General features: G+C 70.3%; 104 protein-coding genes and 1 pseudogene (1 of these 105 only partly in view). 63 read left to right on the forward strand and 42 right to left on the reverse strand.

What is annotated here, in order from left to right; translation table 11 throughout:
- The 3 genes in view from AB0K12_RS04185 to AB0K12_RS04195 are tightly spaced (at most 40 nt apart) and all read left to right on the forward strand, a layout consistent with a single transcriptional unit that may run on beyond the window.
- On the forward strand, window positions 1-89 hold the 3' end of the coding sequence (locus tag AB0K12_RS04185) for a carbohydrate ABC transporter permease (RefSeq protein ID WP_364555409.1). It extends 844 nt beyond the left edge of the window; the window shows 89 of its 933 coding nt (coding positions 845-933); the start codon falls outside the window, past its left edge; its stop codon occupies window positions 87-89.
- 4 nt (window positions 90-93) lie between these two features.
- Window positions 94-1,608, forward strand: a complete 1,515-nt coding sequence (locus tag AB0K12_RS04190) for a glycoside hydrolase family 13 protein (RefSeq protein WP_364555411.1) — start codon at window positions 94-96, stop codon at window positions 1,606-1,608.
- A gap of 40 nt (window positions 1,609-1,648) precedes the next feature.
- The gene (locus tag AB0K12_RS04195; protein WP_364555413.1) at window positions 1,649-2,176 is read left to right on the forward strand and encodes a carboxymuconolactone decarboxylase family protein; all 528 of its coding nucleotides are present in this window, start codon (window positions 1,649-1,651) and stop codon (window positions 2,174-2,176) included.
- A 3-nt stretch (window positions 2,177-2,179) separates the two neighbouring features.
- Here AB0K12_RS04195 and AB0K12_RS04200 read toward each other — a convergent pair whose 3' ends face one another.
- The 8 genes from AB0K12_RS04200 to AB0K12_RS04235 form a co-directional block, all read right to left on the reverse strand.
- Window positions 2,180-3,061 carry an aminoglycoside phosphotransferase family protein gene (locus AB0K12_RS04200; RefSeq protein ID WP_364555415.1) on the reverse strand — a complete coding sequence of 294 codons (882 nt, stop codon included), beginning with the start codon at window positions 3,059-3,061 and terminating at the stop codon, window positions 2,180-2,182.
- 55 nt (window positions 3,062-3,116) lie between these two features.
- Window positions 3,117-4,112, reverse strand: a complete 996-nt coding sequence (locus AB0K12_RS04205) for a LacI family DNA-binding transcriptional regulator (RefSeq protein ID WP_364555417.1) — start codon at window positions 4,110-4,112, stop codon at window positions 3,117-3,119.
- Window positions 4,113-4,144: 32 nt separating this feature from the next.
- The gene (locus AB0K12_RS04210) at window positions 4,145-5,515 is read right to left on the reverse strand and encodes a GH1 family beta-glucosidase (RefSeq protein ID WP_364555418.1); all 1,371 of its coding nucleotides are present in this window, start codon (window positions 5,513-5,515) and stop codon (window positions 4,145-4,147) included.
- Complete coding sequence (locus AB0K12_RS04215) at window positions 5,512-6,315, reverse strand: carbohydrate ABC transporter permease (RefSeq protein ID WP_364555419.1); 804 nt, start codon at window positions 6,313-6,315, stop codon at window positions 5,512-5,514. The genes AB0K12_RS04210 and AB0K12_RS04215 overlap by 4 nt, the downstream gene beginning before the upstream one ends.
- Complete coding sequence (locus AB0K12_RS04220; protein WP_364555420.1) at window positions 6,312-7,274, reverse strand: sugar ABC transporter permease; 963 nt, start codon at window positions 7,272-7,274, stop codon at window positions 6,312-6,314. The genes AB0K12_RS04215 and AB0K12_RS04220 overlap by 4 nt, the downstream gene beginning before the upstream one ends.
- Window positions 7,271-8,566 carry an ABC transporter substrate-binding protein gene (locus AB0K12_RS04225; RefSeq protein ID WP_364555422.1) on the reverse strand — a complete coding sequence of 432 codons (1,296 nt, stop codon included), beginning with the start codon at window positions 8,564-8,566 and terminating at the stop codon, window positions 7,271-7,273. The genes AB0K12_RS04220 and AB0K12_RS04225 overlap by 4 nt, the downstream gene beginning before the upstream one ends.
- A gap of 175 nt (window positions 8,567-8,741) precedes the next feature.
- Complete coding sequence (locus AB0K12_RS04230; protein ID WP_345397369.1) at window positions 8,742-9,632, reverse strand: serine/threonine-protein kinase; 891 nt, start codon at window positions 9,630-9,632, stop codon at window positions 8,742-8,744.
- A 40-nt stretch (window positions 9,633-9,672) separates the two neighbouring features.
- Window positions 9,673-11,481, reverse strand: coding sequence for an N-6 DNA methylase (locus AB0K12_RS04235; RefSeq protein ID WP_364555424.1), 1,809 nt, complete (start codon window positions 11,479-11,481; stop codon window positions 9,673-9,675).
- 77 nt (window positions 11,482-11,558) lie between these two features.
- Between AB0K12_RS04235 and AB0K12_RS04240 the strand changes: the two genes are divergently transcribed.
- Together AB0K12_RS04240 and AB0K12_RS04245 are read left to right on the forward strand one after the other, a co-directional pair.
- A complete protein-coding gene (locus AB0K12_RS04240) occupies window positions 11,559-12,329 on the forward strand; it encodes a protein phosphatase 2C domain-containing protein (RefSeq protein WP_364555425.1) in 771 nt (256 codons plus the stop codon).
- A gap of 181 nt (window positions 12,330-12,510) precedes the next feature.
- On the forward strand, window positions 12,511-13,320 hold the full coding sequence (locus AB0K12_RS04245; protein WP_364555426.1) for a CHAP domain-containing protein: 810 nt from the start codon (window positions 12,511-12,513) through the stop codon (window positions 13,318-13,320).
- On the opposite strand, the gene AB0K12_RS04250 is transcribed toward AB0K12_RS04245, so the two are convergent.
- Window positions 13,317-14,366, reverse strand: a complete 1,050-nt coding sequence (locus AB0K12_RS04250) for a glucose 1-dehydrogenase (RefSeq protein ID WP_364555427.1) — start codon at window positions 14,364-14,366, stop codon at window positions 13,317-13,319. The two genes, AB0K12_RS04245 and AB0K12_RS04250, sit on opposite strands and share 4 nt — an antisense overlap.
- A 103-nt stretch (window positions 14,367-14,469) precedes the next feature.
- On the opposite strand from AB0K12_RS04250, the gene icmF reads away from it, so the two are divergent.
- Complete coding sequence (gene icmF, locus AB0K12_RS04255) at window positions 14,470-17,691, forward strand: fused isobutyryl-CoA mutase/GTPase IcmF (protein WP_364555429.1); 3,222 nt, start codon at window positions 14,470-14,472, stop codon at window positions 17,689-17,691.
- Between the two features lie 92 nt (window positions 17,692-17,783).
- Window positions 17,784-18,284, forward strand: a complete 501-nt coding sequence (gene tpx / locus AB0K12_RS04260; protein WP_345397384.1) for a thiol peroxidase — start codon at window positions 17,784-17,786, stop codon at window positions 18,282-18,284.
- 4 nt (window positions 18,285-18,288) lie between these two features.
- On the opposite strand, the gene AB0K12_RS04265 is transcribed toward tpx, so the two are convergent.
- Window positions 18,289-19,194 carry a TIGR03619 family F420-dependent LLM class oxidoreductase gene (locus tag AB0K12_RS04265; RefSeq protein ID WP_364555431.1) on the reverse strand — a complete coding sequence of 302 codons (906 nt, stop codon included), beginning with the start codon at window positions 19,192-19,194 and terminating at the stop codon, window positions 18,289-18,291.
- 3 nt (window positions 19,195-19,197) lie between these two features.
- Entirely contained in the window at window positions 19,198-20,022 is an 825-nt protein-coding gene (locus AB0K12_RS04270; RefSeq protein ID WP_364555433.1) for an SAM-dependent methyltransferase, read from the reverse strand.
- Between the two features lie 80 nt (window positions 20,023-20,102).
- Between AB0K12_RS04270 and AB0K12_RS04275 the strand changes: the two genes are divergently transcribed.
- Complete coding sequence (locus AB0K12_RS04275) at window positions 20,103-20,849, forward strand: helical backbone metal receptor (RefSeq protein WP_364555435.1); 747 nt, start codon at window positions 20,103-20,105, stop codon at window positions 20,847-20,849.
- Here the strand turns inward: AB0K12_RS04275 and AB0K12_RS04280 are convergent.
- From AB0K12_RS04280 to AB0K12_RS04300, 5 genes are read right to left on the reverse strand one after another with little or no spacing between them, the layout of a single operon-like run.
- On the reverse strand, window positions 20,842-22,002 hold the full coding sequence (locus tag AB0K12_RS04280) for an ROK family transcriptional regulator (RefSeq protein ID WP_364555437.1): 1,161 nt from the start codon (window positions 22,000-22,002) through the stop codon (window positions 20,842-20,844). The genes AB0K12_RS04275 and AB0K12_RS04280 overlap by 8 nt on opposite strands.
- A gap of 5 nt (window positions 22,003-22,007) precedes the next feature.
- Complete coding sequence (locus tag AB0K12_RS04285) at window positions 22,008-22,853, reverse strand: carbohydrate ABC transporter permease (RefSeq protein ID WP_364555438.1); 846 nt, start codon at window positions 22,851-22,853, stop codon at window positions 22,008-22,010.
- A complete protein-coding gene (locus AB0K12_RS04290; protein ID WP_364555440.1) occupies window positions 22,840-23,808 on the reverse strand; it encodes a sugar ABC transporter permease in 969 nt (322 codons plus the stop codon). Before AB0K12_RS04290 ends, AB0K12_RS04285 begins: the two co-directional genes overlap by 14 nt.
- Complete coding sequence (locus AB0K12_RS04295) at window positions 23,805-25,175, reverse strand: extracellular solute-binding protein (RefSeq protein WP_364555442.1); 1,371 nt, start codon at window positions 25,173-25,175, stop codon at window positions 23,805-23,807. Before AB0K12_RS04295 ends, AB0K12_RS04290 begins: the two co-directional genes overlap by 4 nt.
- Before the next feature lie 32 nt (window positions 25,176-25,207).
- Window positions 25,208-26,095 carry a sugar phosphate isomerase/epimerase family protein gene (locus AB0K12_RS04300; protein ID WP_364555443.1) on the reverse strand — a complete coding sequence of 296 codons (888 nt, stop codon included), beginning with the start codon at window positions 26,093-26,095 and terminating at the stop codon, window positions 25,208-25,210.
- Window positions 26,096-26,208: 113 nt separating this feature from the next.
- Between AB0K12_RS04300 and AB0K12_RS04305 the strand changes: the two genes are divergently transcribed.
- The gene (locus tag AB0K12_RS04305) at window positions 26,209-27,237 is read left to right on the forward strand and encodes a zinc-binding dehydrogenase (protein WP_364555445.1); all 1,029 of its coding nucleotides are present in this window, start codon (window positions 26,209-26,211) and stop codon (window positions 27,235-27,237) included.
- Between the two features lie 2 nt (window positions 27,238-27,239).
- A complete protein-coding gene (locus AB0K12_RS04310) occupies window positions 27,240-28,025 on the forward strand; it encodes a sugar phosphate isomerase/epimerase family protein (RefSeq protein ID WP_364555447.1) in 786 nt (261 codons plus the stop codon).
- A gap of 1,184 nt (window positions 28,026-29,209) precedes the next feature.
- On the opposite strand, the gene AB0K12_RS04315 is transcribed toward AB0K12_RS04310, so the two are convergent.
- The 3 genes and pseudogenes from AB0K12_RS04315 to AB0K12_RS04325 all read right to left on the reverse strand — a co-directional run.
- The gene (locus tag AB0K12_RS04315; RefSeq protein ID WP_364555449.1) at window positions 29,210-30,316 is read right to left on the reverse strand and encodes a zinc-binding dehydrogenase; all 1,107 of its coding nucleotides are present in this window, start codon (window positions 30,314-30,316) and stop codon (window positions 29,210-29,212) included.
- Complete coding sequence (locus AB0K12_RS04320) at window positions 30,306-30,809, reverse strand: Gfo/Idh/MocA family oxidoreductase (protein ID WP_364555751.1); 504 nt, start codon at window positions 30,807-30,809, stop codon at window positions 30,306-30,308. Before AB0K12_RS04320 ends, AB0K12_RS04315 begins: the two co-directional genes overlap by 11 nt.
- A gap of 93 nt (window positions 30,810-30,902) precedes the next feature.
- Window positions 30,903-31,250 (reverse strand): annotated as a pseudogene (locus tag AB0K12_RS04325) (Gfo/Idh/MocA family oxidoreductase); the annotation flags it as partial.
- Between the two features lie 107 nt (window positions 31,251-31,357).
- On the opposite strand from AB0K12_RS04325, the gene AB0K12_RS04330 reads away from it, so the two are divergent.
- Window positions 31,358-32,332 carry a glucosyl-3-phosphoglycerate synthase gene (locus tag AB0K12_RS04330; protein WP_364555451.1) on the forward strand — a complete coding sequence of 325 codons (975 nt, stop codon included), beginning with the start codon at window positions 31,358-31,360 and terminating at the stop codon, window positions 32,330-32,332.
- Window positions 32,329-33,447: a glycosyltransferase gene (locus tag AB0K12_RS04335; RefSeq protein ID WP_364555453.1), complete on the forward strand. Its 1,119-nt coding sequence runs from the start codon at window positions 32,329-32,331 to the stop codon at window positions 33,445-33,447. The genes AB0K12_RS04330 and AB0K12_RS04335 overlap by 4 nt, the downstream gene beginning before the upstream one ends.
- Here AB0K12_RS04335 and AB0K12_RS04340 read toward each other — a convergent pair.
- Complete coding sequence (locus AB0K12_RS04340; RefSeq protein WP_364555454.1) at window positions 33,444-34,238, reverse strand: universal stress protein; 795 nt, start codon at window positions 34,236-34,238, stop codon at window positions 33,444-33,446. The two genes, AB0K12_RS04335 and AB0K12_RS04340, sit on opposite strands and share 4 nt — an antisense overlap.
- Window positions 34,239-34,362: 124 nt before the next feature.
- Here AB0K12_RS04340 and AB0K12_RS04345 point away from each other — a divergent pair, with 124 nt between their 5' ends.
- Entirely contained in the window at window positions 34,363-34,620 is a 258-nt protein-coding gene (locus AB0K12_RS04345; protein WP_364555456.1) for a hypothetical protein, read from the forward strand.
- 83 nt (window positions 34,621-34,703) lie between these two features.
- Window positions 34,704-35,315 carry a phosphatase PAP2 family protein gene (locus AB0K12_RS04350; RefSeq protein ID WP_364555458.1) on the forward strand — a complete coding sequence of 204 codons (612 nt, stop codon included), beginning with the start codon at window positions 34,704-34,706 and terminating at the stop codon, window positions 35,313-35,315.
- Here AB0K12_RS04350 and pip read toward each other — a convergent pair.
- Window positions 35,246-36,211 carry a prolyl aminopeptidase gene (gene pip, locus AB0K12_RS04355; protein WP_364555459.1) on the reverse strand — a complete coding sequence of 322 codons (966 nt, stop codon included), beginning with the start codon at window positions 36,209-36,211 and terminating at the stop codon, window positions 35,246-35,248. The two genes, AB0K12_RS04350 and pip, sit on opposite strands and share 70 nt — an antisense overlap.
- Before the next feature lie 49 nt (window positions 36,212-36,260).
- On the opposite strand from pip, the gene AB0K12_RS04360 reads away from it, so the two are divergent.
- Window positions 36,261-39,512, forward strand: coding sequence for an NACHT domain-containing protein (locus tag AB0K12_RS04360; RefSeq protein WP_364555460.1), 3,252 nt, complete (start codon window positions 36,261-36,263; stop codon window positions 39,510-39,512).
- On the opposite strand, the gene AB0K12_RS04365 is transcribed toward AB0K12_RS04360, so the two are convergent.
- Window positions 39,506-40,081: a hypothetical protein gene (locus AB0K12_RS04365; protein ID WP_364555462.1), complete on the reverse strand. Its 576-nt coding sequence runs from the start codon at window positions 40,079-40,081 to the stop codon at window positions 39,506-39,508. The genes AB0K12_RS04360 and AB0K12_RS04365 overlap by 7 nt on opposite strands.
- A 39-nt stretch (window positions 40,082-40,120) precedes the next feature.
- Complete coding sequence (gene mscL, locus AB0K12_RS04370; RefSeq protein ID WP_364555463.1) at window positions 40,121-40,540, reverse strand: large conductance mechanosensitive channel protein MscL; 420 nt, start codon at window positions 40,538-40,540, stop codon at window positions 40,121-40,123.
- 210 nt (window positions 40,541-40,750) lie between these two features.
- Between mscL and glgX the strand changes: the two genes are divergently transcribed.
- The 4 genes from glgX (at window position 40,751) to AB0K12_RS04390 (ending at window position 47,891) form a co-directional block, all read left to right on the forward strand.
- On the forward strand, window positions 40,751-42,844 hold the full coding sequence (glgX, locus tag AB0K12_RS04375) for a glycogen debranching protein GlgX (RefSeq protein WP_364555465.1): 2,094 nt from the start codon (window positions 40,751-40,753) through the stop codon (window positions 42,842-42,844).
- The gene (gene treY / locus AB0K12_RS04380) at window positions 42,837-44,966 is read left to right on the forward strand and encodes a malto-oligosyltrehalose synthase (protein WP_364555467.1); all 2,130 of its coding nucleotides are present in this window, start codon (window positions 42,837-42,839) and stop codon (window positions 44,964-44,966) included. The genes glgX and treY overlap by 8 nt, the downstream gene beginning before the upstream one ends.
- Window positions 44,956-46,665 (forward strand): malto-oligosyltrehalose trehalohydrolase, encoded by a 1,710-nt coding sequence (treZ, locus tag AB0K12_RS04385; RefSeq protein WP_364555469.1) that lies wholly within the window; start codon window positions 44,956-44,958, stop codon window positions 46,663-46,665. The genes treY and treZ overlap by 11 nt, the downstream gene beginning before the upstream one ends.
- A gap of 242 nt (window positions 46,666-46,907) precedes the next feature.
- On the forward strand, window positions 46,908-47,891 hold the full coding sequence (locus tag AB0K12_RS04390; RefSeq protein ID WP_364555471.1) for a hypothetical protein: 984 nt from the start codon (window positions 46,908-46,910) through the stop codon (window positions 47,889-47,891).
- Window positions 47,892-47,953: 62 nt separating this feature from the next.
- Here AB0K12_RS04390 and AB0K12_RS04395 read toward each other — a convergent pair whose 3' ends face one another.
- Both AB0K12_RS04395 and AB0K12_RS04400 read right to left on the reverse strand, forming a co-directional pair.
- The gene (locus AB0K12_RS04395; RefSeq protein ID WP_364555473.1) at window positions 47,954-49,549 is read right to left on the reverse strand and encodes an FAD-dependent monooxygenase; all 1,596 of its coding nucleotides are present in this window, start codon (window positions 49,547-49,549) and stop codon (window positions 47,954-47,956) included.
- 500 nt (window positions 49,550-50,049) lie between these two features.
- Window positions 50,050-50,634, reverse strand: a complete 585-nt coding sequence (locus AB0K12_RS04400; protein ID WP_364555475.1) for a TetR/AcrR family transcriptional regulator — start codon at window positions 50,632-50,634, stop codon at window positions 50,050-50,052.
- A gap of 78 nt (window positions 50,635-50,712) precedes the next feature.
- Between AB0K12_RS04400 and AB0K12_RS04405 the strand changes: the two genes are divergently transcribed.
- Window positions 50,713-51,249 (forward strand): nuclear transport factor 2 family protein, encoded by a 537-nt coding sequence (locus AB0K12_RS04405; protein ID WP_364555477.1) that lies wholly within the window; start codon window positions 50,713-50,715, stop codon window positions 51,247-51,249.
- Window positions 51,246-51,485, forward strand: a complete 240-nt coding sequence (locus tag AB0K12_RS04410; protein ID WP_364555479.1) for a heavy-metal-associated domain-containing protein — start codon at window positions 51,246-51,248, stop codon at window positions 51,483-51,485. The genes AB0K12_RS04405 and AB0K12_RS04410 overlap by 4 nt, the downstream gene beginning before the upstream one ends.
- Before the next feature lie 185 nt (window positions 51,486-51,670).
- Here AB0K12_RS04410 and AB0K12_RS04415 read toward each other — a convergent pair whose 3' ends face one another.
- From AB0K12_RS04415 to AB0K12_RS04450, 8 genes are all read right to left on the reverse strand, one after another.
- Window positions 51,671-51,961 carry an MTH1187 family thiamine-binding protein gene (locus AB0K12_RS04415; protein WP_364555481.1) on the reverse strand — a complete coding sequence of 97 codons (291 nt, stop codon included), beginning with the start codon at window positions 51,959-51,961 and terminating at the stop codon, window positions 51,671-51,673.
- Between the two features lie 324 nt (window positions 51,962-52,285).
- Window positions 52,286-52,612 (reverse strand): hypothetical protein, encoded by a 327-nt coding sequence (locus AB0K12_RS04420; protein WP_345397482.1) that lies wholly within the window; start codon window positions 52,610-52,612, stop codon window positions 52,286-52,288.
- A gap of 10 nt (window positions 52,613-52,622) precedes the next feature.
- Window positions 52,623-53,300, reverse strand: coding sequence for a uracil-DNA glycosylase (locus AB0K12_RS04425; RefSeq protein WP_364555484.1), 678 nt, complete (start codon window positions 53,298-53,300; stop codon window positions 52,623-52,625).
- Window positions 53,301-53,370: 70 nt separating this feature from the next.
- Window positions 53,371-53,634 carry a M1 family aminopeptidase gene (locus tag AB0K12_RS04430; RefSeq protein ID WP_364555486.1) on the reverse strand — a complete coding sequence of 88 codons (264 nt, stop codon included), beginning with the start codon at window positions 53,632-53,634 and terminating at the stop codon, window positions 53,371-53,373.
- Between the two features lie 169 nt (window positions 53,635-53,803).
- The gene (locus tag AB0K12_RS04435) at window positions 53,804-54,715 is read right to left on the reverse strand and encodes a carbohydrate ABC transporter permease (protein ID WP_364555488.1); all 912 of its coding nucleotides are present in this window, start codon (window positions 54,713-54,715) and stop codon (window positions 53,804-53,806) included.
- The gene (locus AB0K12_RS04440; RefSeq protein WP_364555490.1) at window positions 54,712-56,088 is read right to left on the reverse strand and encodes a sugar ABC transporter permease; all 1,377 of its coding nucleotides are present in this window, start codon (window positions 56,086-56,088) and stop codon (window positions 54,712-54,714) included. Before AB0K12_RS04440 ends, AB0K12_RS04435 begins: the two co-directional genes overlap by 4 nt.
- 12 nt (window positions 56,089-56,100) lie before the next feature.
- A complete protein-coding gene (locus tag AB0K12_RS04445) occupies window positions 56,101-57,423 on the reverse strand; it encodes an ABC transporter substrate-binding protein (protein WP_364555492.1) in 1,323 nt (440 codons plus the stop codon).
- Window positions 57,424-57,430: 7 nt separating this feature from the next.
- Window positions 57,431-58,678, reverse strand: coding sequence for an ABC transporter substrate-binding protein (locus AB0K12_RS04450; protein ID WP_364555494.1), 1,248 nt, complete (start codon window positions 58,676-58,678; stop codon window positions 57,431-57,433).
- A gap of 130 nt (window positions 58,679-58,808) precedes the next feature.
- On the opposite strand from AB0K12_RS04450, the gene AB0K12_RS04455 reads away from it, so the two are divergent.
- The 3 genes from AB0K12_RS04455 to AB0K12_RS04465 are packed head-to-tail and all read left to right on the forward strand — an operon-like array spanning window position 58,809 to window position 62,304.
- The gene (locus AB0K12_RS04455; RefSeq protein WP_364555496.1) at window positions 58,809-59,315 is read left to right on the forward strand and encodes a PadR family transcriptional regulator; all 507 of its coding nucleotides are present in this window, start codon (window positions 58,809-58,811) and stop codon (window positions 59,313-59,315) included.
- Window positions 59,312-60,040: an ABC transporter ATP-binding protein gene (locus AB0K12_RS04460; RefSeq protein ID WP_355411976.1), complete on the forward strand. Its 729-nt coding sequence runs from the start codon at window positions 59,312-59,314 to the stop codon at window positions 60,038-60,040. Before AB0K12_RS04455 ends, AB0K12_RS04460 begins: the two co-directional genes overlap by 4 nt.
- Complete coding sequence (locus tag AB0K12_RS04465; RefSeq protein ID WP_364555498.1) at window positions 60,037-62,304, forward strand: FtsX-like permease family protein; 2,268 nt, start codon at window positions 60,037-60,039, stop codon at window positions 62,302-62,304. The genes AB0K12_RS04460 and AB0K12_RS04465 overlap by 4 nt, the downstream gene beginning before the upstream one ends.
- On the opposite strand, the gene treS is transcribed toward AB0K12_RS04465, so the two are convergent.
- Window positions 62,291-64,015: a maltose alpha-D-glucosyltransferase gene (gene treS, locus AB0K12_RS04470; RefSeq protein WP_364555753.1), complete on the reverse strand. Its 1,725-nt coding sequence runs from the start codon at window positions 64,013-64,015 to the stop codon at window positions 62,291-62,293. The two genes, AB0K12_RS04465 and treS, sit on opposite strands and share 14 nt — an antisense overlap.
- Window positions 64,016-64,279: 264 nt before the next feature.
- Window positions 64,280-65,917: an asparagine synthetase B family protein gene (locus tag AB0K12_RS04475; RefSeq protein ID WP_364555500.1), complete on the reverse strand. Its 1,638-nt coding sequence runs from the start codon at window positions 65,915-65,917 to the stop codon at window positions 64,280-64,282.
- A 71-nt stretch (window positions 65,918-65,988) separates the two neighbouring features.
- Here AB0K12_RS04475 and AB0K12_RS04480 point away from each other — a divergent pair, with 71 nt between their 5' ends.
- Window positions 65,989-67,836, forward strand: a complete 1,848-nt coding sequence (locus AB0K12_RS04480; protein ID WP_364555502.1) for a hypothetical protein — start codon at window positions 65,989-65,991, stop codon at window positions 67,834-67,836.
- On the opposite strand, the gene AB0K12_RS04485 is transcribed toward AB0K12_RS04480, so the two are convergent.
- Window positions 67,829-68,512, reverse strand: a complete 684-nt coding sequence (locus tag AB0K12_RS04485; RefSeq protein WP_364555503.1) for a hypothetical protein — start codon at window positions 68,510-68,512, stop codon at window positions 67,829-67,831. The genes AB0K12_RS04480 and AB0K12_RS04485 overlap by 8 nt on opposite strands.
- A gap of 78 nt (window positions 68,513-68,590) precedes the next feature.
- Here AB0K12_RS04485 and AB0K12_RS04490 point away from each other — a divergent pair, with 78 nt between their 5' ends.
- The 5 genes from AB0K12_RS04490 to AB0K12_RS04510 all read left to right on the forward strand — a co-directional run bounded on the left by AB0K12_RS04490 (window position 68,591) and on the right by AB0K12_RS04510 (window position 74,815).
- Window positions 68,591-69,202 (forward strand): anticodon-binding protein, encoded by a 612-nt coding sequence (locus tag AB0K12_RS04490; RefSeq protein WP_364555505.1) that lies wholly within the window; start codon window positions 68,591-68,593, stop codon window positions 69,200-69,202.
- A 120-nt stretch (window positions 69,203-69,322) separates the two neighbouring features.
- A complete protein-coding gene (lysA, locus tag AB0K12_RS04495; RefSeq protein ID WP_364555507.1) occupies window positions 69,323-70,705 on the forward strand; it encodes a diaminopimelate decarboxylase in 1,383 nt (460 codons plus the stop codon).
- On the forward strand, window positions 70,702-71,997 hold the full coding sequence (locus AB0K12_RS04500) for a homoserine dehydrogenase (RefSeq protein ID WP_364378859.1): 1,296 nt from the start codon (window positions 70,702-70,704) through the stop codon (window positions 71,995-71,997). The genes lysA and AB0K12_RS04500 overlap by 4 nt, the downstream gene beginning before the upstream one ends.
- 86 nt (window positions 71,998-72,083) lie before the next feature.
- Window positions 72,084-73,157, forward strand: a complete 1,074-nt coding sequence (locus tag AB0K12_RS04505) for a family 2 glycosyl transferase (protein ID WP_364555510.1) — start codon at window positions 72,084-72,086, stop codon at window positions 73,155-73,157.
- Window positions 73,154-74,815, forward strand: a complete 1,662-nt coding sequence (locus tag AB0K12_RS04510; protein WP_364555511.1) for a glycosyltransferase — start codon at window positions 73,154-73,156, stop codon at window positions 74,813-74,815. Before AB0K12_RS04505 ends, AB0K12_RS04510 begins: the two co-directional genes overlap by 4 nt.
- 65 nt (window positions 74,816-74,880) lie before the next feature.
- Here the strand turns inward: AB0K12_RS04510 and AB0K12_RS04515 are convergent, their stop codons facing one another.
- Window positions 74,881-76,320 carry a glycosyltransferase gene (locus AB0K12_RS04515; RefSeq protein WP_364555513.1) on the reverse strand — a complete coding sequence of 480 codons (1,440 nt, stop codon included), beginning with the start codon at window positions 76,318-76,320 and terminating at the stop codon, window positions 74,881-74,883.
- 210 nt (window positions 76,321-76,530) lie between these two features.
- Here AB0K12_RS04515 and thrC point away from each other — a divergent pair, with 210 nt between their 5' ends.
- The 22 genes from thrC to AB0K12_RS04625 all read left to right on the forward strand — a co-directional run bounded on the left by thrC (window position 76,531) and on the right by AB0K12_RS04625 (window position 98,347).
- Window positions 76,531-77,589, forward strand: coding sequence for a threonine synthase (gene thrC / locus AB0K12_RS04520; RefSeq protein WP_345397524.1), 1,059 nt, complete (start codon window positions 76,531-76,533; stop codon window positions 77,587-77,589).
- A gap of 28 nt (window positions 77,590-77,617) precedes the next feature.
- On the forward strand, window positions 77,618-78,532 hold the full coding sequence (thrB, locus tag AB0K12_RS04525; protein WP_364555516.1) for a homoserine kinase: 915 nt from the start codon (window positions 77,618-77,620) through the stop codon (window positions 78,530-78,532).
- 457 nt (window positions 78,533-78,989) lie between these two features.
- Entirely contained in the window at window positions 78,990-81,005 is a 2,016-nt protein-coding gene (rho, locus tag AB0K12_RS04530) for a transcription termination factor Rho (RefSeq protein WP_364555517.1), read from the forward strand.
- 187 nt (window positions 81,006-81,192) lie between these two features.
- Window positions 81,193-81,411 carry a 50S ribosomal protein L31 gene (gene rpmE / locus AB0K12_RS04535; protein WP_148033924.1) on the forward strand — a complete coding sequence of 73 codons (219 nt, stop codon included), beginning with the start codon at window positions 81,193-81,195 and terminating at the stop codon, window positions 81,409-81,411.
- Between the two features lie 89 nt (window positions 81,412-81,500).
- Entirely contained in the window at window positions 81,501-82,553 is a 1,053-nt protein-coding gene (gene prfA, locus AB0K12_RS04540) for a peptide chain release factor 1 (RefSeq protein ID WP_364555519.1), read from the forward strand.
- The gene (gene prmC / locus AB0K12_RS04545; protein WP_345397538.1) at window positions 82,550-83,404 is read left to right on the forward strand and encodes a peptide chain release factor N(5)-glutamine methyltransferase; all 855 of its coding nucleotides are present in this window, start codon (window positions 82,550-82,552) and stop codon (window positions 83,402-83,404) included. The genes prfA and prmC overlap by 4 nt, the downstream gene beginning before the upstream one ends.
- Before the next feature lie 120 nt (window positions 83,405-83,524).
- On the forward strand, window positions 83,525-84,172 hold the full coding sequence (locus tag AB0K12_RS04550; RefSeq protein ID WP_364555522.1) for an L-threonylcarbamoyladenylate synthase: 648 nt from the start codon (window positions 83,525-83,527) through the stop codon (window positions 84,170-84,172).
- Window positions 84,173-84,270: 98 nt separating this feature from the next.
- A complete protein-coding gene (locus AB0K12_RS04555) occupies window positions 84,271-86,898 on the forward strand; it encodes a hypothetical protein (RefSeq protein ID WP_364555524.1) in 2,628 nt (875 codons plus the stop codon).
- Window positions 86,898-87,275 (forward strand): hypothetical protein, encoded by a 378-nt coding sequence (locus tag AB0K12_RS04560; protein WP_364555526.1) that lies wholly within the window; start codon window positions 86,898-86,900, stop codon window positions 87,273-87,275. Before AB0K12_RS04555 ends, AB0K12_RS04560 begins: the two co-directional genes overlap by 1 nt.
- Window positions 87,276-87,346: 71 nt before the next feature.
- Window positions 87,347-88,612 carry a serine hydroxymethyltransferase gene (gene glyA, locus AB0K12_RS04565; RefSeq protein ID WP_364555528.1) on the forward strand — a complete coding sequence of 422 codons (1,266 nt, stop codon included), beginning with the start codon at window positions 87,347-87,349 and terminating at the stop codon, window positions 88,610-88,612.
- A 57-nt stretch (window positions 88,613-88,669) separates the two neighbouring features.
- Window positions 88,670-89,956, forward strand: a complete 1,287-nt coding sequence (locus AB0K12_RS04570) for an MraY family glycosyltransferase (RefSeq protein WP_364555529.1) — start codon at window positions 88,670-88,672, stop codon at window positions 89,954-89,956.
- A 131-nt stretch (window positions 89,957-90,087) separates the two neighbouring features.
- Window positions 90,088-90,510, forward strand: coding sequence for a hypothetical protein (locus tag AB0K12_RS04575; RefSeq protein WP_345397555.1), 423 nt, complete (start codon window positions 90,088-90,090; stop codon window positions 90,508-90,510).
- Between the two features lie 65 nt (window positions 90,511-90,575).
- Window positions 90,576-90,791 (forward strand): AtpZ/AtpI family protein, encoded by a 216-nt coding sequence (locus AB0K12_RS04580; protein WP_355429926.1) that lies wholly within the window; start codon window positions 90,576-90,578, stop codon window positions 90,789-90,791.
- 67 nt (window positions 90,792-90,858) lie between these two features.
- On the forward strand, window positions 90,859-91,656 hold the full coding sequence (atpB, locus tag AB0K12_RS04585; protein ID WP_364555531.1) for a F0F1 ATP synthase subunit A: 798 nt from the start codon (window positions 90,859-90,861) through the stop codon (window positions 91,654-91,656).
- A 78-nt stretch (window positions 91,657-91,734) separates the two neighbouring features.
- Complete coding sequence (gene atpE, locus AB0K12_RS04590; protein WP_138666586.1) at window positions 91,735-91,965, forward strand: ATP synthase F0 subunit C; 231 nt, start codon at window positions 91,735-91,737, stop codon at window positions 91,963-91,965.
- A gap of 28 nt (window positions 91,966-91,993) precedes the next feature.
- A complete protein-coding gene (locus AB0K12_RS04595; protein ID WP_364555532.1) occupies window positions 91,994-92,542 on the forward strand; it encodes a F0F1 ATP synthase subunit B in 549 nt (182 codons plus the stop codon).
- An 85-nt stretch (window positions 92,543-92,627) separates the two neighbouring features.
- Window positions 92,628-93,437, forward strand: a complete 810-nt coding sequence (locus AB0K12_RS04600; protein WP_364555533.1) for a F0F1 ATP synthase subunit delta — start codon at window positions 92,628-92,630, stop codon at window positions 93,435-93,437.
- Between the two features lie 23 nt (window positions 93,438-93,460).
- Complete coding sequence (gene atpA / locus AB0K12_RS04605; RefSeq protein WP_364555535.1) at window positions 93,461-95,110, forward strand: F0F1 ATP synthase subunit alpha; 1,650 nt, start codon at window positions 93,461-93,463, stop codon at window positions 95,108-95,110.
- Window positions 95,111-95,113: 3 nt separating this feature from the next.
- On the forward strand, window positions 95,114-96,016 hold the full coding sequence (locus AB0K12_RS04610) for a F0F1 ATP synthase subunit gamma (RefSeq protein ID WP_364555537.1): 903 nt from the start codon (window positions 95,114-95,116) through the stop codon (window positions 96,014-96,016).
- Window position 96,017: 1 nt separating this feature from the next.
- Window positions 96,018-97,466, forward strand: coding sequence for a F0F1 ATP synthase subunit beta (atpD, locus tag AB0K12_RS04615; protein ID WP_364555538.1), 1,449 nt, complete (start codon window positions 96,018-96,020; stop codon window positions 97,464-97,466).
- A gap of 66 nt (window positions 97,467-97,532) precedes the next feature.
- Entirely contained in the window at window positions 97,533-97,934 is a 402-nt protein-coding gene (locus AB0K12_RS04620) for a F0F1 ATP synthase subunit epsilon (RefSeq protein ID WP_344876149.1), read from the forward strand.
- Between the two features lie 32 nt (window positions 97,935-97,966).
- Entirely contained in the window at window positions 97,967-98,347 is a 381-nt protein-coding gene (locus tag AB0K12_RS04625; protein ID WP_355429907.1) for a DUF2550 domain-containing protein, read from the forward strand.
- A 4-nt stretch (window positions 98,348-98,351) separates the two neighbouring features.
- On the opposite strand, the gene AB0K12_RS04630 is transcribed toward AB0K12_RS04625, so the two are convergent.
- Window positions 98,352-98,942, reverse strand: coding sequence for a cob(I)yrinic acid a,c-diamide adenosyltransferase (locus AB0K12_RS04630; RefSeq protein ID WP_364555541.1), 591 nt, complete (start codon window positions 98,940-98,942; stop codon window positions 98,352-98,354).
- Between the two features lie 127 nt (window positions 98,943-99,069).
- On the opposite strand from AB0K12_RS04630, the gene AB0K12_RS04635 reads away from it, so the two are divergent.
- From AB0K12_RS04635 to AB0K12_RS04650, 4 genes are all read left to right on the forward strand, one after another.
- The gene (locus tag AB0K12_RS04635) at window positions 99,070-99,966 is read left to right on the forward strand and encodes an ATP-binding cassette domain-containing protein (RefSeq protein WP_364555543.1); all 897 of its coding nucleotides are present in this window, start codon (window positions 99,070-99,072) and stop codon (window positions 99,964-99,966) included.
- Window positions 99,963-101,072 carry an ABC transporter permease gene (locus AB0K12_RS04640; RefSeq protein WP_364555544.1) on the forward strand — a complete coding sequence of 370 codons (1,110 nt, stop codon included), beginning with the start codon at window positions 99,963-99,965 and terminating at the stop codon, window positions 101,070-101,072. The genes AB0K12_RS04635 and AB0K12_RS04640 overlap by 4 nt, the downstream gene beginning before the upstream one ends.
- On the forward strand, window positions 101,072-102,238 hold the full coding sequence (locus AB0K12_RS04645) for a histidine kinase (protein WP_364555546.1): 1,167 nt from the start codon (window positions 101,072-101,074) through the stop codon (window positions 102,236-102,238). The genes AB0K12_RS04640 and AB0K12_RS04645 overlap by 1 nt, the downstream gene beginning before the upstream one ends.
- Window positions 102,239-102,316: 78 nt before the next feature.
- Window positions 102,317-102,634 (forward strand): STAS domain-containing protein, encoded by a 318-nt coding sequence (locus AB0K12_RS04650; protein WP_364555548.1) that lies wholly within the window; start codon window positions 102,317-102,319, stop codon window positions 102,632-102,634.
- A gap of 118 nt (window positions 102,635-102,752) precedes the next feature.
- Here the strand turns inward: AB0K12_RS04650 and AB0K12_RS04655 are convergent, their stop codons facing one another.
- From AB0K12_RS04655 to nucS, 3 genes are all read right to left on the reverse strand, one after another.
- A complete protein-coding gene (locus tag AB0K12_RS04655) occupies window positions 102,753-103,295 on the reverse strand; it encodes a TetR/AcrR family transcriptional regulator (RefSeq protein ID WP_364555550.1) in 543 nt (180 codons plus the stop codon).
- Window positions 103,296-103,439: 144 nt separating this feature from the next.
- Complete coding sequence (locus tag AB0K12_RS04660) at window positions 103,440-104,912, reverse strand: aldehyde dehydrogenase family protein (protein WP_364555552.1); 1,473 nt, start codon at window positions 104,910-104,912, stop codon at window positions 103,440-103,442.
- Between the two features lie 143 nt (window positions 104,913-105,055).
- Window positions 105,056-105,718: an endonuclease NucS gene (gene nucS / locus AB0K12_RS04665; protein WP_364555554.1), complete on the reverse strand. Its 663-nt coding sequence runs from the start codon at window positions 105,716-105,718 to the stop codon at window positions 105,056-105,058.
- A gap of 36 nt (window positions 105,719-105,754) precedes the next feature.
- Between nucS and AB0K12_RS04670 the strand changes: the two genes are divergently transcribed.
- From AB0K12_RS04670 to AB0K12_RS04700, 7 genes are all read left to right on the forward strand, one after another.
- Entirely contained in the window at window positions 105,755-107,212 is a 1,458-nt protein-coding gene (locus AB0K12_RS04670; RefSeq protein ID WP_364555555.1) for a 3-hydroxyacyl-CoA dehydrogenase NAD-binding domain-containing protein, read from the forward strand.
- Window positions 107,209-107,499, forward strand: coding sequence for an ATP/GTP-binding protein (locus AB0K12_RS04675; RefSeq protein WP_364378796.1), 291 nt, complete (start codon window positions 107,209-107,211; stop codon window positions 107,497-107,499). Before AB0K12_RS04670 ends, AB0K12_RS04675 begins: the two co-directional genes overlap by 4 nt.
- 10 nt (window positions 107,500-107,509) lie before the next feature.
- Window positions 107,510-108,214 carry an alpha/beta fold hydrolase gene (locus AB0K12_RS04680; RefSeq protein ID WP_364555556.1) on the forward strand — a complete coding sequence of 235 codons (705 nt, stop codon included), beginning with the start codon at window positions 107,510-107,512 and terminating at the stop codon, window positions 108,212-108,214.
- A 226-nt stretch (window positions 108,215-108,440) separates the two neighbouring features.
- A complete protein-coding gene (locus tag AB0K12_RS04685; RefSeq protein ID WP_364555557.1) occupies window positions 108,441-111,701 on the forward strand; it encodes a LamG-like jellyroll fold domain-containing protein in 3,261 nt (1,086 codons plus the stop codon).
- Window positions 111,702-112,156: 455 nt separating this feature from the next.
- A complete protein-coding gene (locus tag AB0K12_RS04690; RefSeq protein WP_364555559.1) occupies window positions 112,157-112,900 on the forward strand; it encodes an alpha/beta fold hydrolase in 744 nt (247 codons plus the stop codon).
- A gap of 274 nt (window positions 112,901-113,174) precedes the next feature.
- Entirely contained in the window at window positions 113,175-113,600 is a 426-nt protein-coding gene (locus AB0K12_RS04695) for a helix-turn-helix transcriptional regulator (RefSeq protein WP_345397633.1), read from the forward strand.
- A 5-nt stretch (window positions 113,601-113,605) separates the two neighbouring features.
- Entirely contained in the window at window positions 113,606-114,019 is a 414-nt protein-coding gene (locus tag AB0K12_RS04700; protein ID WP_364555561.1) for a VOC family protein, read from the forward strand.
- Between the two features lie 9 nt (window positions 114,020-114,028).
- On the opposite strand, the gene AB0K12_RS04705 is transcribed toward AB0K12_RS04700, so the two are convergent.
- The gene (locus AB0K12_RS04705; RefSeq protein WP_364555563.1) at window positions 114,029-115,216 is read right to left on the reverse strand and encodes an AI-2E family transporter; all 1,188 of its coding nucleotides are present in this window, start codon (window positions 115,214-115,216) and stop codon (window positions 114,029-114,031) included.
- Between the last annotated feature and the right edge of the window lie 127 nt (window positions 115,217-115,343).

Consider the following 115,343-nt stretch of genomic DNA (forward strand, 5'->3'; position numbering starts at 1 on the left):
TGATCACCAGCATCCCCCTGGTCATCGTTTTCTTCATCTTCCAACGGCACATCATGGCGGGCCTGACCGCCGGAAGCATCAAGGGATGAGCGCATGTCGCAAACGTGGTGGCGGGGGGCCGCGATCTACCAGGTCTACCTGCGGAGTTTCGCCGACGGGAACGGCGACGGCGTCGGCGATCTCGCCGGCCTGCGCTCCCGCCTGCCGTACCTGAAGGAGCTCGGGATCGACGCCATCTGGCTCAACCCGTGGTATCCGTCGCCGATGGCCGACGGCGGCTACGACGTGGCCGACTACCGCGGCATCGAGCCGGTCTTCGGGACGCTGGGCGAGGCCGAGCGGTTCATCGAGGAGGCGCACGACCTCGACATCAAGGTCATCATCGACGTGGTGCCCAACCACAGCTCGACCGAGAGCGCCTGGTTCAAGGAGGCGCTGGCGGATCCGGCGGCGCGCGGCCGGTTCTGGTTCGCCGACGAGCCGCTCAACGACTGGCAGTCGATCTTCGGCGGCTCGGCCTGGACGCAGGTGCCCGACGGGCAGTGGTACCTGCACCTGTTCGCCCCCGAGCAGCCCGACCTCAACTGGACGAACCCCGAGGTGCACCGGGAGTTCGAGGACGTGCTGCGGTTCTGGTTCGAGCGCGGGGTGGACGGCTTCCGCATCGACTCGGCGGCGCTGCTCATCAAGTCGGACACGGCGTACGAGGATCTCGACGAGGTCCACGACGTCTACCGCCGCTGGCGCGAGGTGGCCGACGAGTACGGCGAGCGCATCCTCATCGGCGAGGTCTGGCTGCCCGACCAGGAGCGCTTCGCCCGCTACCTGCGCCCCGACGAGCTGCACACCGCCTTCAACTTCGACTTCCTGTCCTGCGCGTGGGACCCGCGCGACCTGCGCAGGTCCATCGACCTGACGCTGGCCACGCACACCCCGATCGGCGCCCCGCCGACGTGGGTGCTCTCCAACCACGACGTGACCAGGCCGGTCACCAGGTACGGCCGCGCCGACACCTCGTTCGCCCACGGCGGCGCCCTGCACGGCAGCCCGACGGACCTGGAGCTCGGCTACCGCCGCGCCCGCGCCGCCGCGCTGCTCGCGATGGCGCTGCCCGGCTCCGTCTACGTCTACCAGGGCGAGGAGCTGGGGCTGCCCGAGGTGGAGGACCTGCCGGACGAGCTGCGCCAGGACCCGATGTACGCCCGCTCGGGCGGCACGAACCCGGGCCGCGACGGCTGCCGCATCCCGCTGCCCTGGTCGGGGGACGAGCCGCCGTTCGGGTTCGGCACGGGCACGCCGTGGCTGCCGCAGCCGGAGAGCTGGCGCAAACTGACCGCCGAGGCGCAGCGTACGGACCTCGGCTCGATGCTCAACCTCTACCGCTCGGCGCTCGGCATCCGCCGCGAGCTGCTCGGCGACGGGACGCTGACCTGGCTGCCGATGGGGGAGGAGGTGCTGGCCTTCACCCGCGACTCGGGCCTGACCAGCGTCACGAACCTGAGCGCCGCCCCGGTGCCGCTCCCCGAGGGCCGCGTGCTGCTGTCCAGCGGCCCGCTGGACGACGGCCTGCTGCCCGCTGACACCACGGTCTGGCTGACGCCGGCCTGATCGACGGCGCCTGATCAACTGGGGCGGTTACGATCGCGGCATGGCACGCCTGCGACGCACCCCACCGCACGAACTCGGCCCCGAGGCGAAGACGCTCTACAACAGCATCACCTCGGGGCCGCGCGGCCGGTTCATGGTGGACGAGTACGGCGGGCTCACCGGGCCGTTCAACGCCATGCTGCTCAGCCCGCCGGTCGGCGACCCGCTGCAGCAGCTCGGGGCGGCCATCCGCTACCACTCCACGCTCACCGACCGGGCCAGAGAGCTGGCGATCCTCGTGGTGGCCGGCCACCAGGACAGCGCGTTCGAGCAGTCCGCCCACGAGCCGATCGCCCGCGACCTGGGCTTCACCGAGGAGCAGCTGGCCGCCCTGCGCGCCGGCGACACCCCCGAGCTGGACGACCCGGGGGAGCGGGCCGTGCTCCGCGTCGCCCGCGCCCTGGTCACCGAGGGCGACCTGGACGACGAGGAGTACGCGGCGCTGAGGGAACGCGAGCTGTTCGAGCTGACCACCCTGGTCGGCTACTACGCCACCCTGGCACTCCAGCTCCGCGTCTTCCGCGTCTGACGGTCAGCGGGTCTCGCCGGTCGGGTCGTCGAGCCAGGCGTTCAGCGCCGCGCGGGCCGCGTCCGCGCGTTCGGGGAAGCGCAGGGCCCTGACCAGCACCCAGAGCGTGCCCTGCAGGCCGCGGGCGGCCAGGCACGTCCGCAGGACGGGGTCGCCGGGGTCGGCGCCGTAGGCGCGGACGGCGGCCCTGCCGTCCATCCGCGTCGTCCGCAGCAGGCACGCCAGGTCCCAGCCGACGGGCCCGGCCATGCACTCCTCGAAGTCGTTCCACCGCAGGCCGTCCGGCGTGGCCAGCAGGTTGCCGGGATGCGCGTCACCGTGCACGGCCTGCGCGGTCGCCGCCACGCCGTCCAGCCGCCGCGCCAGATCGGCGTGCGCCTCGCGCAGCCGGGCCAGGACGTCGGGCTCGACCGTGCCCGCGAGCAGGTCGAGCAGCCGCAGCGGCTCGTCCAGCACGGGCCCGAGCAGCGGCAGCCCGCCGGGGTGAGCGCGCAGGGCGGCGTGCAGCTCGGCCAGCATCCCGCCGAACGTGGCGGGCGTCGGCACGTGATCCGGCTCGTGCTCGGCGTACGCCCAAAAAGAGAGCGTCACCCCGTCGCGTACGTGCGGCCCGGCCGGCAGCAGGTCACTGGGCGGCACCACCGGCGCGCCCGCCCCGGCGAGGAACGACACGACGGCGAGTTCCCGCGCCAGCGCCTCCTCCGGCCGCGCCCGCCCGAGCGCGGTGACCGTGGGCACCCGCGCCACGACGGGCGCAGGCCTCAGATGGACGCGCACGTTGAACGAGTCGTTGAGCACCACCGGCTCCCGCACGAGCACCCCATGCTCCCGGGCCACCGCGACGGCCGCCGCCACAGCCGCACGGGCGGACACCGGAGCGGCCACGCCAGCCTCCGGCGGACGCACGGGAGATCCCGTGCAGGACCTCGGTCCGTCCACGTCAGGCCGACTCTCGGACGACCAGCTCCGTGGGCAGGATGACCGGGGCGGTGGGGCCGCCCTCGAACAGGTTGAGCAGCAGCCGCACCATGGCCGCCGCCTGCTCCGCGATCGGGTGGCGCAGCGTGGTCAGCGGCGGCTCGGTGTATTTGGCCGCCTCGATGTCGTCGAACCCGACCACCGCCACGTCGTCGGGCACCCGCCTCCCGGCCTGGCGCAGCGACTGCAGCGCGCCCACCGCCATCAGGTCGTTGGCCACGAACACCGCGTCGAGCGCGGGATCGTCGCGCAGGAGCTGCCGCATCGCGACGGCCCCCGACTCGCGGGTGAAGTCGCCGACCGCGACGATGGAGCGCCGGTCGGAGTCGCGCAGCACGTTGCGGTAGCCGGTCAGCCGGTCCTGCCCGGCGATCATGTCCTGCGGCCCCGCGATGGTGGCGATCCTGCGCCGCCCGGTCTCGACCAGGTGGCGCACCCCCGACTCGGCCCCGCCGACGTTGTCGTTGTCGACGAACGGGATCTCGACCGGCACGGCGGGCCGCCCGTAGGAGACCACCGGCACCCGCAGCCGCGACAGGGCCGACGGCAGCGGGTCGGCGCCGTGCATGGACAGCAGCATCACGCCGTCGACGTGGCCGCCGGAGATGTAGCGCTCCACCCGGGCGTGGCTCTTGGGCGAGGACACCAGCATGAGCACGACCTGCTTGTTGACCGCCTCCAGCTCCACCGAGGCCGACCTGATGGCGGTGGAGAACATCGGGTCCTCGGAGAAGACCCGGTTGCCCGGCTCGCTCACGACCAGGGCGACCGAGTCGGTGCGCTGGGTGACGAGGCTGCGCGCGGCCGAGTTGGGGACATAGCCCAGCTCGTCGATCGCGCGCAGCACGGCGTCGCGGATGTCGGGCGCGACCGTGGTCTGCCCGTTGACGACGCGGGAGGCGGTGGCCCGCGAGACACCCGCCCGGGCGGCGACCGCCTCCAGGGTCGGGCGTCTCATGACTGCACACGAAGGGAGAGCACGGTAAAAATCTACAGGCCGTTCCTGACGATGACGTCCCTGTACCAGAGCGCGCTGTCCTTGGGCACCCGCTCCTGCGTCGCGTAGTCCACGTGCACGATGCCGAAGCGCCGCCGGTAGCCCTCCGCCCACTCGAAGTTGTCGAGCAGCGACCACACCAGGTATCCGCGCAGGTCGGCGCCCGCCTCGATGGCGCGGTGCACCTCGCGCAGGTGCCCGTCCAGGTACGCCACCCGGTCGTCGTCGTGCACCCTGCCGTCCTCGACGACGTCGTCGAAGGCCGCGCCGTTCTCGGTGACCATGAGGCCGACCTGCGGATAGTCCTTGGAGAGCCGGACCAGCAGGCGGGACAGGCCGTCGGGGACGATCGGCCAGCCCATGGCGGTGGTGGGCGCGTCGGCGGGGGCGAACCTGACGCCCTCCGAGCCCGGCCAGGCGGCGTCGGCCGGCAGCCCGGGGCCCGCCTCCACGACGCACGGGTTGTAGTAGTTGATGCCGATCAGGTCGAGCGGCGCGTTGATCAGCTCCAGGTCGCCGTCCTGGATGTGCGCGGTGCCGCCGTTGCGCTCCGCCGCCGCGAGCACCTCCTCCGGGTACGTCCCGTACACGGCCGGGTCGAGGAACTGCCTGGTGAGCAGCGCGTGGATGCGCTGGGCAGCCGCCGCGTCGGCCTCGCCCGCGACCGCCGACGGGTCGTTGACCTGGGCCGGGGTGAGCACGGGCGCGGAGTTGACGACGAGCATGATGCTGCCCGCACCCGACTCGCGCAGCCGCCTGGCCGCGAGCCCGTGGCCGAGCAGCAGGTGGTGGGCCGAGCGCAGCGCCTCGCCAGGATCGCGGCGGCCCGGCGCGTGCACGCCGTTGCCGTAGCCGAGGAACGCGGCCACCCAGGGCTCGTTGAGCGTGGCCCAGTCGGTGACGCGGTCGCCGAGCTTGTCGTGGACGGCCTGGGCGTAGTCGGCGAACCGGTACGCGGTGTCGCGGTTCGTCCAGCCGCCCCGGTCCTCCAGGGCTTGGGGGAGATCCCAGTGATAAAGCGTGGCATAAGGCGAAATGCCGGAGGCGAGCAGTTCGTCCACGAGCCTGTCGTAGAAGGCCAGGCCGCGCGGGTTGATCTCCCCCTCGCCGTCGGGCTGGATGCGCGGCCAGGCCACCGAGAACCGGTAGGCCGCCAGCCGCAGCTCGCGCATCAGGGCGATGTCGTCGCGGTAGCGGTGATAGTGATCGCAGGCCACGTCGCCGGTGTCGCCGTCGGCCACGTTCCCGGGGGTGTGGGAGAAGGTGTCCCAGATCGACTGGCCCCGCCCGTCCTCCTTGACCGCCCCCTCGATCTGATAGGAGGCCGTGGCGGCTCCCCAGACGAAGTCCTCGGGAAAGATCATCCCTTAACAGCTCCTTGCATGATTCCGCCGATGATGTGCTTGCCGAACAGGGCGAAGACCGCCACGAGCGGCAGCGTGCCGATCGCGGTGCCGGCCAGGCCGAGCACGTAGTCGTTGACGTAACCGCTGGCCAGGGTCGACAGCGCCACCTGGACGGTGGGGTTGTCCGGGGTGAGCACGACCAGCGGCCAGAAGTAGTCGTTCCAGGCCGACATGAACGTCAGCATGCCGAGCACCGCCGCCGCCGGCCGCGCCGTGGGCAGCACGACGTGCCAGAACAGCCGCCACGTCGTGCAGCCGTCCACCCGCCCGGCCTCCAGCAGCTCGGTGGGCAGCGCGCGCTGGAGGTACTGGGTCATGAAGAACACGCCGAACGCGTTGACCAGCGCGGGCACGATGAGCGCGTAGTTCGTGCCGGTCCACTCCAGCTTCACCATGAGCATGTAGAGCGGGATGATGCCGAGCTGCGCCGGGACCATCATGGTCGCGACCGTGATCACCAGCATGATGTTCTTGCCCCTGAAGCTCAGCTTGGCGAAGGCGAACCCGGCCAGCGTCGAGAAGAACATCACCGCGATCGAGATCGAGCCGGCCACGATGACCGAGTTGAGCAGCGCCAGCCCGAACGGCACGGTGTCGAAGACGCGCGCCACGTTGGCGAAGAAGTTGCCGCCGGGCAGCAGCGGCGGCGGCACCTCGGCCAGCGCCGAGTTGTGCCTGGAGGCCACCACGACGCTGTAGTAGAGCGGGAAGGCGGAGAAGAAGGCCACCGCGATCAGGGTCAGGTAACGCAGCCTCACAGCAGACCGCCCTTCACGCGACGGGTGAGGAGGAAGTTGATGCCGGCGACGACCACCACGGCCACGAACATCAGCCAGGAGGCCGCGGAGGCGTACCCGAAGTCGAACGTCGCGTTCGCGAAGCCCTGCTCGTAGACGAACAGCGCCAGCGTCTGGAACTGCCGGTCGGGGCCGCCCGTGGCGATGCCGCCACCGCCGCCGCTGCTCTGCCCGAACAGCATCGGCTCGGCGATGATCTGCATCGCGCCGATCGTCGAGACGATGACCACGAAGATGATCGTCGGCCGGATCATGGGAATGGTGATGCGGCGGAGCTGGGTGAAGCTGCTCGCGCCGTCAAGGGTGGTGGCCTCGTACAGATCGCGCGGTACGGCCTGCATGGCCGCGAGGAAGATCAGCGCGTTGTACCCGGTCCAGCGCCACATGATCATCACCGAGAGCGCGACGTGCGAGCTGGCCGTGCCCGCCGCCCAGTCGATCTGGCCCACCCCGAACCAGGACAGGAACCAGTTGATCATCCCGAAGTCCCGGCCGAAGAGCTGGCTGAAGATCACGACCACCGCGACCACGCTGGTGACGTTCGGCAGCAGCAGCGCGACCCTGAACAACGTCTGCAACCGCAGCCGCCGGTTCAGCAGGTGCGCGAGCCAGATGGCCAGCGCGAGCTGCGGCACGGTGGACAGGACCCCGATGGACAGGGTGTTGAAGGTGGCGTTCCAGAAGTAGGAGTCGGCCAGCAGCGTCGAATAGTTGCCGAGGCCGATGAACTCCTGCGTCTCCGACAGCAACGTCCACTCGTGCAGGCTCACCCAGGCCGTGTAGACCAGCGGGAAGAGCCCGAAGGCGCAGAACAGCAGGAAGAAGGGGGCCACGTAGGCGTACGGCGACACCCTCACATCGAGGGTGTGCCGCACGCTGCGCCTACGCCTCTGCGTGACCGCGAGAGGAAGGGAGCTCATTTGATCTTCTTGACGTCCTCGAGCACCTGCGCCCACGCCTCGTCCGGCGTCTGCTTGCCCTGCTCGACGCGGCCGAGCCCGTTGCCGATGGCGGTGCGCACGTCGGCCTCCTTCGGGCCGAGGTGCTGCGGCTTGAGCGCCTTGGCGGCGTCGGAGTAGATCTTGCCGATGGGGGCGTCACCGAAGAACGGCTTGGTGAAGCTCTGGATCGACGGGTCGTCGTACAGCGAGGGGATCGACGGGAACGTGCCCTCCTCCTTGAAGACCTTGGCCTGGTTCTCCTTGGAGGTGAGGAAGTCGATCAGCTCGGCCGCCTCCTTCGGGTGCTTGCTCTGCTTCGGCACCATGAGGTGCGAGCCGCCGCTGTTGCCCGAACCGCCCGGCACCGCCGCGATGTCCCACTTGCCGGCCGAGTCCTTGGCCTGCTCCTGGATGAAGCCGGTCATCCAGGCCGGGCAGATGATCGTGGCGAACGAGCCCTTGGCGAAGCCGGTGTTCCACGGCGGGGAGAAGGCGGCCAGCTTGGCGGTCAGGCCCTCCTGGGTGATCTGGTTCGACAGGTCCCAGGCCTTCTTCACGTCGGGGTTGGACTCGACGATGATGGTGTCCTGGTCGTCGTACAGGCCGACGGGGGCCTGGTTGACCATCGCACGGAAGATCTCACCTGGCGAGTCCACGAACTTGGCGCCGGCCACGTTCGCCGCGGCGAACTTCTTGCCGGTCGCGATGTACTCCTCCCAGGTCGGCCAGAGCGCCGAGACCTTCTCGCGGTCGTCGGGCAGCCCGGCCTTCTTGAACAGGTCCTTGCGGTAGCACATGGCCAGGCCGCCGACGTCGGTGCCGAGGCCGAGGACCTGCGAGCGGTCCTTGGACAGGCCCTGCTGCCACTTCCAGTCGAGGTACTCCGGCTGGCGCTTGTCGAGGCCGTACTGCTTGAGGTCGACGAACTTGCCGGGCTGGGCGGTGAAGGTGCTGATGTAGCCGACCTCGACCGCGGCGACGTCCCCCGCGCCCGCGTTGGTCGCCAGCCGCTTGACCAGGTTGCTGTGGTGGTCGTTGAACTGGGTGACGTTCTCGACGATCTCGATGTTCGGGTGCGTCTTCTTGTATTCCTCGTAGAGCGGCTGGAAGCCGAAGTCGCCGAACAGGTCGACGGTCAGCTTGATCTTCTCGCCGGGCTTGGCGCTCGACTCGGCCGCGGTGCCGTCGCCGCCTCCGCCACAGGCCGTCGCCAGGGCGAGGACGGACGCGGTGAGCAGGGGCAGGCCGAGCCGATGGATGCGAGGGGCCATCGAAACCCTCCTGGGTCTCTTGCATAGGGGGTGAGTGAGAGAGCGCTCTCTCAGAAGATTCGCGGTGCTCACAGGGCTCTGTCAACGGGAGTCACATAACGAATGCGTTATCCGTGAGAGCGCGATCTCAGGTGCTCAGGCGCCGTTTCCCGAGGTTGTGCGGACAGGAACCGGTTCAGCCGGTGAGCGCACGGCCGGCCATGCGGGCGTACATGCGGCCGGGGCTCGGCGCCGTGGTGAGGAAGCCGGGCAGCATGGGCAGCGCGACCGCGAAGGGGTCGAGGCGCTCGTACAGCTCGTCGGCGTCGGCGGGGCGGTCGGCGGGCTGCTTCTCCAGAAGCTGCGCCAACAGCGCGCCCAGCGGCTCGGGCAGCCCGGGGATGTCCGGCGGGCGCTCCTTGACCTGCTTCTCGAAGACGACGTAGTCGGTCGGCCCGGTGAAGAGCTGCCGTCCCGAGAGCATCTCGTGCAGGACGCAGCCGAGGGAGTAGAGGTCGCTGCGCGGCTCGGTGACGCCGTGCTGGATCTGCTCGGGCGCCATGTACGCCGGCGTGCCCAGGATCTGCCCGATCCTGGTGAACGTCGTCACGTCGGACTCCCTGAGCATCGCCAGGCCGAAGTCCAGCACCTTCACGCTGCCGTCGGGGCAGAGCATGAGGTTGGTCGGCTTGAGGTCGCGATGGCAGATCGACAGCGCGTGGGCCGCCGACAGCACCGCGCACGCCTGCGCCGCGATCGCCGCCGCCCACGGCACCGGCAGCGGCCCGTGCTCGTGCACCAGGTCGGCCACGGTGACGCCCTCGATGAACTGCATCACCTGGTAGAGCCGCTGCTCGTGGGTGCCGAAGTCGTAGAGCACGGGGGCGCCGGGATGCTCCAGCCTGGCGAGGATCCGCGCCTCCCTGATGAAGCGGCGCTCCAGCTCGTGGTCGGGGCCGCTCGGCAGGCGCAGCAGCTTCACCGCCACCCTGCGGTCGAGGTGGCGGTCATGGCCCGCGTAGACGGCGCCCATGCCGCCTTGCCCGAGAGGGAGGTCGTCGAGCTCGTAGCGGTCACCGATGACCATAAACCCCCTCTCCCGCAGCCTTCCGGAGAAAACTACACCGTCAGGACTGCGGGTGCAGGTGGCCGTCGGCGAGGCCGTCGAGGCCCAGCCGGATCAGCGTCTGCCCCAGCGTCGAGGTCTCGCGGATGGCGTCCTCCAGCACGGCCAGCTGACGGAACGCCGCGCCGTACGCCTTCTGCTCCTTCAGCGACAGCCGGGGCAGCCGGGTGCGGCGCACGTCGAACCTGCTGGAGCCGGTCGTCACCCGCCCGCCCGCGGCCCGCAGGAACCCGGCGAGGAAGTCGGGGTCGAGCCGGCGCCCGTCCACGCGATAGAGCGTCAGGTGGGGTCCGAGCACCGCCCCGCCGTCGGCGATCACGCGGACGGCGCTGTAGGAGGCCACGACGTCGCCCGCCCTGATCGGCACCAGGCCCTGCTGCATGGTGGTCGAGCCGGACGGCGAGCCGCCGTTGAGCAGGTCGTCGGAGGTGAGCACCGGGATGTCGCCCCCGTCGGCGGCCATCTTGGGCGGCGCCTGCGAGGTGGTGACCAGGCCCTCCTTGATGAGGTCGCCGAGCGTGGTGGCGGGCTGGTCGAGCGGCTGCTCCAGCACCTTCAGGTCCGGCGGGACCGCCGTGGCGGCCAGGAAGCGGTCGCGGGCCTCGGCGAAGGCCCGGCCCACGTCGTCGCGCCGCTGGTGCCGGGCCGGGGTCATGTCGACCTCGTCGGCCAGCAGGTCGATGATGCGGACGGTCTGGTCGGAACGGTCCTCCACGTACGCCTGCCAGGCCGGCTCCACCGCCGACAGGTCGGTCGTGGCGTCGAGGATCAGCACCTCCGACGGCGGGCGCTCACCGGCGGCCGGGCGGCGCAGCAGCCACAGGTCGCTGCCGGGCAGCGCCACGACGGCCCGCAGGGCGCCGGCGCGGAGCAGGTTGGCCCTGATGCGGCGGCCCGCCTTGCGGCTGGCGGCGGCCGGCGGCATCAGGATGGCCACCAGGCCGCGCGGCTTGACGTGGGTGAGGCAGTGCTGCACCCAGGCCAGCTCGGGCTCGCCCCTGGGCGGCAGGCCGTACTCCCAGCGGGGGTCGCCGGTCAGCTCCTCATAGCCCCAGGCCCGCTCGTTGAACGGCGGGTCGCACACCACCGCGTCGGCGCGCTCGCCGGCGAAGCCGTCGCGGCGCATGGAGTCGCCGGCCACGATCGTGGCCTGGACGCCGCGCAGCCGCAGCCGGGAGGCGGCGATGGCGGCGGAGGTCTCGCTGAGCTCCTGGCCGAGGATGCGGCCGGCGCGGCTGGAGGCCAGCAGCAGCGTGCCGACGCCGCACGCGGGGTCGAGCACGGTGGCGCCCTCGGCGCCGGCCAGCCGGACCATGAGCGCGGCGACGTCGTCGCGGGTGACCGAGAGCTGGCGCGAGTGGGCCTCGAGATAACGCTCGCAGAGGAACTCGTACGCCCGCAGCGGCCCCAGCTCCTTGCCCAGCTCCAGGATGAGCCCGGTCAGCTCGGGATCGAGCGCCCCCGGATGACCTGCGCTTTCCTGGCCGGAGGCGTCGGCCTGGCCGTCGCGGGCGGCGTGGGCCGCGCCGGTCAGCAGCGCTCCCGCGCGGGCCACCAGCTCGCCCAGCCGCAAATCTCCGGCGGCTTTCAGGCGTTGCCACGCCCGATCTCCCAGGGAGACCTGGTAGGACTTCCCATAGCGACGCAGCCATGACTCGACCTGCCGCAGCGAGAACAGCGGCTGGTTGGCGGTGCCGCCGATGGGTTGGGGGAAGTCGTCGTGGCGACGGCGCCAGTTGCTCACCGCGGCCCGCCCGACGCCGGCGAGCCGGGCGATGTCCCCGGCGTTGACGGTCGGGTCGTGGCTCATGGAGCCCACAGTAGTTCACAACGAGTCTTCAGCGCATCTGCTTGTGAAGTCTTTCAACCAATGATTTACTGCAGGGTATGAAGCACAACATCCGCTATGCCGCCGGATCAGATGTGGGCCGCCGCAGGGAGCAGAACGAGGATTCTGGCTACGCGAGCGGCCGGTTGCTCGTGGTGGCTGACGGGATGGGTGGACACGCGGCCGGCGAGCTGGCGAGCTCGGCGGCGATCGCCGTCATGCGCGAGCTGGATGCCACGCTTCCCGAGACGGGCGCCGACCTCGAGGCGGCCCTGGAGGGCGCCGTGCACGAGGCGGCGCGCAGGCTGGTCGAGCTGGCCGACATCGACCCCGCTCGCAGGGGGATGGGGACCACGGTGACCGCCATGCTCTGGGACGGCTACCGCTTCGCCCTGGCTCATCTCGGTGACTCCCGCGGATATCTGCTTCGCGATGGTGCTCTCTACCAGATGACCAAGGATCACACACTTGTGCAGTCGATGGTGGACGAAGGGCGCATCACGGAGGACCAGGCCGCCGTGCACCCCCGGCGGTCGATGGTGCTGCGCGTGCTGGGCAGCGAGGGCCGGGCGGAGCCCGACATGGCGCTGCGCGAAGCCGAGCCTGATGACCGCTACCTCCTCTGCTCCGACGGGCTGACGACCGTGCTCGGGCCCGAGGTCCTGCACGAGGTGCTGACCAATGTGGCAGACCCGGCGGCGGCCGTCCAGCGGCTCATCGACCTCGCCAACGAGGGCGGCTCGCCCGACAACGTCACCGTGATCGTGGCCGACGTGGTGGCGCCGGGCGCGGGGGACGTGACCCTCTACCGCGTGGGCGCCGGCTCCTAAATCACGTAGTAGCCCGTCTCATCAGCATCAGCAGCAACACAACCGAAATTTCGCCTCATAGGGTGACACTTTCCAGGTGACCCGCGCGCATTCGCGATGGCGCTACTACAGTCCATCGTGATTCGCCGGTTTTCTGGGAGGAGTCACGCTGGACCCGATCGCCGACAAGCTGCTGAAGACGGTGCGACAGGAACTCGGATACAAGGAGAAGAGCGGCCAGTTCACCAAGTTCGGCCAGTGGTACGCCGATCGTGTCCAAGACACCCAATACCGCGACGCGCCGTGGTGCGACATGTTCCTCGCCTGGGCCGCGGACAAGGCCGGCGTCTCCGACTACGTCGGGGAGTTCGCCTGGACGCCCTCGCACGCGGCCTGGTTCATCCAGAAGGACGCGTGGAGCCAGCGTCCTGAGCCGGGCGCGCTGGTCTTCTTCGACTGGCGCGGCGGCAAGAGCTACAAGGGCATCGACCACGTCGGCGTCGTCGAGCGGGTGGCCGGCAAGAAGATCCACACCATCGAGGCGAACGTCGATCGCGTCTGGCTCAAACGCAAGATCAGAGAGACCGACAAGGTCGTGGGCTACGGCATCCCGCGCCTGGTCAAGGCCAAGGCCGACCAGGACGAGATCCGCTCGACCGAGCAGCCCTTCGTCTCGCCGCCGCGGACGCAGACCGGGCACGGCTCGCCCTTCGACGTCTTAGGCACGCCGCCCGCGTTGCTGGCCGTCATGGTGCTGACGACGATCATCCTCTCGCTGCGCGTCACCCGCGGCCGCGGCACCCACCGCCGCCTCGCCTGGCCCTGGCTCGGCCGCCGCCCTTCCAGCGCCCCGGACATCCAGCGCGTCCCGTCTCCCAGGAACCCGTTCGCGGGCGAGGGAGCCGCCAAGGCCCAGGGCGCGGCGCCTGCCCGTCCCGCCCGTCCGCGGGTGCCCGCCGGTTCCGCAGCCGAGCACGCCCCCAGGCGGCGCAGACCGTACGACGAGGGCTAGGCCGTCAGGTCGATCACCGCCTTGACGTCCTTGGCCGGCTCGAACGCCTCCAGGGCCCGCGTCAGCGGCACCCGCCGGGTGATGAGCCGCTCCAGCCACCGCCGGTCGGCCCGCGCCAGCGCCTCGGCCGCCGCGCGGAAGTGCCGCAGGTTCGCGTTGACCGTCCCGAAGACCACGTCGTTCTCCAGCACGATGTCCCGGTTGATGACGCCCGCGTCCACGCGGTGCGCGCGCCCGCCGGGAGCCAGCCCGCACAGGCACACGATGCCCACCGCCGCGGTGGTCGTGAGCGAGTCGATGACGAGCTGCCCCGCACCCGTGCACTCGATGATGATGTCCGGCTTGGCCCGCTGGAAGTCCTCCAGCGTCGAGGACGAGTGGTAGATGCCTCCCAGCTCCTCCACGAGGCTCGACTTGAGCCCGGGCGGTGACCGGTCGAGCACGTGCGTCTCCAGCCCGCGCTGCCGGCCGAGCAGCGCCGCCAGCAGCCCGATCGGCCCGGCGCCCGTCACCAGCAGCGTGCGCGGCTCGAACCAGGCCCTGGCGCCGATGCGCTCGATCTGCTCCCACGCCTTGGCGACCACGGAGGCGGGCTCCACCAGCACACCGAGGGTGTCCAGAGCGGGATCGACGCGGACGGCGTAGGCGGCCTCGATCGTCCACAGCTCGCTGCCGAAGCCGTCCAGCTCCTTGATGCCCCGCTCGGTGTAGCGGCCGTTGCGGCACATGTCGAACTCGCCGCGCCGGCACGCGCCGCACGGCTCGGGGTCGGGCCGGCGGACGACGCCCGCCACCAGGTCGCCGGGCGAGAACGCGGAGCCGTCGGGGGCCCGCAGCACCCGGCCGAGCGACTCGTGCCCGATGACCATGCGCTCCTCGCCGGGCGGCGGCCAGCCGTAGTCGCCCTGCACCAGCTCCCTGTCGGTCCCGCAGATCCCCAGGGCGAGCCCCTGGACGAGCAGCTCGCCCTGGCGCGGCTCGGGGTCGGGCACCTCCCGCACCTCCAGCGTGTCCTTGCCGCCCGGCACGAACGTGAGCGCGCGCATCGCCTCACCTCCTCGCCACGGCCCCTACCCCGGAGTCCCTTGGGAAATAGTAGGACGTCCTAGTATCTTCGTAAGTGAAGCCTCCACGAAGGAGTGATCAGGCGTGCACGTCCCGGTACACCCCGTCCGCTTCGTGACCGCCGCGGCCCTGTTCGACGGGCACGACGCGGCGATCAACATCATGCGGCGCATCCTCCAGTCCCAGGGGGCCGAGGTCATCCATCTCGGGCACAACCGCTCGGTCGACGAGATCGTCACGGCCGCCATCCAGGAGGACGTCCAGGGCGTGGCGATCAGCTCCTACCAGGGCGGGCACGTCGAGTTCTTCAGCTACCTGGTCGACCTGCTGCGCGAGCGCGGCGCGGGCCACGTCAAGGTGTACGGCGGCGGCGGAGGCGTGATCGTCCCCGAGGAGATCGAGCTGCTGCACTCGCGCGGCGTCGCGCGCATCTTCTCGCCCGAGGACGGCCAGCGCTACGGCCTGCCCGGCATGATCAACCAGCTCGTCCAGGAGTGCGACGTCGAGCTGGGCGACCCGCCGCCGGCCGAGGCCGTGATGGCCGGCGACCAGGCGGCGCTGGCCCGCGCGATCACCCTCATCGAGGGCGGCAGGGCCCCCGCCGAGCTGCTCGACGGCCTGAAGAGCGCCACCGACCGCCGCCCGCCCGTCCTCGGCATCACCGGTACGGGCGGCTCGGGCAAGTCCTCGCTCACCGACGAGCTGGTCCGCCGCTTCCGCGTGGACCACGACGACAAGCTGCGCATCGCGGTCATCGCCATCGACCCCACCCGCAGGCGAGGCGGCGGCGCACTGCTCGGCGACCGCATCAGGATGAACAGCCTGAGCCCGCAGACCTACTTCCGCTCCCTGGCCACCAGGGGCGCGCCCAACGAGGTGCCCGCCTGCCTCGACGACGTCATCGCCGCCTGCCGGGCCGCCGGCTACGACCTGGTGATCGTCGAGACGCCCGGCATCGGCCAGGGCGACGCGGGCATCGTGCCGCACGTGGACGTGCCGATCTACGTCATGACGCCCGAGTTCGGCGCGGCCTCGCAGCTGGAGAAGATCGACATGCTCGACTTCGCCGAGGCCGTGGTGATCAACAAGTACGAGCGGCGCGGCGCCGAGGACGCCCTGCGCGACGTGCGCCGCCAGCTCGTACGCAACCGCGCGGCGTTCGGCGTCGCACCCGAGGACATGCCGGTCTTCGGCACCATCGCCGCCCGCTACAACGACAGCGGCGTCACCGCCCTCTACCACCACCTCAAGCCGCTGCTGTTCACCGGCGCGACGGGGCCCGGCCTGCTGGCACCGGTCGAGGGCCGGACGTCGAAGGTGTCGGCGGCCATCGTGCCGCCCGCGAGGGCCCGCTACCTGGCCGAGATCGCCGAGACCGTGCGCGGCTACCACGCAGAGACGCTGGCCCAGGCGGAGGTGGCCAGGCGCAGGCAGCAGCTGGCCGCCGTACGCGACCTGCTGGGGGAGGGCCCGGGGGAGGGCGCGGAGCCGGCGCGGCTCGCCGAGCTGACCGAGCAGGCCGAGCGGGAGCTGAGCGACGAGAGCCGCGCGCTGCTCGACGCCTGGCCCGCGCTCAAGGAGCGCTACCGCGCCGACGAGCTGGTGGTGAGGATCCGCGACCGCGAGATCCGCACGCCGCTGTGGCGCGAGACGCTCTCCGGCAACCGCATCCCCAGGGTCGCGCTGCCCCGCTACACCGACCACGGCGACCTGCTGCGGTTCCTGCGGAGCGAGAACCTGCCCGGCATGTTCCCGTTCACCGCCGGGGTGTTCCCGTTCAAGCGCGACGACGAGGATCCGACCAGGATGTTCGCCGGCGAGGGCGACCCGTTCCGCACCAACAGGCGCTTCAAGCTGCTCTCGGAGGGCCAGCCCGCGACCCGGCTGTCCACCGCGTTCGACTCCGTCACCCTGTACGGCCACGACCCCGACCCCAGGCCCGACATTTACGGCAAGGTCGGCACTTCCGGCGTCTCCATCGCCACGCTCGACGACATGAAGGTGCTCTACGACGGCTTCGACCTGGCGGCGCCCAACACGTCGGTGTCGATGACGATCAACGGGCCCGCCCCGACGATCCTGGCCTTCTACCTCAACGCCGCCATCGACCAGGCGAGGGACCGCTTCCGCGCCGAGCACGGCCGCGACCCCGGCGAGCAGGAGGACCGCGAGCTGCGCGCCCGCACGCTGGCCACCGTCAGGGGCACCGTGCAGGCCGACATCCTCAAGGAGGACCAGGGGCAGAACACCTGCATCTTCTCCACCGAGTTCTCGCTGCGGATGATGGCCGACATCCAGGAGTGGTTCATCCAGAACGGCGTCAGGAACTTCTACTCGGTCTCCATCTCCGGCTACCACATCGCCGAGGCGGGGGCCAACCCGATCAGCCAGCTCGCGTTCACGCTGGCCAACGGGTTCACGTACGTGGAGGCGTACCTGGCCAGGGGCATGAAGGTGGACGACTTCGCGCCCAACCTGTCGTTCTTCTTCTCCAACGGCATGGACCCCGAGTACAGCGTGCTCGGCCGGGTGGCCCGCCGCATCTGGGCGGTCGCCATGCGCGAGCGCTACGGCGCGGGGGAGCGCTCGCAGAAGCTGAAGTACCACATCCAGACGTCAGGGCGCTCGCTGCACGCCCAGGAGATGCACTTCAACGACATCCGCACCACGCTGCAGGCCCTCATCGCCGTCTACGACAACTGCAACAGCCTGCACACCAACGCCTACGACGAGGCCGTCACCACGCCCTCGGCCGACTCGGTGCGCCGCGCCATGGCCATCCAGCTCATCATCAACCGCGAGTGGGGCCTGGCCAGGAACGAGAACCCGCTGCAGGGCGCGTTCATCATCGAGGAGCTGACCGACCTGGTCGAGGAGGCGGTGCTGGCCGAGTTCGAGCGGCTGTCGGACCGCGGCGGCGTGCTCGGCGCGATGGAGACCGGCTATCAGCGCGGCCGCATCCAGGACGAGTCGATGCTGTACGAGACGCGCAAGCACGACGGCTCGCTGCCCATCATCGGGGTCAACACCTTCCGCAACCCCGCGCACTCCGACGACGCCGACCCGCACAAGCTGGAGCTCGCCAGGGGCACGGAGGAGGAGAAGCAGTCCCAGCTCGACCGGCTGCGCGCCTTCCACGAGCGGCACCGCTCCGAGGCGTCCGCCCAGCTCGCCCGGCTGCGCGAGGTCGCCATGTCCGACGGCAACGCCTTCGAGGTGCTGATGGAGGCGGCCAGGCACTGCTCGCTCGGCCAGATCACCGACGCCCTGTTCGAGGCCGGCGGACAGTACCGGCGCAACGTCTGAGCACGACCCGGTGCGCCGGGGCGGCGGGCCGGCGTCGATAGGATCGCGCTGCTGGGCAAGATCAGGGGACCATCGTTATCAGGAGGCTTTCCATGTCCGACGTCACGTTCAAGGGCAACCCCATCACCGTCGCCGGCACCTTCCCCAAGGCGGGCGACACCGCTCCCGCGTTCCGGCTGGTGGGCAGCGACCTCGCCGAGCGCACGCTCGACGACTTCGGCCAGAAGACCAAGGTGCTCAACATCTTCCCGAGCCTCGACACCGGCGTCTGCGCCGCCTCGGTGCGCCGCTTCAACGAGATCGCCGGTGAGCACCCCGACGTGGCCGTGCTCTGCATCTCGGCCGACCTGCCGTTCGCGCAGGGCCGCTTCTGCGGCGCCGAGGGCCTGGAGAACGTCACCACGCTGTCGATGATGCGCGGCCGCGAGTTCCTCGCCGACTACGGCGTGGCGCAGGAGTCGGGCCCGCTCGCCGGTCTCGCCGCCCGCGCGGTGGTCGTGCTCGACGGCGACAACAAGGTCGTCTACTCGCAGCTGGTGCCGGAGATCACCCAGGAGCCCGACTACGACGCCGCCCTCGCGGCCCTCAAGTAAGCGGTCAGCCGAGGCGGGCGGTCAGCTCGTCCTGGAAGGACGCGGCGAGGTCGAGCAGGTGGCGGTCGTCGGTGGCGGTGTGCTGGAGGTCGAGGATCAGCTCGTGCGCCCCGGCCTCCACCGCCTCGGCGAGGTAGGCGCTGATCTCGGCGACGGTGCCGCTCCTCGGCGGCCGGCCGTCGCCGGTGACGATCGGGTTGGCGCGCAGGATCATGCGCAGCGCGCCGGGGTCGCGCCCGGCCTCTTCCGCGGCCCGGCAGACGGTCTGCCACATCGCCGTCAGCATGGGGATGGGCAGCGTGGCCGTCAGCCAGCCGTCGCCGCGCCGCCCGATGCGGCGCAGCGCGGGCTCCGCGAAACCCGCGAGATGGAGCGGCGGGCGGCGGGCCGGCTTGGGCTCGATGTGGCTGGGCGGGATCGTCCACAGCTCGTGCTCGAACGAGACGGGGTCGGTGGTCCAGATGGCCTCAAGCGCGTCGAGCGTGGCGTCGTAGCGCCGGGCCCGGTCCTGCCACGGCACGCCGGCGGCGGCGTACTCGTCGGAGGACCAGCCGAGCCCGAGCCCCGCGTCGAGCCGGCCGCCGCTGAGGTGGTCGATGGTGGTGAGGGAGCGGGCCAGCACGGCGGGGGCGTACCAGCAGGCGTTGAGTGCGCTGGTGCCGAGGCGTACGGACGTGGTGACGGACGCGGCGACCGACAGCACCGCGAACGGGTCGAGGAAGACCCGGTGGGCTTCGGGGATGGAGCCGTCGCCGCCGGGATAGCGGTCCTTCGGCGCCACCGGCGTCAGCAGCCGGTCACCGGCCCACAGGCTGTGGAAGCCCATCTTCTCGGCTGCCCGCGCCACCTCCAGCACGCTGGCGAGCGAGGCGAACCTGCCGTACTGCGGGACGGCCAGCCCGACGCGCATGGCTCAGCCCTTCCTGCCGACGCCGCACAGGATGAGCGAGGAGGCGGGGTCGTCGACGAAGTCGATGACGTCGGCCTGCTCGGGCCGCCACTCGGGCAGCCACACCAGCCCGGGGTCGATGAGCGTGAACCCTTCGAACAGCTCGCGGATGCGTTCTCTGCCGCGCAGCGTGAGCGGGGCGCTGGCGCTCTGGTAGACCTGGGTGCCGCGATCGACGGCGGCGGCCCTGGCGTCGCTGGTGCCGTGGGACAGCACGAGGTAGCTGCCGGGCGCGAGCGCGTCGCGCAGGGTGGCGAGGATCTCGCCGGGCCGCTCGGCCTCGGTGATGAAGTGCAGGATCGCGACCAGCAGCAGGCCCACGGGCTTGCCGAAGTCGATGGTCCGCGTCACCTCGGGATGGGCGAGGATGGCCGCCGGATCGCGCAGGTCGGCCTCGATCACGGTGGTGTCGGCGCCCTGGTCGGCCAGCAGCGCCCTGGCGTGCACCAGCACCACGGGGTCGCGGTCGACGTAGACCACCTTGGCGTCGGGCGCGACCTTCTTGGCCACTTCGTGCACGTTGCCCTGGGTGGGCAGGCCGGTGCCGATGTCGAGGAACTGCGTGATGCCGGTCTCGGCCAGGTGGCGCACCGCGCGGCCCAGGAAGGCGCGATTGGCCCTGGCGGCGGCCCGCAGCTCGGGGGCGACCCTCAGGATCTGCTCGGCCGCCTCGCGATCGGCGGGGAAGTGGTCCTTCCCGCCGAGGTAGTAGTCGTAGAGCCGGGCCACGCTGGGGGTGTTGGGGTCGAAACCGAGTGACTCCTGCTCCAACCGTCTTCTCCCGATCATCGAGGTAACGATCTTTGCCTGGAGTCTACGGCCCGGCGCCGACAAAAGAGATCATCGAGCCGTCGATCTAGGCTGTCAATGTGGATGACACCGGGACGACCGTAAAGATTCCCGGCGAGGTGCGGCGGATCGTGTCGCTGGTGCCGTCGCTGACCGAGTCGGTGGCGGCCACCGTGCCGCATGCCCTGGTCGGGGCCACGAAGTGGTGCTCGCATCCGGCCGATCTCGACGTGGCGAGGGTGCGCGGCACCAAGAACCCCGACCTCGGCGCGATCCTGCGGCTGCGGCCCGACGTGGTGCTCGCCAACGCCGAGGAGAACCGCCCGTCCGACATCGAGGCGCTGCGCAGGTCAGGCGTCGCCGTCTGGGTGACCAGGATCGCGACGCTGGAGGAGGCGTTCGCGTCGCTGGAGCGGATGTTCACGCACGCCTGCCGTACGGACCCGCCCGGGTGGCTGGCCGAGGCCCGCGACGCGTGGAGCACGCCGTGGGAGGGCCCGAGGCGTACGGCGATCATCCCGATCTGGCGGCGGCCCTGGATGGTCGTGGGCCGCGACACCTTCACCGGCGACGTGCTCAGGCGCCTCGGCGTCGACAACCTGTACGCCGGCCACCCCGAGCGCTACCCCAAGATCCCGCTCGACGAGCTGACCGGCCACCGCCCCGACCTCGTGGTGCTGCCCGACGAGCCCTACGCCTTCAGCGCGACCGACGGCCCCGAGGCGTTCCCCGGCCTGCGCTGCGTGCCGGTCAGCGGCCGGCTGCTCACGTGGTACGGCCCTTCGCTGGTGGCGGCGGCCGGCGAGCTGCGCCGCGCGCTCAGCTGACCTTGTCGCTCCTGGCCTCGGCCAGCGCGGTGTCGACGGCGGCGGCCGACAGCACGTGCTCCATGACGATCACCGCCATGCCCACGATGCCGGCCCGGTCGCCGAGCGAGCTGGTGACGATCTCGAGGTTGCGGGTCGTGTACGGCAGGCTTCGCCGGTAGACGGTCTCCCTGATGCCGGTCAGGTAGTGCTCCCTGGTGCGCGCCATGTCGCCGGCCAGCACCAGCACGCCGGGGTTGAGCAGGCTGACCGCGGTGGCGAGGACGACGCCGAGCGTGCGCCCCGCCTCCTGCACCTTGGCGATGGCGGCGGCGTCGCCGCTCTGCACGAGCCTGACGACCTCGCGGCTGGAGGACACGCCGAGGTCGGAGGCCAGCGCGTGGCCGCTCGCCAGCGAGGCCACGCAGCCGCGCGAGCCGCAGGTGCAGACCCGGTCGTCGGTCTCGCGCAGGCGTACGTGGCCGATGTTGCCCGCCGCGTCCTCGACGCCGCGGTAGACCTGCCCGTCGAGCACGATGCCGGTGCCGATGCCGGTGGAGACCTTGACCAGGACGAGCGAGTCGGTGCCGCGCCAGGACGACCACCACTCGCCGAGCGCCATCGCGTTGGCGTCGTTCTCGACCAGGATGGGCACGTCGTAGGAGGCCCTGATGGCCTCGCGCACGGGATGGTCGTCCCAGCCGGGCATGAGGAACGACCTGATGACGTGCCCGGTGACGTGATCGACCGAGCCGGGCACGTCGAGCCCGATGCCGCACACGTCGGCGGCGGGCCGCCCGGCCCGGTCCAGCATGCGCTGGAACGCCTCGCGCACCCACGAGAGCACCGCGTCGGGGCCCAGCTCGATGCGCATCTCGGTGCGCTCTTCCGCCATGGAGCGGGCGGCGAGGTCGGTGAGCGCCACCCTGGCGTGGGTGGCGCCCAGGTCGGCCACCAGGATCAGCCGCCTGGCGGCGTGCACGTCGAGCACCGAGGGCGGCCGCCCGCCCCCTGACGCGCCGACGCCGGACTCGTGGATGTATCCGGCGGCGATCAGCCGGTCGACCCGCTCGGTGATGGTCGAGCGGGACAGACCGGTGTGCTCGATGAGCTCTTTACGGGTACGGCAGGAGCCATGGCGGATGAGCTGGAGGATCTGCCCTGCCGTCAGCATGGGGTCTATCCCTTCTCCGCTCCTGCGGTGAGGCCCTCCGTCAGCAGTCGCTCACTGGCGAAGAACACGATCACGATGGGCAGCGTGAGCACCACCGACCCTGCCATCAGGACCGTCGTGGGAATCTCGATGCTCCCCGCGAGCTGCGAGAGCCCCAAGGACACCGTCCAGCTCTCCCGCCGTTCCACGAGGAAGAGCAGGGCGAACAGGAACTCGTTCCACGCGATCATGAACGCGTAGAGGCCGGTGGCCATCAGGGCGGGTTTGGAGAGCGGCAGCACCACCCGCCAGATGGTCGACAACCTCGTGCACCCGTCGATCGCGGCCGCTTCCTCCACGCTTTGCGGCACGGTCTCGAAGTAGTTGCGGAGCATGTATACCGTGACCGGCACCGTCTGCGCGATATAGACGAGGATCAAGCCCACAAGAGATCCGCGCAGGCCGATCATGGTGAACAGCACGAACAGGGGGATGGCCAGCACGATCGCCGGGAACAGGTACACCGCGAGGAAGAGGAAGTGCACCTGGCGGCGGCCGAAGAAGCGCAGCCTGGCCACCGCGTACGCGCCCGGGATCGAGATCAGCAGCGTCACCGCCACCGACGCGACCGCGATGATCGCGCTGTTCCTGAGGAAGGTCAGGAAGCCCTGCCTGGTCAGCACGTTCACGTACGTGTCCAGGGTGAACGCCGACGGCCACAGCGAGCCCGGGTCGAGGATGAGCTCCTGGATGTCGCGTACGGACAGCATCACCATGTAGAGGAACGGGAACGCGGTGATCAGGAAGAGGAACGCGATCACCAGCGGCCTGAGCACCTTGAACAGGCCCCGCTCGAACCTATCCCTGCTCACGCTCGCCTCCCGCGAAGAACCTGAGGTAGACCGCCAGGAAGACGACCAGGAAGACGGCCAGCACGATCGCCTGGGCGGCGGCCGCGCCGATGTCGTCGCGCGAGGTCAGGAAGTTGTAGACGCGCACGCTGACCACCTCCGTGCCGGCGCCGCCGCCGGTCAGCAGGTAGACGTCGTCGAACTTGGTGAAGGTGAAGACGAACCGCAGCACCGACAGCAGCGCGATGATGCGCCACAGCTGCGGCATGATCACGTAGCGGAAGCGCTGGGTGGGCGTGGCGCCGTCCACCACGGCGGCCTCGTCCAGCTCCTTCGGCAGCGCCTGCAGCCGGGCCAGGATGAACAGGAACGCGAATGGGAAGTACCGCCACGCCTCGAACGCGATCACGGTGAGCAGCGCGACCGGCACCTGCACGCCGAGGATCTCGCCCTTGGCCTGGGTGAGGAACGCGATGGGCTCGTCCAGCCAGGTGTTGACGATGCCGTACTGCGGGTTGAGCATCGTCTCCCACAGGAACGCCACCGCCACCACCGGGGCCACGTACGGGATCAGGATCGAGGCCCTGACCAGCGTGCGGCCCTTGAACCTGTCGCGCAGCGCGAGCGCCGTCACCAGCCCGATCGCGATCGACAGCGCCGTCCCCGCGACGGTGTAGACGAGCGTGTTGACCAGCGACGACCAGAAGCCGGGCTCGGAGATCACGTACGTGAAGTTCTCCAGCGTGTAGTGCCCGAAGACGCCCACCCGCCTGATGTTGATCAGCCGCGCGTCCTGGAACGCCAGCATGATCGCCCACAGCAGCGGCAGCACCACCACGACCAGCGTGATGATCAGCGTCGGCGAGATGAGCACGAGCCCGGCTCGGCCCTCCTGCTGCCGCAGTGTGCCCCCGCGGCGCCGGCGGGGCGGGGAGCCGGCCGGTGTGCGCGGCTCCCCTGTGCGGGTGGCGGTCACTGCCTGATCCCGCGCTTGATGCTCTCGACGTCGGCCTTGGCCTGCGCGGCGGCGGCCTGCGGGGTCAGCGACCCGTCCACGACCATGCTGAGCGCCTTGGGCACGGGCAGCTCGCCCATCGTGGCGCCGACCAGCTTGCCCTGGCCCTGCGGGATGCCCCAGCGGGCGAAGGTGTCGGGGCTCTTGCGCAGCGCGTCGAGCACGTCGGCCGGGTAGACGTCGGCGAGCGGCTTCTTGGTGTCGACGCCGGCGGGCAGCGCGTCCCACTTCGCCTCGAAGCCCTTGCGGGTCGGGAACTTGCCCTCGGGGGCCATCCCGATCCAGCGTTCGTAGCCTTCGTTCATCATGTACGACACGAACTTGCTCGCCGGGTCCTTGGCGGCGTCGCGGGTGATCGCCCAGGAGACGATCTCGCCGTACTGGGCGGGCGCGGCGCCGTCAGGGCCCTTGAGCGCGGTGACCACGCCGGTGTTCTCGGCCAGCCACTCGGGGTTCTCGCGGCACTGCGCGCAGCTCGGCAGCGCGTCCTTGCGCAGCCCGGCCAGCTCGTCGAGGATGAACGACGACCAGATCGTCATGGCCGCCTTGCCGGAGAAGTAGGTGGCCCTGGTCGAGTCCACGTCCTGCTTGCCCTTGACGGACAGGTTCTTGGCCAGGTTCGCGTAGAACTCGAACGCCTTGACGCACTGCGGCGAGTCCAGCGTGACGTTGCCCGAGCCGTCCACGAGCTGGCAGCCGTTGGCCTGGGCGATGTGCTCGAAGCTCTGCGCGGTGAAGGAGTCCTTCGGGGCGATGGCGAGCGTGATGCCGGCGACGCCGCCGGTGTTGAGCTTGGTGGCGGCCTGCTGCAGCGCCTCGTACGTGTCAGGCGGCCGCAGCCCGGCCTTGTCGAACAGGTCCTTACGGTAGAGGATCAGCTGCGCCCACCCGTCGCTGGGCACCGCGAGCAGCGTCCCGCCCGAGCTGTCGAGCTCCAGCGCCCGCGGCGAGAACGTGTCGCGCCCGAGCCCGTCCACGATCTTCCCCGGCGTCTCGGTGTCGAGCAGGTCGTTGGCCTCCAGTTCGCGGATGGACGACAGCGGCAGCGCCCCGATCACGTCGGGCAGGTCGTCGGCCGCCGCCGCGGCCGTGATGGTCTGGCTGAACTGGTCCTCGGCCACGCCGACCAGCTTCACCTTGATCCCGGTCTTCTGGGTGAACTCGGTGACGATCGCGTTCTGCACGGCCATCCGGTCCTCGAGGTTCTCCTCGGTCCAGACCGTGATCTCGTTACTCGCTGACTGCTCGCCACCGTCGTCGCCGCAGGCCGCCAGCGAGACGGCGGCCAGCAGGGCGACGGAGAGGACGGCGGTTACCTTCGTCGGCATGGCACGCTCCTCTGATTGGGGATAAGCCGCACTTACCCCTGCACGAGATGGCGCAACGTGCGGTAGGCGATACCGAGACCGGTCTGTACCCTCTCCGTGCTTCCGCTCCACACCGGGTCCTCGTGCTCGACGGAGACCACCCCGTCGTAGCCGCCCTCGTACAGCGCGTCGATCACCCGCGTCCAGTCCACCTGGCCGAGCCCCGGCACGCGGAAGCGGTACCAGCCCTTCTCGCCGCTGATCGGCCCGTAGAAGCCGTAGCGGTCGATCGCGCCGGGCAGGAGCTGGGTGTCCTTGGCCTGCACGTGCGCGACGTTCGAGATGTACGGCCGAAGCGCGGCCACCGGGTCGATGCCGAGCGCCACCAGGTGGGACGGGTCGTAGTTGAGCTTGAGCCCGAGCGTGAACATCCACTCCCACAGCTCGGGGGAGTAGGCGAGGTTGCCGGGATAGCCGTCGGGGTGCCAGCTCTTCATCACGCAGTTCTCGATGACCAGCTCGACCCCGCGGGCGGTGGCGTACTCGACGAGCGGGCCGAAGACGTCCTCGGCGCGCTTGAGGTTGTCGCGGACCGGCAGCCCGGGGTCGCGGCCGACGAACGTGCCGACCGTGGGGCAGCCGAGCGCGGCGGCGGCGTCCACGCAGCGCATCACGTGCGCGTTCACCTGCGGCCCTTGCTCAGGGTGAAGATTGTTCTCGTAATAGGCGATCGAGGAAAGCGTCAGTCCGGTCTCCGTGAAGATTCGCCGGACTCGGGCGTTTTCTGCCTCGTCGAAACAATCTACCTTGATGTGATTTCGGTCATCCGGAGCCGGCCAACCCGCGACTTCGAGAGCCTCGTAGCCCTGGTTCGCGGCCCACCGGGCAATGTCGGTAAGGTCGCTTTCCGGAAGACACGCTGTCAGAAACCCCAATTTCATCAGTCACCTCCGACAGAAGTCGTAGACTTAAGCGTGTTACGAACGCCACTACTGCGTACCAAGAATCACTAAATCTTTGACTTTTGTTTGATCATTAAACGTAAGTGTGGAGAATGCGCGTCATCACCTTCGAAGAGCCAGGCCATGTCCGCGTCGGCCTGGAGTCGCCCGCCGATCTCGTCCCGGGCACAGTGCGCGTACGCACTCTCTATTCAGGAGTCTCAGCGGGCACCGAACTCACCGCCTACCGTGGCACCAATCCCTACCTCAATCGCAAATGGGACACCGAGCGCCGGCTCTTCGTCGAGGGCCAGACGCATGCCTACCCGCTGGCCGGGTGGGGCTACCAGGAGGTCGGCGAAGTCGTCGAGGCCGCGCCCGACGTGGCAGACCCGCCGCTCGGCAGCCTGGTCTGGGGCATCTGGGGCCACCGCGCCGAGGCGGTCGTCCCGGCCGCCAAGCTCGAAGGCCACGTGCTGCCGCCCGGCGCCGACCCGCTGACCGGCGTCTTCGCCCGCGTGGGCGCCATCGCGCTCAACGCCGTGCACGCCGCCGACGTGCACCTCGGTGACCAGATCGCCGTCTTCGGCCAGGGCGTCATCGGGCTGCTCGCCACCCGCATGGCCGTGCTCAGCGGAGCCCGCGTGGTCGCCGCCGACGCCATCGCCGACCGGCTGGAGCTGGCCAGGCGCTTCGGCGCCGCCGAGACCTTCGACATCGCCTCGGGCTCGGTGGCCGAGTTCATGCGCAAGCGCGTCGAGGGCGCCGACGGTGTCATCGAGCTGAGCGGCAGCAACGCCGGCCTGCACGAGGCGATCAGGACCGTGCGCAGGGGCGGCCGGGTGGTCGCCGCCGGGTTCTACCAGGGCGACGGCGTCGGCCTGCGGCTCGGCGAGGAGTTCCACCACAACCAGGTCCAGCTCGTCTCCTCGCAGATCGGCGGCGTCGCCTCGTGGCTGGCGCACCGCTGGGACGTCGAACGGCTGCAGCGCACGTTCATGGAGCTCGTGCACCGCGGCGAGGTCGACGCGCGCGCTCTCATCAGCCACGTCGTGCCCGTAGACCGGGCCCCTGAAGCCTTCGACCTGCTCGACAAGCACCAGTCCGAGGTGCTTCAGCTCGTCTTCGAATTCAAGGAGTGACAGTGAAGCTCGCCGTACAGGAGCAGCTGCTGCCTGGCCGCAGCCTGCAGGAGAAGTTCGCCTTCGCGCTCGACGCCGGCTTCGACGCCATCGAGCTTCGCGGCAAGGGCGATTTCCACTTCGCGGGCCGGCTCACGGAGCTCAAGCGCGCGCGGGCCGACGGCGTCGTCATGCCGACGGTCTGCGTGGACATGCCCCACTTCATCGGCGACTTCGACCCGGCCAAACGCAAGGACGCGATCCAGCAGCTCCGATCGCAGCTCACCGTGATCGGCGAGCTCGGCGGCATCGGCGTCATGACCCCCGCCTCCTGGGGCCAGTTCTCCCGCCGGCTGCCCCCGTTCGAGCCGCCGCGCAGCCCGGAGGAGGACCGCGAGGTGCTGGCCGAGGCGCTCGGCATCCTCGGCGAGCACGCCCACCGCAACGGCGTGCTGATCATGCTGGAGCCCCTCAACCGGTACGAGAACCACATGGTCAACACGCTGGCCGAGGCCGTCTCGTACTGCTCGATGGACTCCATCAGGATCGTCGGCGACACCTACCACATGAACATCGAGGAGGACGACCCCTGCCGCGCCCTCATGACGGCGGCCCCCTACCTCGCGCACATGCAGATCAGCGAGTCCAACAGACACCAGCCCGGCACCGGCCACCTCGACTGGGGCGCCCAGCTCGCCACCCTCGACGCCGTGGGCTACGACGGCTATCTCGCCCTCGAATGCCGCCTGCGCGGCGAGCCCGAGATCGTCCTCCCCCAGACCGCCGCCTTCGTCAGGAAATATCTATGATCCTTCGCGACGCCGTGCGCGTCCTAGTGAGCAACTGGGACGGCAGCTACACGGTCCCCTCCCGTCGCCTCTATCCCCACCAGTGGAGCTGGGACTCCGCCTTCGTGGCGATCGGCAACGCCCGCCTGTCGCCGCGAAGGGCCAGATCGGAGTTGCTGACCCTGTTCGGTGCGCAGTGGAGTGACGGCCGGGTGCCGCACATCGTGTTCAATCCCGAGGTGGCCGAGGGCGCCTACTTCCCCGGGCCGGCCTTCTGGGCCGCGCGGGCGCCGTCGGGCGTGCGCACCTCCGGCATCGTCCAGCCGCCCGTGCACGCGCTGGCCGCGTGGAAGACGTACCTCGCCGAGCCCGATCTCGGATTCCTCGACCGCATCTACCCCCGGCTGGTGGCCCAGCAGGAGTTCCTGCGCGCCCAGCGGCGCTCGCCCGAAGGGCTGATCGCGATCGTGCACCCCTGGGAGTCGGGCATGGACAACAGCCCCGCCTGGGACGTGCCGCTGGCCGCGGTCGAGGCGGCGCCCGGTGGGTTCGTCCGCAGGGACCTGCAGAGCGTCAGCGCCGACGAGCGGCCCACCGACCGCGACTACCAGCTCTACATCGCGCTGGCCGAGGCCTACCGCGAGTCCGGCTACACCGCGCCGGGCGCGTTCCAGGTCGAGGATCCGCTGTTCAACGCCGCGTACGGGCTGGCAGAGTCGACGCTGGCGGACATCGCGCGGGCGCTCGGGCTCGACCCCGAGCCGCACGAGCGCGAGGCGGCGGCCGTCACCCGCGCCATGGTCGAGCACCTGTGGGACGGCGCGCTCTTCCAGGCCCGCGACGTGCGCACCGGCAAGCCGACCGAATCCGCGAGCGCGGCCGGGCTGACCCCGCTCGTGCTGCCCGACCTGCCGGACAAGGTGGCCGACACGCTGGTCAGGACCGCGCTCGACCGGTTCGGGCTCAAGGAGCTGCCGCTGCCCAGCTACGCCACGGACGCCGCGGAGTTCGACCCCGCCCGCTACTGGCGCGGCCCGAGCTGGATCAACGTCGGCTGGCTGGTCTGGCACGGGCTCAAGGACCGCCGCCCCGACCTCGCCGCCGACCTCGCCGACTCCATGCGCCGCGCGGTGTGCAGGTCGGGCTTTCGTGAGTACTTCGACCCGGTCACCCTGCGCGGCCACGGCTCGCGCGACTTCAGCTGGTCAGCCGCCCTCATCCTCGACCTCGTCGCAGAGCACGGCCTGAACGCACTGCAGCCGTCCGGCCGCGAGCTCTGTCATGAGACGTGGCGCTTCGCCGAACCCGACCAGATCGGTGACCACGTGCCGGCGTAGTGCCGGGCCGTGCCGCCGCAGCAGCGCGATGGTCTCGTGCGACAGGCGTTCCCTGTCCCAGGCATGCGCGAGACCGCGCGGCACCCGGCCGATCTGGGCGCAGCGCACGGTGAGTCCGTTGTGGTGGAACTCCTCCCCGAGCCGCACCTCGGGGGCGCCGCCGGTGTAGAAGGCCAGGTCGACCAGCGTGCCCTGGGGACGCAGCAGGCGCAGGCCGAGCGCCAGCGCCCTGGCCTGGCCGCGGCACTGGAAGACGACGTCGGCGCCGCGGTCGTTGGGCCCGTGCCGCCAGCGCCGCTTGAGCTCCACCGCCGGGTCCTGCGCGGCGTCCATGGTGCCGGCGCCCAGCGCGGCGGCGATCTCCAGCCGGGACGGCGTCTCGTCCACCACCACGACCTCGGCCGCGCCCGCGTACATCGCGAAGCAGGCCGTCAGCAGCCCCACCACGCCGGCGCCGACCACCGCGACCCGCCGGCCGCGCACGCCGTCGCCCAGGTCGCGCACCGCCGGGCCGTGCAGGTCGTGGGCGGCGTGCAGCAGGCCGTTGGCGCAGATCGGGCCCATGTGGGCGACGTAGATGCCGAGCAGCGGGTCGAGGTCGTCGGGCAGCTCCACGAAGCGGTCGGTCATCGGGTCGGCCACGTACGCCGTGCGGTGCCCGTACGCCATCGCCACCAGCGCGCCCTCGCGCACGGCCCGCGTCCGCGTCTCGACCACCAGCCCCACCTGCATGTAGCCGATGCCGCGCACCGGGTACGCCACCGACGGCGCGCCGTCGAGGAACAGCCCGAGCGCCGGGTCCCAGCTCGCGCCGAGGTAGGGGTTGGTGCCCTTGACGTAGGTCAGCTCGGTGCCGGCCGAGACGCCGCTGTGGGTGGTGGCGACCATGAACCCGCCGTCGGGCAGGTCGGGCAGCTTCTCCTCGACCAGGCACACCTCCCCAGGCGCCTCGATGCTGAGGGTCTCACTGGTCATCGAGCATCACCGGCCTCTGCTCGGCTGCGGATCGGGCGAGTGCCAGCGCCAGGCGGTGGGTCCGCAGCGCCTCCCCGTACGGTACGCGCACGTCGGCCGCCTTGCCCTGCACCGCGTTGATGAACTCGCGATCCACCCGCGTCTTGGCCCGGCCGTCGTCCTCGATCGCGCGGTGCCCGTCCACGAGCAGCCGGGTCTCGCTCAGCTCCAGCGCGATCCCGTCGGCGCACACCTCCAGCCCCACCCGGTGCTTGCGGGTGAGCAGGCAGGAGGTGGCGAGCAGCCCGGCCGCGCCGCCGGAGAAGCGCAGCACGGCGGAGGTGGCCCGGTCGATCTCGCCGTCCACGGGGGTTCCGCCCGGCACCGCGTGCACCATCGACACCTCGCCCACCAGCACCCGCGCCAGGTCCAGCACGTGCACGGCCTGCTCGACGATCTGGCCGCCCGACCTGCCGGGGTCGAGCCACCAGGCGACCGGCGGCACCTTGTCCAACCAGTGGCCGAGCGCGAGGTGGACGGGCCGGCCGGCGAGCAGGTCATGCGCCTGTCGGACAATGTCTAGATATCGCCAGTGATGTCCGACTGCTGAGGGCAGAGATCTCCGTTCGATTTCGGACGCGATGTTTTCTGCGGTCTGGAGGTCAAGAGACAGTGGCTTTTCCACGAAAATCGGGAGATTGCACGACAGAACGTCATGTTCTGGGTTACCGTGCGCGAAAGGAGGCACACAGACGTAGACAGCGTCCAGACCGCCGGCACTGAGCAGGTCAGCGTGGCCGCCATAGGCGGGGGAGCCGTGCTTCGAGGCCAGAGCCTCGGCCCTGTGGGGATCGGTGTCGGCGATCCCGGCGATGGTGACATCGGGGAAGCCGGACAGGACGTCTGCATGGCGAGCGGCAACATTTCCGGCACCTATGATGCCGACACGGGTCATCGGGGACACAACCCGGCATATGCCACTTGTGGGCTAAATCAAACAAACATGTTCAAGCACCTATAGATCGGGCAGAGGTCGGGACCTCTATAGATCGGGGCTGATGCATGGAAAAAGATCTGCGAGCCTTGGCCAGAGTCCGTGAATGGTACGGACCGCATTCGAGTACGGCGGCGGAATGGCCGGTCGACGCTCTGCTGATGGCCAAGGGGAACACCACGGTGAGCGTGGTGCTGCCCGCCCGCGACGAGGAGAGCACGGTGGGCGGCATCGTCGCCGCCATTCGCCGCGACCTCGTCGAGCGCATGCCGCTCGTCGACGAGATCCTCGTCGTCGACTCCAACTCCACCGACGCGACCGCCCAGCGCGCACGCGAGGCGGGCGCCCGCGTCGTCGCACAGAACGAGGTGCTGCCCCACCTCGAACCGCTCACCGGCAAGGGCGAGGCCCTGTGGAAAGGGCTTGCGGCCTCGAAGGGCGACATCGTCGTCTACATCGACGCGGACCTGCGCAGCTTCGGCCCCCACTACGTGTCGGGCTTAGTCGGCCCGCTGCTGGTGGACGCCCACACGCACTTCGTCAAGGCGACGTACGAGCGGCCGTACACCGGGGCCGACGGGGTCGTCCAGCGCGGCGGCGGCGGGCGGGTCACCGAGCTGGTCGCGCGGCCGCTGCTCAACATGTTCTGGCCCGAGCTGGCCGGCTTCTCCCAGCCGCTCGGCGGCGAGTACGCCGCCCGGCGCGAGGTGCTGGAGCAGGTCCCCTACGTCACCGAGTACGGCGTCGAGTTCGGCCTGCTCGTCGACCTGCTGCACCTCGTCGGGCTGGACGCGATGGCCCAGGTGGACCTGGGACACCGCACCCACACCCATCAGTCGATGGCCGCGCTCGGCAGGATGGCCGGGCAGATCATGCACACCGCCTGGTCGCGGCTGGAGCGCCAGGGCCGCGTGCTCGCCTCGGAGTCCCCGGGGCACACGCTGCTGCAGTTCGGGCTCGAAGGACAGGCGGGCCTGGTGGACGTGGCCGTGGCGGAGCGTCCCCCACTGGCCTCCCTCGTCCTGGAGGAGGATCTGGCATGAGAGTCCTGGTGAACGCGGGCCCGTGGCTGGAGGTGCCGCCGGCGGGCTACGGCGGGATCGAGAACGTGGTGGCCACGCTGGTGCCCGCGCTGCGCGAGCGCGGGGTGAGCGTGGTGCTGGCCTCCGTCGGCTCCAGCACGCTGGAGGTGGACGAGCTGGTCTCCGCGTACGACGAGGGCTGCTTCAGCGAGCTGCAGAAGCCGTACAACCAGGTCATGGGCATCACCCACGCCCATCTCGCCCGGGTCGTGGCCGAGCTGCGCCGGCGCGACGACATCGACCTCGTGCACGACCACGTGGAGGTGGTCGGGCCCGCGGTGCTCTCGGCGTACGGCGGCCCGCCCGTCCTGCACACCCTGCACTGGGACCTGCGCAAGCATCCCGCCTTCTACGGCGCCTTTCCCGGCGAGATCGCGGTCAACGGCGTGTCGGAGTCGCAGCTCGCCCGCGCCCCCGAGGCGCTGCGCGCCGCCTCCCTGGGCGCGATCCACCTGGCGACCCCGCTGGCCGAGCGGGACGTCCGGGTGCCGCGCGGCGAGCACTTGGTGGTGATGGGGCGCATCTGCGGGCTCAAGGGCCAGCACGTGGCCGCCAGGATCTGCCAGAAGCTGGGCCTGCCGCTGGTGCTGGCCGGTCCGGTGAGCGCCCGCGACTCGCAGGCCGAGCTGGACATCGTCGCCCAGAACCCCTACCACCCGCTGCACAGCCACCCCGACGTCCGCTACCACCTCGACCACGTGGCCCCCTACCTCGACGGCGAGGTCGTGAAGTGGGTCGGGGCGTTGGGCGGCCAGGAGCGCGACGACCTGTACGGCTCCGCCCGCGCCGCCCTGTTCCCCATCCAGTGGGACGAGCCGGGCGGCACCGCCGTCGTCGAGGCCCTGGCGCTCGGGGTGCCCCCGATCGGGCTGCGCAGGGGCTGCCTGCCGGAGATCATCGACCACGGACGTACCGGCTTCCTCGCCGACACCGAGGAGGAGCTGGCCGAGTGGGTGCTGCGGGCCGACGAGATCGACCCCGAGGAGTGCCGCCGCGAGGCCCGCCGCCGCTTCTCGCCGTCGGTGATGGCCGATCGCTACCTGGAGCTGTACGACCAGGTGATCAAGCGGCGTTAGCCGAAGCCGCGCGGCAGCACGGTGACAGGACGCGGGGACGCGCGCAGCACCTTCATGGCCAGCTCGCCGAGGAACACCCGGTGCGGCTGCGCGTCCTCGCTGGCCGCGCAGACCAGCAGCTCGCCGTCCAGCCATTCGACGTCGCCGAGCGCGGCGGCGACGTCGTGGCCCTCGGCGACCTCGGCCTCCGCCTCGATGCCGGTGCTCTCCCAGGCCAGGCGCACGGCGAGCGCGAGGTCGTCGCGGAGCCTGCCCTGGTCCTCGGTGCGCAGGTCGAACGTGAGCAGCCGCAGCGGCACGCCGAGCCGCAGCGCGGCCTGCGCCACCCGCTCGACCGCGGCGTCGCACTGGGGCCGGTGCACGTAGGCCAGCGTGAGCCTGGTCAGCTCGTCGGGCGGGACGTAGTCGGCGGGCGCCAGCATGACCGCCTCGGGTGACATGTGCAGCAGGTGGTCGGCGGTGGCGCCGATGGAGATGCGGCCGTGCTGCCCGCCGCCCCCGGAGCCGACCACGATCAGGTCGGCCTTGATCCGGCTGGCCAGCACCGACAGGCCGCGTCCCGTTCCCCTGCTCTCGAACGTGAGGTACTCGGCCGGCACCGGGCCCAGCTCCTCGGCCGCGTGCGCGAGGTTGGCCTGCGCCTCGACCGCCAGCCCTGGGCTGCCCGGAGGGTAGATCGTGGCGACCGTCAGCTCGCCCCCGGTGACACGGGTGATCACGCCGGCGAGGGCGAGCGCGTCCCGCCCGCCTGGGTCGTTCGCATATCCGACGATCACGTGCGCTCCGATCACGACGGCCGTCTTACCCACTCTCACCTGGGAATACGCCGCTTTGATCCGAACGTTGTCAACGTGCGGAGGCGTAAAGAACGTGAAGATCACTCTTGATACCCGTTTCAACGGGTCTCTCGGCCCCGTGACCCTTCGTGAAGCGGTTCAGCAGCTCAGGGCACGGGATCTCGCCTGTACGGTCGCCGCCGACGCGCTGGAGCAGAAGGTGACCGTCTTCGGCGACTGCGTCGAGCGCGGTTTCACCCCGCTGCGCAGCGAGATCATGGCCGCCTACTACGTCGCCGAGCGCGACGCCACCACCGAGGCGTTCGACCGCGGGCTGATCACCCGCGCCGAGCTGGAGTCGAAACAGGCCGCATTGGCGCGTCAGCTCCTGACCTGACGACTTTCCACCTTATGGTGGAGGCGCCGGAGCCTTCCTGTTCGTAAGGTTCTGTCCATCGGACTTTCATCGATTGGACAGGCGTGTACCACGACATCGTCGACTTCGCTCTCAGCACACCCGCATGGCTGCACACCGTCGCCGAGATCGGCACGGACGCGGGGCTCTTCGTGTTCGCGCTGCTCTTCGTGGTGGCGGCGGTGCGGGCCTGGCGCGGTCCCGCGCGCGACCTGGCGCTCGTCGTCGCCGGGCCGGCCGGGATCGTGCTCGCGTACGTGCTGAGCGAGGTCGTCAAGGTGCTCGTGAAGGAGGACCGGCCGTGCCGGGGCGGGATCGCGACGATCGCCGCGTGCCCGCCCCTCGACGACTGGTCCTTCCCCAGCAACCACTCCGTGATCGCGGCCGGCGCGGCGGCCACCCTCGTGCTGTGCCGGCGCGCCCTGGCCTGGGCGGTGTTCCCGCTGGCCGTGCTGATGGCGTTCTCACGAGTGTTCGTGGGCGTGCACTACCCGCACGACGTGGCGGCCGGCTTCCTGTTCGGCCTCGCCTTGGCGCCGCTGTTCGCGCTGCTCCTGGTGGGGGCGATCACCCCCGCCGTACGGCTGCTGCGCGCCCGCCTGCCGCGCTACTTCCCCGAGTCCGCGAACCCGTCCGTGGCGGCGATCAACCGGTCGAGGATGCCCGGCTCCGAGTAGGCGTGCCCGGCCCCGGGAATGACGTAAAACTCCGCCTCGGGCCACGCCTTGTGCAGGTCCCAGGCCGTGGCCATGGGCGTGCAGAGGTCGTGGCGGCCCTGGACGATCACGCCCGGGATGTGCCGGATCCTGTCCGCGTTCCTGATGAGCTGGTCGGGCTCGAACCAGCCGCCGTGGGTGAAGTAGTGGTTCTCGATCCTGGCGAACGCGACCGCCGTCTCCGCCTCGCCGAAGTGCTCGACCAGCTCGGGATCCGGCATCAGCGTGACCGTGCCGCCCTCCCACTGCGCCCACGCGCGCGCCGCCGCCAGCCGGGCCGCGTCGTCGTCGCCCTCAAGCCGCTTCCTGAAGGCGCCGATGAGGTCGTCCCGCTCGTTCTCGGGGATCGGCGCCACGAACGTCTCCCACAGGTCGGGGAAGAGGTACGAGGTGCCCTCCTGGTAGAACCAGCGCAGCTCCTGCGGGCGCAGCGTGAAGATGCCGCGCAGGATCAGCTCGGACGTCCTGTCCGGGTGCGTCTGGGCGTACGCGAGGGCCAGCGAGCTGCCCCACGACCCGCCGAACACCTGCCACCGCTCGATGTCCAGGTGCTCGCGCAGCCGCTCCATGTCGGCGACCAGGTGCCAGGTCGTGTTCGTGCTCAGGTCGGTCGCCGGATCCGAGGCGTGCGGGCGGCTGCGGCCGCAGTTGCGCTGGTCGAACAGCACGATCCGGTACCGCTCCGGGTCCCACTGGCGGCGGTGCCCGGCGTTGCACCCGCCGCCGGGCCCGCCGTGCAGCATGACCGCGGGCTTGCCCTCGGGGTTGCCGCAGACCTCGTAGTAGATCTGGTTGCCGTCGCCCACCTCGAGCAGGCCGGAGTCGTACGGGTCGATGGGCGGGTACAGAGTTCTCATACGTCCTGATCCTGCCGCATCCTGCCCGATGAATGGCCATACTGGCGCTGTGGCACTCGATGCGGCGGCGCTGGCCGTGGGCAGGGCAGTGGGGGAGCGGGCCGCGCGCGTCTGGCTCGGCGCGCGCTCGGGCAAGGAAAGCCGCTCCAAGGACCTCGTCGAGCTGATGCGCGCCCATTTCGCCGACCAGCTCGTCCGGCGCAAGGCCGAGCGGCAGATCGAGGACATCGCCGACTCCGTCACCGCCCGGGTGCTCAAGGTGTGCGCGCACGAGTATCCGGGGCTGACCGACGACGACCGGGGCGTGGTCCTGGCCGAGGTGGCCGGCACACTGAGCCGCGCCGACCTGTCCGACCGGGCGCTGTTCGCGGCCGCCGCCGACCCCGTACGCCTCGCCCGTGACGTACGCGCCGCGCTGCCCGCCTCCCAGGACCTGCCCGAGGCGGCCGCCCGCCTGTACGAGGTCGTGCTCGACGAGTGCTGCGACTGCCTCGTCCGCATCGTCTTACATCTGCCCGAGTTCCAGCCCCGCGCCGCCGCCGACACGCTGGCCCGGCTGGCGAAGGTGGGCAACGACATCGCCGTCATGCTCGAACGGCTTCCCGCCAGGACCCTGGAGGCGCCCGACGGCACCGACCGGGACACCGCGTTCACCCGCCGCTACCTCGAACACGTCAGCAGGACGCTCGACACCCTCGACCTCATCGGGGTGCGGGTCGAGCGGTTCACCACGCGTACGTCGCTGAGCGTGGCCTACATCAGCCTGTCCGTCTCCGCCACCAGGACCCGCCCGCGCGAGCCCGCCGCCGAGCCGTGGCACGAGCCCGCCGGCGCGCCGTCCGCCATGCGCGTGGAGAGCGCGCTCGCCCAAGGGCGGCGCATGCTGCTCAGAGGCGAGGCCGGCGGCGGCAAGAGCACGCTGCTGCGCTGGCTCGCGATCACCGCCGCGCGCGGCGGCTTCACCGGCCCGCTGACCGGGTGGAACGGCTGCGTGCCTTTCCTGATCAAGCTGCGCGGCTACGCCGACCGCGCGCTGCCCAGGCCGGAGCAGTTCCTGGACGGCGTCGCCGATCCGCTCGCCGGGCTCATGCCGGCCGGCTGGGTACACCGGCGGCTCTCGTCCGGGCAGGCGTTGTTGCTGGTGGACGGCGTGGACGAGCTGACCGGCACGCAGCGCCAGGCCATCAAGCCGTGGCTGCGCGGGCTGCTCGCGGAGTTCGGCGCGACGAAGGTGGTCGTCACCTCCCGCCCGTCCGCGGCCCGCTCGACCTGGCTCGACGGTGAGGGCTTCGCACCCGCCTTCCTCGAACGCATGACACCCTCCGACACCCGGGCCCTGGTCGAGCACTGGCACGCCGCCGTCAAAAGCGGCGACGACCTGCCCTGCCCGCCCGAGCTGCTGCCCGTCATCGAGTCCCGGCTGCTGCGCCACCTGGAGAACACCCCCAGCCTGCGCTCCCTCGCCGCAACCCCGCTGCTGGCGTCCATGCTGTGCGCGCTCAACCTCGACCGGGCCGCGCAGCTCCCGCCCAGCCGCATGGGCCTGTACGCGGCGGCCCTGGACATGCTGCTCGAACGCCGCGACCGCGAGCGGGCGATCCCCAGCTACGGCGAGTTCCGGCTGGACCGGGCCCAGAAGCTGCAGATCCTGCAGCTGCTGGCCTGGGAGCTGTCCATGGGCAACCGGGTGGAGCTGCCCTTCCGCGCGGCCGCGGCCAAGGTCGCCCGGCTCGTCGCCGGGATGCCCCTGGTGTCGGCCTCGGGGGAGGAGGTCCTGCGGTACCTGCTCGACCGCAGCGGCGTCATCAGGGAGCCCGCGGACGGCCGCATCGATTTCGTGCACAGGACCGTCCAGGAGTACCTCACCGCGCGGGCCGCCGCCGAAGACGGCGACCTGGAGCCGCTGATCGCCGCCGCGCACCGCGACACCTGGCGGGAGAGTGTCATCATGGCCGCCGGCCACGCCAACGCCCCGCTGCGCCGGGAACTCCTTGAGGGCCTGCTCCGCAGAATCCACCAGGAACCCAGGCACCGCCGCCGCCTCAAACTCCTGGTGGCCGCCTGCTTCGAAACCCTGCCCCACGTACCGGATGATCTGCGACCGGCCGTGCACGCCTGCCTCGACGACCTCATCCCACCCCGCGACTTCGCCGCCGCCCGGTCGCTCGCGACCGGCGGTGAAGCGGTACTCGACCGCCTGCCCGTCACCCTCACCAGCCTCTCGGACGACGTCGCCAAGGCCACAGTACGGACGGCCTGGTTGATCAACGGCCCCAAGGCCCTGGAGGTCCTGACCCGCTACGCGCGCGATGAGGGCGCGGACATCCAGGACGAACTCAATGAGGCTTGGCGCTACTTCGACCCCGATGACTATGCCAAGAGGGTGCTCTCCCAGACCACTCGCATGGGGCCGCTCTTCGTGGAGACCCCTGGTCAGTTCCGGGCGCTGCGCCATATACCACCTGCGGTGACGCTGCGTGTCAGGAACTTCGAGCTGGACGACTTGAGCCCTCTCCTGCACTGGCGAGATACCTTGGACCAGCTCAGGCTGTCATCCCTCACCCTGCCGACCAATCTGACTCCGTTAAGTCTCCTCACCTCGCTCACGGACGTGTTGATCAGCGCGGTGGACGTCCCCAGCCTCGGTTTCCTCACGGGGCTACCACAGCTTGTGCACCTCCACCTCGACGACCTGAGCAGCGTCGGGGACTACCGGCCACTGCGTCGCCTCACGCACCTGCGCTCGCTGGCACTCGTCGGCGCGTCGCAGCTCGACAGCTGGGACGACCTGCCGCCGCTTGATCGCGTGGAGTGGCTCACTCTCGACGGCGCATCGATGGCCACTCGGATAGGCGACGTGGTGGAGAGGGCTCCGTCGGTGCGCGAGCTGGGCCTGTCCCATCTGTCGTTGCCGCCGGACCTGAACCGGCTGCCGGAACTGTCTCTGCGGTATCTCGACCTGTGGGGCATGGCGGACCTGACCGACCTCGGCCCGGTGGCGGAGTGCACCGGGCTTGAAGGGCTCGACCTCGGAGGGACGTCCGTCAGCGATCTGCGCCCGCTGGCTTCGTTGTCCCGTCTGACGACGCTGGATCTCGCCTTCTGCGATGGGATCAACGACCTGTCACCGTTGGCCGCACTGTCCGGGTTGCGCAAATTGTGGCTGACTGGCATCGCAGTCGGCACGGATCTCGCGCCGCTCGCCGAGCTCCCATCGCTTGAGATCGTCTCCATCTCCTCTGACGCGGACCACCTGAACGCCGAACTGATCTGCGACCGCATCACGGTCGTCGATCACTGAGACCAGGTGTGCCGGTTGAGGAAGGCGCGGTCGCCGGTCGCGTAGTCGTGGAAGGACTGCTGGACCTCTGGCAGGTCCTCGACCATCGTGCGGATCAGCGTGCCCTCCTTGTACTCCAGCTCGTACCCGGGCGACACCTGCAGGAAGTGCCGGCCGAAGTTGACCAGCGCGACGAACGGGTTCTGGGGGGACATCGTGGCCAGGACGTCGTGGACGAGGCCCAGGTCGGGGTCGTTGACGATCATGCCGTCCCCGGTGTGGAGCTGCATGCCCTCGTAGACCCCGAGCGGCGCCACGTTGTGCACCAGGTCGCGCTGCGGGTCGTAGCAGACCATGCCGTGCGCGCGGGCCACGGTGAACACCTGGGCGGCGACCTCGTCCATGGTGTCGAGGTCCATCGTCACCAGCACGTGGCCGGGGTAGAGCGTGACCTCTCCCGGCAGCTCCTTGGCGACGTCGGGTGCGGGGCCGTCGCCGGGCTCGGTCCGCTTGACCGCCAGGTACGTCGCGCGCGCCTGGTCCCTGCTGATCGGCACCGGTTCGTCCCAGACCATCAACTCAACGCTCATCGGTCCATCTTGACGGACCCGCACCCGTGCCGTGCGTCACTACCTGGGTTTTTCCGAATCCGGCACCAGGTGGGCGGTGCAGTGGGCGCACCGGCGCGCCTCGGCGGGGATTTCCGACAGGCACTCGGGGCACTGCTTGGTGGTGGCCGCCTTGTCCCGCTCGAACAGCTTCACGAGCCGGGTCATCGGAGCCACGATGAGCCAGTAGACGACGGCCGCGATGATCAGGAAGGTGACCAGGTGGTTGAGGAAGTCGCCGTACAGGAAACGACTGCCGTTGATCGTGAAGGAGTAGTCGGCGAAGTCGGGTTGCCGGCCGCCGGTCACGGCGCCGATCAGCGGCGTGACGAGGTCGGTGACGAGGGCCTCGACAAGGCCGCTGAACGTGGCGCCGATGATGACCGCGACCGCCAGTTCGACGATGTTGCCGCGCAGTAAGAACTGTTTGAAACCGCCCATGACATCAGCATGTAGCCCGAACGGGCGGTGGCAAACGATGCTGGAGACGTGGGCCGTCTCCGATACCGCGCCGTCGGGGACGGCCCACCCCTTTGACCTCGGCCGGAGTAACCACGGGCGTGGCGTGGGAAGGAACAGGGTGGTCAGGGGGCGGGGTTGTCGCGTGGAGCGGGGGAACGGAACATGGGGAAAGACCGCAAGGGAGCCTCGATGATCGAGATCTGGCCGGGAGACCCCTACCCGCTCGGGGCGACGTACGACGGGGCCGGCACGAACTTCTCGCTCTACACCGAGGTCGCGGACAAGGTCGAACTGTGCCTGTTCGACGACGACAACGTCGAGTCCCGGGTGCCGCTGACGGAGGTCGACGGGTTCATCTGGCACGGCTACCTGCCGGGCATCGGGCCCGGCCAGCGCTACGGCTACCGGGTGCACGGGCCTTACGACCCGGCGAGCGGGCTGCGCTGCAACCCGGCCAAGCTGCTGCTCGACCCGTACGCGATGGCCATCGAGGGCGGGGTCGACTGGAACGAGGCGGCCTACGGCTACCGCTTCGGCCAGCCCGACTCCAGGAACGACGTCGACTCGGCCCCTTACGTGCCGCGCTCGATCGTCATCAACCCGTTCTTCGGGTGGGGCCACGACCGGCCGCCGGCGACGCCGTACCACGACACGGTGATCTACGAGGCTCACGTGCGGGGCCTGACGATCGGCCACCCCAAGATCCCGAAGCACCTGCGCGGCACATACGCGGCGCTCGGCCATCCGGAGATCCTCGACCACCTCACCAAGCTGGGCGTGACGGCGCTCGAGCTGATGCCGGTGCACCAGTTCGTCACCGACCACATCCTTGAGCAGCGCGGCCTGGCCAACTACTGGGGCTACAACTCCATCGGGTTCTTCGCCCCGCACAACCGCTACTCCAGCCAGGGGCAGCGCGGCGGGCAGGTGCTGGAGTTCAAGGCGATGGTGCGCTCGCTGCACGAGGCGGGCATCGAGGTGATCCTCGACGTCGTCTACAACCACACGGCCGAGGGCAACCACCTGGGGCCCACGCTGGGCTTCAGGGGCATCGACAACGTCAACTACTACCGGCTGGTCGAGAACGACAAGCGCTACTACGTCGACACCACGGGCACCGGCAACAGCCTGCTCATGCGCTCGCCGCACGTCCTGCAGATGATCATGGACTCGCTTCGCTACTGGGTCATCGAGATGCACGTGGACGGGTTCAGGTTCGACCTGGCCTCGACGCTGGCCAGGGAGCTGCACGAGGTCGACCGGCTGAGCGCGTTCTTCGACCTGGTGCAGCAGGACCCGGTGCTGTCGCAGGTCAAGCTCATCGCCGAGCCGTGGGACGTCGGCCCTGGCGGCTACCAGGTCGGCAACTTCCCCTCGCGCTGGACGGAGTGGAACGGCCGCTACCGCGACACCATCCGCGACCTGTGGCGGGGGCAGGCGGCCACGCTGCCGGAGTTCGGCTCCCGGTTCACCGGGTCGAGCGACCTCTACAAGGACGACAGCCGCCGCCCCGCCGCCTCGATCAACTTCGTGACCTGCCACGACGGGTTCACGCTGCAGGACCTGGTGTCGTACAACAACAAGCACAACGAGGCGAACAAAGAGGGCAACCGCGACGGCACCGACGACAACCGGTCCTGGAACTGCGGCGAGGAGGGCCCCGCGGGCATCGCCGTCGAGTCGCTGCGCGAGCAGCAGAAGCGCAACTTCCTCACCACGCTGTTCCTGTCGCAGGGCGTGCCGATGCTCTCCCACGGCGACGAGCTGGGCCGCACGCAGCGCGGCAACAACAACGGCTACTGCCAGGACAACGAGCTGACCTGGGTGGACTGGTCGGACGTCAGGGAGAACTGGCTGCTGCTGGAGTTCACCCAGACGCTGGCGGAGCTGCGCAAGAAACATCCGGTCTTCCGGCGGCGCCGCTTCTTCTACGGCAAGCCGGTACGCGGCCTCAACGACATCGCCTGGCTCACCCCGTCAGGGGAGGAGATGACCGACGGCGACTGGAACGTCGGCTACGCCAAGTCGCTGGCCGTCTTCCTCAACGGCGACGCCATCACCGAGCCCGACCGGCGGGGCCGGCCGATCAGGGACGACTCGTTCCTGCTGCTGTTCAACGCCCACCACGACACGATCACCTTCACGATCCCCAAGGACTACGGCGAGATGTGGCACACCGAGATCGACACGGCCATGCCGATCAGGCTCGACGCGCGCGTGGTGAAGGCGGGGGACGCCATCGAGGTGCCGGGCCGCAGCGTACGGGTGCTGCGCCGTGTCTAGGCCCACCTCGACCTACCGGGTGCAGCTCACCCCCGACTTCGGTTTCGCGGAGGTGGCCGAGATCGCCGGCCAGCTCCGCGACCTCGGCGTCAGCCACGTCTACCTGTCGCCGATCCTGCAGGCCACGCCCGAGTCGCGGCACGGCTACGACGTCACCGACCACTCCAGGATCAGGGAGGAGTTCGGCGGCGCGACCGGGTTCAGGGAGATGGCGCAGCAGCTCGCGGCGCACGACCTCGGCATCGTGCTCGACATCGTGCCCAACCACATGAACACCGTGAACGCCGCGTTCTGGTCGGTGCTGAAGGACGGCCCGGAGTCGCGGTACGCGAGCTGGTTCGACATCGACTGGACCGACGGCACGGTCGCGCTGCCCGTGATCGGCGACGACGTGCGGCCCGTCGTGGACGGCGACGTGCTGCGCTACCACGAGCACGCCTACCCCCACCCCGGCCACTACCGCTTGGTCGACTGGCGCGAGGGCCCCGGCTACCGGCGCTTCTTCGATGTGTCGTCGCTGATCGGGCTGCGCGTCGAGGACCAGGCGGTGATGTTCGCGACGCACGAGGTGATCTTCTGGCTGCTGGACGAAGGGCTGGTCGACGGGCTGCGCGTCGATCACCCCGACGGCCTGGCCGACCCGCGTGGCTACCTCGAACGGCTGCGCGAGCGCACGGGCGGCGCCTGGACGGTGGTCGAGAAGATCCTCATCGGGCCCGAGCGGCTGCCCGCCGACTGGGCCTGCGACGGCACGACCGGCTACGACGTGCTCAACCGGGTCAACGGCCTGTTCGTCGATCCTGACGGCAAGGAGCCGCTGGTCGAGTTGTTCACCCGGCTGACCGGGCAGCCCGCCGACTACCGGCCGGTGATGGCGCGGGCCAAGCGGGAGGTGCTCGACCTGTTCTTCGGCGCCGAGGTGGACCGGCTGGCCACGATCACCTCGTGCGCGCCTGACGCCGTGCGCGAGCTGCTCGCCGCGATGCCGGTCTATCGCGCGTACGTGGTGCCCGGCGAGCCGCCGCCGCCCGAGTCGGTCGAGATCGTCGAGCGGGCCGCCGCGACCTGCTCTCCCGCCGTCCGGCCGCTCGTGCAGGAGGTCCTGTACGGCTCCGCCGAGTCGATCGTGCGCTTCCAGCAGGCGTGCGGTCCCGTCATGGCCAAGGGCGTCGAGGACACGGCGCTCTACCGGTGGTTCCCGCTGGCCTGCCTCAACGAGGTGGGCGGCGAGCCGGACGTGTTCGGGATCCCGGTGGAGGAGTTCCACGACTTCTGCGGGCGGATGTCGCCGTACACGATGACCACGCTGTCCACCCACGACACCAAACGCTCCGAGGACGTGCGGGCGCGGCTGTCGGTGCTGTCGGAGATGCCGGGGGAGTGGGCGGCGGCCGTGGCCGAGTGGTCGGCGCAGGTCAGCTTCGACCCGCACCTCGACTACCTGGCCTGGCAGAACCTCATGGCGGCCTGGCCCATCTCCGCCGAGCGGTTCACCGACTACCTGCTGAAGGCGGCGCGCGAGGCCAAGACCGCGATCTCCTGGGTCAACCCCGACCCCGCCTACGAGCGGCGCCTGCGAGCCTTCGCCGAGGCCGCCGTGCGGCTGCCGGTGGGCGGGTTCACCGAGCGCATCGACCCGTACGCGATGGCGAATTCGCTCGGCGCCAAGCTGGTGCAGCTCATGATGCCCGGGGTGCCCGACGTCTACCAGGGCAACGAGACCACCGACTTCTCGCTGGTCGATCCTGACAACCGGCGGCCGGTGACGTACCCGCGCAAACCGGAGACCGCTTGGGACTCCGCCAAGCTGCTCGTCACCACCCAGGCGCTGCGGCTGCGGCGGCGGCTCGACGGCGACGCGGCGTACCTGCCGCTGCGGGCCGAGGGCGAGCGCGCCGGGCACGTGATCGCCTTCGCCCGCGGCGACCGTCCGCAGGCCGTGGCCGTCGCGACCCGGCTGCCCGTACGCCTGGCCGCCACCGGCTGGGGCGCCACCACGCTCACGCTGCCCCCCGGCAACTGGCGTGACCTGCTCACCGGCGGCCGCCACACCGGCCGCATCCCCCTCGCACACCTGCTCGGTCAGTACCCGGTCGCACTCCTGGAGAGACATGATCTTTGAGGTCTGGGCACCGAAGGCGACGGCGGTCGAGGTCGACACCATGGGCTCCCGCCGGGCGATGACACGCGGCGACGGAGGGTGGTGGTCGCAGGAGGTCGCGGAGGCCGGCCACGGCACGCGGTACGCCTTCACGGTGGACGGCGAGGGCCCCTACCCCGACCCGCGCTCCCGGCGGCAGCCCGAGGGCATCTTCGGACCCAGCGCCGTCTACGAGCACGACCGCTTCACCTGGGCCGACCACGACTGGAAGGGCCGCGACCTGCGCGGCGGCGTCGTCTACGAGCTGCACATCGGCACCTTCACCCAGGAGGGGACGTTCGCCGCCGCCATCGAGAAGCTGCCGCACCTCATCGAGCTGTGCGTGGACTTCGTCGAGATCATGCCGGTCGCGCCCGTGCCCGGCACCCGCAACTGGGGGTACGACGGCGTCGATCTGTACGCGGTGAACGAGACGTACGGGGGGCCCGACGGGCTCAAGTCGTTCGTGGACGCCTGCCACCGGGCCGGGCTCGGCGTCATCCTCGACGTCGTCTACAACCACCTCGGGCCGTCGGGGAACTTCCTGCGGCCCTTCGGCCCGTACTTCGCCGGCTTCGAGGGCAGCTACTGGGGCGAGGCGGTCAACCTCGACGGGCCCGACTCCGACGAGGTACGCCGCTACTTCATCGGCAACGCCCTGCAGTGGCTGCGCGACTACCACATCGACGGCCTGCGCCTCGACGCCGTCCACGCGCTGCACGACCGGCGCGCCACCCACCTGCTGGCCGAGCTCGCCGCCGAGGTGGACGCGCTCGCCTGCGCCGTCGGGCGTCCCCTGTCGCTGATCGCCGAGTCCGACCTGAACGACCCGCGCATGGTCCGCTCGCTCGACGCGGGCGGCCTCGGCATGACCGCGCAGTGGAACGACGACGTCCACCACGCCCTGCACTGCGCGGTCAGCGGCGAGAGCCACGGCTACTACCAGGACTTCGCCGACCTCTCCGCGCTGGCCAAGGTGCTCACGCACGGCGTCGTGCACGACGGGACGTACTCCAGCTTCCGCGCCCGCTCCCACGGCCACTCCTTCGCCGGCGTGCCGGGACACCGGCTCGTCGCCTGCCTGCAGAACCACGACCAGATCGGCAACCGCCCGCTCGGCGACCGCCTCCCGCTGCCCGCACTCAAGCTCGGCGCCGGGCTGCTGCTCACCTCGCCGTTCACGCCGATGCTGTTCATGGGGGAGGAGTGGGGGGCGCGCTCGCCGTTCCTGTTCTTCTCCGACCACGTCGACCAGGAGCTGCGGGGGAGTGAGGGGACGCGGCGCGCCCGCGAGTTCGTCGGGTACGGCTACCGCTGGGACGCGCCCGACCCGTCCGACGAGGAGACGTTCCTGCGGTCGAAGCTGGACTGGAGCGAGGCCAAGGAGGAGGCGCACTGGTCGCTGCTGTGCTGGTACCGCGACCTGATCGCCCTCCGCAAAGCCCTGCCCGAACTGTCCGACCCGCGGCTCGACCGGGTGCGGGTGGAGGTCGATCCGCTGGCGCGGTGGCTGGTCATGTGGAGGGGGGAGCTGGCGGTGGCGGTGAACGTCGCGCAGGAGACGGTGACGGTGCCGGTGGGCAAGGGAACGGTGCTGCTGGCGTCCGACGAGCCCATATCTACCGACACGGACGGCCTACGCCTGCCGGCCCAATCCATGGCCATCACCCGCCCCGCCTGACCTCTCATGGGGGCGCTGAACTTCCGGCGCCCCCAGCCCTCAGCCTCCGGTTCCTCGGCCCAGGGGCTTCGGTCGCCCGAGGTTATCCACAGACCGGCCCGCCGTAGCTCCCCCCATCCACAGAACCGCATTCCCATCCCCGAACCCCACCCGCCTTCGCTCATCCTGGTTGCCGTCTGATCCACGCTTCACCGGATCGCCGCAGCCAACATCCACCCTCAGTTCCGCGAAGGCCCCGACCCATGAAGATCACCCTCCCCCTGCCGGCCACCACGACCTCCCGCTTCGTCGTCGCCATGGAACACCTGCCGTTCGACCCCACGTCCTTCATTCCTTGGCGCATCGGCTCCCCCCACCGGCGAGCGGCGATCAGTGCAGCGGCCACCGGCATGCTGGCGGTCACCCACCACACCACCCAGTGGAGACCCGCGGGCGCCGGCCTCACCGACGACGAGAGACGCCGCCTGCGCCGCACCAGACAACACCTGGTGGTCACCTCGGCAGCACCCCCGCACCGGCTGCCCACCGCCGCCCAAGTGGCGAGGGCCGCCGCCAGAGCCATGGCCAAGGAGTGCGACGGCCTGCTGATCGACCCCCTGACCGCCTCGACCATCCTCACCTGCGGCCGCTGCTCGGGCGAGCCCACCCACTTCCGCCTCACCGACGACTGGCTGTCCTGGGACGTCCAGGTCCACGACGCCGCCACCTGCCCACCTTGGGACCCTGCCGACATGGGCGCCTGCGACTGCCTGCGCGTCACGTCGAGGGGCCTGCGCCGCTTCGCCCTCCCCGAGATCACCCTCGACGGCGCCGCCTGCGCCCACAACCTCTGCGCGACCAACCTCCTTCGCACGGTCGCCGACCGCCTGGTGACCGACCACCTGTCCTACCTCAACGCCCACCCGGGAGCCGCCACCCGCACGATCGACGACTTCCTCCGCATCCACCCCTCCGACCAGCCCGACGGCGGCCTCCCGTTCGCCGTCCAGCTGACCCCCTACGATGCGGACGCCGGCGAGCTGGGCCGCACGGGCAGCATCCGGCGACTCAAAATCGGCCCCACCCCAGGCGCAGGAGTGGTCACCTGCCTCAAGGTAGGCCCACCCTCAGGCTTCACCGGCTCCCTCAACAGCTGGCTCTGCGCCACCCAAGCCCCCCGCCACACCACCCCGGGCCTCGGAGCCCGGGACCTGGGAGCCCTTGAATCCACCCGGATGGCCGCATGACCATCACCCCGCAGGTCACCGCCTGCCCTCACCTTGGCTCAGCCGCCGGCCCCCGTAGGCCGTCAGCGGCTGAGGATCCGGCGGAGGACACGTTCGAGCGTCCCCAGCGGGTCCGGGTCGGCGTCGGGGGACCGCCAGGCGACGTACCCATCGGGCCGCACCAGAACGGCACCGCCCTCGCGCACGCCGTACCGCTCCATGAAGCGTCCCTCCACATCGACAAGCTCGTCACCCACCAGCAGCCGAGTGAGCCCGATCCCGAGCCGATCCTTGACCAGCCGCCCGGCGTCCATCCACACCTGACCACCGGGCTTGGCGGCCAGCAGGACGAACCCGGTGCCGAACAGGTCGATGGTGGAGATGAGCTGCCCGTCCCAGTCGAGAACGACGTGCGGGGCGCGACTGCCGGGCCGCCCGGTCGGAACACGCGGGTCCTCCAGGATCGACCCGTCATCGCCGGGCTCATCGATGATGGCGGAGGAGTGACACCGGCGCCCGAGCAGCACACCGATCGGATCCTCAAGAGGCTCGGGATACCCGACACGGGCGGCGGGCGGCATGCGTACACCGAGGTTGGCGAGCTGCGAGTCGGCCATCAGCCTGCCGATGGGCCGGCGCTCGGCATCGTAGGTGTCGAGGAAGGCCGGCCCCGCCTGCCCGCTGAGCACGAGCCACAACCGCCACGCCAGGTCACACCCGTCCTCGAGAGCGGTACTCCCACCCTGCCCTCCAGTAGGCGGCATGGTGTGAGCGGCGTCCCCGGCGAAGAACACCCGTCCAGCACGGTAGGTGTCGGCCAGCACGTGGGAGATCCCGACCAGGGGCCGGTCGAGCACCCGTACGTCGAGCTCAGGCCGCCCAGTGGCCAGCCGTACGAGCTCGACACAGCGCTCCTCGGTGAAGTCGGCCTCGCTCTCACCCTCCTTGAGATTGACGCCGAGCACGTGACTCCCGGTCCCGGTGCCGGTGACGATCACGCCGGTGAAGACGTCGTTCTGCAGATACCAGAGAGTGACCTCCCGCTCCCTGACCAGTCCCGAAAGGTCGGCGTCGAACATGATCGAGCACAGCTGCCCCAGCGGTCCCTTACCGGAGGTAGGCACGTCCAGCGCCGCCCGCAGCGGGCTGCGATACCCATCGGCGGCGATCACGTACTCAGCCCGTACGAGCCGCTCACCATCCTTATCCCTGATCACCGCGCTGACGCCGGCGGCGTCCTGCTCCAAAGAGACCAGCTCAGTGGAGAAGCGCAGATCAGCCCCAAGATCCTCGGCTTTCGTCCGCAGAATCCGCTCGATCTCCGCCTGCGGCGCCCCCACCGCAGGCACAGGTGTGAGCTCAGCCATGAAGGCGAACTCCTCCTGCTCATCGTGCACGATCATGTGCGGCTGAGGATCGGCCAGGCTACCGGCGATCGCGATCCGCATGTTCTCCCCGATGCCCGCCCAGATGGCAGTCAGCTCCTCCTCGACGCCAGGCACGGACCGCAGCATCTCCAGAGCTTGCGGCCCGACCCCGAACGCCTTGGGCTGCACGGACGTACTGGCATGCCGCTCAACCAGCATGACCGGCACCTCCCGCCAAGCCAGCAGCGCCGCCGCACTGAGCCCCGCATACCCCCCACCGACAACAAGAACCGGCACCCGCTCCTGCTCCATTGCCCCCACCTCCCGAGTCGCGTACTATCGCGTCTACAACGCAACAAGATATGTCGCGTCCAAGAGCAGGTCAAGATATATCTCGAAATCCATCCTCAGAACACGCCGCCCCACCCAGGGCCACCCTCGTGGGCCCGCACGCCGGCCTCATCGGCGACGGCAGCAGAGGCGCGACCAGCAAGGGCACTGCGACGGAGCCGCCGCCATCCCGCCGCAGCCCACTCACTCCGACTGCGGCGCGCACCCACCGCGACTGCGGTGAACCACTGCTTGGACGGTGTGCGCGCCCTTCCGGAATGGCCACCCGCGCCTGCGGCCCCCTGTCACCTCGCCGCGTAGCACTCGCCGCGGCTGCTGCGAGCTGTTGCCGGGCCGGGGTGCGCCGAGCTTTGTCGTGAGGGCGGGTGTGGTGCCGGAACGCGGTGTTGTCCCGGCGGGGTGTGGTGATCGTCGCTGGTGCGAGAGCGTGGGCTAGGGCGGTCGCTGGTGCGGGAGTGTGGTCAGGATGGGTGGAGGAGGCGGAGGAGGCTGACACGGAGGGCTTCGTCGGCCTCGGCGGCGGGGAGGCGGCCGGCGGTGCGTTCTTCGCCGGCGGTGTGGCTCAGTGTGATGACGGCTGCGATCAGCCAGTCCACCGGGAGGCGGTTGTCGAACTCGCCTGTTTGCCGGCCGCGTTCGATGACGCGTCTCAGTCGGTCGGCTACCGGGGTGTGGCGGGTCTGATCCTCGTCCGGAGGGACGGGCAGGGTGCTGAGGTGTTGCATCAGCTTGGTGTGGCGGCCGGCGGCTCTGGCGCCGGCGTCGATCAGGCGCAGCAGGGCGTCGGCGGCTGGGCCGGTGTCGAGGTCGGCGGCGTCCATCTCCGCCACCGCCTCTTCCGTGAGTCGGTCGAGCACTGCCGTCAGCAACCGTTGTCGTGAGGGGAAGTGGGCGTAGACGGTCTGGCGGGTCACGCCTGCCGCGGTGGCGATGGCATCGACGCTGGCGTCCGGCCGGGCGTCGAGCAGTTTGATCGCGGCATCCAGGATGGCCGCACGGCTGCGTCGGGCGTCGGCGCGGCGAGCGCGGGCCGGTGGGGAGCTCAATTCTTACACCTTGCCAAATTTAATAACATATGTATCTTTGACGTACTGTCAAAGTTACTACAGCCGACCGGAGTGAGCATGCGTCCACTCAGCGACAGCGACCCCAAAGAGTTCATCACCGAGTTCTTCGCCTCCTTCACGGAGGACCTCCTGCGTGACGACGACGATCCGGCGGTGATCGTGGATCGCTACCACACGGCGGACATCATCGAGATAGCCGATGGTCACCGGATGGATCGGGAGAAGTTGATCGCGCACACCCGTCCCGTACGCAAGAACCGGCCTGTGAGTCGCATGGAGGTGCACGAGGCGGTGGCCGATGGAGATCGGCTCGCCGCCCGCTACACGATGCACGTCCAGCAGCGGAAGAAGGAGTTCGCCATGGAGGTGTACTTCTTCGGGCGGTTCGCGAGCGATGGGCGGATGCGCGAGGCGCACATGCTCACCCGCACGGTCCTTGGGGAGGAGAGGAAGGGCGGTTCGGCGGCACGGGTGGCCGACGAGAACCTCGGCGAGCGTCCTGGCGGGGATGCAGGCGAGCGCTCGGATGGGCCCTCCGGCGATCGTTCTGGGGAGCGCTTCGGTGGAGGCGCCGGTGGGGAGGTGTCGGCGTGAGTACCAGTACGTACGTGGTGAGCGGTATGGCGTGTGGGCACTGTGCGGACGCCGTCACCGAAGAGCTCGAACGTGTCCCTGGCGTCACTGCCGTGCGGGTAGACGTCGAGGCGGATCGGGTCACGGTGACCAGCGATCGGGAACTGGATCTTGCGCAGGTCCGGGCCGCCGTCGAGGAGGCAGGCTACGAGCTCACCGACCCCGGCCCTGGGCAAGGGGCTGAGCGGTCGGTCTGAGAAGACGGTCGGTCTACTCAGCCAATCCTGCCGGCCGGTGGGTCGGTCTGGTCAGCCCGTGCCGTCAGTCGGTGCCGTCAGCCGGTGCCGTCAGTCGATGGGGTCAGCCGGTGCGGTCAGCCGGTCTGGGCCTTCGGACTGTGGGTCTTTGGGCTGGGGCTTCGGCTCGTGGAGGTGGGGCTGGGTCAGGTGAGGTGGCGTTCCAGGGATTCGAGTTTTGAGGTCATGCCGTCTGTTACGCCTTCTCTGATGTCGGCCTTCAGGACGAGGCTGACTCTGGGGGCGACCTCTGCCACCGCGTCCACGGCCCGCTTCACCACGTCCATGACCTCGTCCCACTCGCCCTCGATGGTGGTGAACATCGCGTCCGTGCGGTTCGGGAGGCCGCTTTCGCGGACGACCTTGACGGCGCGGGCGACGGGTTCGGCGACTCCTTCGCCGACGCCCAGCGGGGTGATGGAGAATGCGACGATCATGAGGCTCCCTCTTCGCGGCGTCAGGAGAAGATCCTAACCAGCGATACAAGCGGGGGCAGGGAAGGGCCGGCAAGCGAATCGGGGAGGCGGCGATCGCGCCTCGGGAGAGCCGGAGAGCCGGAGAGCCGGAGAGGCGGAGAGGCGGAGAGGCGGAGAGGCGGAGAGGCGGAGAGGCGGGAAACCGGAGGAGGGCTACCGGGGGTGGGGAAGCCGGTCGGGAAGCCGGGGTGGAGAGGCCCTGGGTGCGGGAGTGGGGGGATGGGGGGTTGGGTGAGGGCGGAGAGCCACGACGTTCGGGTGACGTCGTGGCTGACGCCGTACGGGTCACGCGTGGTCGTGCTCTTCCTCGTCCTCTTCCTCGCTGGGCCCCTCGGACGGCTCGACGCCGAGGACGGCCTCCCGGGGTTCGATCTCGTCGATGTGGTCGACGAGCTGCAGCACGTGGTCGGGTTCGATCAGCCACTGCAGGGCGGAGGCGCCGCTGTCGTCGGAGGCGACCAGTTCGGCCTGCTCCGTGCGCTCCTCGTCGGTCAGGTCGGCGTCGGGGTGCCTGATCTCACGCAGCGCCGCCGCCTGAAGCGCGTCCATGTCGAGCACCTCGACGGTCAGCTCGACCGTGAGACGCAGGAACTTCGGTTCTTCATCAGTCATGGCGACGATGCTAGGGCAGCTTCCACTCGACAGGCGCGGCGCCTTGCTGGACGAGCAGCTCATTGGCGCGGCTGAAGGGCCGCGAGCCGAAGAAGCCGCTGCGTGCGGAGAGGGGGGAGGGGTGGGCGGACTCGATGCGCGGGATGTCGCCGAGCATGGGGGCGAGGTTGCGGGCGTCGCGGCCCCACAGGATGGCGACCATGGGCTTCTGGCGCGCGACGAGGGCGCGGATGGCCTGCTCGGTGACCTGTTCCCAGCCCTTGCCCCGGTGGGAGGCGGGCTTGCCCGGCATGACGGTGAGCACCCTGTTGAGCAGCAGGACACCCTGCTCGGCCCACGGGGTGAGGTCGCCGTTGGAGGGGCGGGGCAGGCCGAGGTCGGTCTCCATCTCCTTGTAGATGTTGACCAGGCTGCCGGGCAGCGGCCGCACGTCGGGGGCGACGGAGAACGACAGCCCGACGGGGTGGCCGGGGGTGGGGTAGGGGTCCTGGCCCACGATCAGCACCTTGACGTCGTCGAAGGGCTGGTTGAAGGCGCGCAGGACGTTCGCGCCCGCGGGCAGGTATTGCCTGCCTTCGGCGATCTCCTTGCGCAGGAACTCGCCCATGTGGGCGATCTGCTCGGCGACGGGCTCGAGCGCGCGTGCCCATCCGGTTTCGACGACTTCGTTCAGGGGACGACCGGCCATGGGTGTTGAGCTTAGTCAGGTCTGGTACGGCTTGCCGCCGAAACGTCGGGGACGAGCCGTACCAGAATGATCACAGGGACGGTTTGCCGGGCTGGTGGAGCCAGGCGCCGAAGAGAGCCCTGAGGCGCCGGCCGGAGACGCGCTCCGCGAGGGAGACGAAGGCGGCGGTGTCGGCGTTGCCGTAGCGGTGCTCGCGGGCCCAGGCCCGCAGGATGGCGAAGAACGTACGGTCGCCGACCGTGCCGCGCAGGACGTGCGGGGTCATGGCGCCGCGGTCGTAGACGGGGGCGTGGAAGAGGTTCTGGGGGCCGCTGGGGTCGGCGGTCGGGGTCACCGAGTTGCCGAACCACTGGTGCGCCAGCTCGTGCGCGAGCAGCGACTCGCCGGGCGCGCCGGGGTAGACGGGTTTGGTCTGGGTCTCCAGCGCGTAGCCGACCTCGGGCGCGCGGGCGGGCGCCCGCCCACCCCCCTCGGGTGAACGGGCGCCCGTCAGCTCAGGCCGGTCACTTCACGGAGCCGGCCATCATGCCCTGGACGAAGTACCGCTGGAACGCGAAGAACAGGACCAGCGGGATGATCAGCGACATGAACGCGCCCGACGACAGGATGTCGACGTTCGACCCGAACTGCCGCATCTGCGACTGCAGGTACTTGGTCATCGGCTGGTTGCCGGTGTTGGCGAAGACCAAGGCGATGAGCATGTCGTTCCACACCCACAGGAACTGGAAGATGCCCAGTGAGGCGATGGCGGGCTTGCCCAGCGGGAAGACCACCGACATGAAGATCTTCCACTCGGATGCGCCGTCCATGCGGGCGGCCTCCAGCAGCGAGGCGGGGATGCCCACGAAGAAGTTCCGCAGCAGGAAGATCGCGAACGGCAGGCCGAACGCCACGTGGAACAGCACCACGCCGGGGATCGAGCCGAAGATGCCGGTGGACCCGTAGAAGGACGCGATGGGGATCAGCGCGATCTGGATCGGCACGATGAGCAGGCCGACCACGACGAGGAAGCTGACGTCACGGCCGGGGAAGTCCATCCAGGCGAACGCGTACGCCGCCATGGCCGCGATGCCGATCACCAGGACCGTGGTGGGCACCGTGATGGCCACGGTGTTCCAGAACGAGGCGGTGAACCCGCTGCCGAGCAGGTTGGCGTAGTTCTGCAGGGTCAGCTCGGCCGGCTTGGTGAAGACGGTCCACCAGCCCTCGGCGTTGTTGACCTGCGTCGTACGCATGGAGACGACCAGCAGGCCCAGGGTCGGCACCAGCCAGAACAGGCCCAGCACCACCATGATGACCTGGACGGCGCCGCCGCCCACGCGATCGACGAGCTTGCTGACCACGCTCCTGCGCGGCGTGCCGGACTCCAGCCCCGACGAGGCGCCGGAGGATGCGGTGGCGGTCGCGGTGGTCATGAGTCTCCCCTCCGGAACCGTCGGATGTTCATGATCATGAAGGGAAGGACCAGGATCAGCAGGAAGATGGCCAGTGCACTGCCCAGCCCCTGGTTGTTCCCGCCGCCGAAGGAGACGCGCCACATCTCCAGCGCGACCACGTTCGCCTGGGGTTGCACCGAGGCTGGGGCGATGATGAACACCAGGTCGAACACCTTCAAGGTATTGATGATCATCGTCACGAAGACGACGAGCAGGACCGGCGACAGCAGCGGCACGGTGATCTTGCGGAACACCTGCCACTCCGTGGCGCCGTCGATGCGGGCGGCCTCCAGCGAGTCACGCGGGATGGCCGCGAGGCCGGCCGCGATCAGCACCATGGCGAAACCTGCCCACACCCAGACGAACGCCCCGATGATCGCCGGGGTGATGAGGGTCGGGCCGAGCCAGGTCAGGCCGTTGTAGGAGGCCTCGAAGTTGTCCTTCGGCAGCCGTACGGTGTAGGTGCCGTCGGCCAGCCCGTCGAAGCGGAACGTGCCGTCGGCGGCGGTCGTGGTGGTGGCCGCGACCTCGCCGTTCTGCTGCACGGCCTCGACGGTCATGCCGGGCAGGCCCTTCTCCGTGCCGTCCACGGCGCCGCTCTGGCCGCCGCCGCCCGGCGTGAAGTCGAACCACACCGTGCCCGACAGCCCAGGACCGGTGGCGGCCTTGGCGGGCTGGGCGCCGGAGGGCAGCACGTCCGGCTTGACGCCGACGATCGGGATCAGCACCGGCTGCCCGCTCTGCACGGGCTGCTTGGTGACGACCGAGCCCGCCTCGTCGGCCACGGGCGACTGGTCGCCCTCGCGCGGCCTGGCCTCGGGGTAGCCCTGCGAGGAGGAGAACGTGTCGCTCACGGTGGTGAGGACGGCGTTGGCCAGGCCCTTGTCCGGGTTCTCCTCGTAGACGAGGCGGAAGATGACGCCCGCCGCCATCAGGGAGACGGCCATCGGCATGAACACGATCAGCTTGAACGCGGTCGCCCATCTGATGCGCTCGGTCAGCACCGCGAAGATCAGTCCCAGGGTGGTGACGATGATCGGTGCGACGACGACCCAGATGAGGTTGTTGCGGATGGTGGTGAGCATGCCCTGATCACTGAAGATCGTGGCGTAGTTGCCCAGGCCCACGAATCCGGTGCCCGCCGCGTCGAACAGGCTCCGGAAGATCGAGTAGACGATCGGATAGACCACCCAGATGCCCAGCAGCACCGCCGCTGGGAGGAGGAAGGCGATGGCGACCGCCGGCGAGGGGCCGAGGCGTTTTCTCGTACGGGGGGTTTCAGCCGGTCCGGTGGGGGGCTCGCCCGCGGTGGCCGCGGGCGAGTCCTGCCGGCCGTCCAACCGTTCGGTCACGGCCTTACCTCTTTACTTCCAGGCCTTCTTGGCCTCGGCTTCGAGCGCCTCCTGGGTGCCCTTGACATCGCTGGGGTCGCGCAGGAAGTCCTGCAGGACCTTCCACTCGCCCTTGCCGTCCGTGCCGCCGAACGCGCTGGGGGCCAGGTCGGACATGTCGTAGCGGACCGCGTCACCGGCGGAGACGATCGTCTGGCCAAGCTGCTTGGTCAGCGGGTCGGGGTAGTTGTCGGGGGAGACGTTCTTGTTGGGCGACAGGTAGCCGGGGAGCTTGGCCCAGACCTCGCCGCCCTCCTTGGAGGCCAGGAACTGCACGAGCGCCATCGCGCCGGGGTTGTCCTTCATCGCCACGGCGACGTCGCCGCCGAGCACCACGGGGGCGGTGTCACCGGCCGAGGGGAACGGGAAGTACTTCGCCTCCTCGCCCAGCTTGGCGCCCGACTGGTCGGCCTCGACGGCCACGAAGTCGGCCTCGATGACCATGGCCGCCTTGTCGGTGCCGTAGACCTTGCTCACGCAGGTCGGGAAGTCCGTCTGCATGGTGCCGGAGGTGCCGTCGACCAGGAACTCGCTCTTGGAGACAATCTGCTGGATCTTCTCCAGCGCCACCTTGACGGTGTCGTCGGTCCACGGGATCTCGTGCTTGGAGAGCTTGTCGTAGTTCTCCGGGCCCGCGGTGGACAGGTAGACGTTCTCGAAGAGGTCGGTCAGCGTCCAGCCCGAGGCGCCACAGAAGGAGAACGGCGGGGTGCCGGAGTCGGCGATGGTCTGAGCGGCCTTGACCATCTCGTCCCAGTTGGTGGGCGGCTGCACGCCGGCGTCCTCGAACGCCTGCGAGCGGTACCAGACCAGCGACTTGTGCGCGGCCTTGACCAGCACGCCGTACACCTTGCCGTCGACGGAGCCGAGCTCCTTCCAGTACGGCGTGTAGTTGGCGTCGATCTCCTTGACCACGTCGTCGGTCAGCGGCTTGAGCGCGTTCTGCTCGGCGTACTGCTGCACCAGACCCGGCTGCGGCAGGATGGCCACGTCGGGCGGGCTGCCGCCCTGGATGCGCGGGCCGAGGTAGGCACCGGTGTCCTCACCGGTGGAGGCGTAGGTGACCTCGGCGCCGGTCTTGTCGGAGAAAGCCTTGAGCACCTGCTCGAAGTTCTTCTGCTCCGCCCCGGTCCACTTGGCGGCGACTTCGAGCTTCACGCCCTGGAGCGTCTTGGCGCCGTCGGACGCGGGAGCCGACTCCGACGCCGTGGGCTCGGTGGTCGTCGGCGCGTTACCGCAGGCGGCGACGGCTACCGCGAGCCCGGCCAGGATCGCTGCTGCTCTGCCTTTTCGCATGGCTGCCTCACTGGGTTCTGATGATCTCTTGGAGTTCGGACTTCATGGAGGCCGCCACGTCCTGCGCGGCCCCGGGGGAGGGGTTGCTGAGCGCCTTGGCGACCGAACTCGCGATCACCAGGCTCAGCTGGGTGTAGTTGGCGCTCACCGGCCGAGGGTGGGCGGCCAGAATGCTCTCTTTGAGCACGGGCAGGTAGGGGAAGCGCTTGATCAGCTCGGGATCGTCGTAGAGCTCGGTCCACACGGGCGGGAACGAGCCCTCGGTGAGGACCCGGCGCTCGTTCTCCAGGCTCGTGAAGTAGCGGATGAACTCCTGCGCGGTCTGCTGGTGCTTGGAGTAGGCGCTGATCGCCAGGTTCGCGCCGCCCAGCGTGCTGGAGCCGGGGCCGTTCAGGCCGGGCAGCCGGGTCACGCCCAGCTTCTTGCCCAGCTTGGCCTTGGCGGGTCCGTACGCGTGCGGCCAGTTTCTGGCGAAGGCCAGCCGTCCCTCCTGGAAGGCCAGGCGGGACTCCTCCTCCTTGTAGCTCAGCGACTCGTGCGGGATCCAGCCCTCGCGAAGTCCCTGGAGCAGGAATTCGATCGCGGTCGCGCCCTTGGCCGGGTCGAGGGTCACCTCGGTGCCGTCGCGGCTGACGATCTCGCCGCCGGCCGAGTGCACGGCTTCTGAGAAGTTGACCGTGAGCCCCTCGTAGGCCAGGAACTGCCCGGCATAGCCTCCTATGTTGTGCTTTTTCGTGATTCGGCGTGACTCGGCGCGAAGCTCGGCCCACGTCCTGGGCGGCTTCTTGACCAGGTCGGTCCGGTAGTAGAGCAGCCCCGCGTTACTGGTGTACGGGACGGCCCAGAGCTTGTCCTTGTAGACGGCCGTCTCCACGACGGGCGGCAGGAACCTGTCGAGCGGGAACAACCCGCGCTCCAGGGGGATGATCCAGCCGTTCTCCGCGAATTCGGCAGTCCAGAAGACGTCAAGCCCGAGCACGTCGTACCGGCTGCTCTGGGCCTGGAGGTTGGCCGCCATCTGAGCACGTTGCTCGTCGGCGGCCTCGGGCAGTTCCAGCAGCGTCACCTTCTCGGCCGGGTGGGCCTCGTTCCAGCGATCCAGCAGGGGTTGCAGGTACGCCGTGGTGTCGCGTCCGGTGGCGAAGGTGATCGGGCCTGTTCCGCCCGTTCCCGTCTCGCCTCCGCCCTCGTCGCCCGTCGCCGTACAACCGGCCGCGAGAGTCACGGCCAGGAGCAGCGGCAGCGAGCGAAGCACCCTGTTTCCTCCGTGTTCAGAGTGTTTTACATACGTGTTAGGTAGATGCATTCATGTTATGCACACCTGTAATCTGTAGGTCAACGGATTGCTCTGTAACGCATACGTAACAGGACGCGGGGAGGTGGCGGTGCGGCTTCACCTGCTGGCGCTCCTGGCCAAAGAGCCGGCTCACGGCTACGAGCTGAAACAGGCGCTGGAGCAGACCTTCGGCAGTGCCTATCCTTCGCCCAACATCGGGCAGATCTACGTCACGCTCGGCAGGCTGGAGAAGGACGGCCTCATCCGGGTGGTCGACGTCGAGCAGTCCAACCGGCCCAACAAAAAGGTCTACTATCTGACCGCCAAGGGCCGGGAGGTGCTGGAGGACTGGGTCGACGAGCCGACCGAGGGTCCCCGGGTGCGCGACGAGTTCTTCATGAAGCTCGTGCTCGCCCCGCTGACCGGCATCGCCGACCGCATGGTGCTGATCAGCCGTCAGCGCCGCCACTACTTGTCACTCATGAGCGATCTCAACGAACTCCTGGCCGCCACTCCGCCGACGGATCGCGTGGCGATGCTGCTCATCGAGGGAGCCATGCTGCATCTCCAGGCTGATCTTGACTGGCTCGAGCGCTGCCAGGAGGATCTGGCATGAGCTCGGTTGTGAAAACGGTCAATCTGGTCAAAATCTACCAGGATGGCGCGGTGCCGGTGCCCGCCGTGCGCGGGGTGGATCTCCAGGTGGAGCCGGGCGAGTTCGTCGCGATCATGGGTCCTTCCGGCTCGGGGAAGTCCACGCTCGTCCACATGCTGGGCGGGCTCGACGCGCGTACGAGCGGGGAGATCTGGCTCGACGGCAAGCGCGTCGACACCCTGTCGGAGAGCGCCTGGGCGCTGCTGCGGCGCAAGAAGATCGGCTTCGTGTTCCAGTTCTTCAACCTGGTCGCCAACATGACCGTCGGCGACAACGTCGAGCTGCCCGCGCTGCTGAGCGGCGCCTCGCCCAAGGTGGCCCGCGAGCGCCGCGAGAGCCTGCTGGAGGCGCTCAACCTCACCGACCGGGCCGAGGCGGCCCCCGCCCAGCTCTCCGGCGGCGAGCAGCAGCGGGTCGCGCTGGCCAGGGCGCTGGCCAACCAGCCGAGCCTGCTGCTGGCCGACGAGCCCACCGGCAACCTCGACAGCCGCAACACCCGCGACGTGCTCAACCTGCTCAGCAAGGTGCACAAGGAGGGACAGACCATCGTCATGGTCACCCACGACGCCCGCGTGGCGAGCCTGGCCGACCGGCTGGTGTCGCTGTTCGACGGCGAGATCGTCGACGACGGCCGCATCGCCCGCCGCCGCACCCGCACGGCGGGCGAGGTGATCGACCTCCGATGAGCACGTCTCTGGCCGGCAGCCGGTGGATCAGGGCCGACCTCCGCGCCAGGAGGGGCCAGGCCGCGCTGACCGTGCTGGCCGTGGCCGGCATCGTCGCCGCGCTGATCACCGCGGCGACCCTGCTGGAGGACGGCACCAACCCGTGGCGCAGCCTGTTCGCCCAGACCGACGGAGCCCACGTCTGGCTCTACACCAAAGACAGCCCCCAGGTCGCCTTAGGCGGCATCGAGGGCGTCACCCAGACCGCCGGCCCCTACCGCTCGGCGCCCGTCACCGTGGCCCAGAACGGCAAGAAGGAGCCGGCCGCGCTGCGCGCCATGCCGGCCACGCCGCCGGCCGTGGCGCACCCCGTGGTGGCCGAGGGCAGGTGGCTCGACCCGTCCCAGCCCGACGGGGTGGTGGTCGAGCGCTCGTTCGCCGACTCGCTGGGGCTGCGCATCGGCGCGCCCTTCTCGATCATCGCGCTCAGCGGCCAGCGCCACACCCTCTACGTACGCGGCATCGCCGACTCCGCCGAGCAGGGCTTCTACCCCGAGTGGACGCCCGGCCTGGCGTACGTGCTGCCCCTCATGCTCGACCGCATCGAGCCCATGCTGGGCCGCAGCGAGTGGGTGACCGGGCTGCGCCTGACCGACGCCGAAGCCTCCCAGGTGGTCTCCCAGCGCGTCGTGGTCATGCTGGAGGACCGCCTGCAGCGCGTCTACACCTGGCGCGAGGTCAGGGCGGCCATGGAGCTGGACAACCGGCTGCTGGGCACGCTGCTCGCGCTGTTCGGCGTGGTCGGCATCGTGGCCGCCGCGCTCGCGCTGGCCAACGCGGCCGGCGGCCGGGTGCTGGGGCAGCTGCGCGACCTCGCCACGCTCAAGTCGATGGGCTTCACCAGGGGGCAGCTCGCGCTGCTGCTCCTCGTCGAGCACGGCGCGCTCGGCCTGCTGGGCGTGGCCATCGGCACGGTGGCGGGCTGGGGCGTGATGGCGGCCGTGCTCGGCCCGACGTCCGTGGCGCCCATCCCGGTGCTGGCCATCGTGGCGGGCACGGCCCTGCTGGTGCTGGCCGCCGTCGGGGTGCCGGCCTGGCGGGGCGGGCGCACGCCGCCGATCCCCGCCGCGCCCGCGGCGCCGCCGAGCGGCCGCCTGTCCAGGCTGGCCCGCCTGGCCCTCCTCGTACGCCTGCCGCCCGCCCTCGTGCTCGGCACCCGCGACGCCTTCACCCGCAGGGTGCCCGCGTTCCTGACGGCGTTCGGCCTGGCCGTGCCGATGATGATGATCACTATCGGGCTCGGCGTCTGGGCCACGCTGGACAACTTCCTGGCCCATCCGGAACAGGTCGGCCAGCACGCCGCCCTCTACGTACGTCCCGGAAAACTGGAAGCGGCCGCCGCCGAGAAGCTGGCCGGCAGAGACCGCGACGTCAGCGCCGTCTACGCGGGCACCGACGTCAACGCGCTGGCCCCGGGCGAGGCCCGCTCGGTGCGGGTGCGGGCGATCGGCAGCTCGACGGACCCCTACCCGTTCCCGGTGGTCGAGGGCCGCATGTACACCCGCCAGGGCGAGGCCGTGGCCGGGCAGGGCCTGCTCGACCTGCTGGGGGTGAAGATCGGCGACCGGGTGCGGCTCACGGTGGGCGGCACCCCGCTGATCGTCCGGATCGTCGGCAGGACCGTCGAGCCGGAGCAGGACGGCGAGGTGCTCTCGGTCGGCATCGACAGCCTGGCGGCGAAGGACTCCGTGCCGCCGGAGTATTACGCGGTGGCGCTCAAGCCGGGCGCGGACCCCGGCGAGGTGCGGGGAAGGCTGCTCGCGGAGTCGGGCGAGAGCCTCGACGTGCAGGCCGCGGTCAACCCGGCCGACCGGCTGTCGATCATCAGAGTGGTGATCGTGGCGATGATCGCCGTGCTGGCCCTCATCGGCCTGGCCAACCTGCTCACCGCCAGCGCGCTCGGCCTGCGCGACCACGCCTTCGACCTGGCCGTGCTCAAGGCCATGGGGCTGACCCCGCGTCAGGTCATGGCCACGCTGGTGACCGGCACGGGCCTGCTGGTCGTGCTCGGCGTGGGCGTGGGCGCCGTGGCGGGGGTCAGCGTGGTCACCGGCCTGATCGACCTGCAGGGTCACACCAGCGGCGTCGGCGCGGGCATCGGCCGCGCGCCGTCGCCGGTGACCCTGACGGTGACCGTGCTCATAGCCGTGGGCACGGCCCTCGCGGTCGCGCTGATCCCAGCGCGCCGCGCGGCCCGTGCCCAGGTGCCGGTCACCTCTCGCTGATCGCCTTGAGCTCGCTCCGCTCGTCCTTCTTCAGGGCGAACCAGTAGAAGCCGTGGCCGGGCAGCGTCAGCAGGTAGGGCAGCTCCCCGATGGGCGGGAACTGCACGCCGCCGCGCGCCTCGACCGGGATCATGCCCTCGAAGCGGCGCAGGTCGAGCTCCACCGGCTGCGGGAACTTCGACAGGTTGTTGACGCACAGCATCACGTCGTCGCCGTCCTCGCGCACGTACGTCAGCACGGACGGGTTGGACGACCACATTTCGGTGTAGGCCCCGACGCCGAACACCGGGTGCTTGCGCCTGATCTCCAGCATCTTGCGGGTGAAGTGCAGCAGCGACCCCTCGTGGCGCTGCTGGGCCTCCACGTTGACCGCCTGGTAGCCGTAGATCGGGTCCATGACGGCGGGCAGGTAGAGGCGGCCGGGGTCGGCCGAGGAAAAGCCGGCGTTGCGGTCGGGGCTCCACTGCATCGGCGTGCGGACCGAGTCGCGGTCCTCCAGCCAGATGTTGTCGCCCATGCCGATCTCGTCGCCGTAGTAGATGATCGGCGAGCCGGGCAGCGACAGCAGCAGCGCCGTGAACAGCTCGATGCGGTCACGGTCGTTGTCGAGCAGCGGGGCCAGGCGCCGCCTGATGCCGAGGTAGGCCCGCATGCGCGGGTCCTTGGCGTACTCCTTGTGCATGTAGTCGCGTTCTTCCTCGGTGACCGTCTCGAGCGTCAGCTCGTCGTGGTTCCGCAGGAAGATGCCCCACTGCGCGTGCTCGGGCAGCTTGGGCGTGCGGGACATGATCTCGGAGATCGGCTCGCGGGTCTCCTTCTTCACCGCCATGTAGATGCGCGGCATCAGCGGGAAGTGGAAGGCCATGTGGCACTCGTCGCCGCCCGTGGTGGGGTCGCCGAAGTATTCGACGACGTCCTCGGGCCAGCCGTTGGCCTCGGCGAGCAGCACGCGGTCGGGGTAGAGGCGGTCGACCTCGGCCCTGATCTTCTTCAGGTAGGAGTGCGTCTCGGGCAGCCCGGCGCAGGCCGTGCCCTCCCGCTCGAACAGGTAGGGCACCGCGTCAAGACGGAAACCGTCGATGCCGAGGTCCAGCCAGAACCGCAGCACCTCCAGCATGGCCTCCTGCACCGCCGGGTTGTCATAGTTCAGGTCCGGCTGGTGGTGGAAGAAACGGTGCCAGTAGTACTGCTTGCGCACCGGGTCGTACGTCCAGTTGGACTCCTCGGCGCCGATGAAGATGATCGGCGCGTCGGGGTAGCCGCCGGGATGGTCTGACCACACGTAGAAGTCGCCGTACGGCCCCTCGGGGTCGTGCCGGGACGCCTGGAACCAGGGATGCCGATCGCTGGTGTGGTTCATCACGAGGTCGGTGATGATCCGCAGGCCGCGTTCGTGGGCGGCCTCGATCAGCTGGACGAAGTCCCCCAAGTCCCCGAAGTCGGGAAGGATCTTCATATAGTCCGAGATGTCATACCCGCCGTCGCGCAGCGGCGACTCGTACAACGGCAGCAACCACAGGCAGTCGACGCCCAGCCACTCGAGGTAGCCGAGCTTCTCGATGAGACCACGTAGGTCGCCGGTGCCGTCACCGTTGGAGTCCTTGAACCCCCGGACGAGAACCTCGTAAAACACCGCCCGCTTGTACCAGGCTGGGTCTTCCGAGACGAAGGCCTCGGAGATCGGCTCCGGCGTTGGGGATGCGTTGATCATGATGTCGCTCACAGGAAGAGATGTGGGCAGGACGAAGTCACCGGTTGCCCCGGCGTTACTATCTGGTGACCGCGCCGCGTGGAGTCGTCATCCCTGCGAACTCCACTGCCCTCGAACGAGACCGGATTTGTGATCTGGTGCCCGTTTGTGCGGCGCTTACGGGCCGAACACTACCAGCCCGTTGGCTTTCCGGAACCCGCTTCTGCTGTGCGACGGTTAATACCCGAGAGATCCGTATGTAATCGCCCTGTTACCCAGAGTTCACTAAAAAGGTGGCGCGACGTCCGAGAGGTCGTTCTCGAAGTCGCTCAGCCACAGCCCGAACAGCACGAGACCGCGCACCCAGAAGCGGTCGTTCCAGCCGTTGAACCTGGTCAGAGCGTCGGGACCGCCGGCCACCACCTCGTGCAGCTCGTCCGACAGCAGCCCCGGCACCCGGCTCGCCACGACCTCCAGCATCCGGTGCGCATAATTTCGGGCAGGAGCCGCCGTCGAACGCAGCGGGACCCTCATGAGCGGCTGCTTGACCACGTTCGTCGAGGGCAGAGCGGCCACCCGCGGATTGGCCGCGTGCAGCACCTCGCGGTAGAAGCGGCCCTGGTGCTTGCGGGCCACCCCGACCGACAGCGCCGCGTCGAAGAACTCCGGATGGATGAACGGCGCCAGGAACGACGCCTCGGGGCCCACCAGGTTCACCGCCGAGCGCGCGATGCCCCGCACGGTCCTGGTGTGCAGCACCGACAGCGGCAGCTCGGCCCGGTGGCCGTGGAACATGGAGGTGGCCGCGAGGAACTGCTCGCGTACGGTCTCTTCCATCCACTGCGCGGCCGCCTTCGACAGGAACGGCTGCGACGGCTGCCCCAGCGACAGCGAGCCCAGCACCGCCGCCGAGCGCTCGGCCTGCGTCCTGGCCTCCAGCGCGGCCCCGCTGACCATGAAGTTCTTCAGCAGCGGCCCGCCCGCCAGACCGTCCACCAGGATCCGGCCCGCGCCGTGGACCTCCTTGGCGAAGGGGGCGTACCAGGCGTGGTGCGGCGTCAGGTACTCCAGCCGGCGCGCCACCTCCATGGCGTCGGCCGGGTAGGAGGCGGCGTCCTGCGGGATCACCCGGTGCGGGATGCCCAGCTCCCTGGTGATCGCCCTGGCGAACGCGATGTCGGTGTCGGTGCCGTCGTCGGGGCTGGTCGTCCACGACTCGACGTCCGCGCCCCTGGCCTTGGCCACGCCGGCCAGCAGCCGGGAGTCGTAGCCGCCGCTCACCGGCACCAGCAGCGGGCGGCCCTCATAGCCGGCGTAGACGTGGCCGAGCAGCTCGACGATCTCCTGGGGGCTGATCCACGCCTCGTACGGCTCCGTGCGCAGCCAGCGCGGCAACCGCCGCTCGGTGGTGAGCCTGCCGTGCTCCCACACCAGCGCGCTCGCCCCCGGCAGCCGTTTCACCTCCGTGTACGGCGTCGCCTCGCCCAGCGGGAACGTCACCTGCAGGATCGAGGCCCACGCCGACCAGTCGATCGCGACGGGCACCAGGTTGAGCAGCGGCTGGATCAGCGACGAGAAGTAGACCGCGTCGTCCACCTGCACGTAGTAGACGTCCACCAGGCCGAGCGCGCCCGTGTGCAGCGCCACCCGCCCGCCGTCGCCGATCAGCCCGGGGGTCTCGTACGTCTCCGCGACCGTGATCCACTCGTCCTCGGCCGCGTCCGGCCGGCGCTCGCCCCAGGCGAACGCGTACGCGTCACCGGAGCGGTGGTAGGGCGGCAGCGGCGTGGAGCTGAACAGCGCCGCCTCGGCCGACTGCAGCGCGGGCCAGACCTTCGGTCCCGCGGTGGTCAGCTTGCCGAGCAGTGCGGTATCGATCCGGCCGAGAGCGCCGCAGACGTAGGGCCTTACGTTGAACTGCACCGGATCTCATCCCTTCGAGACGCTTCCGCAAAAGAGTATCCTTTGCCGGGCTGAGAGAGTGGAGGTCCGGTTTGTCGACTGAGCTAGAGAGTACGCGGAGAGCGCTGCGTGACGCCGTCGCGCAGGCCGAGCGTGCCGCCGAGCTGGCCAGGCTGCTGGACGCCGCCCAGGCCAGGCTGGCCGAGGCCGAGCAGCGCGCCGAGGAGGCGAAGGCGCTCGCGGAGCAGCTCAGCGAGACCGAGGAACGGCTGGCCGCCGAGCAGGCCGCCGCGGACAAGCTGCGCAAGGAGCTGGCCGAGCAGCGCTTCCAGGCCGAGGTGGCCAACTGGAAGCTCTCGTCGATCAAGGTCGCCCGCTGGAACCGGCTGGGCGACGCCATCAAGAGCGGCAAGAGCAACCCGGTACGCCTGGCCAGGGGCCTCAAGGGCGCCGCCAAGCCGGTCAAGCGCCCCACCGCGCCCAAGCGCAAGCCCGTCGCCACCGCGAACAGGCCCAAGGACGAGCGCCCTGGCGCCGCCTTCCAGGCCACCACCAGCACCAGGACGCTCGGCGGCGCCCAGTTCAAGCTCAAGCCCTTCCGGGTGCCCACCGGCCCCAACACCCGGCCGCACCTGACCGCCGCCGTCATCGCCGACCCGCACGCCGAGGCGCTGCTGCGCTACGAGTGGCGGCAGACCACCGGCTTCACGCCCCGCGACTTCGCCAGGGTGCTCCCGCTGGAGGTGCCCCACCTGCTGGTCGTGGAGTCCGTCACGCAGGGCCCGTGGGCCGAGGAGATCATCGGCGAGCCGGGCGAAGGGCTGAAGTCGCTGCTCGCGTGGTGCGCCGAGCGCGGCATCCGCACGGTCTTCTGGCACACCAAGGGCGACGTCTCCGCGTACGCGCAGGCCGCCGACCTCTTCGAGCACCGCTTCACCGCCGACCTGACCGTGGCGTGGCCGCGCCTGCAGTTCGGGGTGCAGCCCCGGGTGCACAACCCGCTGCCGCTGTCCGGTGGCCGCATCGACCGCGTGCTCACCCTCGACCAGCTCCTGCCCGAGCACCTGACCTACCCCGACGTGCTGACCTCCTACCGCTGGCCGGCCGCCGCCGACTGCCCGCCGGGCACCCCGCAGTGGCGTCTCGCCGAGATCGCCGCCTGCGGCACGCCCATCGGCACCGAGGCCGACTCGCGGCGGGCGCACGTGGCGCTGCGGCGGGCGTACGCGATGGGCACGATGAGCGAGCGCATCGACGAGATGCTCGACGCGATCGGCCTGCCCAGCGCGCGGCCCACGCTCAACACCTCCGTGCTGCTGCCCATCGTCGACCCCTACACGATGGAGCACGCGCTGGCGCAGGTCGCCCGGCAGCCGGGCGTCGACCAGCTCATCGTCATCGGGCCGCCCGAGGCCGAGCTGCGGGCCCGCGACGTGCTGCCGGACGTCGAGGTCATCCACCGGCGGCCGGCGCCGTCCATGACCGTGGGCGCGATGCTCAACGCCGGCATCGACCTGTGCGAGGCCGACCTGGTCGCGGTCATGGACCCGCGCGACGTCTACGGCTCCCACTACCTGTCCGACCTGCGCAGGGCGTTCCTGTTCAGCACCGCCGACATCGTCGGCAAGGCCGCCTTCTACGCCCACCTGCGCAAGCCGCAGGCCACGCTGCTCAAGCAGCCAGAGGCCGAGTACACCTACCTGCCCGAGATCGCCGGCGGCACCCTGCTCGCCCGCCGCAACGCGCTGCGCGAGCTGGGCTTCGCCGACCTCACCGAGGGCTGGGACGAGGTGCTCATGCGGCAGTGCCGCACCGACGGCGTCAAGGTCTTCTCCGCCGACCGGTTCGGCTACGTACGGGTGCGCGACGAGGACCGCTGGCTGCTCGGCGCGGCCCAGCTCGTCGAGTACGGCTCCGCCGAGCCCCACGCGCTCATCTGAGCCACAGCAGCAGCGCCAGGGCCGTCAGGGCGAGGCCGCTCGCGGCGCGGAGCCACGTCCCGGTGGTGGACTCCCCGGTGGACTCCCCGGTGGACTCATCGGTGGACTCCTCCTTGAAGCCCCACAGCAGGAACTCCTGGGCGAGGACGACCAGCGCGAGCCACGGGCTCCACGCGATCAGCGGGAAGGCGGCGACGTCCTTGGAGAGGTTCGCCGCGGCCGGGAGGAGCCGCTTCGGGCTCAGCGGATGGCCTGGGGACGGGCCCGTCATGCCGCCGTCCTGCCGGGCGGCGTCGACGGTGGCGGCGCCATTGACGAGTGCCACGCCGATCAGGGCGTTCAGGAGGACCGTGGCCAGCCCCAGCCACGTCGCCTCCGCCGCGCCGAGGCCGGGCCAGAGCACCAGGGCCAGGCGCAGCAACCCGATGGTGACGATGATCACTGCGCCGGACAGCCGCATCGCTCGGCGCCCGCCGCCGGTCGCCTCGGCGGAGAGCACCCCGCCCACGGCCGCCGCCGCGAGGCCCCCGATCACCATCACCACCGCGAGACCTAAGGAGCCCCAGGTCGGCCAGGCCACCGTCAGGCCCACCGCCGCCCCGGCGATCAGGATCATGAGCAGGTTCCGCCACATCTCGTGCCGCCGGTTCTTCGACAAGCTGATCTCCGCGTTCACGCCCGCACCCCCGTCCGCTCTTTTGGGGAGGAACGAGCCGCGTCCCTGACGGGGTTCCATGCGCATAAAGTTTTCGAAGTGACGTCCGATGAGCTGGTCGCCGTGCTAGGGGAGCCGCCCGTGCCCGACGGCACGTGGGAGCACGAGATCCGCTACGTCTCCGCGGCGGCCCTGCGGCGCCGGGTGCCGCCCGATGGGCTGGCCGAGCGGGTGCGCGCGCTCGGGGGCGTGGTCTCCGCCCAGGTGGCGGGGGCCGGGTTCCTGCGGATCGTCGTGGACGACCCCATCGGGCTCATCGAGGCGGCGCCGGTGCCGTACGAGCCGGCCTGGCCCGACTTCCCCCGCACCTGGGACAACCCCGGCTTCGTCGTGCGCTACGCGCACGCGCGCGCCTGCGCCGTGCTGAGGTGGGCGGCGGACCTCGGGGTGCCGCGCGGCCCGGCGGGCCTGCCTGAGGACGCGGCGCACCGGCACGTGCTCAGGGTCCTGGCCGAGCTGCCGGGACGCCGGTCGAGCAGGGACCCCGGGTGGGAGGCGTACCTGGTGCGGCTGGCGCTGGCCTACCACGACGCGCACGAGCGCGCGCCCGCCGTTCCGGTGGGCGACGAGGAGCCGTCGCCGGCGCACGCGGCCCGCGTGCGGGTGGCCGATGTGGTACGTACGGTGCTTCCCGGCCCAGAGCGTCTGTGAGCAGAAAATATCCGGTGAAACGGCGAAAAAGAGTAAAAATTACCCTGCCAGACCTTGATCGCGTCTCGATACGTGGTCACAGGGTCATGGCTTACTTGCGCTTCCGATAGCCTCGATCGGGTGAGTCGATTCGCCCATCCCGCCGGGGACCGGCACGCCGAGATGCTGCCCCACGAGCGCCCGCCGCAGGCGCCCGCCGACCTCAACCGGATCAACCCCGCGATCTGGCCCCGAACGTCGAGCCGGGCCGACGGGGCGCTGACCGTGGGCGGGGTGGACGTACGCGACCTGGCCCGCGAGCACGGCACCCCGCTCTACGTCATCGACGAGGACGACGTGCGCTCGCGCATGCGCGACTACGCCACGGCCTTCGCCGGCTCCGAGGTCCACTACGCCGGCAAGGCGTTCCTGTGCAAGGAGATCGTGCGCTGGCTGCTCGACGAGGGCCTCGGCCTCGACGTCGCGAGCGGCGGCGAGCTGGCCGTCGCGCTCAGCGTCGGCTTCCCCGCCGAGCGCATCACCATGCACGGCAACAACAAGTCCGCCGTCGAGCTGCGCAGGGCGCTGGAGGCCGGCGTCGGCCACATCGTGGTCGACTCCTTCGACGAGATCGCCCGCCTCGGCCACCTCGCCCAGGAGCACGGCAAGCGGCCCAAGGTGATGATCAGGGTGACCACGGGCGTCGAGGCCCACACCCACGAGTTCATCGCCACGGCCCACGACGACCAGAAGTTCGGGCTGTCGCTCAACTCGGGTGCGGCGGCCGAGGCCGCACGCCGCATCCTGGCCCTGCCCCAGCTCCAGCTCGTCGGGCTGCACTCCCACATCGGCTCCCAGATCGTCGACACGGCCGGGTTCGAGGTCGCCGCGCGGCGCCTGGCCGGCCTGCTCGTCGAGATCAAGGACGAGCACGGCGTCGTGCTGCCCGAGCTCGACCTCGGCGGCGGCTACGGCATCGCCTACGTCGAGGGCGACGACGCCCCCGACATCAAGGAGCTGGCCGACGGGCTGCGCGAGATCGTCACCAAGGTGTGCACCGACGCCGGCCTGCCGGTGCCCCGCCTCACCATCGAGCCTGGCCGCACCATCGTCGGCCCGGGCGGCATCACCCTCTACGAGGTCGGCACCATCAAGGACGTCGAGGGCCTGCGCACCTACGTCAGCATCGACGGCGGCATGAGCGACAACGTCCGCACCGCCCTCTACGGCGCCGAATACACCGCCGTGCTGGCCAGCCGCGCGAGCGAGGCGGAGCCCATGCTCAGCCGCCTGGTCGGCAAGCACTGCGAGAGCGGCGACATCATCGTGCGCGACTTCCACCTGCCGAGCGACCTCGCGCCAGGCGACCTCATCGCCGTCGCCGCCACCGGCGCCTACTGCCGCTCGCTGGCCAACAACTACAACTACCTGCCGAGACCCGCCGTGGTCGCCGTCTCGGGCGGCGCCTCCCGCGTGATCGTGCAGGGCGAGACCGAGGACGACCTGTTGAGGGGGCAGCTGTGAAACCGCTGAAAGTGGCGCTGCTGGGCTGCGGCGTGGTCGGCTCCCAGGTCATCAGGCTCATGCACGAGCAGGCCCCCGACCTCGCCGCCCGCGTCGGCGCGCCGCTCGAACTGGCCGGCGTCGCCGTGCGCAGGCTCGGCCGCAAGCGCGACGTCGAGGTCGATCCTGCGCTGCTCACCACCGACGCCGAGTCGCTCGTCACCCGCGACGACATCGACATCGTCATCGAGGTCATCGGCGGCATCGAGCCGGCCCGCTCGCTGATCACGGCCGCTTTGTCGAGGGGCAAGTCCGTGGTCACCGCCAACAAGGCGCTGCTGGCCGAAGACGGCGCCACCCTCCACGAGGCGGCCAGGGCCGGCAACGGCGACCTCTACTTCGAGGCCAGCGTCGCCGGCGCCATCCCGCTGCTGCGCCCCCTGCGCGAGTCGCTGGCCGGCGACCACGTCAAGCGGGTGCTCGGCATCGTCAACGGCACCACCAACTACATCCTCGACAAGATGGACTCCACCGGCGCCTCCTTCACCGACGCGCTCGAGGAGGCCCAGACGCTGGGCTACGCCGAGGCCGACCCGACCGCCGACGTCGAGGGCTTCGACGCCGCCGCCAAGGCCGCCATCCTCGCCGGGCTCGCCTTCCACAGCCGGGTGCGGGCCGAAGAGGTGCACCGCGAGGGCATCACCGAGATCACCGCCACCGACGTCGCCTCCGCCAAGGCCATGGGCTACGTCATCAAGCTGCTGGCCATCTGCGCGCGCTCCGACGACGGCCGCTCCTTCGGCGTGCGGGTGCACCCGGCGATGATCCCGCGCAGCCACCCGCTGGCCGGGGTGCGCGAGGCGTACAACGCGGTCTTCGTGGAGGCCGAGTCGGCGGGGCAGCTCATGTTCTACGGCAAGGGCGCCGGCGGCGCGCCCACCGCGTCCGCCGTGCTCGGCGACCTGGTGGCCGTCGGGCGCAACCGCCTGGCCGGCACCCGCGGCCCCGAGGAGTCCACCTACGCCGAGCTGACCGTCCACCCCATGGGCGAGACCGTCACGCGCTGCCACGTGGCGCTCGACGTCGCCGACAAGCCGGGCGTGCTGGCCCGCGTGGCCGAGCTGTTCTCCAAGCACGACGTGTCCATCCAGACCGTCCGGCAGGAGGGCAGGGGCGACGACGCCCAGCTCGTCATCGTCACCCACCGCGCCACCGACGCCGCGCTCTCGGCCACCATGGAGGGGCTGCGCGAGCTCGACATCGTCCGCGCGGTGGCCAGCGTGATGCGCGTGGAGGGCGACGAAGTCGGCTGAAGGGGCGGTAATCGCCAGATCGCTCCTGAAACGGGCGTAAGGTAGGCGCCGCCGATTCCGTCCCTGCGCCCGAGGAGCAGCCTGCGATGTCCGAGACCCCCTGTGGCTTCGCGCGTACGCCGGAGAAGGGGCTGGCCCGCCTCCACTGGAACACCGGCGAATGGGCGGTCGAGGGCGGGCCGCCCGAGGTGCCGGAGCTGCGCCCGCTGCGCGGCCTGGAGGTCGAGTGGCCCGAGCGCGAGGTGCCGCTCGACGGGCTCATGCGGCTGGCCGCGGCCGGCGTGCCGCTGACCGCCGCCGACGCGCCCGCGTGGGTGCCCGCCGGCCTCGCCGCGCTGCTCACCGACCGCGACTGGCTCGCCCACCCGGCCGACGGCACCGCGCGCTCGCTGGCCGACCTGCGGCGCGAGGAGCACAGCGTACGCCTGCGCCGCCTGGCCCACCCCACGTCGATCCCGCACGTCAGCATCGTCATGGCCACCAGACGGCCCGCCATGGTGTCCGCCGCGCTGGCGCAGATGGAGCGGCAGCGCGACGTCGTCGCCGAGGTGCTGCTCGGCCTGCACGGGGTGGCCTTCGACGAGGTACGCGAGGCAGTCGGCTCCTGCGCGCTGCCCGTGCGCCACGTGGAGGCCGACGCCTCGGTGCCGTTCGGCGAGGTGCTGAACCGGGCCGCTGCCCTGGCGGAGTGCGACTATCTGGCGAAGTGGGACGACGACGACTGGTACGGCCCCCGCCATCTGGCCGACCTGTTCATGGCGCTGACGTACGCGGGGGCCGACGTGGTGGGCACCACGGCCGAGTTCTTCTACCTGGAGCCGCTGGAGGCGACGATCAGGCGCACGACGTTCGCCAGCGGGGCGAGCTATCCGAGCGAGGTCTACGCCGATCACGTGGCGGGCGGCACGATCATGGTGTCCCGGTCGAAATTCCACGACATAGGCGGATATCCCGCGCTGCCACGGGCCGTCGATCTCGAGTTCCTCAAAGCGGCCGAGAGCGCGGAGGCCCGCATCTACCGCACCCACGGCCTCGGCTACGTCCTGCGCCGCGGGCTCAGCGGCGAGCACACCTGGCAGCTCCCGCTCGCCCACTTCCTCAAGGTGGCCGCCAACCAGTGGCGGGGCTTCCGCCCGAGCCTGCTGATGGAAGCCGCGTGACCGCCCGCGTACGCGGCAACGACTACCGCGTCCTCGCCCGCGACGAGCCGCTCGAACCCCGGCTGACGGTCAGCGTCGTCGTGCCCGCGTACGGCGGCCAGGACAAGCTCGACCTGGTGCTCGCCGCGCTGGCCAGGCAGACGTACCCGGCCGAGCTCATCGAGGTCATCGTCGTCGACAACGGCAGCGAGCCGCCGCTGCGCCTGCCCGCCGAACGGCCCGAGCTGACCCGGCTGGTGCGCTGCGAGCGTCCAGGGCGCGCCGCCGCCCGCAACGCCGGGCTGGGGGCCGCCACCGGCGAGGTGATCCACTGGCTCGACTCCGACGTGCTGCTCACCCCCGGCGCGGTCGAGGCGCACATGCGCTGGCACCACGCCGCCCCCTACCTCGTCGTCACCGGCTACCTGCGCTTCACCGAGGCGCCCGTGCCCGCCGAGCTGCCGTCCGACCTGGAGGCCGCCTTCGAGCCCGCCGAGCCGCACGCCTGGCTCGTCGACCTGGTCGAGCGCACCGACGGGCTCACCGACAACCCGCAGCGGCCCTTCAGCCTGCACGTGGGCGGCGCCACCTCCGTCAACGCCGCCCTGATCAAGGCCGCCGGGCCCATGGACGACGACCTGGTGCTCGGGCAGGACACCGAGCTCGGCTACCGGCTGTGGCAGGCGGGCGCGGTCTTCGTCCCCGAGCCCGCCGCGCGCGGCTACCACCTCGGGCCGACCATGCGCATGCGCGACAAGGCACCCATCGACCGGGTCAGCCACGCGTTCGTCGCCGACCGCATCCCGGCCTACCGGTGGCTGCGCGGGCATCCCGGGCGGCAGTGGAAGGTCCCGTACGTCACCGCCGTCGTCGCCGCGACGACCGGCTACGACGAGGTGCGGGCCACCGTCGACGCGCTGCTGGCCGGCACCGTGCCCGACGTGTCCGTGCTGCTCGTCGGCCCCTGGGACACCCTCGACCACGATCGCCGTGCGCCCCTGAAGGACCCGTCGCTCGACCTGGTGCTGATCGAGGGGCACTACCGGCACGAGGGCCGGGTACACCTGGTGACCTCGGGCTCCGCCTCGGCTTCTGGCTGGGTCTCTGCCGCCGCCTCCGCCTCGGTCGACCCGGCGGTGCCGTACACGCTGCACCTGCCCGCCGGCTGGATCCCCGGCCACGACACGCTCGCCCGTCTGCTCGACCTGGCCCGCGACGAGGGCCTCGGCCTGGTGAACGTGCTCCTGGACGAGAGCTCGGGCGGCGTCGTGGCGGCCCGGCTCGAACGCGCCTCCGCCTTCGCCAGGGCTCGCATCGTGGCCGCCGCGGGCGAGAACCTGGACGACGTGGTGGACGAGGTCGCCGGCGTGCTGTGGGCCGACGGCGCCACCTACGGCTTCACCACCGAGGCCGAGCCGCCGCAGGGGCGGCGCAGCGCGTACAAGGAGAAACTGGCCGCGCAGGCGGAGGCGGCCCGGCTGGCCAAGGAGGCCGAACGCCTGCGCGCCCAGGTGACCAAGTGGCGCGAGGAAGCAGGCACCTGGCGCAAGTCGGCGGTTGAGCTGCGGCGCGAGGTCGGCTCGCTGCGCCGCCGCATCGCCGCCGCGAACCGCGTCCAGCCGGACCTGCGCTCGGTCGTCTCCAGCACGCTGAAACGCGCGCTCCGTCGCAGGCGCTGACCCGCCGCCGGCCTCCGCGACCGGGCATCCACCCATCGCCCTTCCGCCGAGAGGCAGGGACGGGCTCAGTTGGGGCGGAGGGCGGATTTGAGGCGGCGTAGGAGGGTTTTCTCTGGCGGGTCCGATGGCACCTGCACGGCCGCTTTCGGGGCCGGGATCGTGACCGGGTCCGGCTGCGCGGGCTTGGGCCAGAAGCGGTCGGGCGGCTCGTGACGTACGCCGTGCGTGGCCGCGATGACCTCGTCCACGTCATCGCCCGCGCCGGTGAGCAGCATCGCCCGGCCCAGGGCGGAGGTGCGTTCGAGGCGGGCCGTGCGGCCGTCCGGGAGGTTCACCACCAGCACGCCCGTCAGGTCCTTCTGCACCGACTCGATCATCCGCTCCAGCGTCGCCCGGTGCAGCGGCACGTCCACCGGCCCCCGGTAGCGGAACGGGATCGGGGCCGGCGTGGGCGCGGGCTCGTCGATGAGGCGGATGCGTTCGTCGTGCGCGAACAGATCACGCAGCAGCCGCAGCTCGAAGTCCGGGTCGGACAGCGAGTGGCGGCGCCCGTCGGCCAGCCGCGACCACGGCCCGACCAGCGTCACCACGACGTCCTGCACCTTGCCGTCCAGCGCCGCCGCCACCGCCTGCCGCACCGAGGTCTCGGAGGCGCCGGAGACGTCGAGCACGACTTCCACGTACGGCACCAGCCACCGCCGCCCCCGGTCCTTGCGCAGGTCACGGCGGAGCGGGATGCGATGGGCCAGGAAAGGCTCCACGGCACGCACGGCCCGCTCCCTGTCGCGATGCTGCGAGGGCAGCCCCAAATGGACCGCCTGGGCGTCCATGTCGGGCACGAAGACCACGCCGTGCATGGCCAGCCGATAGGAGAACTCGGTGTCCTCGCCACGCGCGACCGTGGGGTCGAGCCCGCCCACGGCGTGGAAGACCTCCCTGGGAAGGGCGAAGGTCGGCCCCGTGCACACGTGGTACGGATTGCGGCTCTTGCGCAGCCCGTCGGTCTTGGCGATCGTCGCCTCCGTCGAGCTGGCCACCGCCGTCTCCAGGTCGAACAGCTCTCCCAGGTGTCCCGCCAGGAAGACCTGCTCGGGGGTGACGGGCGGCGCGTCGACGAACTTCTTCATGCCGATCGTGACCAGGTAGTCGGTCTCGTGGTGCCAGCGCGCCAGCGCCTCGATGTGCTCCCTGCAGGCCACCATGTCGGAGTCGAGCCGCTGGATGATCTCGCCGTCGGCGGCCTTCGCCCCGGTGTTGACCGCGTTGGAGATGCCCCAGCCGTCGCGCACGCGTACGAGACGGGTGTTGAACGGCCGGATCTCGGGCAGGCGGATCGGCGGGTCGCTGCCGTCGTCGACGACCAGCACCTCCATGAGGTGCTCCGGGTACGTCTGCGCGGCCAGCGCCGCGAGCGTCAGGTCGAGCTTGTCCTGCCCGCCGCGCGCGGGTATCACCACGCTGACGGAAAGGGCGGGTGACCAGGCGCCGAGCAGCGGTGCCGTCACCGGTGAATAGTCGTTCTGCCTCAGAGCAGGACGCGCGTTCATGGTCGTGACCCCCTGGCCGAGACCTTATCGGGAGATGCTGAGAATTTCCTGAATAGTGCTCCTGTCCAATGCAGGAGTTCGGCGGGTGTCCGACCCGTGGACGCCGCTCCGCGACGGTCCCCGGCACCCCGTACACTCTGTGCCCAACAGCGCAGGTAGGGAGTCATCATGAGCAGGTCGTGGCGTGGCCTCATCGAGGAGTACCGCGAGCGTCTTCCGGTCACCGCGAAGACGCCCGTCATCACGCTGCTCGAAGGCGGCACGCCGCTGGTGCCCGCGCACCGCGTCTCGGCGCTCACCGGGTGCGAGGTCTACCTGAAGGTCGAGGGCGCCAACCCGACCGGCAGCTTCAAGGACCGCGGCATGACGATGGCCATCAGCAAGGCCGTCGAAGAGGGCGCCAAGGCGGTCATCTGCGCCTCCACGGGCAACACCTCCGCCTCGGCCGCCGCCTACGCCGTACGCGCCGGGCTGACCTGCGCCGTGCTGGTGCCACGGGGGAAGATCGCGATGGGCAAGCTGGCCCAGGCGCTCGTGCACGGTGCCACGCTGCTGCAGGTCGAGGGGTCGTTCGACGACTGCCTGGAGATGACGCGCAAGCTGTCGTCCAACTATCCGATCGCGCTGGTCAACTCCGTCAACCCGTACAGGTTGCAGGGCCAGAAGACCGCCGCGTTCGAGATCGTCGACGCGCTCGGCGACGCCCCCGACATCCACTGCATCCCCGTCGGCAACGCCGGCAACATCTCGGCCTACTGGATGGGCTACGGCGAATACGCCGACGACGGGGTGGCGACGAAGCGGCCGCGCATGTTCGGCTTCCAGGCCAGCGGCGCGGCGCCCATCGTGCAGGGCGCGCCCGTCACCCACCCGCACACGATCGCCACGGCCATCCGCATCGGCAACCCGGCGTCGTGGTCGCTGGCCACCGCGGCCCGCGACGAGTCGGGCGGCGTGATCCAGGCGGTGACCGACCGGCAGATCGCGGCGGCGTACAAGCTGCTGGCGCAGGAGGAGGGCGTGTTCGTCGAGCTCGCTTCCGCCGCCAGCGTAGCGGGGTTGCTGCAGGCCCACGCGCAGGGCATGGTTGATCCGGGGCAGCGCATCGTGTGCACGGTGACGGGCAACGGGCTGAAAGACCCTGACTGGGCGATCTCGGGGGCGCCCGCGCCGGTGGTCATCCCCATCGACGTCCACGCCGCCGCGGCGGCGCTCAACCTCGCCTGACGGGGAGTGACGAGGGAAAAGTGAACGAATGAGGACCGTTGACATTCGCGTGCCCGCGACGTCGGCCAACCTGGGGCCGGGTTACGACGCGCTCGGGCTCGCGCTGAGCCTCTACGACGAGGTCACGGCCACGCTCACCGGGGAGCGCGGCGTCCACGTCGTCGTGGAGGGTGAGGGGGCGGGGGAGGTCGATCCCGGCGAGGGGCATCTGGTCGTCAAAGCCATGCGGGTGGCGTACGACCGCATGGGCGTGCCCCAGCCGGAGGGCATACATCTGCACTGCCGCAACCGCATCCCGCACGCACGGGGGCTCGGGTCGTCGTCGGCCGCGGTGTGCGCGGGCATTCTCGCCGCGCGCGCACTCGCGGACTCGGGGGAGAACGCGCTGAGCGACGACGACGTCTACGCGCTGGCCACCGAGATGGAGGGCCATCCCGACAACGTCGCGCCCTGTCTTTCCGGCGGGCTGACGGTCTCGTGGTCCGACCACACCGGGCTGCCGCATAGTCTGAAACTAGTTCCCGACCAGCGCATCCGTCCGGTCGTCTGCGTCCCTTCGACGCGGCTGTCGACGGAGGCCGCCCGGGGGCTGCTGCCGAAGGACGTGCCCCACGAGGACGCCTCCTTCAACGTCGGCCGGGCCGCGCTGCTGATCGCGGCGCTGACCCAGCGGCCAGAGCCGGGGCTCCTGCTCGCCGCCACAGAAGATCGGCTCCACCAGCAATACCGCGCGCCTGCCATGCGGCAGAGTGCGGATCTGGTAGAACGTCTCCGTGCAGTGGGCGTGCCCGCGGTCGTTTCGGGAGCGGGTCCCACGGTTCTTGCGTTTTCGACATCGGATTCGCAGGATTTGATCGCGCCAGAAGTGGGTAATGACTGGCACATCCAGCAAATGGACGTCGACCCGGTTGGTGCGAACGTTCAGTTCCCCGAGACACGCTGATGCCTCTTTAGACCTTCAGGGAATAGCCGTGTGCGCTGGTGATGTTAGGCTGATAGCCGCACCAGATGCCCCCTTGGTGGGTGCGTGCTTGTCAGCCATACATCGCTGCATCATGCTTCACGTCGCGAGGCGTGAGCAGCGCGGCTGTCTCCCCGGAATCCGTTGCCTCCGGTTGGCCCACACCCGGTTGGCGCAACGCGAGGTGGCGACGACGGGGATCTGCGCGTTCGAATCATCTCGACATCTGGTTGGCGACAGCAATCTGGGGGGTGTCAGCCACGCGCCAAGGGCCATCGGCGGCGTGGACGAACCCCTCCCCAAGAGTGGCGGCCGTCTCAAGCGACAGCCGAAGATCGCAAAGTGCACCCCGACCCGGTCTGTCCCGCCGGATCGCAAGCACCTCCGGGACGCCCGGAAGAACAAATCCGGCGCCCGACCCCTGGGAAGGACCTTTTAGTTGAGCGACACCACCGAACTCCTCTCCGACGCATCAGGCGCTGAGCCGGCGTCCGGCGACACCCCCACCCGCGCAGCGGCGAAGCCGCGTGCGCGTCGCTCCGGCACCGGCCTGTCCGCCAAGGTGCTGCCCGAGCTGCAGAAGATGGCAGCGGAGCTGGGCATCAGCGGGACCGGGCGCATGCGGAAGAGCCAGCTCATCGCGGCCATCCAGGAGAAGCAGGGTGGCGGTTCCGGAGACGGCGCAGCGACGGCCGCGCCGGTGGCCGAGGCCCCCGCGGCCGCCTCCGCAGAGGCGGCGCCCGCGGCGGAGCGACCCACCCGTACACGCAGGGAACGTTCCCGCGCCAAGACCGTGGAAGAGCCCGCGCAGCAGCCTGCCGCCGCCGCGCCCGAGCCCGTGGCCGCCGCGCCTGAGCCGGTCGCCGCCGCCGTGGCGGAGCCGGTCGTGGAGCAGCAGTCGCAGCCCGCGGACGCCGGACAGGGCGAGTCGCGCTCCGAGCGCGGCGAGAGCAGGCGCGAGCGCCGCAGCCGTGGCGAGCGCCGCGAGCGCGGCGAGCGGGGCAGCGACCGTAACAGCGACCGCGGTGACCGTGGTGACCGCGGCGACCGCAGTGACCGCACCAGCGACGGCGGTCGTGACGGCGGTCGTGACGGAGGCCGTGACAGTGGCCGCGATGGGGGTCGCGGCGACCAGCGCGAGCGCGTCGCAGCCGACGCGGGCGGCCGTTCCGACCAGCGCGGCGACCAGCGCGGCGACCAGCGTGGCGGCGACGACGACGAGCGCGGCGGACGCAGCCGCAGGGGCCGCTTCAGGGAGCGCAACCGTGGCCGCGGCCGCGACCGCTTCGACAGCGGCGAGCCCGTCATCGGCGACGACGACGTGCTCATCCCGATCGCCGGCATCCTCGACATCCTCGACAACTACGCGTTCGTCAGGACCAGCGGCTACCTGCCCGGCAGCAACGACGTCTACGTCTCGCTCGCCCAGATCCGCCGCAACGGCCTGCGCAAGGGCGACGTCATCACCGGCGCCGTGCGGCAGCCGCGCGAGGGCGAGCGGCGCGAGAAGTTCAACGCCCTGGTCCGCCTCGACACCGTCAACGGCATGGACCCGGAGCAGGCCCGCAACAGGCCCGACTTCAACAAGCTGACGCCGCTCTACCCGCAGGAGCGCCTGCGCCTCGAGACCGAGCCCAACATCCTCACCACGCGGATCATCGATCTCGTCTCGCCGATCGGCAAGGGCCAGCGCGGTCTCATCGTCTCGCCGCCGAAGGCGGGTAAGACGATGGTGCTGCAGGCCATCGCCAACGCGCTCACCCGCAACAACCCCGAGTGCCACCTCATGGTCGTGCTCGTGGACGAGCGGCCTGAAGAGGTCACCGACATGCAGCGGTCGGTCAAGGGCGAGGTCATCCACTCCACCTTCGACCGTCCCGCCGAAGACCACACCACGGTCGCCGAGCTCGCCATCGAGCGGGCCAAGCGCCTGGTGGAGCTGGGCCACGACGTCGTCGTCCTGCTCGACTCGATCACCCGGCTCGGCCGCGCGTACAACCTCGCGGCCCCCGCGTCCGGGCGCATCCTGTCGGGTGGTGTCGACTCCACGGCGCTCTACCCGCCCAAGCGCTTCTTCGGCGCCGCCCGCAACATCGAGAACGGCGGCTCGCTGACGATCCTCGCCACGGCCCTGGTCGAGACCGGGTCGAAGATGGACGAGGTCATCTTCGAAGAGTTCAAGGGCACCGGCAACATGGAGCTCAAGCTCAACCGGTCCCTGGCCGACAAGCGGATCTTCCCGGCGGTCGACGTCGACGCGTCCAGCACGCGTAAGGAAGAGATCCTCATGGCCAAGGAGGAGCTGCAGATCGTCTGGAAGCTGCGCAGGGTGCTGCACGCGCTCGACATGCAGCAGGCGCTGGAGCTGCTCCTGGAGAAGATGAAGGAGACCAAGTCCAACGCGGAGTTCCTCATGCAGGTCCAGACGACCACGGTGAGCAACGACCGCGGCTAGCGGCTGCGTCGTGAGGGGTGGCGGTGTCGTCCGCCACCCCTCACGCGTTCCCGTGCCTGGCTCATGAGGAATGAGCGATGGCCTGGGATGGTTTCACGATCTGGCACACTGGTAGCTGACCATTTTGCGGTTCCGGTTCACGCCATGCGTGAAGGCGACCCGGCGGCCGCACCCCGAAAGGACAGCGATGAAGCGCGACATCCACCCTGACTACCACGTGACGCAGGTGACCTGCTCCTGCGGTAACACGTTCACCACCCGCAGCACCGCGAAGAACGGCGTGATCCACGCCGACGTGTGCTCGGCCTGCCACCCGTTCTACACGGGCAAGCAGAAGATCCTCGACACCGGCGGCCGGGTGGCCCGCTTCGAGAAGCGCTTCGGCAAGAAGGCCTCGGGCAAGTAGCTCCACGTACGCCGGCCCGGACGCACACGCGTGCGCCGGGTCGGCGTTGTTGGTGAACGGCCCGTACTTCTCGATACAAAGGATCCACGGTGAATCTCGACGAGTTGCTCAAGGAGTATTCCGAGCTGGAGTCGCAGCTCGCCGACCCCGCCGTGCACGCCGACCAGAACAAGGCCCGCACGCTCGGCAAGCGCTACTCCCAGCTCACGCCCGTCATCGCCACCTACCGCGAGCTGGAGTCGGTCCGCGAGGACCTCACGGCCGCCAAGGAGCTGGCCGACGAGGACGAGACGTTCGCGGCCGAGGCCGCCGAGCTGGAGGCCCGCATCCCGCAGCTCGAAGAGCGGCTGCGGCACCTGCTCATCCCGCGCGATCCCAACGATGACAAGGACATCATCATGGAGATCAAGGCGGGCGAGGGCGGCGAGGAGTCCGCGCTGTTCGCGGGCGACCTGCTGCGGATGTACCTCCGCTACGCCGAGCGGCTCGGCTGGAAGACCGAAGTCATCGACAGCCAGCCCTCCGACCTCGGCGGCTACAAAGACGTCACGGTCGGCATCAGGGCCAAGGGCGACGAGGGCGTGTGGTCGCGGCTGAAGTTCGAGGGCGGCGTCCACCGCGTGCAGCGGGTGCCCGTCACCGAGTCGCAGGGCCGCATCCACACCAGCGCCGCGGGCGTGCTCGTCTACCCGGAGGCGGAGGAGGTCGACGTCCAGATCGACCCCAACGACCTGCGCATCGACGTCTACCGCTCCAGCGGCCCCGGCGGCCAGAGCGTCAACACCACCGACTCCGCGGTGCGCATCACCCATCTGCCCACCGGCGTCGTCGTCTCCTGCCAGAACGAGAAGAGCCAGCTCCAGAACAAGGAGTCGGCCCTGCGCATCCTGCGCGCCCGGCTGCTGGCCATGGCGCAGGAGGAGGCCGAGGCCGCCGCCCAGGCGGAGCGCAAGTCGCAGGTCCGCACCGTCGACCGCTCCGAGCGCGTCCGCACCTACAACTTCCCGGAAAACCGCATCTCCGACCACCGCGTCGGCTTCAAGGCGTATAACCTCGACCAGGTGCTCGACGGAGAGCTCAACGCCGTCACCCAGGCCCTCATCGACGCCGAGATGGCGGAGAAGCTCGCACAACACTCATGACATTTCTGCTGGACGAGATCGCGCTCGCCACTGCCCGGCTGGCCGAGGCAGGCGTTCCTTCGCCGCGCACCGACGCCGAGGAGATCGCGGCCTTCGTCCACGGCGTGCGCAGAAGCGAGCTGCACACCGTCAAGGACTCCGACTTCGACGCGCTCTTCTGGGAGGGCGTGGCCAGGCGGGAGGCCCGCGAGCCGCTGCAGCACATCACCGGCCACGCCTACTTCCGCTACCTCGAGCTGGCCGTCGGGCCCGGCGTGTTCGTGCCGCGGCCGGAGACCGAGGTGATGGCCGGCTGGGCCATCGAGACCCTGCGCGAGATGGACGTCACCGCGCCGCTCGTCGTCGACCTCGGCACCGGCTCCGGCGCCATCGCGCTGTCCATCGCCCAGGAGGTGGCGCTGGCCGAGGTGCACGCCGTCGAGGTCGATCCCGCGGCGTACACGTGGGCCAAGCGCAACATCTCCGAGCTCGGCCAGGGGCGCACCCACCTGCACCCCGAAGACCTCGCCGAGGCGCTGCCCGAGCTCAACGGCAAGGTCGACCTCGTCATCTCCAACCCGCCCTACATCCCGCCCGGCGCCATCCCGCGCGACCCCGAGGTGCGCGACTACGACCCCACCAGGGCCCTCTACGGCTCGGGCGACGACGGGCTCGGCGAGGTGCGGGCCGTCGAGCGCACGGCGCGCCGGCTGCTGCGGCCCGGCGGGTGGGTGGCCGTCGAGCACGCCGACGAGCAGGGCAGGGCCGTCTACCTCACCTTCCCCGAGGACAACGGCTGGCGTGACGTACGCCTGCGCCAAGACCTCACCAGACGAGACCGCTTCGTCACGGCCAGGCTGGGCCAAGACTAGGATGCACGCGAAGCGGCGCTACCTGCTCCTGACCGCCGGGGGCCGCGGCGACCGTACTTGGAGGAAGGAGGAGGCCTCGACAGCGCCGTTCACCCGCTGAGCGGAGCGAGGCAACCAATCGTGGGACGACGTTTCGACTGCTCCGACCCCGACCAGCGGACCATCGGGCTGATGGAGGCCGCGGCCGCCGCCCGCCGGGGCGATCTCCTGGTGCTGCCGACCGACACGGTCTACGGCATCGGCGCCGACGCCTTCACGCCCGAAGCCGTCACCAAACTGCTCGAGGCCAAGGGGCGCGGGCGTGACATGCCGCCGCCCGTGCTGGTGGGCACCGTACGCGCGGCGAGCGCGCTGGTGGACGACCTGGGGCCGTACGGGCAGGACCTCATCGACGCCTTCTGGCCTGGGCCGCTGACGCTCATCTGCAAGGCCAACAGGGCTCTGTCGTGGGACCTGGGCGACACGAAGGGGACGGTCGCCGTACGCATGCCGCTCCACCCCGTCGCGCTCGACCTGCTCAAGGAGACCGGGCCCATGGCCGTCTCCAGCGCCAACCGGTCCGGCGCGCCCGCCGCCACCACCGTGGACGAGGCCGAAGCGCAGCTCGGCGACGCCATCGAGGTCTATCTCGACGGGGGCAAGACCACCGACAACACCCCGTCCACCATCCTCGACCTCACCACCGCCGTGCCGCGGCTGCTGCGGCGTGGGGCGATCCCCGTGGAGAAGCTGCGCGGCATCATCGGTTACGTCGCCACAGACGACTGACTGACGACTAGTCGTATACCGGCTGCTTATTCCGGCTGCCAAGCCGCTCCCGTCGTGGTTACGTGGGCGCGGAGCGGCTAGACGTCGGGGAGTGGCGCATGGGCAAGTACGACGGCATGGACCCCAAGCTGGTCCGTGACCTGCTGGCCGAGGTCAAGCGGGCGGCTGCGCAGATGCGTACGACGGAGGAGCGCGTCCGCCTCGCCATGCACCAGGCCGGGCTGCCCCTGCAGAGCACCCACCGTCCCGTGCAGGTCGCCGACGCGGTGGACGTCATGGTGCGCGACGTCGACAAGCGGCTCGCCACCCTGGAGAAGCGCGTGGATCCGCCGCCGAAGGCGGGCTCGGGTTCGGCCGGCGAGGACGCGAACTCCACCCCGAAGGAGTCCCGAGGGGATCGGGACCGGTACGAGAACCCCCGCAGCCCCGGCTCCCCTTCTGGTTCCGACGACAGGACCGGGTCGAACGGGCGCGCCGAGACCGGCGGAAAGACCGGCACCGGCGGGAACCCCGGCTCCGACGGCAAGCCCGACGTGGGTGACAAGCCCGGAGGCGGGGGGCCTGACGCGAACGAGCGACCCGACTCATCCGGAAAGACCGGCACCGGCGACAAGCCGGATGTGGGCGGCAAGCCGGATGTGGGCGGCCAGAACTGCGACGACAAGGACCCCCGCCCGGACCAGGACAACGGGAACGTCGGCGACCGGGGAACCGGCCAGGGGAACGAGACCGGTCGGGACAACGGGACCGGGGGCGACGGCAGGACCGGTGATCGAGCCGGCGACCAGCCTGTGAGCCAGCCCAAGGACGACGATCTGGACAGCCGCCGCGATCGCGGCAACGACGCCGACACCAGGGGCCCGGACACCGGCGCGACGGACAACGGGGCCTCGGACACCAGGGGCTCGGACAACGGGGCCTCGGACAACGGGACGGCCGGCACGCCTGTGGGCGACGGTCAGGACGCGTCCAAGCCCCAGGTCGTGGTGGTCGATGGCGTGAAGGTGCTGCAGGTGCCTCTGGACCCGCCGTCCGCCGCAGCCATCGAGGAGATGCTGCGGAACCCCGACCAGGTCCAACCGGCGGACATGCCGAAACTCCCCGCCGACAACGCCACACTCCCGCCGGACACCAACGACACCGGCTCACCGAACGACACCGGCTCACCGAACGGCACCGGCTCGTCCAACGCGACCGGCACCGCGAACGTCAACGGCTACGCGAACGACGGCAGCGACGTCGTCTCGGCCGAGGCCCGCCCACCGGACCTGGACGCCCTCAAGACGGTCATCGAGAACCACCGGGACGTAGCCCCGCAGGAGATGCCCGGCGTGGAGGTCCCGCGCGGCGAATACGGCCAGGGCCAGTGGGCCGAACGCGACATCCGCCCCGACGGCTCCACCGGCTCGGTCGCCCCCGGCGCCCCGATCACAGGCACCCAGACCCTCCCACCGATCGACGCGACCTCAGGCGGCCTGACCACAGACGGCCAGGTCACATCGACGAGCGGCGCCGCAGCAGGCAGCGCGGGCACGATCGCGGGTGGCTACACCCCGGACGCACCCGGCACAGGCACCACACCGTCAGACCCAGGTACCGGCAACCAATCCGACGGATCCTGCCCACCGTCCAAGGACGCACCCCAGGACACGGGAGAGCGTGGTGCAGGCGGTACCGGGTCCGGGGACCAAGGTGGGGAGCGGGGCGCGGGTGGTACCGGGTCCGGGGATCAAGGTGGGGAGCGGGGCGCGGGTGGCACCGGGTCTGGTGACCAAGGTGCCGGCGGTAGTGGGGACGGGGATCGCGGTGCTGGTGCAGGGGAACGGGGCGCGGGTGGTCAGGGCTCTGGTGGTGGCGGGGCCGGGGACCAAGGTGCCGGCGGGAGCGGGGAGCGTGGCGTTGGTGGTGGGAATGGGGATCGGGGTGCGGGTGGTGGCGGGGGTGAGGGTGCCGGTGGGGGCGGGGGACAGGGCGGTACGGGTGGTCAGGGCGCCGGTGGCGGGAGCGACGGCCGAAGTGCGGATGGCCGGGGCAGGCCCGTCACGATTCCGCCGACCAGTCCGTCCGTCGAACCCCCCAACGGCGCCGCCACCGACCCTCCGGCCACAGCGCCTGACCGGGGCGCCGGTGGTGGAGCTCAAGGCGCCGGTCCTGCCGGGGCGTCACAGGGCTCGGGGGCCGGGAACCCGCCAGGGGCCGGGTATGGCGCCGTGGTGGCTCAGGAGGCCGGTTACGGGTTCGGCGCAGGGCAGGAGGTCGGTTACGGAGCGGAGGCGGCGTACGGCGCTATGGGCGACGGCGGCGACGGCGGGAGCTCCGACCGTGGAGCTCAACCTGGAGCCGGCGGGCCCGGCGCGGTGGCCGGGGAGCGGCACGAGGGCTCGGGCGGTCATGCGCCTGGGGCGGTAGCGGGGGAGCGGCAGGTCAGTGCGGCCGGTGCGTACGAGGTGTTGATCGCGTACGACGTCGAGCCGGGCTACGAGATGACGCCCGGCTCCGACAGCGGGAGGCGGGCGAATGACGGTGACGGCGTCGTGTCGGCCGGGGTGCGGCCGCCGAGCCTGGAGGCCATGGGGACCGTGATCGAGCACCACCGCGACATCCGTCCCCAGGAGATGCCGTCCGTGCAGGTGCCGCCGGGCGAGTACGGCAAGGGGGAGTGGGCGCCCGAGGACATCAGGCCGGACGGCCCGCCCGGTGAGGTGGCCCCGGAGAGGAGAGCGTGATGTACGTCGACCCGCCGGCCCCCAGGGCGAAGGGCCGTTACGAGGCGCCCCCGATCACCTCCACGGGCCCGCTGGAGGACCCGCAGCGCGCCTGGCGCTTCAATCCCGACTACGAGCGCCTGGTCACGGCATGGGAGACGGTCAAGCCGCAGCTCGACGACCTGAGGGCGGTGCTGGACAAGGCGTTCGCGCTGGCGAAGAGCCCGCAGACGTGGGACGCCCCGGTGGGCGAGCGGTACCTGGAGGACATCAGGGAGTGGCGCAACAGGCTGGCCCTTTACCGGCACGCCGTCCTGACGTCGATCAGCGACGAGGCCGCCGACACCCCGCGCTGGGTCCAGACGACGGCGAACGCCCCGCACGCCTACCCATCGTGAGGTCATGAGGGCGGATTTCGGGGCAGCCATCGTGTATGGGAAAAACGGACATCCGGTCGTACAGTGGGGAAATGGGTGCGGAGCCCTACTACGGCCCTGACTTCGGGCAGCTGCGTGAGCGTGACCCCGAGATCGCGCAGGTGCTGCTCGACGAGCTGGACCGGGTACGCGGCGGCATCCAGCTCATCGCCAGCGAGAACTTCACCTCGCCCGCCGTCATGGCCGCCCTGGGCTCCACCCTGACCAACAAGTACGCCGAGGGCTACCCGGGCCGGCGCTACTACGGCGGCTGCGAGGTCGTGGACCGGGCGGAGCGGCTGGCGGTGGAGCGGGCCAGGAGGTTGTTCGGGGCGGACCACGCCAACGTGCAGCCGCATTCCGGCGCGTCGGCGAACCTGGCCGCCTACGCCGCCCTGCTCCAGCCGGGTGACACGATGCTGGCGATGGCGCTGCCGCACGGCGGTCACCTGACGCACGGCTCGAAGGTCAACTTCTCCGGCCGGTGGTTCGACGTCGTCTCGTACGGCGTGCGCCGCGACACCGAGCTGATCGACTACGACGAGGTGCGCGACCTGGCCCTGCGCCGGCGGCCGAAGCTGATCGTGTGCGGGGCGACGGCGTATCCGAGGCTGATCGACTACGGGGTCTTCCGTGGCATCGCGGACGAGGTGGGCGCGTGGCTGATGGCGGACGTGGCGCATCCGATCGGGCTGATGGCGGGCGGCGCTATCCCGTCGGCGGTTCCGTACGCGGACGTCGTGACGTTCACCACGCACAAGGCGCTGAGGGGACCGCGCGGCGGCGCCATCCTGTGCACGTCGGAGCTGGCGAAGCGGATCGACCGCGCGGTGTTCCCGTTCGTGCAGGGCGGCCCGCTGATGCACGTGGTGGCGGCGAAGGCGGTGGCGTTCTGCGAGGCGATGCGGCCGGAGTTCGCCGGTTACGCGCGCCGGGTGGTGGCGAACGCGCGGTCGCTGGCGGCGGCGCTGGCGGCGGAGGGGATGCGGCCCGTGTCGGGCGGCACGGACACCCATCTGGCGCTCATCGACCTGCGCGAGGTGGGGGTGTCGGGCGCCGAGGCGGAGCGCAGGTGCGCGGCGGCGGGCATCACGCTGAACCGCAACGCGGTCCCGTACGATCCCGAACCTCCGGCGGTGACGTCGGGCATCAGGGTGGGCACGCCGTGCGTGACGACCCAGGGGATGGGCGAGGAGGACCTGGCGGAAGTGGGAGAACTGGTGGCCAGGGCGGTGCGCGGGCCGGAGGCGTCCGCCGAGGTCAGGGAAAGAGTTGCGGCCCTTCTGGCCATCCATCGCCCATATCTCAGCGAATATTAAGCGGGTCTGTGTCGTTTTCCGGTCACAGCTGGCCGGCGCATCCGGGAAACTAGGGTCGTGCGCGAATACCTGTTCATGGCGCTCATCTCAGCGGCGGTGACCTACCTGCTGGTGCCGTTGGTGCGCCGCTTCGCCATCCGCATCGGCGCCATGCCCGAGGTTCGCGAGCGCGACGTGCACACCACGCCGACGCCGAGGCTCGGCGGCCTGGCGATGTACGGCGGCCTGGTGGTGGGCCTGCTGTGCGCGAGCCGATTGCCCCACAGCGGCGCGGCGCTGTCGGAGTCCGACGCCAACGCGGTCACGGCGCTCATCGTGGCCGGCGGCCTCATCACGGTGACGGGCTTCCTCGACGACTGGTGGGGCATGGACGCCTTCATCAAGCTCGGCGGGCAGATCGCGGCGGCGGGCGTGCTGGTCGCCTACGACCTGCGGCTGCTCTACATCCCGCTGCCGAAGGACTGGGGCGGCTCGACCAGCCTCGACTACACCCTCAGCACGATCATCACCATCATGGTCGTGGTCGTCACCATCAACGCGGTCAACTTCGTCGACGGCCTCGACGGGCTCGCGGCCGGCATCGTGGGCATCGCGGCCATGGCCACCTGGGCCTACTCGATCTTCCTCGCCCAGAGCATGAGCGTCGGCAACATCACCACGACCGCCGCCATCGCGGCCGTGCTCATCGGCACGTGCGTGGGCTTCCTGCCGCACAACTTCCACCCGGCGAAGATCTTCATGGGCGACACCGGCGCCATGCTGATCGGCCTGGTGCTGGCCTCCTCGATCGTCACCGTGACCCCGCTCGACCCGGCGGCCATCGAGGACATGAACAAGTTCGGCGTGCTGCTGCCGCTGATGCTGCCGGCCGCCGTGCTGGTGCTGCCGCTGGTCGACCTGATCACCGCGGTGGTGCGGCGCACGTCGCAGGGCCTGTCGCCGTTCGCCCCCGACCGCGGACACCTGCACCACCGGCTGCTCGACATCGGCCATTCGCAGCGCCGCTCGGTCCTGATCATGTACGCGTGGGCGTTCCTGTTCGCCTTCGTCGTGGTGCTGATGTCCCGCCAGGGTGTGCCGGTGCTGCTGTTCCCCGTGTTCATCGTGCTGGCGCTGGCCGTGCTGGTGCTGATGGCGGCTCCGCGCTGGCGCGGCAGGGGCGGCACGCGCCCGGCGTCGCGGCGTGACGAGCCCGACGACGACGGCCCGCCGACCGGCCCGATGCCGCCGATCCTGCCGGACCCGCAGGTCAGGCGGCAGATGCCGCCGCCGGGCGGCGCCGCGCACGAGCGCGCGAGCACAGAGGGCAATCCGGTCATCACCGCATTTCCGCGCCGTCCATGACAGCGAACTAGAAACGGCAGGTAAAAGCGGTCTTCCGTGAGCTTGTGATATCTTTCACGAGCAGGGGCCTCCAGATGCACCGGTTCTGGAGGTAGCAAACGCTCGCTTGATAACTTGCCGATGGAGCATTGATGCAGGCCAACGACGTGCGCGTACTCAAGAGCGCCGCGATTCCGACCCTCGCGGTCGGGCTGGTCGCCGTGCTCGTGTCCCTCCTGCTGGCAGGTGGCAAGGGAGCACTCGGAGCCGCACTCGGCACCTTGCTCGTCGGGGTCTTCTTCAGCATCAGCGTGGTGGCGGTGTCCTACGCCGCCCGGGTCTCCCCTCAGGTGATGGCCATCGCGGCGATGCTGAGCTACCTCGTCAAGGTCGTCGTCATCATGCTCGTGCTCAACGCGTTCCGCGACACCACGGCGTGGAACACGCTTGCTTTCGCCTGGTCGGTGGTGATCGGCACCATCGTGTGGACCGGTTTCGAGGTCCGCGCCTTCATGAAGACCAAGATGCTGTACGTCGACCCCGAGGCCCGGGTCCCCGGCAGGGGCGACTCATGATGCCGATGGCCGGGCGGGGCCCGATATGACTAGCCCTCTGTCCGCCTGCTATCGTCGGGGCCGCGATGAGCGCACAGGAACGCCGACCGGAAGAAGACGGTCGCGACTTCGCCGACGCCATGTGGTCAGTCCCCAGCTATCTGCTCGCGGGGATGGCCGTCTACGGCGGTCTCGGGTGGTTGCTGGACCGGTGGCTGGACATGTCCGCGTTCTTCCCCATAGGCGTGGTTCTGGGGGTTGTGCTCGCCGGCTACCTGGCCTACCGGAAGTTCAGTCGCTAACCCGGCGCAGCGATCACTTCGCCGAGGTAACTCTTGTGATCCACTACGACGTTGAAGGGAACGCCGCGTGAGTGCGCTGACGGTCCTCGCTCCTCCTGGCGAACAGTTCGGGGCGCCTACGCCAGACGAGCTGTTCAATCTGCCCCCCATCATCGAGGGGGTCGCCTGGTTCACCAAGCCGGTCCTGCTCGCGATCCTTACCTCGCTCGTGGTGATCGCTCTGTGCTGGGGCGCCTTCGGTAACCCGAAGATCGTGCCCAGGGGCCTGCAGAACGTCGTCGAGTACGGCTACATGTTCGTCCGCGACCAGGTCGCCCGGCCCTTCCTGGGCAAGGACGCCGACCAGTGGATGGGCCTGCTCGTCTCGATCTTCTTCGTGGTCCTGCTGTGGAACTTCATGGGCGTCATCCCCGTGCTGCAGTTCCCGGTGGCCTCCCACATCGCCTTCCCCGCCGTGCTCGCCCTGATCATCTACATCCTCAAGATCTACCTCGGCATGAAGCACCAGGGCGCGGTCGGCTACTTCAAGAACATGATGTTCCCCCCGGGCCTGCCCAAGTTCATCTACGTCCTGCTGGCCCCGATCGAGTTCCTGTCGAACCTGATCATCGCCCCCTTCACCCACGCGGTCCGACTCTTCGCGAACATGTTCGCGGGCCACATGCTGCTGGCCTTCTTCAGCATGGTCGGCTTCTGGTTCCTGTTCGAGAAGCTGACCCCGCTGGGCGCGCCCGTCGGCGTGATCGGCGTGGTGATGACGATCATCCTGACCGGCTTCGAGATGTTCATCCAGTTCCTGCAGGCCTTCCTGTTCGCGATGCTGGCGGCGATGTACATCGGCAACTCGCTCCACCCGGAGCACTGAGAACCACCGCACGACTCACGGAATGTCCATGACCGGTGATACCCAGTCCACCGGCCGTTAAGTAAAGGAATACGAACAATGAGCGTTCTCGCTGAGGTCTCCGGCAACGTCACCGCCATCGGTTACGGTCTCGCCGCCATCGGCCCCGGCATCGGCGTCGGCATCATCTTCGGTCAGGGCGTGCAGGCCATCGCGCGCCAGCCGGAGGCTTACGGCCTGATCCGCCAGAACATGCTCCTCGGCTTCGTCCTCACCGAGGCCCTCGCCCTGATCGGCCTGGTGGCGCCGTTCATCTTCCAGGGCATCTGATCGCCCCTAGCTGACGGAAGGCTGCAATATGATCATCAAGGCAGCTACGCTCCTTGCGGCGGAATCGAGTCCGCTCATTCCGCACACGTACGAGCTCGTCGTCGGTATCTTCGCGTTCCTCGTCGTCTTCCTCGTCGTCGGCAAGATCCTCGTCCCGCGCATCCAGAAGACGCTGGCCGAGCGCACTGACGCCATCGAGGGTGGCATCAAGCGGGCAGAGGAGGCGCAGGCCGAGGCGCAGGCCCTGCAGAAGCGCTTCTCCGAGCAGCTCGAAGAGGCCCGTCGCGACGCCGCCAGGCTGCGCGAGGAGGCCCGTGAGCAGGCCGCGCAGATCAAGGCCGAGCTTCGCGAGGAGGCGCAGGCCGAGGCCCGCCGTCTCGTCGAGGCCGCGCACGCCCAGATCGAGGCCGACCGCCAGGCGGCGTTCGCCCAGCTCCGCACCGAGATCGGCCGCCTGTCGACCGAGCTGGCCGGCCGCATCGTCGGCGAGTCGCTGGAGGACGAGGTGCGCCAGAGCCGCATCGTGGACCGGTTCCTCGACGAGCTGGAGAACAGCAACGCGCAGGCGGTGCGCTGATGCTGGAGCGAACCCCCCGCGGTGAGCGGAGCGGACACGCGAGCGTGCGCGTCCGCGCGGCGAACGAGGAGCGGGTGAGCGCGCGATGAGGGGTTTGAGCAGGACCTCGCTGGCCGAGGTCGAAGAGCGGTTCAACGCGGTCGCGGGCAGCGCCGACCTCGGCGCGCTCTCCGACGAGCTGTTCGCGGTCGCGGATCTGCTCGACCGCGAGCACGGCCTGCGCCGCGCCCTGTCCGATCCGGCGAGGCCGGCCGAGCAGAAGTCGGGCGTGCTGCGCTCGCTGCTGCAGGGCAAGGTCGGCGAGGCCGCCCTGGCCACGGCCGAGGCCGCGGTCGCGGCTCGCTGGTCGCGCACGGGCGACCTGGCCGACGTGCTGGAGCGGCTCGGTGTCGTGGCCGCGGCGGCGGAGGCGGAGGGCCAGTCCAGGCTCGACGAGGTGGAGGACGAGCTCTTCCGCTTCGGCCGCATCGTCGCCGCCAACCCCGACCTGCGCAGGGCGCTCACCGACGCGGGCGCCTCCGAGGACGGCAAGCGCGCGCTGCTGCGCGACCTGCTCGACGGCAAGGTGGCGCCGACCAGCCTGCGCCTGGTCACGCAGCTCGTCGTGCATCCGCGAGGACGTAGTCTGGAAGCCGGTCTCGAAGAAGTCGGCCAGCTCGTGGCCCAGCAGCGCCAGCGCCTCGTGGCGGTGGTGCGCAGCGCGGTCGAGCTGTCGGACGCGCAGAAGGAGCGCCTGGCCACGTGGCTGCGCTCCTCGTACGGGCGTGATGTGCACCTGAACGTCGAGGTGGACAAGCGAGTGCTCGGTGGGTTCTCGGTCCGCATCGGCGACGAGATCATCGACACCACCATTGTGGGACGAATCGAAGAAGTCCGCCGCCGGTTGGCCGGCTAGGCGAATAGGGAGACAGAGTAGAGATGGCGGAGCTTACGATCCGGCCGGACGAGATCCGGGACGCGCTTGAGCGCTTCGTCCAGGCGTACGAACCGGAAGGCGCCGCGCGCGAGGAGATCGGGACCGTCGTCGACGCCGGCGACGGCATTGCCCATGTCTCCGGCCTTCCCTCGGCGATGGCGAACGAGCTGCTCGAGTTCGAGAACGGTACGCGCGGCCTGGCACTCAACCTCGACACCCGTGAGATCGGTGTCGTGGTTCTCGGCGAGTTCGCCGGCATCGAGGAGGGCCAGACGGTCCGCAGGACGGGCGAGGTCCTGTCCGTGCCCGTCGGCGACAACTTCCTCGGCCGTGTGGTCGACCCCCTGGGTAACCCGCTTGACGGCAAGGGAGCCATCGAGGCCGAGGGCATCCGCGCCCTTGAGCTGCAGGCTCCCTCGGTCGTCCAGAGGCAGCCGGTGAAGCAGCCGCTGCAGACCGGCATCAAGGCGATCGACGCCATGACGCCGATCGGCCGCGGCCAGCGCCAGCTGATCATCGGTGACCGTGGCACCGGCAAGACCGCGATCGCCGTGGACACCATCCTCAACCAGCGCGAGGGCTGGCTGTCGGGCGACCCCGAGCAGCAGGTCCGCTGCGTCTACGTCGCCGTCGGCCAGAAGGGCTCGACGATCGCGCAGGTCAAGGCCCGCCTCGAGGAGGCGGGCGCGATGGAGTACACCACCATCGTCGCCGCCCCGGCCTCCGACCCGGCCGGTTACAAGTACCTTGCCCCCTACACCGGCTCGGCCATCGGCCAGCACTGGATGTACCAGGGCAAGCACGTTCTGATCGTCTTCGACGACCTGACCAAGCAGGCCGACGCCTACCGCGCCGTGTCCCTCCTGCTGCGTCGCCCGCCGGGCCGTGAGGCCTTCCCCGGCGACGTCTTCTACCTCCACTCCCGGCTGCTGGAGCGCTGCGCGAAGCTCTCCGCCGACATGGGCGGTGGCTCGATGACGGGTCTGCCGGTCATCGAGACCAAGGGCAACGACGTGTCGGCGTTCATCCCGACCAACGTCATCTCCATCACCGACGGTCAGTGCTTCCTGGAGACCGACCTGTTCAACGCCGGTGTCCGCCCGGCGATCAACGTCGGTATCTCGGTGTCCCGAGTCGGTGGCTCCGCGCAGGTCAAGGCCATGCGCAAGGTCTCCGGCACGCTGAAGCTGTCGCTGTCGCAGTACCGCGACCTCGAGGCGTTCGCCGCGTTCGCGTCCGACCTCGACGCCGCCTCGCTCGCTCAGCTGGAGCGCGGTCAGCGGCTGGTCGAGCTGCTCAAGCAGCCGCAGTACGCGCCGTTCCCCGTCGAGCGTCAGGTCGTGTCGGTGTGGTCCGGCACGAGCGGCGAGCTCGACGAGGTGCCGGTCGAGGACATCCGCCGGTTCGAGGGCGAGTTCCTCGACTACCTGCAGTCCTCGCACAAGGGCATCCTCGACACCATCCGCGAGACCCGCGAGATGTCCGACGACACGGTGACCGCTCTCAAGGACGCCATCACGGAGTTCAAGAAGGGCTTCACCACCTCCTCGGGTGAGCTGCTGGTCAAGGACGAGCCGGTCGCTCCGCTGGGTGCCGACGAGGTCGGCCAGGAGAAGATCAAGAAGGTCGTCCGTCCGGCGGAGAAGAAGTAGCAGATGGGTGCCCAGCTAAGGCAGCTGCGCCGGCGGATCACCTCGGTGAAGTCCACCGCGAAGATCACGCGCGCGCAGGAGCTCATCGCCTCTTCACGGATCGTGAAGGCGCAGCAGCGGATGCAGGCGGCGCTGCCGTACGAGCGTGAGATCACTCGCGCCGTCACCGGCGTCGTCAGCAACGCGGCCAGCGTCGACCATCCGCTGACCGTGGCGAAGGAGAACCCCGCCAAGGCGGGCGTGCTCATCGTCACCAGCGACAGCGGGTTCTGTGGCGGCTTCAACGCCAACGTGCTGCGCGAGGCCGAGGCCCTGCGCGGCCTGCTGGAGGGCCGCGGCCTCGAGGTCGTGCCGTTCGTGACCGGCACCAAGGGCGTCACCTGGCACACCTTCCGTAACAGGGAGATGGGCGGCAGCTGGACCGGCTTCACCCGCCGGCCGGCCTACGCCGACGCCAAGGAGATCGCGAACACGCTGATCGAGTCGTTCAAGGACGACAACGGCATCGACGAGATCCACATCGTCTCGACCGAGTTCGTCTCGATGCTGACGCAGAACGTCGTGGTCAAGCGCGTCCTTCCGCTGGAGGTCGAGGAGACCGAGGCGACGGAGTCCACCGTGATCCCGCCGTACTTCGAGTTCGAGCCGACCGCCGGCGACGTGCTGGAGACGCTGCTGCCGCGCTATGTGGAGTCGCGCATCTTCACGGCGCTGCTGCAGTCCGCGGCCTCCGAGGAGGCCGCGCGGCGGCGCGCGATGAAGTCGGCGACCGACAACGCCAACGAGCTGATGCGGGTGCTCACCCAGCAGATGAACCAGGCTCGCCAGGCCGAGATCACCCAGGAAATCAGCGAGATCGTCGGTGGCGCCAACGCGCTCGCTGACGCCGCAGCGGGGAAAGAGTGAAATGACTGCAGAGGCTGTAGAAACTGTGGAAGCCCCCGCGGCCGGCACTGGCCGCGTGGCACGTGTCACCGGCGCCGTCGTCGACGTGGAGTTCCCCGTCGATGCGATGCCCGACATCTACAACGCGCTCAACGTCGAGGTGACCCTCGGTGGCGAGACCAAGACCCTGACGCTCGAGGTCGCCCAGCACCTGGGTGACAACCTCGTGCGCGCCATCTCCATGCAGCCCACCGACGGCCTGGTCCGCGGTCAGGCCGTGGTCGACTCCGGCGCCCCGATCTCGGTGCCGGTCGGCGACGTCGTCAAGGGCCACGTGTGGAACGCGCTGGGCGAGACGCTCGACGTGCCGACCTCCTCGCTGAAGGTCGAGGAGCGCTGGCCGATCCACCGGCCGTCGCCCCCCTTCGACCAGCTGGAGTCCCGCACCGAGCTGCTGGTCACCGGCATCAAGGTCATCGACCTGCTCACCCCTTACGTGCAGGGTGGGAAGATCGGCCTGTTCGGCGGCGCCGGCGTGGGCAAGACGGTGCTCATCCAGGAGATGATCCGCCGTGTCGCCCGTAACTTCGGCGGTACGTCGTGCTTCGCCGGTGTCGGCGAGCGCACCCGTGAGGGCAACGACCTCTGGCTGGAGATGGAGGAGGCGGACGTCCTCAAGGACACCGCGCTCGTCTTCGGCCAGATGGACGAGCCGCCGGGCACCCGTCTGCGGGTCGCCCTGTCGGCGCTGACGATGGCGGAGTACTTCCGCGATGTGCAGAAGCAGGACGTGCTGCTGTTCATCGACAACATCTTCCGCTTCACGCAGGCCGGTTCCGAGGTCTCGACGCTGCTCGGCCGTATGCCGTCCGCCGTGGGTTACCAGCCCACCCTGGCCGACGAGATGGGTGTGCTCCAGGAGCGCATCACCTCGACGCGTGGTCACTCGATCACCTCCATGCAGGCGATCTACGTCCCCGCGGACGACATCACCGACCCGGCGCCGCACAACGCGTTCGCGCACCTCGACGCGCAGACCGTGCTCTCGCGGCCCATCTCCGAGAAGGGCATCTACCCCGCGGTGGACCCGCTCGACTCCTCCTCCCGCATCCTCGACCCGCAGATCGTGGGCGAGGAGCACTACGCGGTGGCCCAGGAGACCAAGCGGATCCTGCAGAAGTACCGCGAGCTCCAGGACATCATCGCGATCCTCGGTATCGACGAGCTGTCCGAAGAGGACAAGGTCACCGTCCAGCGGGCCCGCCGCATCGAGCGCTTCCTGTCGCACCCGATGTACGCGGCCGAGGCCTTCACCGGCCAGCCGGGCGAGACCGTGCCGCTGGACGAGACCATCGCCTCGTTCAAGGGCCTGTGCGCCGGCGAGTACGACCACCTGCCCGAGCAGGCGTTCTTCATGGTCGGTGGCATCGAGCAGGCCATCGCCAAGGCCAAGGAACTCGAGCGTCGCTAATCGCCCCACGGTGGTGGTACGGCCGGAGCGCCGTGCCACCACCTGATCGGAAAGGAACCTACACAAGTGGCGAAGCTACGCGTAGGGGTTGTCTCACCCGAGCGTGAGATCTGGTCGGGCGAGGCCGACATGGTGATTGCCAAGACCGTGGACGGCGAGATCGGTATTATGCCGCAACACGCACCTGTGCTCGGCGTCCTCGTCGAGGGCGGGGTGCTGCGCGTGAAGCGGGAAGGCGAGCCGGAGCTGGTGGCGGCGGTGCACGGGGGCTTCATCTCCGTCGCCGACGACGAGGTCTCCGTGCTGGCCGAGGTGGCCGAGCTCGGCTCCGAGGTCGACGTGGCGGCGGCTCGTGACGCTCTCGACCGGGCCCAGGCCTCGATCGAGGCCAACCAGGAGGACGCCGACGCGGCCGTCGAGGCCAAGCGTGCCAGGGCCCGCCTGCGTGCGGCGGGCGAAGAGGTTTAATAGCACCTATCAAGCGGGCTCAGGGGGGCGGCATGGTGGCGACGGTTGTGATTCTCGTAGTGCTGCTTGCCGCCCTCATCGTCGTGCGGGGGGCCATGCTGTCCCGCGCGCGTGGGAGCGTACCGTGTCGGCTGCGCGTGGGGGAGCGCGGATGGCAGAGCGGGGTGGCCCGCTACGCCGACGGGGAGCTCCACTGGATCCCGCTGCTGGGCGTCCGACTCAGGCCGCGTCACGCTATCGCGAGGCGCGGCCTTGTCGTATCCGCCCGAAGGGAGATCGACGGCGGCCTGTTCGCCGTCGACTGCTCGGGCAGCACCCGGGGCATCTCGCTGGCCATGAGCGCCGACGCGATGACCGGGTTCCTGGCCTGGCTGGAGTCGGCGCCGCCGAGCGCCTATCTCGACGTGGCCTGACGCTTCAGCGGGTGCCGCCGGGCTTCCAGAGGATCTCGCCGCCGTCGTGGGCGACCCGGCAGGCGATGAACAGCAGGTCCGACAGGCGGTTGAGGTATTTCGCGGTCAGCGGGTTGGTGTCGTCGTGCGCCCGCATGGCCGCCCACGCCGAGCGCTCAGCACGGCGTACGGTGACGCGGGCGACGTGCAGGGCGGCCGTGGCGGGGTCGCCGCCGGGCAGGATGAAGCTCCGCAGCGGCTTGAGGCCGGCGTTGAAGCGATCACACTGCTCCTCCAGCCACTCGATGTAGGACGCCTCGACCCGCAGCGGCGGGAACTCGGGCTCGGCCACGACCGGCGTGGCGAGGTCGGCCCCCACGTCGAACAGCTCGTTCTGCACCCTGACCAGCACCTCCGCCAGCTCGGCGGGCAGCGTGCCGTGTGACAGCGCGACACCCAGGTGGGCGTTGGCCTCCTCGACGTCGGCGTAGGCGACGAGCCGGGGGTCGGTCTTGTGGGTGCGGCTGCCATCGACCAGCGACGTGGTGCCGTCGTCTCCGGTACGGGTGTAGATGCGGGAGAGTACGACCGGTTTGTCCTTGTCGGCGCGCGTCATGGGCACAGCGTAATGACAAATGTCATCGGGATCGGACGCGGGATGCACCTCGGGCCGGTGATTTCTCCGACTGGCCGGGCCAATGGGGCAAACGCCACCATGGACGCATGACGAAGGAGATGACCTGATGCTCGAGATCAGCGAGCTGCGCAAGACTTTCGCGGGTGGTCCCGGCGCCCCGGGCGGCAAGCTCGCCCTCGACGGCGTCAGCTTCAGCGTACGGCCGGGCGAGATGTACGGCTTCGTCGGCGCGAACGGCGCCGGCAAGACCACGACGATGCGCATCGTGATGGGCGTGCTCCAGGCCGACTCCGGCTCGGTGAGCTGGCAGGGCAGGCCGCTCGGCTACGACGCCCGCCAGCGCTTCGGCTACATGCCGGAAGAGCGCGGGCTGTACCAGAAGATGCGGGTGGGCCAGCAGATCGAGTACTTCGGCCGGCTGCACGGCCTGAGCGCCACGGCCGCCAAGAAGGCCACCGACGACCTGCTCCAGCGGCTGGGGCTGACCGAGCGCAGGAACGACGCCGTGCAGGCGCTCTCGCTGGGCAACCAGCAGCGGGTCCAGCTCGCGGTGGCGCTGGTGCACGATCCCGAGGTCCTGATCCTCGACGAGCCGTTCTCCGGGCTCGACCCGATCGCGGTGGACGCGCTCGCCGCGGCGCTGCAGGAGCGCTGCAGGAGCGGCGTGCCGGTGATCTTCTCCAGCCACCAGCTGGAGCTGGTGGAGCGGCTGTGCGACTCCGTGGGCATCGTCTCGTCCGGCCGCATGGTGGCCACCGGCACGGTGGCGGAGCTGCGCGCGGCCGAGGGCGGCACGATGGTGGTGGCCGTCCGGGACCCGGCGCCCGGCTGGGCCGACGGCCTGCCCGGCACGGTCACGGTCGACGGCGACCTGCACATCCTTCGCACGAACACGGGTGACGGCCAGGAGCTGCTGCGCCGCGCCATGAAGGCGGGCGCGGTCGAGCGCTTCGGCGCCGAGCACCCGTCGCTCACCGAGATCTTCAAGGAGGCCGTGGCGTGAACGGACTGATGCTGGTCGCCGGGCGTGAGATCACCACGCAGGTCAGGACCAAGGGGTTCGTGATCGGCCTGATCGTCACGGCGGTGCTGGTGGGGCTGCTGTCGTACGCGCCCAAGCTGTTCGGCGGCGGGGACTCGTACACGGTGGGCACCGTCAACTCCGAGCAGCTGCCGCTGGACCGGGCGGCGCCGGACATCGCGTTCGAGTGGCGTCAGTTCGCCGACGAGGCGGCGGCCAAGACCGCCGTGCTGGCGGGCGACGTGGACGCGGTGCTGGTCGACGGCACCAGGGTGCTCACGGACGGCGAGATCGACCAGGAGCTCGGCGTGCTCATGCAGAGCGTGAACCGGGAGGTCAAGCTCGGCGCCGCGGGCGTGAACATCCCGCCGCTGCAGGTCCAGTCGGTCGGCGCGGACACGCGCTATGAGGCGGCCAGGACGGGCATCGCGACGGTCCTCGTCTTCGTGCTCTTCTTCATGATCATCGGTCAGGTCGTGATGGTGGCCATGGGCGTGGTCGAGGAGAAGGGCAGCCGCATCGTCGAGATCCTGCTGGCCTCGGTGCGGCCGTGGCAGCTGCTCGGCGGCAAGATCCTCGGCCTGGGCGTGGTCGGTCTGATCAACCTGGTGACGATCCTGGTCGTCGGCCTGGTCGCGGCCTCGGCCTCGGGCCTCGCTGCGGACTTCCCGCCCGGCATGACCGGGCTCGTGGTGGCGGTCGTGCTCTGGTTCGTGCTCGGCTACGCCTTCTTCGCCACGCTGGCGGCGGCCTCCGGCTCGCTGGTCTCGCGGCAGGAGGAGGTCAACACCGTGATGACGCCGCTCACCATGGTCATCATGGGCACGTACTTCGTGGCCTTCTACGCCGGCAACGAGCCCACGAGCACGCTGGCCACGGTCGGGTCGTTCATCCCGCCCTTCTCCTCCATGATCATGCCGGTGCGGATGGCCGCGACCGAGGTGCCGGTGTGGCAGGTGGCCGCGTCCATGGGGCTCATGATGCTGGGCGTGGCGGGCGTGCTGGCCTTCGGGGCGACGGTGTACCGCCGGGCCGTGCTGCGGACGGGGGCGCGGCTCAAGCTCACCGAAGTCCTCCGTACGCGCTAGTGGGCAGGATCGAACAGGCGCGCTCGACCACCAGGAAGGTGCTCGGCTTCGCGTTCCTCGCCTCATGGATCCTCATCGGCCTGTCCGTCTTCACCGGGATGTCCGAGGGCCGGATCATCTGGTGGCGGGTGGCGCTCGGAGCGGTCGCCGCGGCCGGCTTCACCTGGGTCTCCTGGCAGGTCGTGGACGAGCTCCTGAACCGCCGTTACCCCACCCGCAAGGTGGTGGTGGCGGCGGTCCTCGCCGTGCTCGCGGCGGCCTTGGGCGGGGCTGAGCCGGTCGGGTGGGGTTTCCTGCTGCTGTGCTGGCTGTCGATCGCGGTGCTGGAGATCTCCAGGCGCTGGTCGTACGTGGTGGCGGCCGGCACGTGGGTGACCGGCGTGGGCCTGTCGGCGCTGACCGGCGGGACGATGCTGTCGGAGATGGTCGCCGGCATGACGACGATGCAGCGGCTGTCGTTCGACGCGCTCATGTACGGCCTGCTGTGCGTGCTCATCCCGCCGTCCAACCGGGTATGGATGTGGATCTGGGGGCTGGCCGTGGAGGCGCACCGGGGCAAGGAGGCGCACACCAGGCTGGCGCTGGCCGAGGAGCGGCTGCGCTTCTCCCGGGATCTGCACGACCTCGTGGGACACCAGCTCTCCGCCATCGCGGTCAAGACCGAGCTCGCGGTACGCCTGTCGGACGTGGACACCGGCGCGGCCAAGGCCGAGATGGCCGAGGTGAACGCGCTGACCAGGAAGGCGCTGAAGGAGTTGCGGCAGGCCGTGCGCGGCTACCGCGAGCTTGACTTGACCGCTGAGCTGAATAGCGTGAGAAGTGTGCTCGAAGCGGCGGGGGTCCGCTGCGAGGTGGCACTGCCCCACCGCGAGTCGCCGGACGGAGTGGCGCCGGTGTTCGCGTTCGCGGTGCGCGAGGCGGTGACGAACGTGCTGAAGCACAGCACGGCGACCTTCTGCGACATCTCCTTCCGGTTCACTGCGGACGAGGCCGAGCTGACCGTGCGCAACGACGGGGTGGCCCGCAGGAAGGCGGCCGACCTGGGCAGTGGCCTGGCAGGGCTGAGCGAGCGGCTGGCGGCCGTGGGAGGCGCGATGACCGCCCAGCCGACCGGAGACGGACAATTCCTGCTACGAGCAGTCGTGTCACTCCCGATGGCTGGGTAGGGACATGGTGAGGTTTTACCTCGTCAAGCGCTGTCCGCAGCGCTGTGACCACGCCGTGTGCGTGACTGAGGAGGTGGCATGCGCGTCCGGGGCAATCCGCGGGCCCAGGTGGTGAGGATCGGTGCCCGGCTCGACGTCGGCACGTCGGCGGGGGTGCGCGAGCGGCTGCACGAGGCGCTCGACTCCGGCGAAGGAGACCTGATCCTCGATCTCTCCAAGCTGGAGATGATCGACGCGACCGGGCTCGGTGTGCTCGTGGGCGCTCATCGGCGCGCGATCAGCGTGCGACGCCGCCTCGTCCTTCGGGGGGTGCCACCGCGGATCATGCGGATCCTCGCGGTGACCCGGCTGAATCGGGTGCTGAACGTGGAGGTTCCCGAGGCCGCGGTGGCCTGATGTGACATATCGGAGCGGGCGACGATCAGCCGTCGCCCGCTCTTTTTCTGCATTGACTAAATGGCGTTTTCGGCCGGGTCACTCCGGCTGCAAATGTGCAATGGTGTTGAACGGGCCATCAGGCGGGGCCCAGTGCGCGGTTGAAGATGTGCACCGCCACCTCGACGAGTTCGTCGATCTCCGGTTGATCGTCGGCCAGCAGCCATTCGATGAGCAGCTCTTGTAAGGCCCCTATGGCGCCCAGCGCGACCAGCCGCCGATTGAGGCCGCCGGCGAGCGGGAAATCGGCGGAGGCCTCCTCGACGAGCCTGGCGAAGGAGCCGATCGCGCGCTGGCGTGACAGGGCCAGGACGTCGCCTGATCGGCGTACTTCGACGTGCATGATGCGCGCTCGCCGCCAGTCGGCGGTGGCGAACTCGATATACGCGCGAATGCCGGCCTGCACCCGGCCGTCGAGCGTGGCAGGCGCGTCCTGAACGGCCTTCGCGACGACGGCCAGGCTTTCGTCCACGCAGCGCTCGTGCAACGCCTGCAGCAACTCTTCCCGGCCGCCGAAACATTCGTAGAAGGCCCGGTTGGAGATCCGCGCCTCCGAGCAGAGCCTTTCGATGGTCGTCGCCGCGAAACCCGGCTTCGCGTATAGCGTGTACGCGGCCGTCATCAGCCGCTCTCGTCTGTCTGCCAGCCTTTGCTCAGCCGACATTCCCCGGTAAGACCGGTTCACATTCCACCCGTCCAACATGATCGTGGCCCCCAGAGCACACAATTATGGACGGATGATCGGATCTGGGAAAGGGTAAGAAGATTACCTTTTACGTCTTCCATGCAAGAACGTGACAAGCCTGACCAGTCGCTCAAGTTCGGCGGGGCCCCTGTTGAACGAGGTGATGTTCATGCCCGGCATCGCGAAGCGCTGCCGGGAGATGGCCTTGGGCCTGGCGAATTCCCGCAATCCGTCGGCGCCGTGGATGCGGCCGAACCCCGAGTCGCCGACCCCGCCGAACGGCAGCGAGGGCACTCCCGCGAACGAGATGACCGAGTTGATGGCCGTCATGCCGCTGCGCATCAGCCGGGCCAGCTCGGTGGCGCGGCGGGCGTTGCGGCTGAAGATGGTGCCGCCCAGCCCGTACGCCGAGGCGTTGGCCAGCTCCAGCGCCTCCTGCGCGTCGCGGGTGCGGCGGACGGTGATGGTCGGGCCGAAGGTCTCCTCGCGGACGGCGGGGGAGTCCTCGGGCACGTCCTCGACGATCACCGGATCCACGTACGGCGCCCTGACCGCGCCGGAGCCGCCGGTGACCGTCCTGCCCGCCTTGACCGCGTCGTCGATGTGCCGCTTGATGACGTCCACCTGGCCCGGCATGGTGATCGGGCCGTAGTCCTCGCCGGCCTTCAGCCGGGCCGCCCGGCCGGTCAGCTCGCGCATGAAGCCGTCGTAGACCGCGTCCACCACGTAGACCCGCTCGACGCCCACGCAGGTCTGGCCGGCGTTCGACATGGCGCCCCACAGGCAGGCGTCGGCGGCGGCGGCGAGGTCGGCGTCGGCGTCCACGATGAAGGCGTCCTTGCCGCCGCACTCGGCGACGATCGGGGTGAGGTTCTCGGCGCAGGCCGCCATCACCCGCTTGGCCGTTGCGGTGGAGCCGGTGAAGGCCACCTTCTTCACCCGGGGGTCGCCGGCCAGCGCCGCGCCCGTCTCGCCGAGGCCCGTGACGGTCTGGAAGACGTCGTGCTCCGGCACCGACTCCCTGAACAGCTCGGCCAGGCGCACCCCGATGCCGGGGGTCAGCTCGCTCGGCTTGAACACCACGGCGTTGCCGGCCGCGAGCGCGTACGCGATGGAGCCCATGGGGGTGAAGACCGGGTAGTTCCACGGGCCGATGACGCCGACGACGCCGAGCGGCAGGTATTCGAGGGTGGCGGTCAGGTTGAGGCCGATCATGCCGGTGTTGACCCGGCGGCGGCCGAGCACCTTGGCGGCGTTGCGGGCCGCCCAGTCGAGGTGGGTGACGGCCAGCACCAGCTCCAGCGTGGCGTCGCCGACGGGCTTGCCGTTCTCCTCGTGCACCAGCGCGGCCAGCTCCCTGATGTGCTGGGTGAGCACCGCCTTGTAGTCGAGCAGCCGGCGCCTGCGCTCGGCGTGGCCCAGCGCGGCCCACCACGCGGCGGCCGTCTCCGCCCGGCCCACGGCCTCGTGCACGGCCTCGGGAGTGGCCTTCGGGTGGCTCCCGACGACCGCGCCGGTCGCCGGGTTGAGAGAGTCGAACGTCAGGGTCGTCATGGCGTCACGATAATCCGGTAAGCCACCGCTTACCAGAACGTCCGGAGACGTCCGTAACGGCCGCTGACTGTGGGGTCGCCATAAGGGCCTGGACAGTGGGCGTTCGGCGCCGCAGGGGCGCGTGCAGCGCCGTGCACGGGCGCTCAGAACAGCGTGGGGTTCTCCGGCTCGATGCCGCGCAGGGCGTCGTAGTCGAGGGTGACGCAGTCGATGCCGCGGTCGGCGGCGAGGACGCGGGCCTGCGGCTTGATCTCCTGGGCCGCGAACACCCCGCGTACGGGCGCCAGGATCGGATCGCGGTTGAGCAGCTCCAGATAGCGGGTGAGCTGCTCGACCCCGTCGATCTCGCCCCGGCGCTTGATCTCCACCGCCACCGTCGCGCCCGAGGCGTCGCGGCACAGGATGTCGACCGGGCCGATGGCCGTCATGTATTCGCGGCGGATGAGGGAGTAGCCGGGGCCGAGCGTCGTGATGTGCTCGGCGAGCAGCTCCTGCAGGTGGGCCTCGACGCCGTCTTTGATCAGGCCGGGGTCGACGCCCAGCTCGTGACTGGAGTCGTGGAGGATCTCGGCCATCGTCAGCACCAGCTTCTCGCCGGTCTTGCCGTGGGTGACCGTCCAGGTCTCGCCGTCCTCTTTGAGCTTGCACGGCGGGTTCATCCAGTTGAGCGGCTTGAAGGCGCGGTCGTCGGCGTGGATGCTCACGCTGCCGTCGGCCTTGATGAGCACGAGTCTTGGGGCCATCGGCAGGTGAGCCGTGAGCCGTCCGATGTAATCCACGCTGCAGCGCGCGATGACCAGCCGCATGACCGTCCACCTTAGTGCCTCTGGAAAACTGAAGGCATGGCGTTCGAACGGGTGGGTGTGGTCGGCCTGGGCACGATGGGGGCCGGCATCGCGGAGGTGTTCGCACGGGCGGGGCTGCGCGTGCTCGGCGTCGAGGCCGACGCCGAGGCGCTCGCGCGCGGCCGCTCGCTGCTGGAGGGCTCCACGGCGCGGGCGCTCGACAAGGGCAGGCTCACCACGGAAGAACGCGCCGCGATCCTGGGCCGGGTCACGCTGACCACCTCCAGGGAGGACCTGCGCGAGGCCGATCTCGTCATCGAGGCCATCCCCGAGCACCTCGACCTCAAGCTCGCGCTCTTCGCCGACCTCGACCGCATCTGCACGCCCGAGACCGTGCTCGCCACCAACACCTCGTCCCTGTCCGTGACGGCGATCGCCGCCGCCACCGGGCGGCCAGGCCGGGTCGTCGGCCTGCACTTCTTCAACCCCGCGCCGGTCATGCGGCTGGTCGAGGTGGTGCGCACCGTGCTGAGCGAGCCCGCCGTCGTCGACGAGGTCGCCGGGCTGGCGGGGCGGCTCGGCAAGACCGCCGTGACCGTGGGCGACCGGGCCGGCTTCGTGGTCAACCGGCTGCTGCTGCCCTGTCTCAACCACGCCGCCGTGCTGCTGGAGCTGGGCGTGGCCACTCGCGACGACATCGACGCCGTCATGCGGCTGGGCGCGGGGCTGCCCATGGGGCCGTTCACGCTGCTCGACCTGATCGGGCTGGACACCGCGTACGAGATCATGGAAGTGCTCTACGACGAGACCCGCGACCGGCGCCACGCGCCGTCGCCGCTGCTGCGCGAGCTGGTCACCGCCGGGCGGCTGGGCCGCAAGTCGGGCGCCGGGTTCTCCTCAGGCGAGCCGCCACGTGCCCCTGACGGCGGGTCGCGGCCGGGGGTGACGGCGTTCGAGGTGGCCGGGCCCGGGGCCGACGAGCTGGCCGAGCGGCTCGGCGCGGCCGGGTTCAAGCGGTCGGGCGACGATCCCGACGTCGTGCTGCGGCTGGCCGACCGGCCGGTGGTCGAGCACGCCGTACGCCTGCGCGACCCCGCCAAGCTGGTCGGCGTGCGGCTGCACGGCGACCGGGCGGCCGAGCTGGCCGTCACCGCGCTCACCTCGCCCGCCGCCGTGTCCGCCGCGAGCGACCTGATGAAGGTGCTGGGCCTCGCGGCCGTGCCGTGCAAGGACCGCGCCGGGTTCGTCGCCGACGCGCTGCTGCTGCCCTACCTCAACGACGCCGTCCGCATGTACGACGCCGGCTACGCCTCCATCGCCGACATCGACACCGCCATGCGCCTGGGCTGCGGCTACCCCGCCGGGCCCTTCGCGACCATGGAGGCCATGGGCCTCGCCCGCGTACGCGACGGCCTGCGCGCCCTCTACGCCGAATACCGCGAGCCCGCCTTCGCCCCCGCCCCCCTGCTCGATCAGCTCGTCGTCGCCGGCGCGAGCACGTTCCCCCGCTCATGAGCCCCCGCCGCGCCCGCCGCAGGGAGTCCACCCGCCCCTTCGGCTTCCCGACCGGGCTGGACAAGGTGGAGGAGTGGCCCGACGGCGAGTGGAAGGTCCGCGTGCTCACCGGCGCCTCCTCGACGAAGAACTACCGCTGCCCCGGCTGCGATCAGGAGATCCGCAGCGGGCAGCCGCACCTGGTGGCCTGGCCCAACTGGCCGGGCGGCGACGAGGAGCGCCGCCACTGGCACCAGGCCTGCTGGCGTAAGAGACTCGACCGCGGCCCGGGCCGCACCCGCTACTGAAGGGATCGATGTGGAGATTCGCGCGGCGACCGTGCTGCCCGCCCGGCGCGAGCCGATCGAGCTGCACACGGCCGACGGCCTGACCCTGGTCGGCGAGCTGGCCCAGCCCCTCGACCGGCCGCCGGTGGCGACGCTCGTCACCCTGCACCCGCTGCCCACCCACGGCGGGTTCATGGACAGCCACGTCTACAAGAAGGCGGCCAACCGGCTGCCCGCGCTGGCCGACCTGGCCGTGCTGCGCTTCAACACGCGCGGCACCTCCTCCGAGCGCGGCACCTCAGAAGGCACGTTCGACGGAGGCGAGGGCGAGCGGTTCGACGTGGCGGCGGCCCTCGAATACGCCGAGTTCCACGACCTGCCCCGCGTCTGGGTGGTCGGCTGGTCGTTCGGCACCGAGCTGACGCTGAAGTGGGCGCACGACCCGCTGGTCGAGGGGGCGATCCTGCTGTCGCCGCCGCTGCACAGGGCCACCGACGCCGACCTCGACAAGTGGGCGGAGTTCGGGCGGCCGCTGGTGGCGCTGGTGCCGGAGTTCGACGACTACCTGCGGCCCGACGAGGCCAAGGCGCGCTTCGCGCGGGTGCCGCAGGCCGAGGTGATCGGCGTCGACGGGGCCAAGCACCTGTGGGTGGGGGAGCCGTACGTACGGATCGTGCTCGACGAGATCGTCATGCGGGTCAACCCGGCCGCGTCGCCGCTGCCCACGGAGGTATGACGGTTCTCTCCATCGTGCCCGCCCACGCTGAAGAGAATTTTGAGCATTATGAGCAGAACTCTGGTGTTCGCGATCGACGCGGGTGAAAATCCGATCATCACGTGAAGATCGTGGAGACGCCGGACGTTCGCATGTCCGCGCGTAATCCCTGCTCAGCATGGGCGAGGCACGTATGCGATTAGTGCACGGGCTGGTGGCGGCGGCGTTATCGATCACGACTTTGGCAGTGGCACCACCTTCGGTGGCGGAAGAGGCGCCACGTCCCGATCCGGTGGCCGATCCGGTGGCCGATCCGGTGGCCGGCCCTCCGGCCGGGCGGGCTGCTCCACCGCGACCGGCCGACCCCGAGCGGGCCGCGGCCGCGCGGGCCCGCCGTGACGGGCGGCCGGTCGAGGTGGAGGCGCTGCGCAGCGAGACCCGTACGGTCTTCGCCCAGCCCGACGGCACCATGAAGATGGAGCTGAACGTGCGCCCGGTCCGGGTCCGCAAGGACGACCGCTGGGTGCCCGTGGACACCACCTTGCGCCTGCGCCCCGACGGTGCGGTCGAGCCGGTCGCCGCGGCGGTCGGGCTGACGTTCTCCGGCGGCGGCGACAGCGCGCTCGCCCGCCTCTCGCGCGGCGGCAAATCGATGGAGCTGGGCTGGACCGGCCCGCTGCCCACCCCCACGCTGAGCGGCGACACCGCCACCTACGCCGAGGTCAGGCCCGGAGTGGACCTCCAGGTCACCGCCGACGTGGACGGCTTCTCCCACGTGCTGGTCGTCAAGTCGCGGGCCGCGGCCGAGAGCCTGACCGAGCTGGCGTACCCGCTCGCCGCACAAGGGCTGGAGCTGGAGACCGACGCGGCCGGCAACCTGGAGGCGATCGACGACAACGGCGGCACGCTGTTCATCGCGCCGACCCCCAAGATGTGGGACTCGAAGGGCCTGCCTGACCAGAAGGCGTTCAAGGAAGGCCGCTCACCCGAGGCCCGCGAGGCCGTCATGGACGTGGAGCTGAAGGGCAAGAAGCTGCGGCTGCGGCCGGATCGCAGGATGATGACCGATCCCGGCACGAAGTTCCCCATCTACCTCGACCCGTACTTCTCGGCCGCGCGCAACGCCTGGACGGCCGTGTGGAGCAACTGGCCCAACTCCAACTACCTCAACTCCAGCGACGTCGCCCGCGTGGGGCACGTCGAGTCGCAGAAGAACCGCTCGTTCTTCCAGATGAACACCGGCTCGACCATCCACGGCAAGCAGATCATCTCGGCGACGCTGCGCACGTACGAGACGTGGTCCTACTCCTGCAGCGCCCGCAAGGTCGAGGCGTGGGCCACCAACAAGATCAGCACGTCCACCACCTGGAACAAGCAGCCCTCCTGGGTGACCAAGCTGGACACCAAGAACGTCGCCAAGGGCTGGGGCACGAGCTGCATGCCCGGCGGCGTGGAGTTCAACGTCACGCCGCAGGTCGTCAACGCCGCCGCGAACAACTGGCCGAACGTCACGATCGGCCTGCGCGCCACCAGCGAGACCGACGTCTACGCGTGGAAGAAGTTCAGGAACAATCCGAGCCTCAACATCGAGTACAACTCCTACCCCGGCGTCCCCGCGGCCGCCGACGTGTGGTCGGACCCCGGCGGCCCCTGCGTCTCCGGTGACGACCGGCCGGTCATCAGCACCGCCACGCCCAAGCTGTGGGCCAGGCTGAAGGACGCCGACAACACGGTCAAGGGCCGCTTCGAGTGGTACGACGAGGCCGGCACCAAGACCGGCGAGTACCTCACCCCGTCCGGCTCGTCGGGCGCCGCCTTCTCCGCCACGATCCCGCAGGCGCTCTTCGCCGACGGCGCGCTCGTCCGCTGGCGGGTGCGGGCCGAGGACGGCAAGGCCAGCAGCGCGTGGAGCCCGTGGTGCGAGGCCACCGTGGACGCCACCGCCCCCGGCAGGGAGCCGGTCGTCACCTCCACGGACTACACGGAGAACGGCTGGAGCGACGGCGCCGGCCTGGCGGGCGCGTTCACCTTCGACCCCGACGGCGTCACCGACGTGGTCGCCTACGTCTACGGCCTGGACACCACGCCGAAGACCGAGGTGGCGGCGGGCGCCGACGGCCGGGCCACGATCCGGCTCACCCCGTCGCACGACGGCCCGAACGTGCTGGCCGTCCGCAGCAAGGACCGCGCGGGCCAGCTCGGCCCCATCCGCATCTACGTCTTCAACGTCAACCCAGGGCGTGCGCCCGCCGCCCGCTGGGCGATGGACGACGGCCAGGGCGGCACCGCCGCCGACGCCTCAGGGGCACACCCCGCCACGCTGTACGGCGCCACCTGGACCTCGGGCCGCACCGGCGGCGCGCTCCGGCTGGCCGGCGCCTACGCCCAGGCGTCAGGGCCGGTCGTCGACACCACCCGCAACTACACCGTCGCCGCGTGGGCCCGCCTGACCGGCACCGCCGCCGACGCCACCGTCCTCACCCAGGAGGGCGCGAGGACCGGCGCGTTCGCGCTGCAGTACGCCAAGGCCGACAACCGCTGGGCGCTGGTCACGCCCGGCTCCGACGCGGACGGCGCACCCGCCGCCCGCGCCCTGTCGGCCGCCGCGCCACGCCTCAACGAGTGGGTCCACCTGACCGGCGTCTACGACTCGGCGGCGGGCCGGATCTCGCTCTACGTGAACGGCAGGCTGGAGGGCACCGCCGCCGTCACCACCGCGTGGAACGCCACAGGCCCCCTGACGATCGGCCGCGGAAAGGTCGCCGGGGCGGCTTCGGACCACTGGCCCGGGGACGTCGACGAGGTGCGCGTCTATGACCGCGCGCTGTTCGCCGACGAGGTCGCCGATCTGGTCAACAGCGCTGCCACGCTGGTCGGCCACTGGAAGCTGGACGAGGAGTCCGGCTCGTCGGCGGCCGACTCCTCGGGCCGGGCGACCGCCGCGTCGCTGTCCGGAGCCGCCTCGTGGACGTCGGGCTGGCTGGACGGGGCACTCGCGCTCGACGGCGTCAACGGGCACGCCCAGACCGGCGGTCCCGTGGTCGACACCAGGTCGAGCTTCACCGTCACCGCCTGGACCCAGCTCGACTACCTGCCTGCCCGCGACAGCGCGGCCGTGGCCCAGCCCGGCAGCAGGGCCGCCGGGTTCCAGCTCGGCTTCGACAAGGAGCAGGGCAGATGGACGCTCGGCATGGCGGCCGCCGACACCGACGCCGCCGCCCTCGTACGGACGCGCTCCGACGCCATCCCCAACCCCATGGAGTGGACGCACGTGGCCGGCGTGTACGACGCGCTCGCCGGTCAGCTGCGGGTCTACGTCAACGGGCGGCTGGCCTCCACCACCGTCACCAGCCACCTGAGCACGTGGAACGCCACCGGGCCCGTGCAACTCGGGCGGACGAAGCTGGCCGGCGTCTTCACCGGCTACTGGCCGGGGGCCGTGGACGATGTCCGTACGTACGACGGGGCGCTGAGCGCGGAGCAGATCGCCGCGCTCGCCGCCCAGTGATCGGCTGATTCAAGGGGTCCGGCGGCTCGAAGACGAAGACGATGGACGTCTCGTACGCCGCCGGGCCCTGGCCTGCCGCCCTGGCCGGAGAGTGCGGCGGCCCTGGTCTTGGCGTACGCGACCAGCAGCGGGTCCATCCGCAGCGGCGGGACGCCGTGCTCGGCGCGGCGGGCGTCGACCGCGTGCGGCGCGTCGAGGAGGAGCCGGCGTTGGTGGGGCCGGCAAGGGCGGGACGCTTTCCCGCCATGTTTCACCTCGGGGACGCGGGACGGCCGTGCCTGGATTGTGCGGGTGTTTTATGCGGCGGGCAATGTCACTTTTAGGGCGGACATTAGCTGTGTGCGGCATTTAGCGAGATATTTGGCATGGGCCATTGAGTGAATGTCGCCGTGAACCGCGTTACCGTGAGGTCCGTGCAGCTCTACACGAGATCGGCCGGGACCGGAATCCCGCTTGTGCTGCTTCACGCGTTCCCGCTCTCGTCCGCCATGTGGCTGGCCCAGCGCGAAGGGCTGGCCAAGGTCTGCCGTGTCATCACGCCTGACCTGCGCGGTTTCGGGGGGTCGCGGCTGGGCGACGACGAGCCGTCACTCGACCTGATGGCCGACGACGTCGCCGCCCTGCTCGACGCGGAGGGCGTCGACAAGGCCGTGATCGGCGGACTGTCGATGGGCGGCTACGTGACCATGGCGTTCTGCCGGCGGCATCCCGACCGGGTGCTCGGCGTCATCCTGGCCGACACCAAGGCCAGCCCCGACCCGCCCCTGGCCAGGGAGAACCGCGAGCGCATCGCGCAGGTCGTGCTCGAGTCCGGCAGCGAGGTGCTGGTCAGCGAGGTCCTGCCCGCGCTCATCGGGCCGACGACCAAGGAACGCCGTGCCATGGTGTTCGGCCGCGTCAAGGGCCTCGTCCAGTCGGCGCCTCCCGGCGCGGTCGCCTGGGCCCAGCGCGCGATGGCCGCCCGCCCCGACTCCTCCGACACCTTGACCGCGCTGAAGGTGCCGTTGCTGGTCATCGTGGGCGAGGAAGACGAGCTCTCACCACCGTCCGACGCCGCCGCCATGGCCCAGGCAGTCCCTGACGGCCGCTTGGAGATCATCCCCAAGGCCGGCCACCTGACCGCCGTCGAACAACCGGAAGCCTTCAACGCCGCGGTCACGGAATTCCTCCGCACAGAGCTCCCCACCCACCGCCCCTGACCGCCCAGGTCCACGCACCGCCCGTCTCCGACAACCTGCGGGGTCACGCTCCGCCCACCCCCGACGTGCGCGCAAAACTGTGCACCGGCCCGCCCCCTGACGTGCGCGCGGAGGCGTGTACCGGCCCGTCCCTGACGTGCGCGCGGAGCGGTGCACCCACCCACCCCCCAGGACGTGCAGTTGTGCGGCGGGGCTCTTGGCCGGCTGGGGCTCTGCTCCGCCACGTCGGGTGCGGGCGCCGGGGTTTGTCGGTGGGGTGTGGCATGCTGGCGGCGTGACGCTTGAGGACCTGGTTCGGTTGCGGCGGGCGCGGGATGTGATCAACCGCGACTACGCCGAGCCGCTCGACGTGCCCGCGCTGGCGCGCGTCGCCCTCATGTCGCCGGGCCACTTCTCGCGCAGTTTCCGCGCGGCCTTCGGGGAGACCCCCTACAGCTATCTCATGACGCGCCGCATCGAGCGGGCCAAGGCGCTGCTGCGGCGCGGCGACATGTCGGTGACCGAGGTGTGCTTCGCGGTCGGCTGTACGTCGCTGGGCTCGTTCAGCTCGCGCTTCACCGAGCTGGTCGGCGAGAGCCCGAGCGCCTACCGCGCCCGCGACCACCACGAGCTGGCCGCCGTCCCGTCCTGCTACGCGAAGATCTACCTGCGGCCGGTCCGCCGTCATCCGGGCAAGACCGCCGACCGCCACGTAACGTGACGGGCATGGACATCCGACTCAACACCTGCTTCATCGCGGTCGACGATCATGACAAAGCGCTCGCCTTCTACCGCGACATCCTCGGCCTGGAAGTACGCAACGACGTCGGCTTCGAGGGCATGCGCTGGATCACCCTCGGCTCGCCGTCCCAGCCCGACGTCAACATCGTTCTTGAGCCACCGCTGGCCGACCCCGACGCCTCGCCCGCCGACCGGCAGGCCATGGCGGAGCTGCTGGCCAAGGGCCTGCTGCGGGCGGTCATCTTCGAGGTCGACGACTGCGACGCCACCTATGAGCGCATCAGGGACGCCGGCGGCGACGTGCTGCAGGAGCCGATGGACCAGCCCTACGGCGTGCGCGACTTCGCGGTCCGCGACCCGGCGGGCAACCTGCTGCGCATCAACCAGGCGGCCAGGTAGCGCGCCCGGTCAGGCGCGGTCCTGGCGGGGCACCACGACCTCCCTGATGACCAGCGCGATGGCCGCCGCCACCGGGATGGCCAGCAGCGCCCCGACGATGCCGAGCAGCGCGCCGCCGAACAGCGCGGCGATCACGGTCACCGCAGGCGTGACGTCGACCGAGCGCTTCATCACCCGGGGATAGACGAAGTAGTTCTCGACCTGCTGGTAGACCACGAAGAAGATGGCGCAGGCGATGCCGGCGGGCAGCGAGTCGAGCAGCGCGACGCCGGTCACGATCACCGCGCCGATCGTGGCGCCGACCAGCGGGATCAGGTCCGTCAGCGCCACGACGAGGGCGAGCGCGAGCGCGTACTGGACGCCGATGATCGACAGGAAGATCCAGGCCAGCACGCCGGCGATCAGGGAGATGAGCACGTTGCCCGCGACGTAGCCGCCGATGCCGCCGAGGATCTCCTCGCTCATCGCCCGCGTACGCGCCCGCCGCGAGGCCGGGACGAGCTTGAGCAGATATTCCTTGATCGTGTGCAGCGAGCCGAGGAAGTACAGCATGAGCACCAGCAGCGTCACCGTGGTGAAGACGCCGTTGAGCACCACCAGTCCCGCGCCCATGATGCCGCTGGCCAACGCCGGCCCCAGCGTGGTCGTCACGAACGTGCGGATCTGGGGGAGTATCTGGTAGTCGGCGTCGAGCTGCCGCAACGTCGGATGGTTGCTCAGCTCGGTGATGTAACCGGGCACGGCGTCGACGAACTCGCTGAGCTGCTTGCTGACGGGCGGCACGATCGCCAGCCCGAACAGCACGAACGCCACGATGACGCCGATGAACACGATGGCGATCGCGCCCCGCCTGGCCAGGCCCCGGCGCTGGAGCGCCTCGACCGCCGGGTTGAGCCCGACGGCCAGGAACATCGCGACGACGACCAGGATGATCGTGCTCAGCGAGGCCACGATCATCTGGGCGAGCGCGAGCGCCGTCAGCACGCCGAGCCCGCCGACCAGCCCGAACAGGAACGGGCCGCGCGCCAGCGGCTTCCCCGGCAGCCCGTACGGCGTCTCGCCGCCGTCGGCGCCCTGCTCCCGCGCCTGCTCCCGCGCCTGTTCCTGCGCCTGCTCCCGTACTGGGGAGCGCTCGGAGTCCTCGTGCCGGGAGCCTCCGGAACCGCCGTCGCGGGAGCCCCTGTCCGCGTCGGGCACGGGATCGGCCGTAGGGGCGCGGGCTTCGTCCCGCTCGGTCGCGGGTCCGGCGTCTGCCGACAACGGGGAACTCCAGAAAAGGCTCGGTGACAACGCAGCATGACGGGCTCGTACCGGTTCGTACACG

Origin of the sequence: Nonomuraea sp. NPDC049419 (assembly GCF_040676995.1) — a bacterium.
Lineage (GTDB): Bacteria > Actinomycetota > Actinomycetes > Streptosporangiales > Streptosporangiaceae > Nonomuraea > Nonomuraea salmonea.

Coding starts and splice junctions, on each gene's coding strand:
- AB0K12_RS04190 (WP_364555411.1), top strand. CDS start 94: ATGTCGCAAACGTGGTGGCGGGGGGCCGCGATCTACCAGGTCTACCTG.
- AB0K12_RS04195 (WP_364555413.1), top strand. CDS start 1,649: ATGGCACGCCTGCGACGCACCCCACCGCACGAACTCGGCCCCGAGGCG.
- AB0K12_RS04205 (WP_364555417.1), bottom strand. CDS start 4,112: ATGAGACGCCCGACCCTGGAGGCGGTCGCCGCCCGGGCGGGTGTCTCG.
- AB0K12_RS04210 (WP_364555418.1), bottom strand. CDS start 5,515: ATGATCTTTCCCGAGGACTTCGTCTGGGGAGCCGCCACGGCCTCCTAT.
- AB0K12_RS04220 (WP_364555420.1), bottom strand. CDS start 7,274: ATGAGCTCCCTTCCTCTCGCGGTCACGCAGAGGCGTAGGCGCAGCGTG.
- AB0K12_RS04225 (WP_364555422.1), bottom strand. CDS start 8,566: ATGGCCCCTCGCATCCATCGGCTCGGCCTGCCCCTGCTCACCGCGTCC.
- AB0K12_RS04230 (WP_345397369.1), bottom strand. CDS start 9,632: ATGGTCATCGGTGACCGCTACGAGCTCGACGACCTCCCTCTCGGGCAA.
- AB0K12_RS04235 (WP_364555424.1), bottom strand. CDS start 11,481: ATGAGCCACGACCCGACCGTCAACGCCGGGGACATCGCCCGGCTCGCC.
- AB0K12_RS04240 (WP_364555425.1), top strand. CDS start 11,559: ATGAAGCACAACATCCGCTATGCCGCCGGATCAGATGTGGGCCGCCGC.
- AB0K12_RS04250 (WP_364555427.1), bottom strand. CDS start 14,366: ATGCGCGCGCTCACGTTCGTGCCGGGCGGCAAGGACACGCTGGAGGTG.
- tpx (WP_345397384.1), top strand. CDS start 17,784: ATGTCCGACGTCACGTTCAAGGGCAACCCCATCACCGTCGCCGGCACC.
- AB0K12_RS04265 (WP_364555431.1), bottom strand. CDS start 19,194: ATGCGCGTCGGGCTGGCCGTCCCGCAGTACGGCAGGTTCGCCTCGCTC.
- AB0K12_RS04270 (WP_364555433.1), bottom strand. CDS start 20,022: ATGATCGGGAGAAGACGGTTGGAGCAGGAGTCACTCGGTTTCGACCCC.
- AB0K12_RS04280 (WP_364555437.1), bottom strand. CDS start 22,002: ATGCTGACGGCAGGGCAGATCCTCCAGCTCATCCGCCATGGCTCCTGC.
- AB0K12_RS04295 (WP_364555442.1), bottom strand. CDS start 25,175: ATGCCGACGAAGGTAACCGCCGTCCTCTCCGTCGCCCTGCTGGCCGCC.
- AB0K12_RS04300 (WP_364555443.1), bottom strand. CDS start 26,095: ATGAAATTGGGGTTTCTGACAGCGTGTCTTCCGGAAAGCGACCTTACC.
- AB0K12_RS04305 (WP_364555445.1), top strand. CDS start 26,209: ATGCGCGTCATCACCTTCGAAGAGCCAGGCCATGTCCGCGTCGGCCTG.
- AB0K12_RS04315 (WP_364555449.1), bottom strand. CDS start 30,316: ATGACCAGTGAGACCCTCAGCATCGAGGCGCCTGGGGAGGTGTGCCTG.
- AB0K12_RS04330 (WP_364555451.1), top strand. CDS start 31,358: ATGGAAAAAGATCTGCGAGCCTTGGCCAGAGTCCGTGAATGGTACGGA.
- AB0K12_RS04335 (WP_364555453.1), top strand. CDS start 32,329: ATGAGAGTCCTGGTGAACGCGGGCCCGTGGCTGGAGGTGCCGCCGGCG.
- pip (WP_364555459.1), bottom strand. CDS start 36,211: ATGAGAACTCTGTACCCGCCCATCGACCCGTACGACTCCGGCCTGCTC.
- AB0K12_RS04365 (WP_364555462.1), bottom strand. CDS start 40,081: ATGAGCGTTGAGTTGATGGTCTGGGACGAACCGGTGCCGATCAGCAGG.
- mscL (WP_364555463.1), bottom strand. CDS start 40,540: ATGGGCGGTTTCAAACAGTTCTTACTGCGCGGCAACATCGTCGAACTG.
- glgX (WP_364555465.1), top strand. CDS start 40,751: ATGATCGAGATCTGGCCGGGAGACCCCTACCCGCTCGGGGCGACGTAC.
- treZ (WP_364555469.1), top strand. CDS start 44,956: ATGATCTTTGAGGTCTGGGCACCGAAGGCGACGGCGGTCGAGGTCGAC.
- AB0K12_RS04390 (WP_364555471.1), top strand. CDS start 46,908: ATGAAGATCACCCTCCCCCTGCCGGCCACCACGACCTCCCGCTTCGTC.
- AB0K12_RS04395 (WP_364555473.1), bottom strand. CDS start 49,549: ATGGAGCAGGAGCGGGTGCCGGTTCTTGTTGTCGGTGGGGGGTATGCG.
- AB0K12_RS04405 (WP_364555477.1), top strand. CDS start 50,713: ATGCGTCCACTCAGCGACAGCGACCCCAAAGAGTTCATCACCGAGTTC.
- AB0K12_RS04415 (WP_364555481.1), bottom strand. CDS start 51,961: ATGATCGTCGCATTCTCCATCACCCCGCTGGGCGTCGGCGAAGGAGTC.
- AB0K12_RS04420 (WP_345397482.1), bottom strand. CDS start 52,612: ATGACTGATGAAGAACCGAAGTTCCTGCGTCTCACGGTCGAGCTGACC.
- AB0K12_RS04425 (WP_364555484.1), bottom strand. CDS start 53,300: ATGGCCGGTCGTCCCCTGAACGAAGTCGTCGAAACCGGATGGGCACGC.
- AB0K12_RS04435 (WP_364555488.1), bottom strand. CDS start 54,715: ATGACCACCGCGACCGCCACCGCATCCTCCGGCGCCTCGTCGGGGCTG.
- AB0K12_RS04445 (WP_364555492.1), bottom strand. CDS start 57,423: ATGCGAAAAGGCAGAGCAGCAGCGATCCTGGCCGGGCTCGCGGTAGCC.
- AB0K12_RS04460 (WP_355411976.1), top strand. CDS start 59,312: ATGAGCTCGGTTGTGAAAACGGTCAATCTGGTCAAAATCTACCAGGAT.
- AB0K12_RS04465 (WP_364555498.1), top strand. CDS start 60,037: ATGAGCACGTCTCTGGCCGGCAGCCGGTGGATCAGGGCCGACCTCCGC.
- treS (WP_364555753.1), bottom strand. CDS start 64,015: ATGATCAACGCATCCCCAACGCCGGAGCCGATCTCCGAGGCCTTCGTC.
- AB0K12_RS04505 (WP_364555510.1), top strand. CDS start 72,084: ATGTCCGAGACCCCCTGTGGCTTCGCGCGTACGCCGGAGAAGGGGCTG.
- thrC (WP_345397524.1), top strand. CDS start 76,531: ATGAGCAGGTCGTGGCGTGGCCTCATCGAGGAGTACCGCGAGCGTCTT.
- thrB (WP_364555516.1), top strand. CDS start 77,618: ATGAGGACCGTTGACATTCGCGTGCCCGCGACGTCGGCCAACCTGGGG.
- rpmE (WP_148033924.1), top strand. CDS start 81,193: ATGAAGCGCGACATCCACCCTGACTACCACGTGACGCAGGTGACCTGC.
- prmC (WP_345397538.1), top strand. CDS start 82,550: ATGACATTTCTGCTGGACGAGATCGCGCTCGCCACTGCCCGGCTGGCC.
- AB0K12_RS04555 (WP_364555524.1), top strand. CDS start 84,271: ATGGGCAAGTACGACGGCATGGACCCCAAGCTGGTCCGTGACCTGCTG.
- AB0K12_RS04560 (WP_364555526.1), top strand. CDS start 86,898: ATGTACGTCGACCCGCCGGCCCCCAGGGCGAAGGGCCGTTACGAGGCG.
- glyA (WP_364555528.1), top strand. CDS start 87,347: ATGGGTGCGGAGCCCTACTACGGCCCTGACTTCGGGCAGCTGCGTGAG.
- AB0K12_RS04575 (WP_345397555.1), top strand. CDS start 90,088: ATGCAGGCCAACGACGTGCGCGTACTCAAGAGCGCCGCGATTCCGACC.
- AB0K12_RS04580 (WP_355429926.1), top strand. CDS start 90,576: ATGAGCGCACAGGAACGCCGACCGGAAGAAGACGGTCGCGACTTCGCC.
- atpE (WP_138666586.1), top strand. CDS start 91,735: ATGAGCGTTCTCGCTGAGGTCTCCGGCAACGTCACCGCCATCGGTTAC.
- AB0K12_RS04595 (WP_364555532.1), top strand. CDS start 91,994: ATGATCATCAAGGCAGCTACGCTCCTTGCGGCGGAATCGAGTCCGCTC.
- AB0K12_RS04600 (WP_364555533.1), top strand. CDS start 92,628: ATGAGGGGTTTGAGCAGGACCTCGCTGGCCGAGGTCGAAGAGCGGTTC.
- atpA (WP_364555535.1), top strand. CDS start 93,461: ATGGCGGAGCTTACGATCCGGCCGGACGAGATCCGGGACGCGCTTGAG.
- AB0K12_RS04610 (WP_364555537.1), top strand. CDS start 95,114: ATGGGTGCCCAGCTAAGGCAGCTGCGCCGGCGGATCACCTCGGTGAAG.
- atpD (WP_364555538.1), top strand. CDS start 96,018: ATGACTGCAGAGGCTGTAGAAACTGTGGAAGCCCCCGCGGCCGGCACT.
- AB0K12_RS04625 (WP_355429907.1), top strand. CDS start 97,967: ATGGTGGCGACGGTTGTGATTCTCGTAGTGCTGCTTGCCGCCCTCATC.
- AB0K12_RS04630 (WP_364555541.1), bottom strand. CDS start 98,942: ATGACGCGCGCCGACAAGGACAAACCGGTCGTACTCTCCCGCATCTAC.
- AB0K12_RS04635 (WP_364555543.1), top strand. CDS start 99,070: ATGCTCGAGATCAGCGAGCTGCGCAAGACTTTCGCGGGTGGTCCCGGC.
- AB0K12_RS04650 (WP_364555548.1), top strand. CDS start 102,317: ATGCGCGTCCGGGGCAATCCGCGGGCCCAGGTGGTGAGGATCGGTGCC.
- AB0K12_RS04655 (WP_364555550.1), bottom strand. CDS start 103,295: ATGACGGCCGCGTACACGCTATACGCGAAGCCGGGTTTCGCGGCGACG.
- AB0K12_RS04660 (WP_364555552.1), bottom strand. CDS start 104,912: ATGACGACCCTGACGTTCGACTCTCTCAACCCGGCGACCGGCGCGGTC.
- nucS (WP_364555554.1), bottom strand. CDS start 105,718: ATGCGGCTGGTCATCGCGCGCTGCAGCGTGGATTACATCGGACGGCTC.
- AB0K12_RS04670 (WP_364555555.1), top strand. CDS start 105,755: ATGGCGTTCGAACGGGTGGGTGTGGTCGGCCTGGGCACGATGGGGGCC.
- AB0K12_RS04675 (WP_364378796.1), top strand. CDS start 107,209: ATGAGCCCCCGCCGCGCCCGCCGCAGGGAGTCCACCCGCCCCTTCGGC.
- AB0K12_RS04700 (WP_364555561.1), top strand. CDS start 113,606: ATGGACATCCGACTCAACACCTGCTTCATCGCGGTCGACGATCATGAC.